Source organism: Candidatus Kapaibacterium sp., from assembly GCA_023957315.1.
Classification (GTDB): Bacteria; Bacteroidota; Ignavibacteria; order Kapaibacteriales; family UBA2268; genus PGYU01.
Map to the genome: position 1 here is coordinate 1 of JAMLHE010000007.1, position 115,343 is coordinate 115,343.

At 38.5% G+C, this 115,343-nt stretch carries 110 protein-coding genes, 1 tRNA gene and 2 pseudogenes (1 of these 113 running past the window's edge); 58 read left to right on the forward strand and 55 right to left on the reverse strand.

Features of this window, described 5'->3' with window-relative positions; translation table 11 throughout:
• Window positions 1–152: 152 nt before the first annotated feature.
• The 17 genes from M9949_08755 to M9949_08835 form a co-directional block, all read right to left on the reverse strand.
• Window positions 153–569, reverse strand: a complete 417-nt coding sequence (locus M9949_08755; GenBank protein ID MCO5251495.1) for a c-type cytochrome — start codon at window positions 567–569, stop codon at window positions 153–155.
• Window positions 570–654: 85 nt separating this feature from the next.
• Window positions 655–993 carry a DUF86 domain-containing protein gene (locus M9949_08760; protein ID MCO5251496.1) on the reverse strand — a complete coding sequence of 113 codons (339 nt, stop codon included), beginning with the start codon at window positions 991–993 and terminating at the stop codon, window positions 655–657.
• Window positions 983–1,261 carry a nucleotidyltransferase domain-containing protein gene (locus tag M9949_08765; GenBank protein ID MCO5251497.1) on the reverse strand — a complete coding sequence of 93 codons (279 nt, stop codon included), beginning with the start codon at window positions 1,259–1,261 and terminating at the stop codon, window positions 983–985. The genes M9949_08760 and M9949_08765 overlap by 11 nt, the downstream gene beginning before the upstream one ends.
• A gap of 305 nt (window positions 1,262–1,566) precedes the next feature.
• Complete coding sequence (locus M9949_08770; GenBank protein MCO5251498.1) at window positions 1,567–2,031, reverse strand: hypothetical protein; 465 nt, start codon at window positions 2,029–2,031, stop codon at window positions 1,567–1,569.
• Window positions 2,032–2,245: 214 nt separating this feature from the next.
• Entirely contained in the window at window positions 2,246–3,130 is an 885-nt protein-coding gene (gene atpG, locus M9949_08775; protein MCO5251499.1) for an ATP synthase F1 subunit gamma, read from the reverse strand.
• Between the two features lie 21 nt (window positions 3,131–3,151).
• The gene (rfaD, locus tag M9949_08780; GenBank protein MCO5251500.1) at window positions 3,152–4,117 is read right to left on the reverse strand and encodes an ADP-glyceromanno-heptose 6-epimerase; all 966 of its coding nucleotides are present in this window, start codon (window positions 4,115–4,117) and stop codon (window positions 3,152–3,154) included.
• Window position 4,118: 1 nt separating this feature from the next.
• Window positions 4,119–5,675, reverse strand: a complete 1,557-nt coding sequence (gene atpA / locus M9949_08785) for a F0F1 ATP synthase subunit alpha (GenBank protein ID MCO5251501.1) — start codon at window positions 5,673–5,675, stop codon at window positions 4,119–4,121.
• A gap of 29 nt (window positions 5,676–5,704) precedes the next feature.
• Entirely contained in the window at window positions 5,705–6,262 is a 558-nt protein-coding gene (gene atpH / locus M9949_08790) for an ATP synthase F1 subunit delta (protein ID MCO5251502.1), read from the reverse strand.
• A gap of 2 nt (window positions 6,263–6,264) precedes the next feature.
• Window positions 6,265–6,759, reverse strand: a complete 495-nt coding sequence (atpF, locus tag M9949_08795) for a F0F1 ATP synthase subunit B (protein ID MCO5251503.1) — start codon at window positions 6,757–6,759, stop codon at window positions 6,265–6,267.
• Window positions 6,760–6,866: 107 nt separating this feature from the next.
• A complete protein-coding gene (atpE, locus tag M9949_08800) occupies window positions 6,867–7,094 on the reverse strand; it encodes an ATP synthase F0 subunit C (protein ID MCO5251504.1) in 228 nt (75 codons plus the stop codon).
• A 47-nt stretch (window positions 7,095–7,141) separates the two neighbouring features.
• Window positions 7,142–8,206 (reverse strand): F0F1 ATP synthase subunit A, encoded by a 1,065-nt coding sequence (atpB, locus tag M9949_08805; GenBank protein MCO5251505.1) that lies wholly within the window; start codon window positions 8,204–8,206, stop codon window positions 7,142–7,144.
• A gap of 22 nt (window positions 8,207–8,228) precedes the next feature.
• Complete coding sequence (locus tag M9949_08810) at window positions 8,229–8,525, reverse strand: hypothetical protein (protein MCO5251506.1); 297 nt, start codon at window positions 8,523–8,525, stop codon at window positions 8,229–8,231.
• Window positions 8,522–8,713, reverse strand: coding sequence for an AtpZ/AtpI family protein (locus M9949_08815; protein MCO5251507.1), 192 nt, complete (start codon window positions 8,711–8,713; stop codon window positions 8,522–8,524). The genes M9949_08810 and M9949_08815 overlap by 4 nt, the downstream gene beginning before the upstream one ends.
• A gap of 180 nt (window positions 8,714–8,893) precedes the next feature.
• Window positions 8,894–10,246: a hypothetical protein gene (locus M9949_08820; GenBank protein MCO5251508.1), complete on the reverse strand. Its 1,353-nt coding sequence runs from the start codon at window positions 10,244–10,246 to the stop codon at window positions 8,894–8,896.
• Between the two features lie 13 nt (window positions 10,247–10,259).
• Window positions 10,260–11,252 (reverse strand): adenosine kinase, encoded by a 993-nt coding sequence (locus tag M9949_08825; GenBank protein ID MCO5251509.1) that lies wholly within the window; start codon window positions 11,250–11,252, stop codon window positions 10,260–10,262.
• A 3-nt stretch (window positions 11,253–11,255) separates the two neighbouring features.
• Window positions 11,256–12,284, reverse strand: coding sequence for a D-alanine--D-alanine ligase (locus M9949_08830; protein MCO5251510.1), 1,029 nt, complete (start codon window positions 12,282–12,284; stop codon window positions 11,256–11,258).
• Window positions 12,285–13,088 (reverse strand): uracil-DNA glycosylase, encoded by an 804-nt coding sequence (locus M9949_08835; GenBank protein MCO5251511.1) that lies wholly within the window; start codon window positions 13,086–13,088, stop codon window positions 12,285–12,287.
• 158 nt (window positions 13,089–13,246) lie between these two features.
• Between M9949_08835 and M9949_08840 the strand changes: the two genes are divergently transcribed.
• From M9949_08840 to M9949_08870, 7 genes are all read left to right on the forward strand, one after another.
• Complete coding sequence (locus M9949_08840) at window positions 13,247–14,143, forward strand: bifunctional enoyl-CoA hydratase/phosphate acetyltransferase (protein MCO5251512.1); 897 nt, start codon at window positions 13,247–13,249, stop codon at window positions 14,141–14,143.
• Between the two features lie 26 nt (window positions 14,144–14,169).
• Window positions 14,170–15,240: a butyrate kinase gene (gene buk / locus M9949_08845; protein ID MCO5251513.1), complete on the forward strand. Its 1,071-nt coding sequence runs from the start codon at window positions 14,170–14,172 to the stop codon at window positions 15,238–15,240.
• A gap of 46 nt (window positions 15,241–15,286) precedes the next feature.
• Window positions 15,287–16,828, forward strand: coding sequence for an acyl-CoA carboxylase subunit beta (locus M9949_08850; GenBank protein ID MCO5251514.1), 1,542 nt, complete (start codon window positions 15,287–15,289; stop codon window positions 16,826–16,828).
• A 10-nt stretch (window positions 16,829–16,838) separates the two neighbouring features.
• Complete coding sequence (locus M9949_08855) at window positions 16,839–17,150, forward strand: acetyl-CoA carboxylase biotin carboxyl carrier protein subunit (GenBank protein ID MCO5251515.1); 312 nt, start codon at window positions 16,839–16,841, stop codon at window positions 17,148–17,150.
• On the forward strand, window positions 17,143–17,457 hold the full coding sequence (locus tag M9949_08860; GenBank protein MCO5251516.1) for a cupin domain-containing protein: 315 nt from the start codon (window positions 17,143–17,145) through the stop codon (window positions 17,455–17,457). Before M9949_08855 ends, M9949_08860 begins: the two co-directional genes overlap by 8 nt.
• A gap of 85 nt (window positions 17,458–17,542) precedes the next feature.
• Window positions 17,543–19,210: a DUF1800 domain-containing protein gene (locus M9949_08865; GenBank protein ID MCO5251517.1), complete on the forward strand. Its 1,668-nt coding sequence runs from the start codon at window positions 17,543–17,545 to the stop codon at window positions 19,208–19,210.
• 8 nt (window positions 19,211–19,218) lie between these two features.
• Window positions 19,219–20,775 carry a DUF1501 domain-containing protein gene (locus M9949_08870; protein MCO5251518.1) on the forward strand — a complete coding sequence of 519 codons (1,557 nt, stop codon included), beginning with the start codon at window positions 19,219–19,221 and terminating at the stop codon, window positions 20,773–20,775.
• Between the two features lies 1 nt (window position 20,776).
• On the opposite strand, the gene M9949_08875 is transcribed toward M9949_08870, so the two are convergent.
• The 13 genes and pseudogenes from M9949_08875 to M9949_08935 form a co-directional block, all read right to left on the reverse strand.
• Window positions 20,777–21,418, reverse strand: a complete 642-nt coding sequence (locus M9949_08875; GenBank protein MCO5251519.1) for a riboflavin synthase — start codon at window positions 21,416–21,418, stop codon at window positions 20,777–20,779.
• Window positions 21,419–21,424: 6 nt separating this feature from the next.
• The gene (gene rnr / locus M9949_08880) at window positions 21,425–23,554 is read right to left on the reverse strand and encodes a ribonuclease R (GenBank protein ID MCO5251520.1); all 2,130 of its coding nucleotides are present in this window, start codon (window positions 23,552–23,554) and stop codon (window positions 21,425–21,427) included.
• A gap of 15 nt (window positions 23,555–23,569) precedes the next feature.
• A complete protein-coding gene (locus M9949_08885) occupies window positions 23,570–25,948 on the reverse strand; it encodes a GAF domain-containing protein (GenBank protein ID MCO5251521.1) in 2,379 nt (792 codons plus the stop codon).
• A 127-nt stretch (window positions 25,949–26,075) separates the two neighbouring features.
• Window positions 26,076–27,047 carry a hypothetical protein gene (locus M9949_08890; protein MCO5251522.1) on the reverse strand — a complete coding sequence of 324 codons (972 nt, stop codon included), beginning with the start codon at window positions 27,045–27,047 and terminating at the stop codon, window positions 26,076–26,078.
• A 3-nt stretch (window positions 27,048–27,050) separates the two neighbouring features.
• Window positions 27,051–27,584: an NUDIX hydrolase gene (locus tag M9949_08895; GenBank protein MCO5251523.1), complete on the reverse strand. Its 534-nt coding sequence runs from the start codon at window positions 27,582–27,584 to the stop codon at window positions 27,051–27,053.
• A 20-nt stretch (window positions 27,585–27,604) separates the two neighbouring features.
• Window positions 27,605–28,033, reverse strand: coding sequence for a nucleoside-diphosphate kinase (gene ndk / locus M9949_08900; protein ID MCO5251524.1), 429 nt, complete (start codon window positions 28,031–28,033; stop codon window positions 27,605–27,607).
• A 951-nt stretch (window positions 28,034–28,984) separates the two neighbouring features.
• A pseudogene (gene sucD / locus M9949_08905) lies at window positions 28,985–29,875 on the reverse strand (succinate--CoA ligase subunit alpha).
• 128 nt (window positions 29,876–30,003) lie between these two features.
• Window positions 30,004–30,363, reverse strand: coding sequence for a YraN family protein (locus tag M9949_08910; protein ID MCO5251525.1), 360 nt, complete (start codon window positions 30,361–30,363; stop codon window positions 30,004–30,006).
• Entirely contained in the window at window positions 30,356–31,768 is a 1,413-nt protein-coding gene (gene purF, locus M9949_08915; protein ID MCO5251526.1) for an amidophosphoribosyltransferase, read from the reverse strand. The genes M9949_08910 and purF overlap by 8 nt, the downstream gene beginning before the upstream one ends.
• A 194-nt stretch (window positions 31,769–31,962) precedes the next feature.
• Entirely contained in the window at window positions 31,963–32,430 is a 468-nt protein-coding gene (locus M9949_08920) for a hypothetical protein (GenBank protein MCO5251527.1), read from the reverse strand.
• Between the two features lie 65 nt (window positions 32,431–32,495).
• On the reverse strand, window positions 32,496–33,314 hold the full coding sequence (locus M9949_08925; protein MCO5251528.1) for an rRNA pseudouridine synthase: 819 nt from the start codon (window positions 33,312–33,314) through the stop codon (window positions 32,496–32,498).
• 13 nt (window positions 33,315–33,327) lie between these two features.
• On the reverse strand, window positions 33,328–34,218 hold the full coding sequence (locus M9949_08930) for a DMT family transporter (GenBank protein MCO5251529.1): 891 nt from the start codon (window positions 34,216–34,218) through the stop codon (window positions 33,328–33,330).
• Between the two features lie 51 nt (window positions 34,219–34,269).
• Window positions 34,270–35,988, reverse strand: coding sequence for an asparagine synthase-related protein (locus M9949_08935; protein ID MCO5251530.1), 1,719 nt, complete (start codon window positions 35,986–35,988; stop codon window positions 34,270–34,272).
• A 125-nt stretch (window positions 35,989–36,113) separates the two neighbouring features.
• Between M9949_08935 and M9949_08940 the strand changes: the two genes are divergently transcribed.
• From M9949_08940 to M9949_08955, 4 genes are all read left to right on the forward strand, one after another.
• Entirely contained in the window at window positions 36,114–37,373 is a 1,260-nt protein-coding gene (locus M9949_08940) for an oligosaccharide flippase family protein (GenBank protein ID MCO5251531.1), read from the forward strand.
• Complete coding sequence (gene tatC, locus M9949_08945) at window positions 37,351–38,109, forward strand: twin-arginine translocase subunit TatC (GenBank protein MCO5251532.1); 759 nt, start codon at window positions 37,351–37,353, stop codon at window positions 38,107–38,109. Before M9949_08940 ends, tatC begins: the two co-directional genes overlap by 23 nt.
• 80 nt (window positions 38,110–38,189) lie before the next feature.
• Window positions 38,190–39,167, forward strand: a complete 978-nt coding sequence (locus M9949_08950; GenBank protein MCO5251533.1) for a polyprenyl synthetase family protein — start codon at window positions 38,190–38,192, stop codon at window positions 39,165–39,167.
• 21 nt (window positions 39,168–39,188) lie between these two features.
• Window positions 39,189–39,902: a hypothetical protein gene (locus M9949_08955; GenBank protein ID MCO5251534.1), complete on the forward strand. Its 714-nt coding sequence runs from the start codon at window positions 39,189–39,191 to the stop codon at window positions 39,900–39,902.
• On the opposite strand, the gene M9949_08960 is transcribed toward M9949_08955, so the two are convergent.
• On the reverse strand, window positions 39,895–40,578 hold the full coding sequence (locus M9949_08960; GenBank protein MCO5251535.1) for an SOS response-associated peptidase: 684 nt from the start codon (window positions 40,576–40,578) through the stop codon (window positions 39,895–39,897). The genes M9949_08955 and M9949_08960 overlap by 8 nt on opposite strands.
• Window positions 40,579–40,770: 192 nt before the next feature.
• Here M9949_08960 and M9949_08965 point away from each other — a divergent pair.
• Window positions 40,771–42,003, forward strand: a pseudogene (locus M9949_08965) (AAA family ATPase).
• Window positions 42,004–42,022: 19 nt separating this feature from the next.
• Window positions 42,023–43,915: an OmpA family protein gene (locus M9949_08970; protein MCO5251536.1), complete on the forward strand. Its 1,893-nt coding sequence runs from the start codon at window positions 42,023–42,025 to the stop codon at window positions 43,913–43,915.
• Here the strand turns inward: M9949_08970 and hpnE are convergent.
• A complete protein-coding gene (hpnE, locus tag M9949_08975) occupies window positions 43,912–45,231 on the reverse strand; it encodes a hydroxysqualene dehydroxylase HpnE (protein ID MCO5251537.1) in 1,320 nt (439 codons plus the stop codon). The two genes, M9949_08970 and hpnE, sit on opposite strands and share 4 nt — an antisense overlap.
• A 109-nt stretch (window positions 45,232–45,340) precedes the next feature.
• On the opposite strand from hpnE, the gene M9949_08980 reads away from it, so the two are divergent.
• From M9949_08980 to rpmA, 6 genes are all read left to right on the forward strand, one after another.
• A tRNA-Leu gene (locus M9949_08980) sits at window positions 45,341–45,422 on the forward strand.
• Between the two features lie 28 nt (window positions 45,423–45,450).
• Window positions 45,451–46,905, forward strand: coding sequence for a trigger factor (tig, locus tag M9949_08985; protein ID MCO5251538.1), 1,455 nt, complete (start codon window positions 45,451–45,453; stop codon window positions 46,903–46,905).
• Between the two features lie 103 nt (window positions 46,906–47,008).
• Entirely contained in the window at window positions 47,009–47,632 is a 624-nt protein-coding gene (clpP, locus tag M9949_08990; GenBank protein MCO5251539.1) for an ATP-dependent Clp endopeptidase proteolytic subunit ClpP, read from the forward strand.
• A 5-nt stretch (window positions 47,633–47,637) separates the two neighbouring features.
• Entirely contained in the window at window positions 47,638–48,885 is a 1,248-nt protein-coding gene (gene clpX, locus M9949_08995) for an ATP-dependent Clp protease ATP-binding subunit ClpX (GenBank protein MCO5251540.1), read from the forward strand.
• Window positions 48,886–48,969: 84 nt separating this feature from the next.
• Entirely contained in the window at window positions 48,970–49,278 is a 309-nt protein-coding gene (gene rplU, locus M9949_09000) for a 50S ribosomal protein L21 (GenBank protein MCO5251541.1), read from the forward strand.
• A gap of 14 nt (window positions 49,279–49,292) precedes the next feature.
• Window positions 49,293–49,550: a 50S ribosomal protein L27 gene (gene rpmA, locus M9949_09005; protein MCO5251542.1), complete on the forward strand. Its 258-nt coding sequence runs from the start codon at window positions 49,293–49,295 to the stop codon at window positions 49,548–49,550.
• Between the two features lie 206 nt (window positions 49,551–49,756).
• Here the strand turns inward: rpmA and M9949_09010 are convergent, their stop codons facing one another.
• From M9949_09010 to M9949_09025, 4 genes are all read right to left on the reverse strand, one after another.
• Window positions 49,757–50,347: a hypothetical protein gene (locus M9949_09010; GenBank protein ID MCO5251543.1), complete on the reverse strand. Its 591-nt coding sequence runs from the start codon at window positions 50,345–50,347 to the stop codon at window positions 49,757–49,759.
• A gap of 193 nt (window positions 50,348–50,540) precedes the next feature.
• Window positions 50,541–52,667, reverse strand: coding sequence for a hypothetical protein (locus M9949_09015; protein ID MCO5251544.1), 2,127 nt, complete (start codon window positions 52,665–52,667; stop codon window positions 50,541–50,543).
• A 220-nt stretch (window positions 52,668–52,887) separates the two neighbouring features.
• A complete protein-coding gene (locus M9949_09020; GenBank protein ID MCO5251545.1) occupies window positions 52,888–53,151 on the reverse strand; it encodes a hypothetical protein in 264 nt (87 codons plus the stop codon).
• Window positions 53,138–53,446, reverse strand: coding sequence for a hypothetical protein (locus tag M9949_09025; protein MCO5251546.1), 309 nt, complete (start codon window positions 53,444–53,446; stop codon window positions 53,138–53,140). The genes M9949_09020 and M9949_09025 overlap by 14 nt, the downstream gene beginning before the upstream one ends.
• Before the next feature lie 139 nt (window positions 53,447–53,585).
• Between M9949_09025 and M9949_09030 the strand changes: the two genes are divergently transcribed.
• The 4 genes from M9949_09030 to M9949_09045 all read left to right on the forward strand — a co-directional run bounded on the left by M9949_09030 (window position 53,586) and on the right by M9949_09045 (window position 55,943).
• A complete protein-coding gene (locus M9949_09030) occupies window positions 53,586–54,002 on the forward strand; it encodes a helix-turn-helix domain-containing protein (protein ID MCO5251547.1) in 417 nt (138 codons plus the stop codon).
• Window positions 54,003–54,638 (forward strand): S24 family peptidase, encoded by a 636-nt coding sequence (locus M9949_09035; GenBank protein MCO5251548.1) that lies wholly within the window; start codon window positions 54,003–54,005, stop codon window positions 54,636–54,638. It begins immediately after the preceding gene.
• A 97-nt stretch (window positions 54,639–54,735) separates the two neighbouring features.
• Complete coding sequence (locus M9949_09040) at window positions 54,736–55,206, forward strand: response regulator (GenBank protein MCO5251549.1); 471 nt, start codon at window positions 54,736–54,738, stop codon at window positions 55,204–55,206.
• Between the two features lie 107 nt (window positions 55,207–55,313).
• Window positions 55,314–55,943 carry a hypothetical protein gene (locus M9949_09045; protein ID MCO5251550.1) on the forward strand — a complete coding sequence of 210 codons (630 nt, stop codon included), beginning with the start codon at window positions 55,314–55,316 and terminating at the stop codon, window positions 55,941–55,943.
• A gap of 6 nt (window positions 55,944–55,949) precedes the next feature.
• Here M9949_09045 and M9949_09050 read toward each other — a convergent pair whose 3' ends face one another.
• From M9949_09050 to M9949_09075, 6 genes are read right to left on the reverse strand one after another with little or no spacing between them, the layout of a single operon-like run.
• Window positions 55,950–57,272: a replication-associated recombination protein A gene (locus M9949_09050; protein MCO5251551.1), complete on the reverse strand. Its 1,323-nt coding sequence runs from the start codon at window positions 57,270–57,272 to the stop codon at window positions 55,950–55,952.
• A 30-nt stretch (window positions 57,273–57,302) separates the two neighbouring features.
• Window positions 57,303–57,968, reverse strand: coding sequence for a hypothetical protein (locus M9949_09055; protein MCO5251552.1), 666 nt, complete (start codon window positions 57,966–57,968; stop codon window positions 57,303–57,305).
• The gene (locus M9949_09060) at window positions 57,968–58,441 is read right to left on the reverse strand and encodes a hypothetical protein (protein MCO5251553.1); all 474 of its coding nucleotides are present in this window, start codon (window positions 58,439–58,441) and stop codon (window positions 57,968–57,970) included. Before M9949_09060 ends, M9949_09055 begins: the two co-directional genes overlap by 1 nt.
• A gap of 12 nt (window positions 58,442–58,453) precedes the next feature.
• On the reverse strand, window positions 58,454–59,596 hold the full coding sequence (locus M9949_09065; protein ID MCO5251554.1) for an iron-containing alcohol dehydrogenase: 1,143 nt from the start codon (window positions 59,594–59,596) through the stop codon (window positions 58,454–58,456).
• Between the two features lie 18 nt (window positions 59,597–59,614).
• Window positions 59,615–60,442 carry a hypothetical protein gene (locus M9949_09070; GenBank protein ID MCO5251555.1) on the reverse strand — a complete coding sequence of 276 codons (828 nt, stop codon included), beginning with the start codon at window positions 60,440–60,442 and terminating at the stop codon, window positions 59,615–59,617.
• Between the two features lie 20 nt (window positions 60,443–60,462).
• Window positions 60,463–61,938 (reverse strand): S41 family peptidase, encoded by a 1,476-nt coding sequence (locus tag M9949_09075; protein MCO5251556.1) that lies wholly within the window; start codon window positions 61,936–61,938, stop codon window positions 60,463–60,465.
• A 262-nt stretch (window positions 61,939–62,200) separates the two neighbouring features.
• On the opposite strand from M9949_09075, the gene M9949_09080 reads away from it, so the two are divergent.
• The 8 genes from M9949_09080 (at window position 62,201) to M9949_09115 (ending at window position 71,601) form a co-directional block, all read left to right on the forward strand.
• Complete coding sequence (locus M9949_09080; GenBank protein ID MCO5251557.1) at window positions 62,201–65,368, forward strand: delta-60 repeat domain-containing protein; 3,168 nt, start codon at window positions 62,201–62,203, stop codon at window positions 65,366–65,368.
• Between the two features lie 403 nt (window positions 65,369–65,771).
• Complete coding sequence (locus M9949_09085) at window positions 65,772–67,475, forward strand: ice-binding family protein (protein MCO5251558.1); 1,704 nt, start codon at window positions 65,772–65,774, stop codon at window positions 67,473–67,475.
• Between the two features lie 36 nt (window positions 67,476–67,511).
• Window positions 67,512–68,621, forward strand: a complete 1,110-nt coding sequence (locus tag M9949_09090; protein ID MCO5251559.1) for a T9SS type A sorting domain-containing protein — start codon at window positions 67,512–67,514, stop codon at window positions 68,619–68,621.
• A gap of 335 nt (window positions 68,622–68,956) precedes the next feature.
• Window positions 68,957–69,430, forward strand: coding sequence for a hypothetical protein (locus tag M9949_09095; protein ID MCO5251560.1), 474 nt, complete (start codon window positions 68,957–68,959; stop codon window positions 69,428–69,430).
• A gap of 122 nt (window positions 69,431–69,552) precedes the next feature.
• The gene (locus tag M9949_09100; GenBank protein MCO5251561.1) at window positions 69,553–69,777 is read left to right on the forward strand and encodes a type II toxin-antitoxin system HicB family antitoxin; all 225 of its coding nucleotides are present in this window, start codon (window positions 69,553–69,555) and stop codon (window positions 69,775–69,777) included.
• Complete coding sequence (locus M9949_09105; GenBank protein MCO5251562.1) at window positions 69,770–69,979, forward strand: type II toxin-antitoxin system HicA family toxin; 210 nt, start codon at window positions 69,770–69,772, stop codon at window positions 69,977–69,979. The genes M9949_09100 and M9949_09105 overlap by 8 nt, the downstream gene beginning before the upstream one ends.
• Window positions 69,980–70,059: 80 nt before the next feature.
• Window positions 70,060–70,476 (forward strand): hypothetical protein, encoded by a 417-nt coding sequence (locus tag M9949_09110; protein MCO5251563.1) that lies wholly within the window; start codon window positions 70,060–70,062, stop codon window positions 70,474–70,476.
• 279 nt (window positions 70,477–70,755) lie between these two features.
• Window positions 70,756–71,601 (forward strand): hypothetical protein, encoded by an 846-nt coding sequence (locus M9949_09115; protein MCO5251564.1) that lies wholly within the window; start codon window positions 70,756–70,758, stop codon window positions 71,599–71,601.
• Between the two features lie 116 nt (window positions 71,602–71,717).
• Here the strand turns inward: M9949_09115 and M9949_09120 are convergent, their stop codons facing one another.
• From M9949_09120 to M9949_09140, 5 genes are all read right to left on the reverse strand, one after another.
• Entirely contained in the window at window positions 71,718–73,778 is a 2,061-nt protein-coding gene (locus tag M9949_09120) for a M13 family metallopeptidase (protein ID MCO5251565.1), read from the reverse strand.
• Window positions 73,779–74,010: 232 nt separating this feature from the next.
• Window positions 74,011–74,952 (reverse strand): thioredoxin-disulfide reductase, encoded by a 942-nt coding sequence (trxB, locus tag M9949_09125; protein MCO5251566.1) that lies wholly within the window; start codon window positions 74,950–74,952, stop codon window positions 74,011–74,013.
• A 113-nt stretch (window positions 74,953–75,065) separates the two neighbouring features.
• Entirely contained in the window at window positions 75,066–76,337 is a 1,272-nt protein-coding gene (locus M9949_09130) for an insulinase family protein (protein ID MCO5251567.1), read from the reverse strand.
• A complete protein-coding gene (gene radC / locus M9949_09135; GenBank protein MCO5251568.1) occupies window positions 76,334–77,095 on the reverse strand; it encodes a DNA repair protein RadC in 762 nt (253 codons plus the stop codon). The genes M9949_09130 and radC overlap by 4 nt, the downstream gene beginning before the upstream one ends.
• Window positions 77,071–77,397: a divalent-cation tolerance protein CutA gene (locus M9949_09140; protein ID MCO5251569.1), complete on the reverse strand. Its 327-nt coding sequence runs from the start codon at window positions 77,395–77,397 to the stop codon at window positions 77,071–77,073. The genes radC and M9949_09140 overlap by 25 nt, the downstream gene beginning before the upstream one ends.
• A gap of 50 nt (window positions 77,398–77,447) precedes the next feature.
• Here M9949_09140 and M9949_09145 point away from each other — a divergent pair, with 50 nt between their 5' ends.
• Window positions 77,448–77,729 carry a hypothetical protein gene (locus M9949_09145; protein ID MCO5251570.1) on the forward strand — a complete coding sequence of 94 codons (282 nt, stop codon included), beginning with the start codon at window positions 77,448–77,450 and terminating at the stop codon, window positions 77,727–77,729.
• A gap of 5 nt (window positions 77,730–77,734) precedes the next feature.
• On the opposite strand, the gene M9949_09150 is transcribed toward M9949_09145, so the two are convergent.
• Window positions 77,735–81,949 carry a choice-of-anchor D domain-containing protein gene (locus tag M9949_09150; protein MCO5251571.1) on the reverse strand — a complete coding sequence of 1,405 codons (4,215 nt, stop codon included), beginning with the start codon at window positions 81,947–81,949 and terminating at the stop codon, window positions 77,735–77,737.
• A 291-nt stretch (window positions 81,950–82,240) separates the two neighbouring features.
• Window positions 82,241–82,549, reverse strand: a complete 309-nt coding sequence (locus M9949_09155; protein ID MCO5251572.1) for an integration host factor subunit beta — start codon at window positions 82,547–82,549, stop codon at window positions 82,241–82,243.
• 210 nt (window positions 82,550–82,759) lie between these two features.
• Between M9949_09155 and M9949_09160 the strand changes: the two genes are divergently transcribed.
• The 14 genes from M9949_09160 to M9949_09225 all read left to right on the forward strand — a co-directional run bounded on the left by M9949_09160 (window position 82,760) and on the right by M9949_09225 (window position 95,803).
• Window positions 82,760–83,602 (forward strand): isoprenyl transferase, encoded by an 843-nt coding sequence (locus M9949_09160; GenBank protein MCO5251573.1) that lies wholly within the window; start codon window positions 82,760–82,762, stop codon window positions 83,600–83,602.
• Window positions 83,583–85,955: an outer membrane protein assembly factor BamA gene (gene bamA, locus M9949_09165; GenBank protein MCO5251574.1), complete on the forward strand. Its 2,373-nt coding sequence runs from the start codon at window positions 83,583–83,585 to the stop codon at window positions 85,953–85,955. The genes M9949_09160 and bamA overlap by 20 nt, the downstream gene beginning before the upstream one ends.
• A 38-nt stretch (window positions 85,956–85,993) precedes the next feature.
• A complete protein-coding gene (locus tag M9949_09170; GenBank protein ID MCO5251575.1) occupies window positions 85,994–86,512 on the forward strand; it encodes an OmpH family outer membrane protein in 519 nt (172 codons plus the stop codon).
• Window positions 86,513–86,585: 73 nt separating this feature from the next.
• Window positions 86,586–87,326, forward strand: a complete 741-nt coding sequence (locus tag M9949_09175; GenBank protein MCO5251576.1) for an OmpH family outer membrane protein — start codon at window positions 86,586–86,588, stop codon at window positions 87,324–87,326.
• Between the two features lie 7 nt (window positions 87,327–87,333).
• Window positions 87,334–88,380 carry a UDP-3-O-(3-hydroxymyristoyl)glucosamine N-acyltransferase gene (lpxD, locus tag M9949_09180; GenBank protein ID MCO5251577.1) on the forward strand — a complete coding sequence of 349 codons (1,047 nt, stop codon included), beginning with the start codon at window positions 87,334–87,336 and terminating at the stop codon, window positions 88,378–88,380.
• 89 nt (window positions 88,381–88,469) lie between these two features.
• Entirely contained in the window at window positions 88,470–89,861 is a 1,392-nt protein-coding gene (locus M9949_09185) for a bifunctional UDP-3-O-[3-hydroxymyristoyl] N-acetylglucosamine deacetylase/3-hydroxyacyl-ACP dehydratase (GenBank protein MCO5251578.1), read from the forward strand.
• Window positions 89,862–89,863: 2 nt separating this feature from the next.
• Window positions 89,864–90,640 (forward strand): acyl-ACP--UDP-N-acetylglucosamine O-acyltransferase, encoded by a 777-nt coding sequence (lpxA, locus tag M9949_09190; protein ID MCO5251579.1) that lies wholly within the window; start codon window positions 89,864–89,866, stop codon window positions 90,638–90,640.
• Between the two features lie 37 nt (window positions 90,641–90,677).
• Complete coding sequence (gene wbaP / locus M9949_09195) at window positions 90,678–92,135, forward strand: undecaprenyl-phosphate galactose phosphotransferase WbaP (protein ID MCO5251580.1); 1,458 nt, start codon at window positions 90,678–90,680, stop codon at window positions 92,133–92,135.
• A gap of 8 nt (window positions 92,136–92,143) precedes the next feature.
• A complete protein-coding gene (locus M9949_09200; protein ID MCO5251581.1) occupies window positions 92,144–92,950 on the forward strand; it encodes a DUF1207 domain-containing protein in 807 nt (268 codons plus the stop codon).
• A gap of 64 nt (window positions 92,951–93,014) precedes the next feature.
• The gene (ssb, locus tag M9949_09205; protein ID MCO5251582.1) at window positions 93,015–93,437 is read left to right on the forward strand and encodes a single-stranded DNA-binding protein; all 423 of its coding nucleotides are present in this window, start codon (window positions 93,015–93,017) and stop codon (window positions 93,435–93,437) included.
• 54 nt (window positions 93,438–93,491) lie between these two features.
• Window positions 93,492–93,839, forward strand: coding sequence for an HAD hydrolase-like protein (locus M9949_09210; GenBank protein MCO5251583.1), 348 nt, complete (start codon window positions 93,492–93,494; stop codon window positions 93,837–93,839).
• A gap of 103 nt (window positions 93,840–93,942) precedes the next feature.
• Window positions 93,943–94,200 carry an HAD hydrolase-like protein gene (locus M9949_09215; protein ID MCO5251584.1) on the forward strand — a complete coding sequence of 86 codons (258 nt, stop codon included), beginning with the start codon at window positions 93,943–93,945 and terminating at the stop codon, window positions 94,198–94,200.
• 1 nt (window position 94,201) lies between these two features.
• Entirely contained in the window at window positions 94,202–94,873 is a 672-nt protein-coding gene (cmk, locus tag M9949_09220) for a (d)CMP kinase (protein ID MCO5251585.1), read from the forward strand.
• A gap of 6 nt (window positions 94,874–94,879) precedes the next feature.
• Window positions 94,880–95,803 (forward strand): 4-hydroxy-3-methylbut-2-enyl diphosphate reductase, encoded by a 924-nt coding sequence (locus M9949_09225; GenBank protein MCO5251586.1) that lies wholly within the window; start codon window positions 94,880–94,882, stop codon window positions 95,801–95,803.
• Here M9949_09225 and M9949_09230 read toward each other — a convergent pair.
• On the reverse strand, window positions 95,792–96,967 hold the full coding sequence (locus tag M9949_09230) for a class I SAM-dependent methyltransferase (GenBank protein ID MCO5251587.1): 1,176 nt from the start codon (window positions 96,965–96,967) through the stop codon (window positions 95,792–95,794). The two genes, M9949_09225 and M9949_09230, sit on opposite strands and share 12 nt — an antisense overlap.
• A gap of 97 nt (window positions 96,968–97,064) precedes the next feature.
• Here M9949_09230 and M9949_09235 point away from each other — a divergent pair, with 97 nt between their 5' ends.
• On the forward strand, window positions 97,065–97,931 hold the full coding sequence (locus M9949_09235) for an arginine deiminase family protein (protein MCO5251588.1): 867 nt from the start codon (window positions 97,065–97,067) through the stop codon (window positions 97,929–97,931).
• Window positions 97,932–97,984: 53 nt separating this feature from the next.
• Complete coding sequence (locus tag M9949_09240) at window positions 97,985–98,119, forward strand: DUF5522 domain-containing protein (GenBank protein ID MCO5251589.1); 135 nt, start codon at window positions 97,985–97,987, stop codon at window positions 98,117–98,119.
• On the opposite strand, the gene hydF is transcribed toward M9949_09240, so the two are convergent.
• Together hydF and M9949_09250 are read right to left on the reverse strand one after the other, a co-directional pair.
• Window positions 98,082–99,311, reverse strand: coding sequence for a [FeFe] hydrogenase H-cluster maturation GTPase HydF (gene hydF, locus M9949_09245; protein ID MCO5251590.1), 1,230 nt, complete (start codon window positions 99,309–99,311; stop codon window positions 98,082–98,084). The genes M9949_09240 and hydF overlap by 38 nt on opposite strands.
• Window positions 99,298–100,758, reverse strand: coding sequence for a lyase family protein (locus tag M9949_09250; GenBank protein MCO5251591.1), 1,461 nt, complete (start codon window positions 100,756–100,758; stop codon window positions 99,298–99,300). The genes hydF and M9949_09250 overlap by 14 nt, the downstream gene beginning before the upstream one ends.
• 314 nt (window positions 100,759–101,072) lie before the next feature.
• On the opposite strand from M9949_09250, the gene M9949_09255 reads away from it, so the two are divergent.
• From M9949_09255 to M9949_09290, 8 genes are all read left to right on the forward strand, one after another.
• Window positions 101,073–101,540, forward strand: coding sequence for an NAD(P)H-dependent oxidoreductase subunit E (locus M9949_09255; GenBank protein ID MCO5251592.1), 468 nt, complete (start codon window positions 101,073–101,075; stop codon window positions 101,538–101,540).
• A gap of 9 nt (window positions 101,541–101,549) precedes the next feature.
• Window positions 101,550–102,731, forward strand: coding sequence for an NADH-quinone oxidoreductase subunit E (locus M9949_09260; GenBank protein MCO5251593.1), 1,182 nt, complete (start codon window positions 101,550–101,552; stop codon window positions 102,729–102,731).
• A 32-nt stretch (window positions 102,732–102,763) separates the two neighbouring features.
• The gene (locus tag M9949_09265; GenBank protein ID MCO5251594.1) at window positions 102,764–104,563 is read left to right on the forward strand and encodes an NADH-dependent [FeFe] hydrogenase, group A6; all 1,800 of its coding nucleotides are present in this window, start codon (window positions 102,764–102,766) and stop codon (window positions 104,561–104,563) included.
• 132 nt (window positions 104,564–104,695) lie between these two features.
• Window positions 104,696–104,947: a CopG family transcriptional regulator gene (locus M9949_09270; protein ID MCO5251595.1), complete on the forward strand. Its 252-nt coding sequence runs from the start codon at window positions 104,696–104,698 to the stop codon at window positions 104,945–104,947.
• A 9-nt stretch (window positions 104,948–104,956) separates the two neighbouring features.
• Window positions 104,957–106,390 carry a [FeFe] hydrogenase H-cluster radical SAM maturase HydG gene (gene hydG / locus M9949_09275; protein ID MCO5251596.1) on the forward strand — a complete coding sequence of 478 codons (1,434 nt, stop codon included), beginning with the start codon at window positions 104,957–104,959 and terminating at the stop codon, window positions 106,388–106,390.
• Window positions 106,390–107,481 (forward strand): [FeFe] hydrogenase H-cluster radical SAM maturase HydE, encoded by a 1,092-nt coding sequence (hydE, locus tag M9949_09280; GenBank protein ID MCO5251597.1) that lies wholly within the window; start codon window positions 106,390–106,392, stop codon window positions 107,479–107,481. The genes hydG and hydE overlap by 1 nt, the downstream gene beginning before the upstream one ends.
• Before the next feature lie 71 nt (window positions 107,482–107,552).
• Window positions 107,553–108,512: an NAD-dependent epimerase/dehydratase family protein gene (locus M9949_09285; protein ID MCO5251598.1), complete on the forward strand. Its 960-nt coding sequence runs from the start codon at window positions 107,553–107,555 to the stop codon at window positions 108,510–108,512.
• A 115-nt stretch (window positions 108,513–108,627) separates the two neighbouring features.
• Window positions 108,628–110,106 (forward strand): O-antigen ligase family protein, encoded by a 1,479-nt coding sequence (locus M9949_09290; GenBank protein MCO5251599.1) that lies wholly within the window; start codon window positions 108,628–108,630, stop codon window positions 110,104–110,106.
• On the opposite strand, the gene ruvC is transcribed toward M9949_09290, so the two are convergent.
• The 3 genes from ruvC to lat all read right to left on the reverse strand — a co-directional run bounded on the left by ruvC (window position 110,096) and on the right by lat (window position 112,898).
• Window positions 110,096–110,638 carry a crossover junction endodeoxyribonuclease RuvC gene (gene ruvC / locus M9949_09295; GenBank protein ID MCO5251600.1) on the reverse strand — a complete coding sequence of 181 codons (543 nt, stop codon included), beginning with the start codon at window positions 110,636–110,638 and terminating at the stop codon, window positions 110,096–110,098. The genes M9949_09290 and ruvC overlap by 11 nt on opposite strands.
• A gap of 40 nt (window positions 110,639–110,678) precedes the next feature.
• Window positions 110,679–111,428, reverse strand: a complete 750-nt coding sequence (locus M9949_09300; GenBank protein MCO5251601.1) for a YebC/PmpR family DNA-binding transcriptional regulator — start codon at window positions 111,426–111,428, stop codon at window positions 110,679–110,681.
• Window positions 111,429–111,545: 117 nt separating this feature from the next.
• Window positions 111,546–112,898 carry an L-lysine 6-transaminase gene (gene lat, locus M9949_09305; GenBank protein ID MCO5251602.1) on the reverse strand — a complete coding sequence of 451 codons (1,353 nt, stop codon included), beginning with the start codon at window positions 112,896–112,898 and terminating at the stop codon, window positions 111,546–111,548.
• Between the two features lie 471 nt (window positions 112,899–113,369).
• Here lat and M9949_09310 point away from each other — a divergent pair, with 471 nt between their 5' ends.
• Window positions 113,370–114,734: a hypothetical protein gene (locus tag M9949_09310; protein ID MCO5251603.1), complete on the forward strand. Its 1,365-nt coding sequence runs from the start codon at window positions 113,370–113,372 to the stop codon at window positions 114,732–114,734.
• Window positions 114,735–114,861: 127 nt separating this feature from the next.
• On the forward strand, window positions 114,862–115,343 hold the 5' portion of the coding sequence (locus M9949_09315; GenBank protein ID MCO5251604.1) for a C25 family cysteine peptidase. The gene runs 4,840 nt beyond the window's last position; only the first 482 of its 5,322 coding nucleotides appear in the window; the start codon lies at window positions 114,862–114,864; its stop codon lies beyond the right edge, outside the window.

The window sequence follows — 115,343 nt, forward strand, 5'->3', positions numbered from 1 at the left end:
GTCAATTATTAAATTTAGAATACTTATTATAACAATTAGTCCCATTTTATCACCTTATTGAAAGCCAAAGAGGCTGCCCTTGTGAGACAGCCTCCTATGTTTCTGTCCCGTCAGGCGTTACACCTGACGGAACTATAAAATAATGAGCTACCTTACTCTTGCGTCCGCAAATATTCGAGCAGATTGCGGACGTCACTTTCCGCCAAATCGCCAACTGCCATAGTAGCGGCTCTTTTTCGCTTTAATTCGATTGCAATCGGGTCTTTCTGAAGCATCTCCGATGTATTCATGACCAAGTTCATAATCCATTCGGGGGAGCGTCGGTTTGTAATGCCTCTCAGTGCCGGACCGATATGGTCAGCGTCTAACTTGTGGCACATTTGGCAAACTTGCTTGAATGTCTTCTCGCCTTCGGCTGCCATCGCGGGATTGATGTCGCCCAATGTAACTGATGATATCGGACCGATACCCTTGTTTTCCATCGGGTCGGCGTCAGGAGCATCGCTGCCACATGAAATAACAAAGCTTACAATAGCTAAAGAGGCTAAAATTTTAAATAGATTTTTCATATTCACTCAGCACTTAGTTAAAAAGTCAAATATAAGTGCTTTAGATAAGACTATAAAATCTGATATGAATGTGGGTTTTAACTACTTAGGATTTTACTAATATTTCGGCTATCGCTTTCTTCAATTCCGGGAATTCGTAAACTAAAATCTCATCGACTATCATCAAATCAATGCCGTCATAGTCGTGAGTAATCCGGTTTCTTATAGAATATGATTCTTTGATGGGCAATACTTCTCTAATGCTTTGAGTTTCAATTTTGTTTAGTTTTTCTCCAATTTGCAAAAGATTAAACAAAATTGCGTTTTTACCTTCAAAATCGTTTAAAGCAGAATACGCACTACCGTATCTTTCGATTACTTTCTCTGCTTCTTCTATCATTTGCATTGTAAATTCTAACAGAGCCTTGTCTTTATCAGTCAACATAGTAAACCTCGGGCAAAATGTACTTTGCAGAAACTGTCCCGAGATATTTCTTTTGTACCAAATCAGCTTGAATGCCGAGAATTAAGGAAATGTATTCTTGGATTGCATCTAAACGTGCGACAGCTTTAAAACCTTTATACTTATCCCTAAAAACATTGTCCAAATCATACAAAATGTCAATGTCGCTGTTTGTGTCGGATTCGTCTCGTCTGAAAGAGCCAAAGACCCCTTCTATCACAAAGCCCTCAGCCAACAGCTGCTTCTTCAACTTACTTACCTTATTTAAAATTTCTTTATTCATTTTACATATATATTTATTCTCTCAAATCTCAACGTGCAATATATAAAAATATTTCTAAATCGCTGTATCAGCTACATCTGTCATTCGCATTTTGCCATCTTCGGCAGCCATTTTCAACCGGTTACAATTTGTAACCGTTTCATTGCCTTCTTTGGATGTAACACCCGCTAACCACCTCTTGAGAAGCTCTCAGTGCCGCTCTCGTGAGGGGCTGATGAGGGGGCGATATGGTGTGGGAGGGTAATCTTGAAACCGTCGTTTATATTTTATGATTAACCATTAAAATGTGCAATATCTATCAGAAGCACTTTGCCATGAATGGTCGCGAAATCAAAACTGATATATTGATCATAGTCATCGACGGAATGACACTTTCGTTTCACATCAATCGAAAACATATCTTTAGCAAGGTGATTATAACGATAAGGAAATCCACTTTTATAGAAATCTGAGATTTCAAGATTTTTTACCTTTTGTATAAAATGAATTGGTCCAGTATAAAATTCCGGGAAAGTTCTATCAAAATATTCAGGATTATAATAATCGCTGTTTTCAAATATTTCAACTATTTGATTAGGATTGTCAATGATTTTTTGTACAAATTCTCTTTCCTTTTTAGTCTCAGCTTTAAACTTTCTATATGTTGGAGTTAACTTCCAATATAAGTCATCAATCCCACGAATTCCTGTGCATGAATTCATAATGCCACTCAATATTATAGCTAATACGATATACATTTTCATCTTCATATTTTCGACCTAATTTGCATATTTAGTTTGAATTTTTATCCAATTACTATTTTGCAAACATATAAAAAAAACGAATAGCATCAAATTCAAATTACAAAATGTCTTGTTCCCCTTCTTGAGGCTGTCAGTTGTAACAACTGACAGGACAAAAAAAAAAAGCTGCCCATTCGAGCAGCTTTCTTGATATTTATTTTCTTAGTGTTTAGGCACTCTTGAGAGCGTCGGCACCACCGATGATTTCGAGCATTTCTTTTGTGATGTCGGCTTGGCGGGCTTTGTTGTATTGCAACTCGAGGAATGTAATCAATTCCTTGGCGTTGCGTGTCGCATTGTCCATTGCTATTCTGCGGGCGGCTTGCTCTGCGGCGTTGGATTCGAGCAGGGCGCTCCAAATTTTGATGTCCACAAGCTTTGGCAGCAAATCATCTATAATTGCCTCTTTCGATGGCTCGAAAATGTAATCAACTGATGTATTGGACTGTGTCGTTTGCTCGATATTTTCGATTGGCAACACGTTTCTGATTGACGGTGCTTGCCTCATGACGTTGATAAATTCATTTGTCACGACGACGACTTTGTCATATTGCCCTTCGATAAATTTTCCTGCGAATACATCCACAATTTGTCGTGTGTGTTCGAAATTTAATTGAGCAAAAATCCCCTGAAATTCGGCTATTACGTTGTAGTTGCGTTTTTTGAGAAATGATATGCCTTTTTTGCCGATTGCTACAAAATGGATGACCGCTCCGGGATATTGCATTTTCAATTCTTCGGAATGGCGAACGGCTTCTTTGAGCAAATTGGTGTTGAAACTACCACATAGTCCACGGTCGGAAGTCACAACGACGAGAGCGATATTCTTGACTTCGGTCGTTTTTCTGAGCAAAGGATGCGTGTAATCATCCGATAGCGAGGAGACAAGATTGGACAATATGAAGTCAATTTTGCGAAAATAGGGGCGAGCCGATTCAATTGACGTTTGGGCACGCTTCAATTTTGCAGTTGCAACCATTTTCATCGCCGAAGTGATTTTCGATGTACTTTTTACACCTTGAATCCGTTGTCTTATATCTCTTAATGTAGCCATATTCTTTCGTCGTTATTTTGCTTAATATATTTTTTGATTTTTTTCCAAGTAAGCGTTCACGTAATCCGCAACGCTTTCCTCGAGTGTTCTGAACTTGTATTTCAATCCCGATTCAGCTAATTTGCTCATGTCTGCTTCAGTATAATTTTGGTACTGATTGGCAATTGATTCCGGCATATCAACGTATTCGATGTCGGGCTTAATTCCCAAAGATGCAAAAACTGCATTTGCCAAATCATTCCAACTGCGAGATTGACCCGTTCCCAAATTGTAAATGCCCGAAAAACTGCTGTCAAGGAACATTTTCCAAACCACTTCGACTACATCCATTACATAAATGAAGTCGCGTTTTTGACCGCCGTCGCCAAATTCGGACGTGTTCGACTTGAACAAGCTAACTTTTCCGGTCTCTTTGATTTGCTTATATGATTTGAATACCATACTTGCCATTCCGGCTTTATGATATTCGTTCGGACCAAACACGTTGAAAAATTTAATTCCCGTGAAAGTTTTGTCCAATCCCGAATCAATTACCCAATTATCAAAGAGTTGTTTGGAAAATCCGTAGCAATTCAAAGGCATAAGTCCGTCAAAATTCTTATCAGAATAACCCAAACTTCCGTCACCATAAGTTGCAGCACTACTTGCGTAAATGAACTTTATATGATTTCGGTCAGCGTACTCGGCAAGGTCAATGCTGTAAGCCAAATTATTATCCAATAAATATTCGGCATCAGTTTCCGTAGTGGACGAGCATGCTCCGAAATGAATAATTGCGTTAATTCCTGCGGCAAATTCCCTTTGCTTTAGTTTTTCGCGAAATTCATCCTTGTTGTAATAATACTTGAACTTTTTGCCCAACAAGTTTTTCCATTTTTCATGGGTTCCCAAATTATCAACGACGAGGATATCTTTGATACCCTCATCGTTAAGTTTTCTCAAAAAACATGAACCTATGAAACCGGCTCCGCCTGTAAGGACTAACATATTATTTTTTCAAACTTTTCATAAAAGTCGAATTGAAGCTCTTAATCAAATCGTTAAGACGCTTCTTAATATCGTCGGTAAGTTCGTTTTTGTCCAAAATTTCTACTAACAAATCTGCGTGTAAATTATCAAAATACTCGTAGTATTCTTTTTCGTAACGTTTGATTTCATGCAAAGGAATATCGTCCAAGAAGCTGTTTGTAGCTGCATAAATCAACACAATTTGCTTTTCGACCGGTATTGGGTGGAACTGTGGTTGTTTCAAAATTTCTGTCAACAATCCACCGCGTTTCAATTTCGCTTGAGTTGATTTGTCCAAATCCGAACCGAATTTTGCAAATGCTTCCAATTCACGGAACATCGCTAATTCGAGTTTCAAGGGACCTGCAATCTTTTTCATTGCTTTAATTTGAGCGGCACCGCCCACACGAGATACCGAGATACCAACGTTCAATGCAGGACGAACGCCCGCGTTGAACAAGTTTGGTTCGAGATAAATCTGACCGTCGGTGATTGAAATCACGTTCGTCGGGATATATGCCGAGACGTCGCCTGCTTGAGTTTCGATAACCGGCAATGCAGTCAACGAACCGCCACCTTTACTGTCGTGTAATTTTGCAGCACGCTCTAACAAACGGCTATGGAGATAGAACACGTCACCCGGATATGCTTCGCGTCCCGGTGGGCGTCTGAGTAGCAATGAAACTTGGCGATAAGCCGCAGCTTGTTTCGACAAGTCATCATATACGATAAGTGCATCCATTCCGTTATCGCGGAAATATTCACCCATCGAGCATCCGCAGAAAGGTGCGATGAACTGAAGTGGTGCGGGGTCGGAGGCATTCGCAGTTACGATGATAGTATATTCCATCGCTCCGTATTCTTCGAGATACGATAATACGTTTGCAACTGTAGAACCTTTTTGACCAATTGCTACGTAAATACAGTAAACCGGTTTGATACCGCGTGCTTTGGCGTCTTCGGAGTGAGTATATTTTTGGCTGATGATTGTGTCGAGTGCCACAATTGTCTTGCCTGTTTGGCGGTCACCAATTATCAACTCACGTTGACCTCTACCAATTGGAATCAATGCGTCAATAGCCTTGATACCTGTCTGAAGCGGAACATTTACGGGTTGACGAAACATTACACCCAGAGCTTTTCTTTCAATCGGGTAAAATTGATTTGTATCAATAGGACCTTTGCCATCAATGGGAATGCCGAGCGGATTGACCACTCTGCCCAATAATTCTGTACCGATTGGCACTGATGCCACACGATTTGTACGGCGAACAGTATCACCTTCTTTTACTAAATTGTCATCACCAAATAATATGACGCCGACGTTGTCTTCTTCCAAATTTAGTACCATTCCGTACACATCATTCGGAAATTCGACAAGTTCAGCCGCCATTACGTTTCTCAATCCGTAAACGCGAGCTACACCGTCACCAATTTGAAGCACCGTCCCGACTTCGTAGATATCGGTTTCGTTTTCGAATCCTGATAACTGTCGTCTTAATATTGCTGATATTTCATCCGGACGAACATCTGCCATTGTAAAACCTTTATAATAATTTTAATTTTTTAATTGATTTCAACATCAAGAGTTTCTTTTAGTCTAACTCGTAAATTTTCTAATTTATTGCTAATCGAAGCATCAAATACTTTGTCGGCGATTCGCACCATTATTCCACCTTTGATAGACGGATTGATTACGAATGTCGGTTTTATTTTCTTCGCGGTAGATTTGGTAAGCGCTGCCAATACATTTGCCTTGGTAGCTTCGTCCATTTCACGGGCAGTAGTGATAGTTGCTTCGACAATATTATTTTCACGATTGTAAATTATCTCAAATTGTCTGATTATGCTAAGAATTAGCCATTCACGTTGCTTGTGAGCCAAAAGTTTGATGAATTCTAAGGTAGTTTCACCAATTTGGTTCGTAAATATTTCATCAAAAATTGCTTCTTTTTTGCGATGATTGATTACCGGACTTTTGATAAAGCTCAATAATTCCGAATTAGATGAAATTGTTCGCTGAACATTCAACATATCGGCATAAACTTTTTCTACCGAATCGAATTGAACAGCGATTCCGTATAATGCTTTGGCATATCTGCTGGAAACTTTTTGTTCAACCATGATTAATTATTCGGCAATTTATCAATGAAATCATTAATTAGCTTTTTGTCTTTTGCACCGTCCAATTTTTCCATCAAAATCTGCTCGGTAGCTTGAACAACAAGGTCGGCAACTTCGGAGCGTAATTGCACAAGAGCCGCTTCCTTAGTTCTTTCAATTTCTTTCAGAGCATCTTGAATTTTTGATTTTTTGACAGCTTCAGCCTCTTCGGTAGCTTTTTTGATATGCAAATCGGCTTGTTCTCTGCCTTTTGCCATCATTTCTGCTACTTGAGCTTGAGTATTATCTAACTTTTCTTGGCTTTCAACGAGCAATTTCATTGCATTTTTATTGGCTGCATCGGCGCTATCTATCGCATGTTGGATTGATTGTTCTCTTGCATTAATAGCATTGACAATGCCTTTGCCACCAAATTTGATAAGCAAAAACAAGAAAATACCAAAGTTGATAACAGTCCAGAAAACTAAACCGTGAGGTATATTTAAAATGGAATCCATATTTCCTCAATAATGAATTAAATAATAAAAATGATACATATTCTAAAAAAGAGTGTGGAACGGAATACTTTAATATTCCGCTCCAACTCGAAAAAATTCAATCGTTATTACTTAATTGCAAGCAATAAGCAAATAACGGCAGCGAACATCGCGATACCTTCGATAAGAGCGGCGGCAATAATCATGGTAGTTCTGATATCACCTGCAGCTTCGGGTTGTCTGCCCGATGCTTCTAAGGCTGATGAAGCCAATTTACCGATGCCCATACCGGCGCCGATTACTGTCAAGCCTGCTCCAAGTCCGGCGGCTAAAAATGCTAATGAATTTGCGTCCATTTCAAATCTCCAATTTTTGTTAGAATGATATATCAAATAAATTTAAATTAATGTGCATGACTTTCGTTTCCATGCTCGTGAGCATGGTCACCAATTGCTAAACCTACAAATATTGCCGTCAACATTGTGAACAAATAGGCTTGGATTGTTGCTACCAACAACTCGAGGGCGTAAATGAACAGTGAAAAAGCTGTGATTGCCGGCGAAAGTGCCAATGTCTTGAAAAAGAATAAAATCCCTAATAACGAGAGCAAAATCACGTGTCCCGCGGTCATATTTGCAAAAAGACGTATTGTGAGAGCGAACGGCTTGATGAACATACCAACTACTTCGATAGGAACCATTATGAAGGCTAACCACCAGGGAGCTCCGCCGAGTAAATGTTTGAACCATGCCCCAACACCCGAAACTTTCATTGCTGTTATATTGATTACGAGGAATGAGATTATAGCCAAACCTGCTGTGGTTGCAATTGCACCTGTCGCTGTATGACCTCCCGGGATTAATCCCATCAAATTCATCGTCCAAATGAAGAAAAATACGGCTAAGAAATAGGGGAGTAAGAAATCCGCCACTGCTACCGAAGGTATGTTTGGGCGAACCATTTGGTCGCGTACATATACTACAATCGATTCGACTGCATTTTGAAACCCTGAGGGTGCTTTGCCCGGACGCTTCTTGTATCCTACAAATGCTTTGCGGAATACTGCAACACAAATAAGAATTGCAAGCCATTGGAAAACTACAAAGTTGGTAATGGATAAATCCAAAGCAGGTGCAAGACCGGTTTCCTTATTAACTATTGATTTGTGACCTTTGTGCTCGGTCACTGTATATAATCCTGATTCTTTGACGGCATCAGTATTTTTAAAGAAATGAAAACCGTTGTCTATGTAAATTTTGGGGAGGTCGGTGATTTTGTATGCTCCAAAGTATAGAGCATCGTGGTCGTTTAATTTTCCCAACAATTGCATGAAAATCGAATCTTCTTGCTCTCCATGCCCGTGTGTTGTGTCGGAATGTGAATGAACGTGTTCATGAATTTCTAATTCGTCCGTTGAAATTTTAGTATCTATCAAATCCAACTTTGTGTTGGAATTATTTTGACTCATGCAAAAATCCTTTGTTTATCATTCATTTGAATTTTATCACGCTATAACGTTTGTTGATATATAATATTTCAACCAACAAAGCCAGAAAATGAGACGCTACAAAACTAATTGCGAAAACTACTTGGTCGAAACCACTGAACATTATAATAGCTACAACAATAACTACCGAAACCAAGAATTTGATTGCCAGCATTCCAAAAAATTTACTGACAAAATCCTTCCAATTCTGCTTCTCCATAATTTTTTCGAGCCTTTTGATTACTATAAAAGCCCCGATTGCATTAATGACGACTGACGTAAGTATAGCTAATAATGTCAAAGAGTTTTCTTGTCCTTAATTTCTTTACTTCTTTTACCTTCGGAATTTATCATTGCGACAGTTTTGAACAACTTGTACATACTGACTATGAAACCAAACAAACCAAGCACAAGAGTCCACAAAGGGGTTGTTCCGTACTTTTGGTCTATCCAATAATGACCAATCAACACACCAAATGCAGCAGGCAAGAAGGTCTCCAGACCAATAGTAATGTACCTTCCTGATTGCGACCAATTTCTTGGTTTTGATGAATTTCTGTCATTTTTTATTTCAAATTTCCGAAAATATTAAAGTTCAAAAATAAGACTTTTATACAAGACTAACAAGATATTTTGTCATGAATTTATTTTAATATGACATTGTCGTATCTAAAAGCCGTATTCAAACAAGTTTTTAATTACATCTTCGGTGAAAATATTTTCGGATTGACCATACCATTTGCCATCGGGAATCAAAATTAGAGAACCGTAAGTTGATGGGTCATAAGGAATGAAAGCAGAAGTAGCAATTTCCGTTTTCTCTTCCGGGCGATATTCATTGTCATAGTCTATGACGACAAATGTGCATCCGATTTCGTAAAAATCTTCATCAAGTGGATTGCCTTCATAGCCAAACAAAGTGAAGGGTATTCTAAATTTGAGCACGTAGCCTAAACTGTCGTCCAAATAATTTGCAACTGCTTTTATCAATTTCGAGTCTGCTTTCTGGATTTCAGTCAATTCATCATTTGTCGAAACTTTTACATAAGGTTCTTTATCCAAGAAATTTCCAGGGAATATGCTTACTCGGTACAAACCTTTGGTTGATTTTGTCCGGAAATCTACTTTTTTTCCGTTTCGTTCGGTGAATCTATCATAGCTAGGGTTTGGATTGATGTCAAACCAAATGTCTAAATAATCGGTAATGCAAGTGTCGCAGCTTTGGGTTACTACAACATCGTCAATGATTTCCACAGTAAAATACAAATAATCATCATCAAATGCGGAAGTAACTCTGAATGAGCAATCCTTCTCGCCTTTCCAATCATATGCACCTTCGTGAACGAAATCGGTATAATTTGCAAAAGTGTCCCCGAAATAACCTTTGTAAACAGTTCTGCCGCGTCTGTAAGTCGGTATGCTCAAGAAATCTCTGTAAAACAGCTCTTTTCCGCTTCGAGTATTAATATATTTTTCACTGCCGCGCAATGTCTTGTAGTTTCGGACACTTTCATGAGTCAAATCGCCGACTCGACCTGTATTGAAAACCTCACTTAGCAAAATTGAGCCGTTATCATAAGTATAGCCGTCCATTTTCCAGTGATTTTCTTCAAATTTTTTGGTAACAAAGCAAATATTATTTCTTATTACAACTCCAATTTCGAGCGGTAATTCGACAAATTGATATGTATGGTGGGCTACTTTTCGTAGAAAGCCGTCAATATCCACAAAAAGATAAACTTGCATGTTTCGCGACCTATCTCCGGCAAGTCTTAGAGTAATCCCAAGGTCAGAATGGTCATCGCCCGAGAAATCGCCAACATCATAGCCCCAAATAAAATAATCAACGCCTTGGGGCAATTGCTTATAAACGTCATCAATTAGTAGCCTATCAAAATATGGCTCCAATCGTTGGGCAAGTTCAGAAAATTTAAGACCTGATTGGCTATATGATATAGATGAGCCAAACAAGAAAAGTGCAATAAAAATTAAAAAATACTTTGCTATACTGTTAACTTTCATCAATTGCATACCATTATTTATTTAAATTATAAATTGAAGTCTTTATTTCAGTTAGTCCTGAGGCAATTCTTGCTCCAAGTTGCGATACCACTTTTGCTCCGGCTGATGAAGCTAATCTACCTGCAATTCTCAATGAATTTGTATCAATCAAACCATACATAAATGCTCCTGCAAATACATCTCCTGCACCTGTGGTATCTACCAGTTTAGCAGGATAAGCATCAATATGTTGCTTTTTGCGATTCCACAAGATTTGGCTACCCTGAGCCCCCATAGTGATGACTACATTTTGGCTTCTATCCGCAAAAAAGTCCATTGCTTCATCTATGGTTGATTTGCCTGTAAATGATAAGGCTTCGGCTTCGTTACAAAAGACTAATTCGCTATCATTGACAACTCGGTCTAAATTCGCTTTGAAATTATCGGTTATGAATGTATCCGAAAAAGTAACGGCAACTTTTGTATGATGAAGCCTTGCATATTCCATAGCTTTGAAAACGGCTTTTGTGCCTGATGGGTTAGAAAATTTATACCCTTCGATATAAAGCCATTCGGCGCGCTTAATCAATTCTTCATCAATATTTTTTTCTGTGAATAATGCAGTAGCTGCAAGAGATGTGTGCATTGTCCGCTCCGAATCGGGAGTTATGAGCACAACACATGTTCCGGTAGCTTTCTTGGGAATAGTTTGAGCACTTAATATTATGCCTAATTTCTTAAATTCTTGTGCGTAAAAAAGCCCAAATTCATCATCACCCACAACAGTCTTATATGCCGCTTTTCCACCAAGCTGACTAAATGCTATAATAGTATTAGCAGCCGAACCGCCACTACAGCGATTCATAGCTTTGCCTGCCAATGATTTTAAAATTTCAGATTGGATATCATCTTCGACAAGTCGCATTTCGCCCCGTCGAAGCCCAAGTTTTGCAAATTCAGCATCACTAAGTTCATATTGCAAATCCACTAATCCATTACCAAGCCCGAGAAGTTGAATATCTTTCATCTTTTAATCTTTTTCCTTATTTAATGCTAAATTTACGATTTTTTCGCAGAGTTCAGGGAATTCTATACCGATTTCCTTTGCAGCCATTGGTACTAAACTTTTAGACGTAAAGCCCGGTATAGTATTTAATTCCAAACACCATGGCTGACCTTCGTCGTCCAATCGGAAATCAACTCGCGCAAATCCTTCACATCCCAATACATTATATACAATTGATGCCATTGTCGAAGTGAATTCGGCGATGTCATCAGTCAAATCAGCAGGACAAATATATTCGGTTTTACCTTTTGTATATTTGTGTTCATAGTCATAAAATCCGTCGTGTGTTATAATTTCAATTATTGGCAACACTTCGTCACCAATTATCCCTACTGTTAACTCACGTCCTTCAATATATTTTTCGACCATCACCGGGTCTGAATATTTAGAAGCTAAGACAATTGCATTGTGAATATCGTCCAGATTGCCATTGTCAATTATTGTCAGCCCAATTGTTGAGCCTTGGTCGTTGGGTTTGATGACTAATTCTTTGCCCAATGATGAACGCAAATCTTTATAAACTTCCAAATTATCAATATCTTTTTTATGAACCATTTCCCATTGCGGAGTAAGAACACCTGCGGAGGAAAACATCATTTTCGAGGATGCTTTATCGCTCGAAAGGGCACTCGCTTTGACTTTGCTCCCGGTATAGGGAATACCGCGTAATTCGAGCAGCGATTGAATTAGCCCGTCTTCGCCATATTTTCCGTGTAATACTATGAATGCAACATCAATTGTATCGAATACATCGGACCCTATACAATCTATATATGCACGTGTTTCGAATTGCTTGAGGTCTTCAATATCATGAAATTTTTCAATATCGGCGATTTGTTCTTCACTCCGAGCTAAAAAATCAGCACCATAAGCCGGGTCAACGGGCACAACTTCGTAATTTAAAGAACGTAATGCCTCGATAACGGCTTTACCACCCGTGATTGCAACATTTCTTTCAGTTGAGATTCCACCATAAACAACAGCTATTTTCATTTATTTTCCAGAATTTAGTAAATATTCGTCATATAATTTTCTTAAGAATCGTACATCATCCCATACGAATTGTTTCCAATTCGGATTTCTGAGCAATGCCGCAGGATGATATGTTGTGAGCATTTTAATGTGGTGATAATCCATCACTTTTCCACGAATTTCGGACATCTTATGCGTTTTTTTGAGCAATGTATCAACCGAAGTCAGTCCCAACGAAAGTATGAAAGCAGGTTTTATCAAATCAATTTGCTTCTTCAAATATTGTTCGCATTTGTCAACTTCCTCTTTGACCGGTCTGCGATTGCCCGGAGGGCGACATTTGATGATATTTGCTATAAAGACTTCCTCGCGACTCAAATTGATTGATTCGAGTATTTTTGTCAGCAATTGCCCCGCACGCCCTACAAATGGCTTGCCTTGTTCGTCTTCATCTGCTCCGGGAGCTTCGCCAATCACCATTATATCAGCATTGGGATTGCCCGTGCCGAATACAAATTTGATTCGCGTTGCCCCAAGCGGACACTCTACGCATGTGTTGATTTGCGAATCAAGCTCGTCCAATGTAGAAGCGAATTTCCATTTGCTTGAAATGCTCAGCTTGCTTTCAGTCGCTTGTGGCGGCGAAATACTTTGTGTTTTCGGTTTGATTATTTCTTCCACTGTCAAAATTTCCTTTTGTGCTATCTTAGTTTCAGGCATTTTGAATTCAATTCCAACCTTATTATCAAGCAATAATCCGTTGCCGTATAGTTCGGCATTGAATTTCATATACTCGATAAGTCCGTTTTTTATGTTTGATTTCATATATGCTACCTGTCAACTATACAAAAGTAAGAAAAATGAACGACTTAAATTTAGACAATAAATCGGAATCAAAAACACGGTTTATTCATAAAATGATATTATTTTTGTATTTAGTATTGTTTAATGTGAACAAAATGTAAATTAAATGGAGAAAAGCCATGGAGATTAAGTCATTAAATAGCTTTGTTGATATAGCCAAAAGTAAAGTCAAGAAGAATCTTGTAGTAGCTGCTGCAGAAGATGAACACGTATTAGGTGCAGTCAAAGACGCAGTTTCAAATGATATAATTGAGCCAATCTTCGTTGGAAACAAATCTAAAATAGATGCTATTGCTGCAAAAATTGATTTTGATATTTCAAAATTTGAACTAATCGAAGAAAGTAATCCCGCAACTTCGGCTCAAATTGCAGTCAAACAAATAATTGACGGGCACGCTCAGATTTTGATGAAGGGATTGGTTGGTACTGCCGATTTTTTGAGGGCTATTCTACAGAAAGACAGCGGTTTGCGAAAAGGAGACTTATTATCTCATATCGGATTTTTCGAAGTCCCGACTTATCATAAAATCATTGCTCTGACCGATGCCGCACAAAATATCGCTCCCGATTTCAACGAAAAAATTGCTATATTGAAAAATTCACTCGATATGTTCAAACATCTCGGCTATGAGCGTCCAAAAGTGGCATGTCTGGCTGCGATTGAAGGTGTCAATCCCAAAATGCCTTCAACTATGGAAGCAGCCGCATTAACACAGATGAATCGCAGAAATCAAATCAAAGGATGTATCATAGACGGTCCTTTAGCTTTGGACAATGCTATTTCTAAGCTATCAGCTGAACATAAGGGAATCGAAAGCGAAGTCGCAGGCGATGCTGACTTACTTTTTGCTCCAAATATCGAAGTCGCAAATGTATTATACAAATCATTAACATATTTTGCTAATGCAACGGTTGCTGCTATTATTCTCGGTGCGTCTGTGCCGGTCGTGCTTACGTCGCGTTCGGATTCGGACAAGAGCAAGCTTATGTCAATCGCTTTAGCAGCATGTTATTAAAATTTTATCCAACAGGAAAATGAATCATGAAATTACTTGCTATTAACCCCGGTTCGACTTCAACGAAAATCGGTGTTTACGAAGATTTAAACTTATTATTCGATAAAACTTTGCGTCATAGTGTCGAAGATTTGGATGTTTTCCCATCTATCATTGACCAATATGACTTTCGCAAAAATGTGATTATCGAGGCATTGAAAGAAAATAATATTGATATTCGGGAAATTGAAGCCTTTGTGGGTCGCGGTGGATTAGTCAAACCAATTCCCGGCGGCGTTTATCGCACGAGCGCAGCGCTATTGGAAGATTTGAAAAAGGGTATTCTCGGCGAGCACGCTTCCAATTTAGGTGGAATTTTAGCTTATGAATTAGCCCGAACTGTCGGCAAACAAACGAATTCCTTCATTGTGGACCCGGTAGTTGTTGATGAATTGGATGATATTGCTCGCTATTCAGGGCGACCCGAAATGCCGAGAGTGAGCATCTTTCATGCTTTGAACCAAAAAGCAGTTGCAAGACGTTTTGCTCGCGAACGCGGGAAAAAATACGAGGACTACAACTTAATTGTAGTTCATCTCGGTGGTGGTATAACCGTTGGTGCTCACAAGAACGGACGTGTAATTGATGTGAACAATGGTCTCGATGGCGAAGGACCATTCTCGCCCGAAAGAGCGGGCAGCCTTCCTATAGGCGCACTTACTAAGATTTGCTTTTCCGGCAAATATCAATTGCACCAAGTTAAAAAGATGATTACCGGGCAAGGCGGCATCGTGTCCTATCTTGGCACAAACAATTGCATGGAAGTGGAGGAAAAAATCGAAAAAGGCGACCAACAAGCAAAAATGGTTTACTTGGCGATGGCATACCAAATTTCTAAGGAAATCGGCTCACTTGCTACTGTACTCGAAGGTAAAATTGATGCGATTATTCTCACAGGCGGAGTAGCTTATTCGGAATTGCTCACGAAGTGGATTCGCAAAAGAGTTGCATTTTTAGCTCCCGTTTTCATTTATCCCGGCGAAGATGAATTGCAAGCCTTAGCCGAAGGTGTATTTTTCGCCCTTAATGGCGAAATTGAAATCAAGGAGTATATTTAAAGCCGTATTGACGGCATTTGTTTAATTAAATGTTGAGGTGTTAAAAATGTCTCTCGCTACAAAAATAATAGATTTTTTTTCAAGAAAGAAAAAAATTGACGAGCCCGCTAAAGAAGGTAAGCTAAAACAAGCCAAAATGGGCAAATTGACGGCTCGGGAAAGAATAGAAGCGATTTTGGATGATGGTTCTTTTCACGAATATGACCTTTTTGTCGAGCACAAATCCGAAGATTTCGGAATGGACAAAAAGTATCTGCCACGTGATGGTGTTCTGACAGGCACAGGAACTATTATGGGCTATCCGGTTTGTATCTATGCTCAAGATTTTACTGTTGCAGGTGGCTCCCTTGGGTTGGCTCATGCTCGGAAAATCACAAAAATCATGGACCATTCCATAAAATTAGGTATTCCGCTAATTGGTATCAATGATTCCGGTGGTGCAAGAATCCAAGAAGGCGTTAACTCTCTTGCCGGATACGGCGAAATTTTCTATCGCAATACTTTGGCTTCGGGTTTTATTCCGCAAATTTCAGTTATTTTGGGTCCATGTGCAGGTGGAGCAGTGTATTCTCCCGCTTTGACCGATTTCGTTTTCGTCGTTGATAAAATTTCGAAGATGTTCATTACCGGTCCTGAGGTTATCAAAACCGTGCTTGGTGAAGAAATCAGCATGGAAGATTTGGGCGGTGCAAGAGTTCATGCCGAAATTACAGGCAATGCACATTTCTTTGCGGATTCGGAGCTTGCATGTTTTGAGCAAATCAAAAAACTCGTCACATTTATTCCTTGGAATAGTACCAAAAAGCCTGAGAAATTCCCTGCAAAGCCACCAAAAATCAATATGAACATCAATGACATCATACCCAAAGAACCGACAAAACCTTATGATATTCGTGATGTTATTAAAGGAATCGCAGATGATTCGGACTTTCTCGAAGTTCAGGAATTATGGGCTGCAAATATCGTAATCGGCTTTGCTCGATTCAATGGCGAAACAGTTGGCATTATTGGCAATCAGCCCTTGGTTTTGGCAGGTGTGTTAGACGTTGATTCATCGGACAAAGCTGCCAGATTTATAAGATTTTGCAATGCCTTCAATATTCCGTTGCTCACGCTCGTGGATTTGCCAGGGTATTTGCCCGGCATTGACCAAGAACATGCAGGTGTCATTCGACATGGTGCAAAGATACTATACGCTTACAGCGAAGCATCTGTGCCAAAAATCACTATTATACTCCGCAAAGCCTATGGCGGTGGTTATATTGCAATGTGCTCGCGCCATCTTGGTGCAGATTTCGTGTTTGCACTTCCCCAAGCTGAAATCGCCGTAATGGGTCCGGAAGGTGCAGCAAACATTATTTTCAAAAAAGAAATCACCGAATCGGACGACCCCGACAGAACTCGCAAAGAAAAAGTTGACGAATATATCGAAAAATTTGCGAATCCTTTCAATGCAGCTGCCGCAGGCTATATTGATGCTGTAATCGTACCGGACGAAATGCGTGATTACGTACTTCATTCATTACATATTTCCACCAACAAACAGGAAGCCAGACCCACCAAGAAGCACGGCATCCCACCATTTTAAGGAGATTGAAATGAATAATGATTTATATGACTTAAACATTGACGACACTTATTACGAGACAAAATTAACCAAAAAATTTGTCACGAGAAAGCGTTATGTACCACAAAATCATAAATTGATTAATGCTTTTATTCCCGGGACAATTCGGGAAATTTATGTCAAACCCGGGCAATTGGTCGAAATCGGACAGGATCTGCTTGTACTCGAAGCCATGAAAATGAAGAATCTTATCAAATCAGGCATCCAAGGCAAAATCCTGAAAATCCATGTTGAAATAAACAAAACAGTTGCCAAAAACGAATTACTCATCGAATATGAATAGCATTGAAAATATATTTTCAAATTTACCCCAATCAACGGACGAGATAATCGAAATACTCGTCCGTTCTCCGAATGTCAGAATCGAACGAATTATTTCAAGCTGCAACAACTCGCCTGATGGATTTTGGTATGACCAAGACGAAAATGAATGGGTGATTTTGCTTCAAGGCTCGGCAAAAATCGAATTTGAAGACGAGATGATTGATTTGAAAACCGGAGATTATTTATTAATTCCATCCCACAAAAAGCATCGTGTAGCCGAAACTTCCCCAACGGAAAAAACTATTTGGCTTGCAGTGTTTTATTAAACAAAAATAAAATTTTGTCAATATTAAACTTTTTCGTAATTTAAGTGTTATTAGAATATGATTATTCATTATTTTCTGAAAAATTATGAAAAGAAGGGACTTTTTATCCGGTTTTGTAGGAAACGCTACAGTTGCAAGCAAGCGTTCTGAACAATTTCTCGAAGAACCCAGCGGCGGTTTAGAAAAGTATGAAGGAATTTGGAGCCGAGCCGAAGCAGCGCATTTAGCGAAAAGAACACTTTTCGGATATAATAAGTCCGATTTGGACACTTTATCTGCTATGAGCATGGAGGATGCAGTTGCCAAATTATTAGAACCTGCTCCTGAACCCGACTTGCCAAAATATCCCTTTAAAGACGAATCCGGCATTGCTTATGGTGAAACATGGATAAACACAGGCTACGATCCCATGTTCGATGGAAATAAATTGCAGAGTTTACTTTCATGGTGGGTTGGGAATATGTTAGCCCAAAACCTTTCAATTACCGAGAAATTGATGTTGTTTTGGCATAACCATTATGTCACAGAATCTTTAATTGTATCTGATTCAAAAATCATGTACAAATATTTAGAATTAATTCGTAAAAATTCTCTCGGCAATATCCAAACTTTCACCGAAGAAATGACCATTAGTCCTGCGATGCTGCTATATTTGAACGGAGATACAAACATATTGGGCAGTCCGAATGAAAATTATGCCCGAGAGTTGTTCGAATTATTTACAATCGGCAAGGGACCAAATATTGCTCCGGGTGATTACACAACTTATACTGAGGAAGATGTCCTCGAAGCCTCCCGTGTACTAACAGGTTGGCGGGCAAACAAAGCCAATGCTATTGCTTTTTTCTTACCTAAGAGACATGACGCAGGAATCAAGAAATTTTCTAAAGCATTTGATTTCGCAGAGATTAGCAATGAAGGAGCGAATGAATATAAGACCTTAATCTCGATGATTTTTGCCAAATTTGAAACAGCTCTGAATTTAACTCGAGCAATCTACAAATGGTTCGTTTATTATGAAATTTCAGAAGAAACTGAAAAAAATGTTATCCAACCATTAGCTAAGCTACTAATCGAAAATAACTATGAAATCAAACCCGTTTTGAAAGCTCTATTTGAAAGTGCACATTTTTACGATATGCAAAATAGAGCAGTAATGATTAAAAATCCTTTTGATTTTCTTATTGGTATGTATAAAAATTTCGATACTGAATTTCCTGATATTCAAGACTATGAAAAGCGCCACACGCATTTATTCAATTTTGGATTTTATCAAGCTTTTGTCCAAGGAATGTTCCTCAGTAATCCGCCGAGTGTTGCCGGATGGCCCGCATATCATCAAGAACCATCATTCTATAGGTCGTGGGCGAGTTCAGTTTCAATTCAGTATCGAACCTTTTTAAGTGATGTTTTTATTTTAAATGGTTTGAAACAAGCAGAATTCACTCTTCAAGCAGATTTATTTAAAGTGGTAGCAAATTTCAGCCAACCCGAAAAACATCTCGAACTAATTAAAGACGCTCTTAATTTCCTTCTGCCTGATGTATTGGCTGAGAATATAATTCAAAATCAAAGTATGATGGATTACTTCTCCGAAGTAGTTTTGCAGACTAATCCCGATTATGAATGGACTTCCTTTTGGTTGTATATGGTTGATAATCCGGATAACAAGGAAGTTAAGAATGCAATTTTGTATCGGCTCAAATTATTATTTAGAAGTATTTTATCATCAGCTGATTATCATTTAATGTAGGAGTGAAAATGAAAAGAAGAGATTTCATCAAAACGAGTTTGGCAGCTTCTACTTTACCTATTATGATAAATGGGATGCCTGTTAATTTGATGTCGAGCCCATTTAATGAATTAATGGGATTTTTAGGGCAAGAAAATGACCGAATATTGGTTTTGATTAACCTTGTGGGTGGTAATGATGGGCTTAATACCGTAATCCCTATTGATAGATACGACTTACTTTCCAAATTTAGAGGACAAGTAATTATTCCCGAAAAAGATGTTCTCAAAATTAATGACGTAGTAGGCTTGCACCCATCTTTGCAGGGCTTGAAGAATTTACATGATGACGCCAAATTGGAGATTGTTCAATCAGTTGGCTATCCTAACCCCAATTTTTCACATTTTCGCTCTACAGATATTTGGACTTCGGCATCGGATTCGGATAAAGTTGTAACAACAGGATGGCTTGGGCGTTATCTTTCGGAATATCATCCCGATTTCCCGGCTAATTACCCAAATCAAGATTTCACCGACCCATTGTCAATTACAATTGGCGGTGTGGTTTCGGAGACTTGCCAAGGGCACGTCGCTTCCATGGGAATGGCATTAACTCCAAATGGGCAATTCTACGATTTGAATGACATTCCTTATGATAGTGAACTTGATATTCGCGCCGGATTGGAATTGAAATATATCAAATCTATTATCAGCCAAACCAACAACTATGCAGAAACGCTCAAAGGTGCTTTGGAAAAATCAACAAATTTGGCAGAGTATCCCGACGCTGCACAAAATCAATTATCTGAACAGCTCAAAACAGTTGCCAGACTTATCGCCGGTGGTCTGAAAACTAAAGTTTATGTTGTAAGTTTGGGCGGTTTTGATACTCACTCAGACCAAGTCCTGAGTGGAAATCCTCTTTTTGGTCTTCATGCTACTTTATTGCAAAGTGTTGCTGAAGCAGTAGGTGCATTCCAGCAAGATTTGAAACTTCATGGCTTAGAAGATAGAGTAGTTGGCATGACATTTTCCGAGTTCGGCAGACGAATTCTTGCGAATGCAAGTTTTGGAACTGACCATGGAACGTCGGCGCCAATGTTTTTGTTCGGTTCGATGGTCAATCCCGTTATACACGGAAGTAATCCATATATACCGGATGAAGTTACCGTCCGAGATAATCTGGATTATCAATTTGATTTCAGGTCTGTGTATTATTCGTTGCTTATGGATTGGTTTGAAGTTCCGCAAGATAAATTGGAAAAAATCATGCTCGGCAAATTTGATTATATGCAACTAATCAGGTCTTCATCGAGTGTTGGGGAATCGAATTTGCCACAAGCCCATTTATCGGTTTATCCAAATCCGGTCGTCAACAGAGCCTTCATCAATCATACTTTCGACGGTACAAGTGCCGCAAAATGCAGCATTTTGGATTATACAGGCAGATTACTTTTTGAATCGAATATAAATATAATTAACGGAAATGCTATTGAGTTAGATTTATCGCAATTCCCAAGTGGAACATACATTGTCAAAATTTCAAATGGTAAAAAATTTGGAACTATTAAATTGATGAAAATTTAATTTACCAATCCGGTTGGTCAATGAATTTTTCTAATCCGCTCGGGGTGTAGTTTCCTTCGCGTTTCATCATTTTTTCGATATATTTACCCAAAATATCGAATTCTATGTTAATTTTTTGACCGGGTTTCAAAGTTCGCAATGTAGTAACATCCCATGTATGCGGGATAACGGAAACCATAAAAGCGGAATTGTTCTCTCTCGCAACTGTCAGACTTACACCTTCAATCGCTATCGAGCCGTGAATTACGACGTATTTATAATACTCTCGGGGATATTCGACCCAGACGAGAATTCCGGTTTGCTCTTTTTCGATGGATTTGATATATGCAACACAATCCACATGCCCTTGGACTATATGCCCTCCGAGCCTGTCGCCGACAGCGGCAGCACGCTCCAAATTGACTTTGTCGCCATTTTTGAAATGTCCCAAAGTTGACTTTCGCAAAGTTTCTTCGACTGCTGTTACTTCAAATGTTTTATCGGTCAGAGAAACTACAGTTTGGCAAACTCCATTGATTGAAACTGAGTCATCAATTTTCAAATCGTCCATAATTTTCTTGGCAGCAATTATGAAATGCTTGCCGCCGCCAATGTTTTTGACCGAATCTATAGTTCCGATTTCTTCGATTAATCCTGTAAACATGCGTGCCTATTCGATACTATCAACATAAGCAAGGTCAATATTTCGTTTATTGATATTGACTTTGATAATTTTCACTCTCACTCTCATCCCGAGACCAAAGATTTTTTTGGTTCGCTTGCCGACTAATCTATATCTCGCTTCTTCAAAAACGTAGTAATCATCGTTAATATCACGAATATGAAGCAATCCTTCTGCCCATATATCATCCATTTGGACAAATAATCCAAATCCGGTGACACCCGTTATTGTACCGTTAAATGAACTTCCGATATGCTTTTCGGACATTACGGCATGAGTCAATTTGATTGACGCGCGTTCAGCTTCCATAGCGGTTCTTTCGGTGCTTGAAGTATGAAATCCGCAATCTTTGACAAACATTTTCAGAAAAACTAATCTGTCGGGAGACGGTTTGCCTTTTGCATATTCCTTAAGTAACCTATGAACGATTAAATCGGGATAACGCCTAATAGGTGATGTGAAATGCGAATAATCCGTAAATCCGAGTCCGTAGTGACCAACATTTTTATCAGTATAAATCGCTTTTGCCATAGAGCGTATCAAAACTTGGTTCACAACTCGTTCTTCGGGCTTGCCATCGAAACTTTCCAGAATTTTATTGATATCCGAAGATGTAATTTTCTTCTTTTTGGTTTTGTGACCCAAAGAAGCTATGAATTCCAAAACTTCGGTGATTCGTTTCGGGTCCGGTTCTTCATGAACTCGGTACAAAAACGGCAATTCCATGTAATATTCTTTACGCAATTTTTTGATATGCAGCGTTACTGTTTGATTTGCCAGTAGCATACATTCCTCGACAAGCGAAGTCGCTTTTGTTGTCTTTTTGAGCAAAACTTCGACCGGTTGCTTGTTTTCGTCGAGAATGAATTTGAATTCGGTAGTATCGAAATTGATTCCACCGTTACGGAACCTGTTATACTTGAGCCTTTCGGCTAAATCATGAAGTAGCAATATCAATTGTGCATTATCACCATTTTTGGATTCGATAATATCCAATACTTCATCGTAGTTGTAGCGTCTCTTGCTTTTGATAATTGATTCCGCAATTTCGTAATCAACTACATTGCCCTTCATATCAATTTCCATAAAAACCGAAAATGTAAGGCGAGGGACATTTGGATTCAGAGAGCAAATTTCATTCGATAATAATTCGGGTAACATAGGGACCACTCTATCCACAAGATAAACACTATTGCCGCGATAACGTGCTTCAATATCAGTTTCGCTATTTTCCGGGACATAATGGCTAACGTCGGCAATATGCACTCCAAGCTTGTAGTTGCCGTTTGGGAGCATATCTAATGACAATGCGTCGTCAAAATCTTTTGCATCGAATGGGTCAATTGTTATAATCAGCTTATTTCGCAAATCCATTCTGCCGGGTGGTTTTCGTTTAATATCCGGGACTACAGCCGCAAGTTCTTTCATTACGCCATCGGGAAATTCCGTGGGCAATTCAAATTCGCGAATTATAGAATCAAATTCTACAACCGGAACGCCCGATTTGCCGATGATTTCTTTTACTTCGGCGGTTGGAGACTGAAGTGGGTCATCCCAATGCAAAAGGCTTGTTTTGACTTTATCGCCGAGTTTTGCACCTTTGAGTTTTGTTTCCGGAATCAGAAAATCAACATAATAATGTGCTTCGTCAGGTATGAGGAAGTAGTAGTAGCCGTTATAATCTATCGTTCCGACGATTGCTGTTTTATTTCGTTCGATAATTTTTGTGACTTCACCGCGAGCTTTTTTGCCCTTTTTTTGTGCATGAAGTTGCACTACAACTGTATCGCCGTGAAGCGCTGTGTTCAAATTTCGAGTTTGAATGCTGACTTTCGGTGCAAATGATAGTTGTGTCTCAATAACTCCCTTATCATTTTCAATTCTAATGGTACCTGTAATCGTCGAGTCGGAATCATTTTGCTTGAAAATATATCTGCGTTTAGCGGTCTTTTCGATTACACCTGTTCCGATAAGATGCTCGAGAGAACTTTGCAATATAGCATAATCTTCAGTATCAGATTTGATACCGAGTGATTTTGAAATATCCAAAAGCCTCAATGGAACTTCAGAATTTAGAATCAAATCGAGAAGTTGAGTTGTTAATTTTTCGCGTTTCATATACGTTTAAGGGAATTAGTAAAACAAGTGCACATTATTAGTACGTTCGAGAGCTTTGTTTAATGCACTACCTGCGTTATTGATAAACGATGATATATCGTGGTCGGAGCTTGATAGCCCTGCAATACCTATGCTTAAAGTAACGCTAAATTTGCTTCCGTCAACGTTCAATACCGTGTTTGCGATTTCTGCTCTGGCACGTTCAGCAATTAATTTGACTTGATTTGATTCTTTGGCAACGAAAAGTACACCATAAGTTGACTCATCAATATGTCCGAATTTTTCATAATGTTTGAGATATTTCTTCACTTTTTCAATTACCATCATTTGAGCGAATTCGTAGCGGTCCCAATGTTTTTCGGGGTCGAGCGCTGCATATCGGTCAATTTTAAATATACATAATGTCAAATCTGTGTTCATATCTCGGCTTCTGTCCATTTCTTCTTCAATTCGCTTATAAAACGCCGTAGGGTTGAGCAAACCTGATTCATTGTTTAGCAGTTGCGAACTATTCAGGCTTTCCATTAGGTGCATTCGTTCGATAGCATTTCCGGCATGAATCCCCAAAATTTCCAAGATAGTTATATCGAAATCTGATAAATTGTTAGGTGACACATTTTCAACAAACATTGCTCCATAGACGCCGGTTGCTGAACGAAGCGGAATACTGATAAATTCGCCCGATTCCAATTTTGGTTCAAACTTTGTATGCCTGACACCGCGAATATCTTTTGCAGTATGTCTGGAAGTTTTGCAAGAGGTAATTGTATTGCCCACGATTGAATCTTCGAATGTTATTTCCTGACCTGCGGAATAGTTGAAAGCCGATTTGACTGCTTTAAGTTCCCAAATTTGCTTTTCGGAATTGAAACCTATTACGCCTGTGGTTTGATAATCAAATAATCTCGATACCGAATCAACAATAATTTCAGCCAAATTTTCTGTACCGTCTTTGCTCGAAGTAGCAATATAATTGAACAAATTGACTGCTTCCAAGGTTTTCGATGCTTGCAATAAATCATATTTTTGCGTATAGCTTTTGACAAGTGCAGAAATTAGCTTGGTAAAATGCCCCAAGAATGCAACTGTTGACGAGCTGTAAGCATCGTTTGAAGAGGAATCGGCACAAAGAACACCAACAGGATGCTCGCCCCAAAACACAGGCACACCAACAAAGGACATCATCTGAGAATATTGGTTGTAATAAGGAATCAAATCAAGTTCGGCAGATGGATTAATATCAGTCAATATTTCAGGCTTTGCATTTTCCAAGATTTGGCTCAATATATCGGATGAAATCGGAATCCGTTTTTTACCTGAAAGTAATTCCGGTTTATTAGTAGCAAAAGCTTCCAAAATAAATTCGTTGTTATCGTAATCGGCAAGCAAAAACAAAGCTGTACGCGAATCGGTTATTGAGCGTATTATTATTAAAATTCGAGACAAAAAGTATTCAAATTCTTTGCGAGGCTCATCCCCGAGTATTTGGTCTGTTTCAGTAAATACCGAAATTGGTATGTCAATTTTCTTCTCTGTGAATCTTTTCGGCTCTTGATTAGTTGGTATCTTGGGTTGCTCTTCGATAACTTTTTCATGTGTCTCAACCGGTCCGGCAAGCTCTTCAACTATTGGCTCTATATCTTGAACATCATAAATTTCCTCAAGTTCATCGTACTCCTCACTTGTCATTGTTTTTTTAGCTTCCGGTTCATTTTCATCTTGATGAATTTGTTCATTTTCATCTTGATGAATTTGTTCATTTTCATCGTAATGTTCAATCTCTTCAGCAATATTTGTATATGTGTTTTCAGAATTTATTTTGTCTTTAATCAATATCTTTTCTTCTAATTCAGTATTTTTTGCCATTTCTTCGGGAGTTGTCGAAACCGCAGTATGAGTACGTTTTGTAATACCTACAATACGCATACCGGAAGTGCTTTCGTTATACGAAAATCCCGAAGAGCGAGTATCAGCTGCATATGATTTTGATGCGACTTTGGAGTTCTCTCGATTTGATTTCTCTTTAGTTTTATCAGTTTCAGAATCGAATTTCATGTAGGCTTTTTCAGCCATCGGGAATTCATCGTCTTTGCCAAATGATTCCTCAAAATTTTCTACCGTACGCCGAGTACCGGTATAATCTTTTGTTGTAGTTACCTCAAAATCGTGTCCCTCTGAGGCTTTTGGAAATGGATTTCGGACAACATCAGAATTACGTTGCGAAATCAGCATGAATAACGCTACCGCACCGAGTACTGCCACACTGACGCCGATAAGTCGCACTGCACTGTCCTCGAAAAAAATTGCTATCACCAAACCGATTAGAACTACAATTACAGGTATTACATCAATCGGCGAAATAATTTCCTTAAAATTGGACTTTCTCTTGCTCATTTTATTATCATAAATGTATTAGAAATTGCAAACCCCCTGAAAAAAAAATATGATATGATAAAATATACCATACCATATTCTCTAAGATAAGCAATTTTTGCCAAATAGCAAAAACATGTTTAAAGGTTTACCACATATACATATTTTCTAATTTCCAATGTCTTGTAGTTTCGATTGTTTGCTTAAAATCTTCAGACAATAGCGGATAGGTAAAATCCAACTTATAAACAGCCTTGAATTCATTTACTGTTCCGCGTGGATGAAGCATCATTGTATAATTGGCAGTTCCTGTGACGTCTGATAGTTTCAATAATCTCAATATATCGAACATGCGGACATTTGAAGCTTGTGGAGTGAATTTTTCAGATTGACCTACTATTACATAATTCTTAGGTGTAATTTGTGAAAGAGTAAATTTTGCCGAATCAATAAATTGGGAATTTTCAATCGAGACAGTAAATGCCTTTGTCCATGATGTATCCTTAGCTGCTTTGAACGTAGGAGGTATTGATTTTACAATATCGAAATAATTATTCAGAATGCCATCCGATAAGCCGATAAGCCAAGTATTTTTGACTAAGGAATCGCTGGGACCTGTTTTTGGGTTTGTCAGATATTCTCTTTGTGCTTCCAATCTATCTCCCTCGACATTCACTATTTCATTGTAGGGAGAATAAGTAATCTTATATGTCATCCCTAAAGGAATTGAAGCGATTTTGTAATCATCAATTCCGGGCATTCTCATATCATCGGCTTGAGAATTGAAAACAATTGTTGTATCTCCGTCCGAAAACTTGTATTCCAATGAATCTACTGAAACTTCAATTTGGTTGAACCCATCTTTTGATGCTTCATTCGGCGCTCTCAAACCAAAGTGATATGTCAATTCTCTGTCGAATTTCTTGGATGTGCCGTCACTAAAATTTCGAGTGATTTTCGAAATCTCAGTAAATGTATAGGTGTGATGCACATTGACAGGAAAATTCACCCTAACTGTATATGTCATTGGTTCTGTTCCGGGGCTTGCTTTTTCCTGAGAATATAAACTTTCAGAGCCAATCAGAACAGTCAAAATTAAAATGGCAAAAAATACTTTCATTTCCTAAACTCCTTTGATACACAATTTATATAAACTCCATGCAGCAAGTGTCATTCCATCCCACAACTCGCCACTCTTGATTAACGAATCAATCTCAATTTCGTTAAATTTCAAAATCGAGAATTCCTCTCCGGCATCCGGTTGATTATCTTCAAAACTCAACTCTTCAGCAAAAAACACATGACAAATTTCGTTTGTCACCCCATTTAAAGGATTAAACTCGCCAATTTTTTTAATCGAACCTGCGATTAATCCGGCTTCTTCCTTTAGTTCACATTTGGCATTATCTTCAATACTGTTGGCTGATTTGATTCCACCACCAGGGAATTCTATGCTGAATCTGCTGTTTAGATAACGAAATTGCTTGACAAGGACAAAATTCCCATCCTTTAATCGTGGAATTACAAATACAGAGCCGGGTGTTTCAATAAAAAAGTAATCGCCGACTTCGTTATTTGGCATTCGGTATTCATTTTTCCGATAAACCCAATATGGGTTTGCGTGGATTATTTCTTGCTTTATCGTATCAAATTTCATCTTTTTCCCACTGGAATTTACTATTTGTTTACAGCGACTATTTCACTTTCGGGGAAGAAAAATCCAATTTCGCGTAAAGCATTTTCATCGGAATCGCTTCCATGAATTGCATTTGCTTCGATTCCTGTCCCAAATCTTGCTCGTATTGTACCGGCTTCAGCTTTCTTTGGGTCTGTAGCTCCGATTAAAGTACGAAATGATTCAACTGCATTATCTTTTTCCAATGCAAGTGGCACGATTGTTCCGCTTGTCATATAGTCAATTAGTTCGCCGTAAAAGGGTCTTTCTTTGTGAACAGCGTAAAATTCTCCGGCTACTTCCGGGCTAATTTTTGTAAGTTTCATACCCAAAATCCTGAATCCTGCTTGTTGTATAGCAGCTATGATTTCGCCACTAACATTTTTAGCGGTTGCATCAGGTTTGATAATTGCTAAAGTTTTATTCGACATTGCATCCTCCATAATTATAATAACACATTAGTTTGTTTTTTATCTCAAAGTCAATTGATTTATTTTCAAAAATAAAAGCGATGTTTAGTAACACCGCTTCTAAAATAAGACGATTAATATTCATTTCTATTCATTGTTGCTTGCATTATCGTCGCTCGAATCAAACACAATCACGTTTTTAGGATTATCGGGAAACTTAACTACTGGCTCCTCAACCGGTTTTGTCTCAACCGGAGGTTTTGCCGTCGTTACTGTGATACCTTTTTTGCGTCTGCCTCTTCTGCGAGCGATTGCTCTTTCCAAAGGTGTCATATTCGATGTATCAAGGACTTTCTTTGGCTTTTTCGGTGCTTTTTCTTTTGCTTCCGGAGAGTCAACCGACCCGGTAGCAACTGCTTTAGCAGCAGTCCTTTCATCTTTCGGCGGTCTTCCTGGTTTTCTTTTAGGAGTTCCGTCAGTTGCTACGGGCGTTGCAGTTTTTGCAACGGCGGCTTCATTTTTAAATGGTCTTCCACGCTTTTTTTTAGGTGCTGCATCTGTTGCTACGGGAGCCACAGCTTTAGCAACTGATTCTTCATTTTTCGGCGGTCTTCCTGGTTTTCTTTTAGGAGTTCCGTCAGTTGCTACGGGAGCCACAGTTTTTGCAACGGCGGCTTCATTTTTAAATGGTCTTCCCCTCTTTTTTTTAGGAGCAGCATCCGTCGCTACCGGAGCCACAGCTTGTGTAGCGGTAGCCTCCGTCTTGCGTGGTCTGCCTTGTCTTCTTTTTGGAGCAACTTCAGTCGCTGCGGGAGCCACAGATTTTGCAACGGCGCTTTCACTTTTTGGTGGTCTGCCTTGTCTTCTTTTTGGAGCAGCTTCAGTCGCTGCGGGAGCCACAGTTTTTGCAACGGCGCTTTCACTTTTTGGTGGTCTGCCTTGTCTTCTTTTTGGAGTTGATGAAACCAATTTCAAAGCATCAAGCACTGTTTGACCAATTTTTGCTGGTGTTTCAACAACAAATATTCCTGCTGCTTTGAGAGCTTTGATTTTTTCCTCAGCAGTACCTTTTCCACCGGAAATAATGGCACCTGCATGTCCCATACGTCTTCCGGGAGGTGCCGTTCTACCTGCTATGAAAGCTATTACAGGTTTTTGCACATTTTTCGCAATATATGCTGCAGCATCTTCTTCCGCCGAACCACCGATTTCGCCAATCATGACGATTGCATGAGTGTTAGGGTCTTCGTTGAAATATTTGATTGCATCAATATGTTGAGTTCCGATAATCGGGTCGCCGCCAATTCCAATACAAGTTGATTGACCTAAACCCAAATCGGTTAACTGCTTTACTGCTTCATAAGTCAAAGTGCCGGAGCGAGAAACAACACCGATATTACCTTTTTTATGAATAAAACCGGGCATAATACCAATTTTTGCTTCATCAGGCGTGATTACACCCGGGCAATTCGGTCCAATAAGTATTGAGTTAGAATTGTCCAAGGCATGCTTTACCGGAATCATATCACGAATAGGAATGCCTTCCGTAATACAAATTATAACCTTGATTTTTGCACTAATTGCTTCTAAAATCGCATCAGCAGCATAAGGTGGCGGAACAAAAATTACCGAAGTATTTGCACCCGTTTTTTTGACTGCTTCACTTACGGAATTGAAAAGTGGCACAGCGGATTTGAACATAATGTCGCCTTTGCCGCCATACAACATTCCACCTTTGCCCGGAGTTACACCCGCTACAACAGGAGTGCCATACTCAATCATTTGCGAAGTATGAAAAGTACCTTCCGAACCTGTGATGCCCTGTACGAGCAATTTTGTTTGTTTTCCTACTAAAACACTCATTAGTCGTTCCTGAATTATTTTTTAATTGTATTTCAAATTATTATTTTTTAAATTATTTTAATATTTGCTAAATTATTAATTAACTACGAATGATAATGATAGAAAATATTTTAATAATTTTATTTTTTTCAAAAAGCATTTTCAATATGTGTTATTTCAAATGGGCGAACTGTTGCATCAATACCGACAAAATCCAGCCTGCACTCTCTATCGTTTATTTTATTAACATATAAATATCCTTCGGCTGTTTTGCGAATCGTTTTTCGCTTTGATAGTGGTACAGTATCGTAAATTGTACCGTATTCAACTGATGTTCGGGCTTTGACTTCTACGAAAACAAGTATTTTGCCAATTTGAGCAACTATATCTATTTCGCCCAATTTCCCAAAATGAAAATTCCTCTTAATTATTGTGTAACCTTTTTCGGTCAAATAATTAGCCGCAATATCTTCAAATTTTGAGCCGATTGAGCGCGTTGAATCAGTCATTTGTATTTACATCTACTCCATTTTTTTCTATTTCAATTGGATAATCACCTGTAAAGCAAGCTGTACAATAATCAATCCCTTCTTCCTGAGGGACAGATTCCATCAATTTCTCTTTCGATAAATAATGAATTGAGTCAACACCGATATATTCGCCAATTTTTTCAATCGAATCGTGATGATTTGCAATTAATTCCTCTTCACTTGGGAAATCCATTCCATAAAAGCACGGATGCTTGATTGGCGGCGAACTGATTAATAAATGCAATTTTTTGGGATTTGCTTCTCGGACTAATTTAACCAATGCCTTTGAAGTTGTTCCGCGTACTATCGAATCATCTACGAGCACAACGGTTTTGCCTTCAATAACACCTTTCACCACATTGAATTTCGCTTTTACCCTAAATTCTCTGTTATTTTGCCCCGGGGCGATAAATGTTCTGCCAATATAGTGACTTCGGATTAATCCCAACTCAAATAAGGTTTCGTTGCCGTTTGCCGAGTTAACTCTCGAAAAACCGATAGTTGCGGTATTTGCACTGTCAGGCACTGGAACTGCTCTGATTTTATCATCTTTATCGACGATTGGCATTTCTTCACCCAATTTTTTACCAAGTTTTCGGCGAACCTTATCTACACTATGCCCAAAAATTTTGCTGTCCGGACGCGAAAAATAAATATATTCGAATATGCAATGGTGGGCGATAGGTGTTTCGTCAACGATTTTAAAAGATTTAATTTCGCCGGTTTTTAAAGTGTCTTGGTCAATTTGAATAATCTCATTGTGATGGACGCTTCGGATATATTCGGCACTTATAATATCGAATGCTGCAGTTTCGGAGGCAACTATATATGCCCAACCGTGCTCGGTTTTTAATCTTCCGATGCTAAGAGGGCGAACACCATGTGGGTCACGAGCTGCAATTAGTGTATCATCGGTCAACATTGTCAATGAATAAGCACCGTGAGCAGTTTGGAGTGCATCTCTGACTTTTTCGATTCGGGTTTCTTTTTTACTTTTGGCGATTAAATGCAAAAACAATTCGGAATCTGTTGTAGTTTGGAAAATCGAACCTTCCTGAATCAATTTATTTCGTAATGTCTTTGTATTGGTCAAATTGCCATTGTGAGCCAAAGCAAAAATCCCGTCATTATAAATCATGCTAAAAGGCTGAATATTATTTGCCGATGATGAGCCTGTCGTCGAGTAACGATTATGCCCGATAGCCATATCGCCTTTTAGAGTTTGGGTCAAAACATTAGGCTCGGAAAAAACATCTAACACCAAGCCCGGACCACGTTTTGCAGCAAATCTCTTTTTGTTTTTTTTCTCATCATGGTAAATACTTATTATTCCGGCTGCTTCTTGCCCGCGATGTTGCAAAGCATGAAGAGCATAATAGGTCATGATTGATGCTTGGGGATGCCCGTAAACTCCTACAATTGCACAATTTGGACGAGCTTTGTCTAATTCGGAAACTAAGATAGATTTATTATTTGGATGTTGCTTCATTTTAAAATGTGTTTCTCATATACTCAAATTACAAAAATACGGATTTATTCTTTTTTCTTCCGAAAGTGGAAAACTTTTTGAGTTTAGTTTCAATTGTCTCGAAAATAATATTCGCTTAAGTCATCAAATTTTATGTTTGTTATTATCCAATCGTGCTTTGGTGAACGATAAAAAGTGAATATCCATCGCACAGGATAATTTGAATGTATGCCTAAATAGTTCAATCTGATGTAAGAATTACTTACTAAGTCTGCATATACAGGCTCGTAGCTGTATATTTTACCATATAATCCGATTGCTCTTCTGGTTTGGACAACTAAGTTATTCAAATCCTCTTTTTGGTTCATTATCGGACTATTTTGCAACAATTCCTCGTATGCCTTATTTAAGTCTTCTGATTTCAATGTTTCAAAAAAATTTCCGACTCGGTTTTTCAGGCTCGTTGGGACTTCGTCAAAACCTTGTCCTTGAGTATTAGAAGCAGAGTGTTGCAATCCGCCGTCTTGGGCAAACATTACAAAGCTCATCAAAAAAAACATAGCTAACAGTATTTTCATTTTATTCTTTTGTCGTTATTTCAAATCTAAAATTACAAAAAATATTGGAAAAAAAAATGCTTTGTTTAATTTAACTTTACGATTTTTTTCACATGTTGCAATTCTTTACGGTTTAAATGTCTATAGGTTCCTCTTGGCAACCCCGATACGTTTATCCCTGCAAATGTCTTCCTGTCAAGTTGTTTGACTTCATACTCGAAAGTTTCAAATATCCGTCTTACTTCGTGATTTTTCCCTTCGCGTAATGTAATCGTAACTTTCGATTTATCATAAGTATGGATGAATAATTCGCATGGTTGTGTCATTTCGCCGTTTTCGAGTTCTACGCCCTGCGAAATTGCTTTTGCGTCTTCGGTCTTAAGTACTTGGTCTAATTTCACATCATAAACGCGCTCAATTTCATAAGATGGATGAGTCAGCCTATGAGCAAGTTCGCCATCGTTAGTCAGCAAAAGCACTCCTGTTGTATTACGGTCTAATCGCCCTACAGGATAAATTCTTGCATGTTTTTTGACTATATCAAGAACGGTTTTTCTACCTAATTCATCGTCGGTGGTAGTTATCACATTTTTGGGTTTATTCAGTACAATGTAAATGGGCATAGTCTTTTCCTTCACGGGGTCGCCATGCACAGTTACAAAGTCTGTTTTGTTCACTTTCGTGCCGGGTTGGTCAACCACTATACCGTTTACTTTTACGGCACCATCCAGAATCAATTCATCGGCTTTTCGACGCGAAGTTATTCCGGCGTCGGCGATAAATTTGTTCAACCTGATATCAACATCAAGCTCACTTTCGCCTTTTTTCTTTGGGCGAGTGCTCTTTGCTTTTGTCGTAGTTTTGTTCGAGCTGACAATTTCTCTTTTTTTCGTCACAGTTTTCATTTTTTCAATCCGTTTAAGTCAGAAACAACATGGCAACACCGATTACTGAAACCGATGCTCCTATTAATGCTCTTGCATTTATTTTTTCTTTGTAAAATATGTAAGTTACGGGTAATATCATAATTGGTACAGTTGACATTAGTGTTGCGGCGATTCCTACCTGAGTGTTTGTCAATGCTACAAAACTCAGCGTTATGCCTAAGTATGGTCCAATCACCGAACCAAGTGCTACGAGTCCAAATGTCTTTTTATCTCTTTTGTATAATTTTACCGGATTTTTGTATCTGCCTATAAAAAATGCTGCCGGTAACAAAAATACTACAGACGATGCAATACGGACAAAAGTGGCTGTGATGCTATGAATATCTCCATCAGAATATGCCATTTTTGCAAGTATCAACCCAATGCCTTGCCCTGCGGCACCTAATAATGCGTACATCAGTCCTTTGGCAGTCATCTGAAATTGTCGGTTGCCTGTGCTTGGTCTGCGGTCAATTATGACAATAAAAATCCCGCTGAGAGTTACTAAAATTCCAATTATTGCATAAAAGGACATCACTTCGCCGAGTACGAAATATGCCAGAATGCCGGCGATAGCGGGATTGACAGAATAAATTAGCATTGTCATCCGAGGTCCAATCGCACTGAATGATTTGAATAGAAAAGAATCTCCAACCACCAACCCAACTATACCGCTTAATGTCAACATCAGAAGTTGGTAACTCGTAACTGAGTAACTCAGCCCAAAAATCAAAATGGTAATAGCTAACAAGATTGTTGCTAACGCCATTCTGTCAACGTTAAGTTGGATGGGACCTAATTTAATGGTTGCAGCCGTGAATACTATAGACGCATTAGACCATAGTAAAGCTGCTGTAAGTGCCGAAATTTCCCCTATAAACAAATTATGTCCCAAAGTAAAATGCAAAAATACGAAACATTTAATGAAATTTGCTTAACTCTTTTTGGGACTTTCGATTGAACGTCGGAAAATTTCGAATGTCAATAGTGAATCCAAATCATTGCATGATTTAGGATTTGCCAAATTTGCATTGTTGACTATATTTTGCACAATATCCTTGTCGTAATAGCCACTTGAGAGTGTTTCTGAGGAATTGAGATAATCGCGAATTTCACTCCCAAATAACCTGAACATCTCCACAGCATAATCTCTGCGATATTTACTCTTGGTGAGTTTTATATAGAGCCTGGAAGTAAGAGTGCCAAAATTGAAAGGAATTACGTGCGACCCTTTGATTAAATTTATCTCAGCGAGTTGAGGATAAGTTTGTTTAATTGTTTCTTTATAAAATTTTCCATTCGATTTACGATTGAAGTCTAATTCAACCAAAGCTCGGTTCATTATGGGTTGGTTGAATGGACTTAAGCTGATAGAGCTATTATCAGCCCGACTTTGTTTTCCGGAAATATTGTTGCCGATTTTGTAATCAATTGCGAAACTATCTAATCGTTTTTCTAAATTTTGAACTTGGTTCAAAGCATATAAATTAATAATTTCATCTGCTTTTTCGAGAGATATGCTTTTTATTTTTTGTTTGAGAGCTTTATCAAAAAAACGAGGTCTTGGTGATTTCAATAGTTCATATAGTCTGAATTTATCAATTTTTCCCAATCCATATTTAGATGAATAATATATTGCCGAAAAGTCAGAATGCCGCCCGATTTCTGCCCAACCGGCATCTATTTGAATCAGCCCTGATTTGTAAATATTGTCACTCAGACGCATGAATAGATATTCCGAAGCGACAGAATTGCTTTTATTGCCCTCTACATAATTGATAATATCATCAAAAGTAAAAGGATAGCTTTCCAAATCGTCACTATCTAAAATCGAGTGTTCAATACCCACTAATTTACAAATTTTTGCGGCTGTAATATTGTCGGGGTGGTCGGCAAATCCTATGCTGACTGCCTTCAAATCCGATTTGGCGGGCTTCATCAACGAAAGTAGAAATCTCGAATCTAATCCGCCGGACATTGATATTGCTGACTGAAAATCATCAATTTCCGGAAATGAAAGTTGAATAATCTCATTTTTGATTTCTTCTTCAGTTTTTGGATATTCACTGGGGGCTTGTAATTTGGAGCGTTCCCGAATTAGCCCCTTTTCAGTCAATTTCAGCTGCAACATCTCAGCACCGCAATACCTTGTGATGCCGTGAGCATAAGATTCTTTGTCAAGCTGCACTTTAAGCAAAAATCCGGTTGCTAACCAATTTTGATTAAGTTTGAACCCACCGACAATATCAGCAATAAATCTCGCTTCGGTACTTATTATGCTGTACCCGTCGCCGGCGTATTCATAGAATTCACGAAAGCCCAGAATATCATTAGCTACAGTTAGCGTGTTGTTGCCTCTGGTGCAAAAAATAAAATGCCCCTCAAAAGAACTCGCTTTTGAAGGGTTTTGTGCGACTTCATCGAGATTTTCATTTCTGACTAATATATACTTGTCTTTTATTTTTTGTAGGGGCACTCCGCATACAGCTATGTCCGATTCGGAATTTCGTCTGTAAGCAAAAGTTTCTTTAAGTCCGCCACCTGCGAGCAGGTAATCAGGCGAAGAGATAATCACTTTATCTCCAAATCTATTGGCGGCAAGCTCCCGAATGGATTCAGGAATATGTCCGAACACTGCAAAAATAAAAGTCAAGGCTACCCACCCTCCCTGCCATTAGTCAGTATTTCTTGTGGGCTATACTTTTTTTCGTTACCCATTAAGCATCACCTCCAAAATTTATACTTATTGTTAGACAGATAATTCTTAAATTGCAAAGTATGAATAAAAAAAACGGAAATCAAATTTTAAAAAAAAATATATCGGTTTCGATTCTCTACTTAATGTCCGCTGACTTTGTCAACGCTGTATTAGGTATTTTATTTGCGTTTGTTCTGGGAAGATTTTTCGGAGCTGAGTATCTCGGGATATATACATTTTCATTTATGCTCGCCACAATGCTCTGGACTTTGGGCGAATCCGGTTATGAAGTCGAAATACCGCGTGAAATTGCTCAAAAGCCCGATAGGATGAAGGAACTCATCAGCGATGCACAGGTATTTAAAACGCGTATTCTCTTGTTCGGATTCCCGATTTTTTGCCTTTATGGTATCATTGCTCTCGGTGAATTGTCTTTTCTGGCAATTATACCATGGGTGATTCCGGCTTCTACGAATATGACTTTGAGGTCTGTTTGTCGTGGACTAAAGATGTTCCCGAGTATTTCAGTAATCGAAATCAGCACAGCATTATTCATGTATCCGGCGATGGCTTTTACTCTGTGGTTTACCGAGAATATTGCTTATGTCTTTCTGGTATTGGTCGCCTCTGAGTTTATTAAAATGCTCTTGTATTTATATACAGTACGCAAAATCGAAAATTTTCCATTAAGCTTGCTATTGCCCTATAATAAGTCATTGTTCTCCTTCAGTTCGATGATAGCAAGAATCAAAGAGCGACGTGGATTCACTTTTGTAAATTTGCTGTCGATGATGCAATACAGGTCAACATTGTTGATTTTACCCATGCTTCAAAGCAACTACATGGTTGGAGTTTATACTGTGGGAATGCGATTTGTCACGCTTCTTAAGTTGCTCCCGGCGTCCACAATCAATGTTCTTTTGCCTGAATTTTCCTCCGAAAACAAGACCGAGCATAAGTCATTACTAGTGAAATCGCTTTCGTTTATGTTTTTAATCAATGCAGCGATTGCTTTCACAATTTTTGCATTAGCTGAATTAATAATTGATTTGACATTTCAAATTCCCGAAGCGATTGAAATTCTGAGAATAATGATATGGGCAATCATACCAATTTCGATGCACCAGATAATCGAATCATATTTGATTTCGCGGAACTTTGAACTGCAAATCTCCAAATCCTTGTTTGGTACTGCTTTGTTTACATTACTGGCGGTAATAGTTGTAAATTTCTTTTATGGTATTAACAGTATAGCTTATATCTTTGTAGTTAGTGAAATTGCACTTTTAACACTTTACTTATTTTTATTGAAAAAAAGTGGAAAACGAGAAAGAAAATAAAGATTCAGGCGAAGAAAAAGAAGAAATTGGCTTTATGGGGCATTTGGATGAACTCAGAAAGCGGATAATATTTGCATTTGTTGGCATAGTCATCGGCTGTATTATATCCGGTTTCTTCATCGAACAACTAATGGACTACATACTGCTCGCACCGGCTCAAGCAGCTAAATTAAGTTTGCAAAATTTGCAGCCATTCGGTATACCGTTTTTGTATTTCAAAGTGATATTCATAACCGGCTTCATAATCTCATTTCCATTTTTGCTTTGGCAAATTTGGCTCTTCATAGCCCCGGGCTTGTATGAGAATGAGAGAAAGTGGGCAAGTAAGATTACTTTCTTTACTTCGATATCCTTTTTCGTTGGTGTTGCATTCGCTTACTTTTTAATGATTCCGTCTATGCTTGGCTTTGCTGCAACTTTCGGTACGGATAAAATCAGAACAGATATTGATGTCAACGCCTACTTCGGATTTGTGACATTAATGATTTTAGCTTCCGGGATAATATTCGAAATGCCAATGGTATCCTATGTCTTGGCTAAAGCAGGTTTAATCACATCAAAAGGACTTAGGTCCTATTGGCGGCACGCAGTTGTTGTTATTATCATTTTAGCTGCCATACTTACTCCGACACCCGACCCAATTAACCAGATGTTTTTTGCGTTGCCGCTTTTTATTTTGTATGAAATTAGTATTTGGATTGTTAAATTAGTCGAAAAGAAACCAAAAGATGAATAATACGATAAGTAATATATTTTCGTTACTAATTTATTATTCAAGTATGAATTTTTCGTACTATAAGTAATTTTATTAAAAAGATGATGACTTTAAACGATATAATAAAACCTGTAAAAGATGATTTGAAAGAGTTCTCGAGCTATTTCAAAGGAACACTTAACACTAATGTTCCCTTGTTGAACTTAATAATCAAATATGTCGCTCAACGCAAGGGCAAGCAACTTCGTCCGATTTTAGTTTTCCTTTCTGCGAAAATATGCGGCGAAGTTAATCCACGTTCGTTTGTAGGAGCATCATTGGTAGAACTGCTCCATTCGGCTACTCTGATTCATGACGATGTAGTTGATGAAGCATCCGAGCGCCGCGGTTTGGCTTCAATCAATGCCAAATGGAATAATAAAATTGCTGTACTCATAGGTGATTTCTTGCTTTCCAAGGGGTTGTTGACTGCAATCGACAATGAAGAATTTGATTTTTTACATGCTGTTTCAGTTGCTGTAAAACGTATGAGCGAAGGGGAATTATTATCCATTGACAAAAGTCGCAGCACATCAATAGACGAGGAAACTTATTTCCGTATAATTGGCGATAAGACTGCTTCATTGCTGTCATCTTGTTGTAAAATTGGTGCCATGAGCGCCACTACAAATACTGAGTATCACCAAGCTCTAAGCGAATATGGCGAAAACATTGGCATTGCATTCCAAATCAAAGACGATATGCTTGATTATACTTCACGCAGCGTTTTAATCGGCAAGCCCGTCGGCAACGACATCAAAGAGAAAAAAATTACGCTGCCATTGCTCTATGCTTTGAGCAAATTGGACGAAAACGATGCCGATAAAATTAAAAAAAGAATTTTGAAAGGTAAAATGACTAAGGGCGAAATTGTCGAACTCATCGAGCAAGTTGTGCAAATGGGAGGTATAGATTATGCTGAAAGAATTGCAAAAGAATACGTTGACAAAGCGAAATCATATCTTGAAATTTTCCCTGAATCTCCGGCAAAAACTTCCTTTTTGCAATTTGCTGATTTTGTTATTTTGCGTACAAATTAATAATATTGGGATTTGATTAGCATGGAAGATATTAATGTACTTTTTGCAATAGAAGCGGAAGAACTTCTCGCCGAAGGTCGGATTGATGAGGCTATATCGCTTTGCGAGCGTGGGCTCGAAGTTTACCCCGATTACGCTGCCGCTGTTGCTATCTTGGCTCATGCTTATTCGCTTAGCGGAGATTCGCAACGTTCGCAACAAGTTATCGAAAAATTTGCTGTCAATATTATCCAAAACAAGCCTTCTAAAAATAGGACAAAAGAAATTCAATCTGAACCAATTGAAAACATTGTCGAAACATTTGATAAGATGGAGGAGATTAATGAAACAATTGAAGCTGAAACCGAAACTGAACTCGAGCAGATTAATGAGGCAGAAATTCCGGTTCGTACTGACATTAAATTAGCCGCATTTTATACGAAATCTAATGATGAATCAATTGAATTGAAAAAGAATCGAAATCAAAAATTAACAATGTCGAGATTTTATTCCGATGCCGGCAATCGCAAATTGGCTCCCAAATATCGTAAAAAAATTGTCAGGACAATTGCTATCGAAAGCGATGAATTTTTCAAATTGGATGATATTCGCGGTTTGCCGGTGACTGAAACCTATGCAAATATTCTTATCCGTCAAGGAAATTTCAGCAAAGCAAAGGCAATTTATAGAGAACTAATCAAAATTCAGCCCGAAAAAGAACAATATTTCGAATCAAAAATTTCCGAAATCAACTGACAACTAAGTCATCGCCTTGCGGAATAAGGCAATCTACATTATTATATTGCGGATTATTTACCGAATAAGTCACCGGATACGCCCTCAATTTATATGAATGAATTGGTTTCAGCTTATCTTGTAACATATTAAAGTCAACTTTAGTATCCAACCACAGGCTTATATCCTCAGGGTCCAAAATCACGGGCATTCGGTTGTGAATAAGTGCCATCAATGTATTTGGCTCGGTTGTAATAATTGTTGCCGTAGTAATTATTTCGTTGTTCTCGTTTTTCCAGTTATCGTACAAACCTGCAAAACACATCACTTCGTCTTTATTCATTGTGATGTAATGCGGTATTTGGTCATTGCTCGCCTTGAACCATTCGTAAAAACCGGATGCAAGAATTATACATCTATAGCGATTCAAAAGCCGCTTGAACGAAGCTTTATCTGCAAGTGTTTCAGCTCGTGCATTTATCATTTTATTTCCGATAGAACTGTCCTTAGCCCAAGACGGAATTAGCCCCCATCTGAAATATGAAAGAGCAATCGATTCTCCTTCACTCTTCAAACATGCAATTGATGCTGTAGGAGCTATGTTATAACTATTTCTTATTTCATTCTGAATCTTAATATTGGGCACCAATTTCTCAACATCTTTTGCCGTTGCTTTTAGTGCAAATCTTTCACACATATTCAAAAACCTAAACATTTTCCAATTTCCAAAATTAATAAAAAAATCGTTACTCCGTTGTATCATTCATTATGTAAAATAGATGTATTTTTGAACATGAATGATAAAACGGCAAAAGAAGCTACTCGCAAACGATTGAATGAAATTGAATCGGAGCTCACATCATTAAAAGCTAAACAAGGAATTTTGTCTGCGAAATGGCTTAGGGAAAAGAGTGCTATTAGCACTATCAGGGCTTGTAAAAAAGAATTAGAGAACCTGAAAATTTCTGCGGAAAATTTTGAACGTGACGGCGAACTTGCGAAAGTTGCCGAAATCAGATACGGAAAATTGCCCGAAATCGAGAAAAAACTTCATGATGCTAATCAATTTCTCCAAGAAATTCAGTCCGACGGAAAAATGTTGAAAGAAGAGGTTGATGCCGAAGACATCGCCGAAGTAGTATCAAAATCTACCGGTATTCCCGTTAATCGAATGTTGGAATCCGAACTAATCAAATTGCTGAAAATGGAAGAACGTATCCATGAAAGAGTAATCGGGCAAGAAGAAGCAGTCATCGCCGTTTCCAATGCCATCAGACGCTCAAGAGCCGGATTGCAAGATATAAATCGCCCGATAGGTTCCTTCATCTTCATTGGCTCTACCGGTGTCGGGAAAACAGAATTGGCGAAGGCATTAGCAGAATTTTTATTCGATGACGAGCAAGCTGTCATTCGCATTGATATGAGCGAGTATATGGAAAAATTCTCAGTTTCGAGATTGCTGGGTGCACCTCCCGGCTATGTCGGTTATGAAGAAGGTGGGCAACTCACCGAAGCTGTTCGCCGAAAACCATATTCTGTACTACTTTTGGACGAATTTGAAAAAGCTCATGCGGACGTTTTCAATATTTTATTGCAAGTGCTCGATGACGGAAGATTAACTGACGGCAAAGGCAGACTCGTTGATTTCAAAAATACGATTATAATTATGACATCAAACTTGGGCACGGAATTTATCCAAGACAAATTGAATCTAATTGATGAAAGCAATCGTGAAGAGATTATGTCCGATATAAAAATCCTAATTGTAGAGCAATTACATAAACGATTAAGACCCGAATTCTTGAACCGTGTTGATGAAATAGTGCTTTTCAAACCTCTGACAAGTAAAGAAATCAAAAAAATTGCCGAACTACAATTAGGCAGGCTTGGTAAAATGCTCGCTCTGAAAAATATGGGTTACGAAGTTTCCGAAGCCGCTTTAGAATGGCTTGCAAATATTGGGTTCGACCCGCAATTTGGAGCCAGACTGCTCAAACGTGCTATTCAGAAGTATATTACTGACCCTTTATCGGTTAAATTGCTTTCAGCGGAATTTAGTTCGGGAGATAAAATTTACATAGATTGCTTAGAAAATGGAAAATTTATTTTTTCTAAAAAGTAAATTGATATAAATTGCTTATATGAATAAGTTATACTTTAAAAAACATATTTTATTTGTGGCATTCGCTGTTTTAATTGCAGCGATGGGTGGCAATTCATGCTCAACACCAAAGGAAGTAGCCATCAAACCACTCTATTTCCCTGCTGTTTCCGAAATTCAGAAGGGCGAATCAGCAAAATTATCCTGGAAGTTTGAAGGTGCTGAAAAAATCAGAATCGAAAATTTGCGCCGAAATTACGACCCAACTGATAGCATAACCGTCAAACCGGACGCCACTACTATCTACAATTTCCTTGCAATTCGAGGAATTGATACAGTATTGTTCAAATGGCATGTATTTGTCAAAGTGCCCGAAGATATTATTACTACCGGCACAGACCATGTAAGCGATGTAACTCCCTCATTTTTGCAATCTGAATATTTTTCAGGTTTGATTAATTATACTGCCAATGTAAAGCCAAAAAATTTTCGCATACTTTCTCATATGATTGACAATGACAAAATCAATATGAATCTTTTGGTTTTCGATGAATTCGGGAATTTCATCAGAGGGCTTGATAATAATTCAAAGTTTGGCAATGATTTGGTCGCTACTATGATTGACATCCCTTCCGAAAAAATTAGCAATCTAAAAATTTTATCATTCAAAAAATATCAAAATGAATCAAAACATATTGATATGGCTGTATTGCTTGATAACTCCGCTATTGCCGGTGATTACTATCCGATTTTCGATAATTTTAAAACTTTTACCAAAGGATTGAGCGACAAAGACAGAATCATGTTTCGCTCATTCAACCAAAAAATAAATACATCAGTCGCTTTACAAAATGCCGACAAATTTAATAATTTCATTCGTAATGTCGGTATAGAAAAAGCGAGTGGTTTCAGTGCTGTTTACAAATCAGGGCTCAGCACTTTGCAAGCTTTTGCTTCGCAGAAATCAGACAATAAACAAATTTTCGTATTGATTGCATATAGCACGGACAATTCCTCGCTTGTTTATGACCGAAATGATATGGTAGAGTTTGCCGTATCGCAAGGTATTCCGATTTATGTAATCGGAATCGGAAATGCGGTAGATACTTACTCATTAAAATATCTTTGCGATAACACAGGTGGAAAATACTACGGTTTGGACGATACTCAGATTAATGATTTGCCAAAAGTTTTCAATGAGATTGCATTTTCAGTCCAAAAAGGCTATGCACTGACTTTGTCCTATAAAAATTCCGAAAATCCAAGTGAAAATTATAGAAATGTTATCCTCAGCCACAATACGATTTTGCCCAGAATTGCAGATACAGTCAAAATTCCGATTACACGCGAAAAGCAGTTCTTCCGCTATCAAGCCGTTGCATCATTCGAGCAACGCGATACTGTCTTGAGCCGCGATTTCGACGAGACAATCAGCACACTCGCTCGCGTTTTATCCGAAAGTCCCGGGCGGAAAATTGAATTGATTGGCAATAGCAGTATAGAGGGCAATGATGAAGAATCACACAAATTGGCACTGAAACGTGCTCAAGAGGTCAGACGCAGACTTATCGAATTAGGAGCCGACCCCGCTATGATACGGATACGTTCCGAAGGCTCGAACAATCCGATTTATTATTTGCAAAATTCATATTGGGCGCAATATTACAATCGCCGAGTGGAATTGCGTTGGCTCGACCCGGACTATTTGCCATTTGAAATAATTTCGGGCTATGAAGATTCGGAATATGACGCACTTCTCCAAGTGGAAGAATGGGAAAATATCGGCTATCGCTCATACTACGACCGAGTTTTGCAGAATAATCTTCCATTGTATCGCGTTAAAATTTGGGGATATAAAACTCAACAAGATGCCCAAGAAGTAGCTTCGAAGCTTGCCAAACGATACACTGATTTTCAATTTGAAATTCGCTAATCCAAAGCTTTTTTGGTCAATTTTGCTGCATTTAATCCACTGATTGCAGCACCTTCTATCGTTGCGGGAAGCCCTGTATCGCACCAATCACCCGCTATGAACAATCTCCCTATTTCGGTAGATTCGCGTGGGCGTTGCTTTTCGTTTTCGCAAGTAAAAAGCGGTGTTGCAAATTTTTCGATTATCACTTTTTGCCTGATTGCTTTAATTTCCTTGCCTAATTTGAAAATCTCTCTAATTTCCTCGAAAACGAGCTCTGCTATTTCATCTAAAGACATTTTCATGAGACTTTCAGCGGCGCTGACAGTAACTGTAATATGTCCGCCAAACTTGGGCGATTCTACATCTATCAGGCGTCTGCGGTTGAAGACCCATTGCGAATGATAGCCAATAATTCCGGCAAAATCAAAATCGAACAAATCCTGCTCAAACCAAAAATAAACCGAAATAATTGGAGAGTAGTTCATTTTTGCAGTGAATTCCGCAATCGGCGAATTTGCAGGAAGTAATTTCTGAAGCGAATAGGGTGGAACGGCTATTATCACTGCATCAGCTTCGATTATTTCCCCGTTCGATAAAGTAACTCCGGTGCAAACATTATCAACTATATTCAATTTATCAACTTTTGCCGATAATCTGAGCTTAGAATTATGCATCGCAAGAAATTCTCCGAGCGGCTCCAACAAATGATTCAAATCTTTCGTTGGGAACATCAACACAGCGGATTGTCTATCTGCAAAAAAGGCTTTTTTCAATACATTTACGAGCAATTTTGCAGGAGCAATTTTCAATTCGGCGTTGATTGTGGCTAATATCAAAGGTTCCCAAAATAAAGTGATTAAGTCGTCGCCCTGATTATGCCTCTTTAGAAAAGTGAGGCAATCTTCATCAGTATTGCCTTCCAAACCCGCTTTCAGCTTTACAGCAAGTGAAATTGCAGCAAGTTTTGACGAAAATTTGATATTTTTGAGAGCTAATAATCCGTAAAACATTCCCAAACTACCCGGCAATTTTGAAGTGTCTAAACTCGTAATTCCATCTTTTGTATAAAAATCAATAGACAAAGATTTTTGCTTCTTAATTTTATCATCTGTACCCAAAATTTCGAGAATTTTAAGGAATCTGAGGTATGCACCCGTAAGCAAATGTTGCCCGTTATCAATCAAATCGCCCGAAGCTTTGTCTTCGATAGAGTAGATTCTGCCACCGATTTGAGCCTTTTGCTCAAGCAACTCGAGCTCAAATCCAGATTGGCAAATCTCTAACGCTGCGGAAATTCCGGCAACACCTGCTCCGATAATAATCACTTTTTTCATGTACAAAAGTAACAAGCATTCGTCATGTAATTCAAAGAAATTTTTGAATATTTGCAAAACATATTTTTTTGTGATTTAAAATGATATTATATTTGTAATCTGTATTTTTGCGGACGTGGCGGAATTGGCAGACGCGCTAGACTTAGGATCTAGTACCGAAAGGTGTGAGAGTTCGACTCTCTCCGTCCGTACTTTAATAATTGTCTTAGGATTTTGAAATTGGAACACTCGATAAAAGAACTGAATGCGAGCGAACAAGAGATTACTGTAACCTTGAGCGGCGACTATTTGCGTCCTGAATACGAAAAGGCTTACAGGAAAGTTCAACCCGATATTCAACATGGGGGTTTTCGCAAAGGAAAAGTGCCCATAAATTTAATCAAACAGCTTTACGGCAAATCTATCGAAGCCGAAGCTGAACAAGACATTATTTCGGATGCTTTTGCTAAGATTGCCACCGATAACAAAATTCATGTGGTCGGTCAACCTCACTTGCATGATGTCAAGCATGAAAATGGGAATTTGACTTTTATCGTTCATTACGAAGTTATTCCTCAAATTACCCTAAACGAATACAAGGGGTTGGTGATTGACGAGCCTGTTCATACTGTCAATGATGAGGAAGTTGACAATTATGTCAAAAATCTTTGCGTCCAAAATGCTAGCTTCGAAAATACTGAGCAAGTTGTAGATTACGACCATGTGGTTGGAATCAAACTCACCGAAATGGACGAGCAATCGGGATTGCCATTGATTGGCGCCAAAACCGAAGAAATGCACGTTTATTTGAATGATAAGCAGTTAGCAGACTCGCTCAAACAATCATTGCTCAACACTAAAAGCGGCGATACTTTCACTTATATTCATGAAATTCCAAATCAGGGCACCAAAAAGTTCCAAGTTACGGTAAATGAAGTTCAAAAAGTTGTACCCGCCGAATTCACTGACGAATTCGTTGTAGAAATTTCCAAGGGTAAGTATTCCAATGTTGCAGATTTCCGTGAAGAAGTCGGATTTATGCTTCAAGATGATTGGGACAAACGTAGTCGCAGCGAGATGGAAAACAATCTCATAAACAAAATTGTCGAACTCAACCTCGAGTTCCCATTGCCACAATCCATAGTGAATTTGGCAGCAATTGATTATTATCGCGATATGGTCAAACAATACGACCCCAAGGCGAAAGTTGACAAAATTGACACATTGCCTGACCAACTAAAAGAGCATATCACTCCAATTGCAGAGCGTCTTGTCAGATGGGAGTTAATACGCACTAAAATTATCGAACTCGAAGACTTGAAAGTCGAAGACCACGACATCGAGGAATTCATACAAAAGAATGCCGAAAAGGCAGGATTAGAATCGGACAAATTAAGACATCAATTATTACATGATGAAAGATTTACTAACACTATTTTGGTTAAAAAGACAATGGATTTATTATTAGACTTTTCAGTGACGAACGAAGTCCCGTTCGGCAGTGGTGAAAATGACTATGACCCACTTGCGATGGGCGGAATTGATGATTTCGACGATGAAATCGATGATGATGAATTCGATGATGATATTGACTTCGACGAAGACGATATCTTAGACCCCGACTTGATTGACGATGAATTAATGAACGAGGATTTTGACGACGAAGACGACGACGACGAAGAAGAAGACAAATAATTCATTTGTTTGACCCCAATTTCAAAACTGATGATTTTAAATTAATGCCTATCTGAATTCGTTTATAGATAGGCATATTTTTAAATTTTAGGAAAGATTCTGAATGAACAACCAATTAATACCGATAGTAATCGAACAAACAAGCAGGGGAGAGAGGTCCTTTGATATTTATTCACGTTTGCTGAAAGAGAGAATCATTTTTATTGGGCAACCAATTGATGATTATATGGCAAACTTAGTAATTGCACAATTGCTATTCTTATCGAGCGAAGACCCCAAAAAAGACATAAATTTGTACATCAATTCCCCGGGCGGAAGCGTTACTTCCGGTTTGGCTATTTACGATACAATGCAATTTGTCAAACCCGATATAAGCACCATTTGCATGGGTATGGGAGCCTCGATGGCTCAAGTATTGTTGTGTGCAGGAGCAAAAGGCAAACGTTATGCATTGCCAAATGCGAGAATTTTATTGCACCAACCATCAGGTGGAACACAAGGGCAATCCACAGACATAGAAATTTATTCGAGAGAAATCATTCGAATGAGAGACAGTCTATATCAAATTATTGCCAAACACACAGGCAAAGATGTAGAACAAATCAAAATTGATGCGGACAGAGACAAATATATGTCCTCACGCGATGCCGTTGAATATGGAATCATTGACTCAATTTTGGAAACAATTCCCGATTCCCCCAATGCTAAACCTGAAGAATCGAAGTAATTGTAATGAAAACTAAAGAAAATGTAAAATGTTCCTTTTGTGGCAGAAATGCCAAGGACGTCACCGGACTAATCGAAGGACCGGAAAAAGTCTTTATTTGTGATTTTTGTGTTGATAGTGCCGTTGATATTTTGCGACATAATAAAGTTAGTTCGCTCGAATTGCAAGACCGCCACGAAATTCCCAAGCCGTCAGAAATAAAATCATATTTAGACGAATATGTAATCGGTCAAGATTACGCCAAGCGAGTGCTAAGTGTCGCTGTCTATAATCATTACAAGCGAATTCGCTCCAACGAAGCACGTTCCGGCAAAAACGATATCGAACTCGAAAAAAGCAATATTTTGTTTATAGGACCAACCGGTACAGGGAAGACTTTAATGGCAAAAACTCTTGCCAAATTTTTGAAAGTACCATTTGCGATTGCCGATGCAACTACGATTACGGAAGCGGGATACGTTGGCGATGATGTTGAAACAGTCTTGCTCAATTTGCTCCAACATGCTAACTACAATGTAGAAGCCGCCCAACGCGGAATAATTTACATTGACGAAATTGACAAAATCGGTCGCAAAAGCGAATCTTCGTCAATCACTCGCGATGTTTCCGGCGAAGGCGTCCAACAAGCATTGCTGAAAATTCTCGAAGGCACTCGCTCGGGAGTTCCGCCCAAAGGTGGGCGAAAACATCCCGAACAACCTTTGATTTATATTGATACAACCAACATTCTCTTCATTTGCGGTGGTGCATTTGAAGGAATGGAAAAAGTGATAGCGACACGGCTGAAAAACAGCACAATCGGATTTACTGCTGAATCGGGCGAAACGGTCGAAGAAAATTTGGGATTACTCAAACATGCAGAACCGCAAGATTTGCTCAAATTCGGCTTTATACCCGAAATTATTGGCAGATTGCCCGTGCTCGCAGCGCTCGAAGAACTGACAGATTCGGCTTTGCTCGATATTTTGACACGTCCGAAAAATGCGATTATCAAGCAATTCGAAAAACTCTTTTCTCTCGAAAATGTAGAAGTCGAATTCACAAGCGATGCTTTAGAAGCCATCGTAGCGAAAGCAAAGTTACGCAAAACGGGTGCTCGCGCCCTTCGCTCAATCGTCGAAGAATCAATGTTGAATGTTATGTACGAAGTTCCGGACAAGAAAAATCTCCATAAAGTGATTATTGCTAAGGAAGTCTTCTCCGAAAACGCAGAACCGCAATATATTTACAAAAAAAATAAGCAAACTGCATAATTTTTTGCAAATTTTGTTTGCACTAACAAATTTAACTCGTATATTTGTAGTTCTATTAAGTAAAAAAATTGGAAATAATTTAAAATGACTGCAGTAGTTGAAATAGCAGGTGTACAATTTACGGTACATCAAAACGATATGCTCAATGTTCCATTGCTTCCGGGCGAGCCGGGCAACACAGTGAGCTTCGACAATATTCTATTTGCTGAAAAAGACGGTGCTACTCAAATTGGTACTCCATACCTCGAAGGCAACGTACAAGCAAAGATTATTGAGCACGGCAAAGGCGACAAAGTTCTTGTATTCCACAAGCACCGCCGCAAAGGATACCGTAAACTAAACGGACACCGTGCCAAATATACTCAAATTGAAATTACAAATATCAACATTTAATTAAGGCTTAGACAATGGCACATAAGAAAGGTATGGGCTCGACCAAAAACGGTCGAGATTCGCAATCCAAGCGTCGTGGTGTAAAGAAATTCGGTGGCGAAAGTGTTGTCGCAGGCAATATCATTATCCGCCAAGTAGGCACTAATATCCATCCCGGCGATAACGTCGGAATGGGCAGAGATTATACTATCTTTGCATTGATTGACGGCAAAGTCGAATTCCAAAGAAAAGACAGAGATCGCAAGAAAGTTTCGGTATATCCGTCTAACTAATTGTATTAATAACATAATGGTGTTCATCACCACTTGCAATTGGGCTTGACAGAACTTCGCGTTCCGTCAAGCCCTTGTTTTATAGCATCAGACCACTTGCTTTAACCACCACGCCACCCCATTGTCCAACATAGCCCACGGTTTCAACCGTGGGAAGAATGAACGAAAACATAGCCCACGGTTTCAACCGTGGGAGAGAATGCAACTTATTTATCATTAATTAAGTTCTTACGCATACGCATCTCGTTTTGAAGAGAATCAAGCCTATTTATATAGTCGTAATCAGTCCACTCACCTCTCTGGTGGAGATCATTCATATAATCAGTCATCTCGCCTTCGTATAAATAAAAATCAAACTTATAGTTATTTAAAATGTCGACAAAAACTTCTTCGAAATCTTCATTATCACGATCAGTATAATATTTACATTCTAAATTCCATTTCTCTTTAAAACATACTGTTAAGAAATAGTGTTTATTTACATCTGCTAAAATATGAATACCCAGAACTCTCCAACCATCATTTTCAATCACACGCCCAATATAAATAAAATCATTTTCTTTAGATTTAAGAGTTTCATACAAATTATGCTCAAACAATTCAACACCCATAAACTTTTTTGCCTTCTTCAATCCAAATGAAGTAATATAAATGTTGTCAGTTTGACTCGGATTGCCCAAAAATTCGCAGGGATTTTTGAATTCCGGAAACTTGAAATCCTCATCAAGTTGAACATCATTTTGACAAATTGCAACGCTAAGGAAAGCGCACAATAAAAACAGAATCATAAGTTTCATATCATTTTCTCCGCAAAAGGTTCATTATGTCTCATCCTAAAATCCTGAAATAAGTTGACAGCTGAAAAGTCTCGTTACCCCTCTTGATAGAGGGGGAACAGCTTTTGCGATTCATTCTACTTCATCCCGGTATTTCATGTTTACTTTGAAAACTTTTTTTCACAAACATATAAAAAACGAATAGCACAAATTCTTACTTTATACTTATATACATTTGCGATTCGCTGTTGCATTGGTAGCTCAGCAAATCAACGGAGCAGCCATCCACTGCTTCAGGTGTGTATTTGTATCGCGTATCAATTATGTATTTGCAAACATCGGATTCGTATCTCCATAGCATCAGTTGAGAGCCGACTTTGTCCGCATCGCCGATTTCGATATCGCGCATTTCCATATTAACTTTAGCTGTTCCTTGCAAAGCATTATCATATAGCACTTCGGTTATCATTTCGATAGACAGATACTTGATGTACTTCGGATTGACTTCACTGTCGTATTCCAGAACTACATTGCGAGTTATCCTATATGATGATGTATTATCTTGGCTTGTTCCGGTGTATTTTTTTCCAACTCCGTTGAGCATCATTTTCTGTGCTCCCACAGAAATGTTGCCTTCGGCTTCTGAACTGTTGTCGGGACAAGTTGTGAGGTGATTGCCCGATACTGTAATCATGCTGATGAATTCAATTTGTTTCTTGGGAGCAAGTTTGAATCTGATAGTATATCCGTCGAGATAATTTCCGCCATCCCACAATGCGAATTTCATCATTACATCGAGTTCCTTTTTATTGTCCACTAATTCCGATAGTGGGATTTCGGCTTCGACGTATTGAGTACCCGAGTTACACGATTTCATTGTACTCGCTTCGAATATCAGCCCTCCGGCTTCGTAATCATAAGCACGAACATCCAGATGAAGGCTTTTCGATGATTTTGTAGCATTGTAAACAGGCAATCTCAGTTTCATGCTTGTTGCCGAATCCGGTATTACTTCCACTTTCACATTACCTAAGTTGTAAATCCATACGTAAGCTTGGCTAACGCTGTTGTCGTATCGCATTTGCACCGGAAAATCAATAATCCTTCCGTCGGAAGGACGCTTGATTGGAACGATGAATGAAAGCTCGCCAAAATAGTCTTTGAGTGGCATTCCAAGCGTATAGAGAGCTCTTGTTGCAGGGACTGCCTGGTCTGCATAAAGTATTTGAAATGCTTCTGTTGCATATTTATCCTTGACAAGCCAATCATAATCAGCCTTTTTGTAAAATCCGTCAGTCGCTTGGTTTTGAGGATTGTGATAAATTAGTTTGACTGAAATTTTTGCTGCAGATACCAAGTCAACCTCGTACCCAACTACGAGTATGACGTGTGCTCCAACACCCGGGTAGCGTAAGTTCAGGATTACAGGAATGTTCTGGTCTAATTTGCGGCGAATTTCGCGCAAAAGATTTGTTTTAGAAACAAAAGATGATGCTTCGAATTTGACATCTGTCATACTTGTTAATTGAGTTGGTAATGTGCGGCTGAACGCCCATAATCCGAGACCTTCATCTAAGCTTGGGTGCCCCATACGCCTTACAAAATCAATAATTCTGATTTCTTTTTCGCGGTCATTCACAGGAGTGTAAGCTCTGCCAAGCATTGCTGCACAAGTTGCCCAGCAAGTATTGCCGGGTTGCTCGTAAAATGGCATTTCAATTGTTCGAGTGTCGGCTCCTTCAGCAAGTTCTTCGCGTCTGACCCAGCTGATATTGACACGCGAATATTTTCCGGCACCGCTTTGTAATTGTGGTGTGTCACCTTTTGCAGAACTTAAAATCGGATTGTCAGACGGTGCTGCAAAGATTGCTCTCAAAGTGCCACTTACTTGGTCATAAGTGAAAGCAATTTCTTCAGCATCTAATTCCACTTCCGAAGTTCCCGGAGAATAAATTATTACCGAAATATCTTCTGCAACAAGGTTTGACGGCAGTTGTTGTTCTAATTCAAATACCAAAGAAGCTTTCATTTTCGAAAAGTCAAACACAAGGTTATTTGGAGAATTAAAATACCGCTCTCCGCCGATTTGTGATATGCTGACACTTTGTTTTGCGGTACCGGTATTGTTAAGTCGCGTAACTTTGAACGATACTCCGGTGGCAAAGTCGAGTGAAATATCGTTGTCATCGTATTCCTTAGTGATTTCGTTTAGTACAGTTTCATTTTCAACGAGCCCTGTCAAATTTTTGTCGGGGTCGGGTTGAGTAGTTTCGTCACATGCCATTGAGCATAGAAGTAAGAAAAGAGTAATAGAGACCAATAGAACCAAAGACTTTTTCATTTTGACTCCTGATTGACTTATTTTTCAAATAAATTAATTCACAAGTTCAACATTACGAAAAAATTAATTGATTTCCAAGAAAAAAATATTGGTTGAGAAACATCGCCCACGGTTGAAACCGTGGGCGATGTTTGCCAAGGTATTTTAGGATTAAGAAGACAAATCCCCCTGCTCGCAAGCTCACTCTTTGCCAAAGGGGGATTTCTTGTTGTATTCAGTCCTACGCCTTCATTTCGGCGATTTTGTTTCGGAGGTATTGTTCGGAGACTCCGAGTTGGATGGCGGTGTATTTTAGGGGTTTGTCCTTGTTTTGATTGTAGAATCTGATTACAAATCTGTCAAATTTGCTCATCTTTGGGATGTAGAATTGTGTTCCGCCCAAATGACGCAGTATTTGGCGCATTGCTTCTTCGCCACAAACATCTGCCAGCAGCTGCATGTCGGGCGTCACTTCGTCAATCGTGATTATATCATAAACATCCATAAAAATCCTCCTCTTCTTCAAAATTATTAGAATCTAACAAAAAATTGTCGTTACGTAAGATTGTGTTGTTTTCCATGTAGTCCTCGAATAGAAATATGAGGTCGTCGGCGTTGCTCGCTTCGATGAAGCCTTTCTCGGTCAGCAATTTGACCATTTTCCCGAGAAAGTAAAGTGCGATTGCGTGCTCTAATTCAAGTTCATCGTTTTGCCGGGTGGATGCCGGACACACCAGCCGCACTAAGATAAGCCCGTCACTGACATCGAGTGAATCCGCGATTGAATGAGTATTTGACATAATTTACTCCAAAAATTTTGATATTTAAGAAAAATGCTTTATATTGCATATGTAATTATTACACATTATGTAAATATTTTACGAAACAAAAATATGTAGAATCTACACAATAAGCAAGAAAAAAATTTAGAAAATATTTATGAATGATTATAATAATGAAGTAGGGCGCCGATTACGGCTTATACGCAATGTGTTCAACGAAGGCGGCAAATTGACTGCCGACCAGTTTGCTTTCTTGCTTGGCGAAACGCGCGATAAAATCACGAATTATGAGCTTGGCAGGGCTTCGATTCCCATCAGATTACTCTATGAGCTGTATAATAGGGGCATCAATCCAATTTATCTCATCACCGGCGAAGGTTCCTGCTTTGCAACAAATAAAGCAGGTAAAGATTTTGCTGCTAAAATGCTCTATCGGCTCGAAAACGGCTATATCACTGACCGCAAAACGATTGCAATGTTAAGCGAATTTGTGGGCGATTTTGATAGCCTTAAATCTAAACAGCCCGTGCATGTTTATAAAGTCTCTGCCGGACGTTTGGAGAAGGATAAATAGATGGCAATTAGCGACGAAGTTCGGGATTATGACAAAGATGAAATCAGCTTCATGAATGAGGTCAGGAAAAATTATCTGCTCAGTTTGAAGGGGCTCAAACACGCCGAGCTTGAACTCGAGCGACTGCATAAGTTTGCAATTAACAAAAGTATGCTCGAAAATTTTGAACTTGCCATTGAAACGGCTGAATCGGAAATTAATGTAGCCGGAAGATTCGCACCGGACATAAACACGCTCAATCACGGTTTCCAGGATTTATCGCCGGATTTACGGCATCGAATTTTGGAATATTTCCCAACAACAACTGAAAATTTCAAAACTACGAACGAAGACTTATTCGACAGAGTTGGAATTTCGGAAGCAGATTTAGTCGTTTGCGATGTTGTGGGCGATTCGATGATTGGAGCCGGAATCAAATCAAGTGACCTTTTATTGGCAAATTCATTTGAAATTCCTGAAAACGGTAAGATTGTAATCGCTGAAATTGATGGCAAACTATACGTCAAACGTTACTCAGTGATAGGTGGAGTAGTACATCTTATTTCTGAAAACCCTGATTATGAACCGATTATAATCAATTCGCACCACAAATTCAGAATAAAAGGTGTTGTCAAACACATCCTGAGTAAAATTTAATTTTGTGTATAACTAAATTTTATTTATATTACATTTGATTTTGATACCAAAAACTTTTACTTTTGAACCAAATTGATTTAACAGATAGGGAAATTTAATGAACAGACCGTATGTATTAGTTGTAGATGATAACAAAATAACTACGAAATTGCTTAAACGCTATCTCGAAGCAAATGGATACGAAGCCGGTGAGGCTTTTGACGGAATTGAGTGTTTAGAGAAAGTGGATGCAAGAATGCCCGACGCCATAGTCTTAGACGTGATGATGCCACGAATGGACGGGTACGAAACGGTTTCCAAATTAAAGGAGAACGGCGACACAAGACATATTCCCGTGGTTATTGTCACCGCTCTAAATGATATTCCGAATCAATTAAAATCTATCGAATCCGGTGGCGACGATTTCTTGAGCAAACCAATCGAAGAAAAGTTACTTGTTGCAAAAGTCAAATTGATGACTAATTTGAATCTGGCAAACAAAGAACTTAATAAGTACAAGAGCCTCTTAAATGATTTAGTGGACGGCAAAATCTCGAAAGATGATGCTAAGAAAGCTTTAGAACTGTAAAATTTCACATATTTGATTCAGACCAACGAAATATTTTTGTTGGTCTTTTTTTATTTTGCAAATTGATTCGTCATACTGATGTATCAACTAACTATAATGGTGAAATTATGAAAAAAAATGTGATAATATTGACAGCTTTAGCTTTTGTGCTTTCGGCTTTCATTTTTCAAGGTTGCAATGCAATCAAAGACATTTCCAACACGCTCGCAAATGTCTCCAAATTGCAATTCAAGCTCGATAATGTTACTAATTTCCGGCTCGTGGGGATTGATTTGGGAAGCAAGCGCTCAGTAACCGATTTCAACATCAGTGATGGGTTGAAATTAACTAATGCTTTCGCTACAAAAAGCTTTCCGGCAACTTTTGTCGTTAATCTAAACGCTTTAAACCCAAACGACGGCACAAATAAAACTCAAAAAACAAATGCCACAATCGCAGGGCTGGACTATAGATTGATTTTGGACGAGGTTCCGACTATTGCAGGCGATATTCAAGCACCAATCAGCGTTCCCGGCACCGGACAATCTGTGACTATTCCTTTATCGATGTCGCTTGACTTGCTGCAATTCTTTGGCAATCGTGGCTATGAAAGTCTCATGAATTTGGCGTTAGCACTTGGGGGAGTAAACGGTACGGCAGCAAAAGTCAAACTTGATATCAAACCAACTGTAAATACAGCAATTGGTCCACTTACATATCCAAGCCGTATAACAGTAATTGATAAAGAGTGGAGATAGCCGTAACTATTTGTTGTTGCGGTGTTTCCAGAGTGATTTAAGACGTAAAGCTATTTCGGCTTCTTTACCAATTTCTGTGGCATTGTAATAAATTTTGGGCTTTAGCGAATCCGGGAAATATTTTTCTTCAACAAAATGTCCTTCAAAATCATGAGGGTACTTGTAGTCTTTGCCGTACCCTTCAGATTTCATGAACTTAGTCGGAGCGTTTCTCAGTTTCATCGGCACAGTTGTGTCAATTCCATTGCGAATGTCGCCCATAACTTGGTTAATTGCAAGGTATGAAGCATTGGATTTGGGTGCCGAAGCAAGGTAAGTTACTCCTTGAGCCAAATTAATGCTACATTCGGGCATTCCAATGAAAGTTACAGCTTGGAAAACCGATACAGCTACCGACAATGCCATTGGGTCGGCATTGCCAATATCCTCGCTTGCAAATACTACCATTCGTCGAGCGATAAATTTCGGGTCTTCGCCGGATTCGAGCATTTTTGCCATCCAAAATAATGCAGCATCAGGGTCCGAGCCACGCATAGATTTGATAAATGCAGAGATTGTGTCGTAGTGGGATTCGCCCGATTTATCGTAAAGTGGAACTTTACTTTGGATTACTTTTTCGATTACACTTCTGTCAATTACTACATCAGTTTCGGATTCGGTTGCAACAAAAGCGACTGCCGATTCCAAAATATTCAGTGCCGTTCTCGCATCCGAACCTGATGGAATTAGAATCGCTTCCCAATCTGCAATCGTAATATTGAATTTTGAAAATGCCGCATCTTCGGTGATAGCTTTAGTAATCAATTCCTTCAGGTGCGTATCTTGTAAAGGCGATAATTTATAGACTCGGCAACGGCTGAGTAGGGCTGAATTTACTTCAAATGATGGATTTTCTGTCGTCGCACCAATCAAAACTAAGATGCCACGCTCCACTGCATGAAGCAAGGCATCCTGCTGTGACTTGTTGAATCTGTGAATTTCATCTATAAATAATATAGTCCGAATGCCGCGAGACCTATTGGCTTGTGCGGAGTTGATGATTTCTCGTAACTCTTTTACTCCGGCTTCTACTGCGGAAATTCGCAAAAATCTGTAGTCACTTTCGGAAGCAATTGCGTATGCAAGAGTCGTTTTCCCGACTCCGGGAGGTCCCCAGAATATGATTGACTGAATGTTCCCCGATTTGACCATACGAGTAATCGCACCGTCAGCGGCGAGTAGATGCTCTTGACCAATAATATCGGTTAATGCTTTGGGTCTCATGCGCTCAGCAAGCGGAACAGAAACGCTGTCGCTTAATGATTCCGCCGATGCAAAGAGTTCATCCATTTTTGTTGGTTTATTTTATTCGGTCTTATTTCAACCGAATGATGAATAAGACTGTGGTTCTCGCTCTCGAGCTTGTCGGGATGCCACTCTCATAAATCTGATGAAGTAAACGATGGCAAATATCACAATCGCAATGGTTAATAGCCTTCCGAAATTGAATGTTGGCGGATAAACGTCAACTGTGCCGTCCTCGTTTTCTACGTAATTAGGTCGTGTGTAAAAGAACGCCGGAGCAGTCATCCACCAAGCCATATTGCCCAACATGTAACCTGTCATCAATGAGCTCGAAAATCCACCATAATGATTGACGCGGTAATCCATCTGCCCACCGGCTGCATTGTTTGTACGAACAGATTCAGTTCTTCTCGGTGCTCCGTACCTTGCTTGGGCAGTCTGGCTGGTCATGCGTTGACCACCAAATGATGGTTGCTTTTGTTTATTAACAGGTGCCGACCTTGCTTGAGTGCCGGTTCTGCTCGAACGCGTTCGAGTTGCTCCGCGAGAACGCCCGAAACTACCACCACGACGTGATTCGAATGATTTTTGCCAATCGAATGAATTTAAATCAATCCCAAAATTTGGAACTGAAAATTTGAATTTGAAATCGGAATTTGATGTACTTTGAAAATCGGTACTTGAAAAGGAAATGCTAATATTTATGAAAAATGCTACAACAAAAAAAATGATAAACTTCATCAAAAAATCTCCTCTGTTTCTAATGTATTATCCATATTCCTGAAGGTTATTTCTGCTCTGAATTCGACCAAATCAGGAATGGAATTTTTATTGAATAACGACTTTAGCCCACTTTTGTTTTCGGTAGGTTTGATATGAATAAATATATTTACAACTCCGTCGAGTTGTTCTTCATCTAAAAAAATCTCTGTATTGTCTATGATTCCATCGCTTTCGATAGTAAATAATCTCAAACTTTTCGCTTCTTCGGCAGTAAAAACTGCAGGAGTAACTTTGACATTATCGAAGTAATCGAAAAATATGTCCTTTGTATGGATTTTCTTGTCTGTACCTTCGTATTGTATGATTGCATCATAAGTGCCGTCTTCGTCCAAGTTCAGAAATAGTTCTTTCAATCCCGAAAGTTGCTCACCATTATAATAAATTGCGGTTTTTTCCAATCTGCCATTGCTTTCAATAGAAAATGTTGCCATAAATCCCTTAAATTATTGTGCAATATTCAAAATGTTGATAATATCCTGCTTATTGAATTCTTTGATTTTCCCGACTTCGCCTATCAATAAAGCATTTTCGGCGATTTTCTCGAATTCATCCGGTTCAATGTCTAATTCACTCAAGGAAACGGGCGCTCCCCAGTATTTGAATTTTTCTTTCATTTTTTCGATTCCTGCCGCGACTGAATCTACTTCCCAAACGTTTTTAGCCCAGCGCTCGAAAATATGCGGTTTGAGCGAACTTACGTATTCAATCCATGCCGGAAAAAGCACCGACAAACCTTCTGCATGGGCAACAGTTGGGTACAATGCACTAATTGCGTGTTCGATTCTGTGACATGCAAATTCTCCACCACCCATCGAAACGCTGGTGATACCTTGCAATGCAAGAGAGCTGCACCAAGCCAGATTTGCCCGCCAATCGTAATTCAAGGGGTCTGACACTAATTCATCTACCGATTTGATAACAGTCCGCATCAATGCTTCGTTGATTGATAGCGTGGATTCCTCATTCTCGCCCATGAAATAGAATTCCATAATATGGGAAAGTGTGTCAACGCCGCCATTTATAGTTTGATTTATTGGCAAATGTTTCTGAACTGTTGGGTCAATTATTGAAACTTTGGGATAGACATGCGGCGAGCCGCATGACCATTTTTTATTCTCCCTATCATTTGTCAATACAAAAAATGAGTTGATTTCGCTTGCAGTAGCTGACAAAGTCAGCACTGTAAACAGCGGCAGAGCATTAGTCGCTTTGTAAGTTTTTTCGAATAAAGACCAAATATCAGGAGCGTAATATGCTGCGGCTATAGCTTTAGCTTCATCAATGACCGAGCCACCGCCAACTGCTAATATCGCCTGAACTTGTTCTTTGCGAGCTATTTCGAGAGATTCTTCAGCATGGCTGAGTACGGGATTGGGGGTTACTCCCCATTGTTCGACATAATCAATTCCGAACTTTTCGAGCGAATCAGTCACTTGCTCGTAAACTCCGTTCTTTTTCACTGAACCGCTACCCATCAAAATCAATACTTTCGAAATACCATAGGAATCTATCTCGGAGCCAATTTCGCGAATTGTATCTTGCCCGAAAATGATTTTAACAGGATTGTGAAATTTAAAATTATCCATTATTATCTATTTTTCCACTTAAAATTTATTTGTCGGTGTTGGAGTTTCAGTTGTAAAATCAAGCTCTGACCCCATGACGCTGTGCGGAATCAGATAAATTGCCAACAATACTCCGGCAGCAATCAATGCCCACCAAGTTTGTTCAGGATGTCGTTTTAGTCTCCAGAGTGCAATCAACCAAGCCACAAATGAAATAAGGGTCTTGTTGTCGGTCAAATCAGTTCCGAATGGCAGCCCGGTCCAGAAATCCCCGAAAGCATACCATTGAATAATCGGACCAAGCAAAAATCCGCCGATGAAAAATAATATCGTAGTCCAAAGTGCGAGTTTGAACACATTATTTCCCTTGAAAAGCACTTCAAGAGCCGCACGGGTAGAAAATACCATTGCCAAAAACATCGCCAAAACGTGAGGAATCAGGAAATAAGTAGGCACATAACCTTTGTATCGCATCACTACATCATTTTTTGTGATTGATTTGAGCAAATCATCTTGTTTGCCGAGTAAAATTTCATATTGCACCTTACCGGCAGGTGGTTGGCTCGGAATATACGAAATCAAAGTATCGCCACGGCGCTCCATATCTACAATTGTCCATTCGTCATGGCTTTTGAAGCGTTTGTATTTCATCTTACCGATAATCGAACGGTCTTCGTTCACAATTGTAACCGGACAATCTCCCGGGTCGCCAAAACTCCTTGGTAAGCTGAAGTTGACCGTTGTACCGCTAATTTCCACTTTGCCTTTTGCAGGATAAGTTGGTCCGGTTGAACGCTGATAAATGGCAATTATAACCATGAACACAACAGCGATTACCCACAAAAGGATGTTTTTACTTTTCGACATATATCTTATACCTTCAATAATTATTTAATTAATGCTTTAGATTCATTCATAATTTTGATTGATTTCTTTACAAACGGGTCTGTCCTTACCATAACTTTGTTATATTCGTTCGAGCCCCATTTCACATATGCAATCAATGCTTTTAAGTGAAATAATATGTAATTTCTGTCAATCTTAAACATTTCTGCGTTCCAAATATTGTTGGCAACACAGAAGTTTGCAAAATGTACAATATCATCATTTGTAAAATTAAAGGTTTTATCGAACAATTCAAAAGTTTTATATTCATTTTCGAACTTTTCGTAATTATTTTCGATAAAATACATTGCCCAAGTCATCATAATTGCCTTTGCTCTCAGGACTCTCGTGAGTGTCGTTGTTGTATCATAATTGACGAAATAATCGGGGACAATGCCACCACCGCCAATGACTGTACGTCCTTTGGGAGTCTTGAAAATCGGCATATTAGTTTTTCCGCCATGTTTTTGAATCATTTCGTTTATTTGCGAAAATTTCTCATCGTCCATGTGCAATCTTGCTGATTGGTCTAATTCTACTGTTTCAGCCGAAGTCAAATTTTTCTGGATTGCACGTCCAAGTGGCGTCTCATAATGAGCGACAGTAATCCTGAACGAAGAACTATCGGCAATGTTGAAAAATTTCTGTGCCGAGGCTTTACCATATGATGACATTCCCACAACTAAGCCTCTGTCGTTATCTTGCATCGCTCCGGCTATAACCTCAGCACCGGAAGCAGAATTTGAATCCATCATAATTACAAGTGGCATATCCTTCAAAGTACCATTACCTGAAGCAGCAAAAACTGAATCATATTCAGGTGTTTTTGATTGTGTTCGGCAAATAATTTGTCCTTTTTCCAGAAATTCATCTGCAATTTGAGCAGATTGCCCCAAATAACCGCCGGGATTATTTCGCAAATCAAGCAAAAAATAATCGTAATCACTTTTGTTCAGTTCGTTTAATGCTTCGGCGAACTCTGTTGGCGTTTTTTCCGAAACTCTATTAAGTAAAATATAAGCGACTCGAGTTCCGGCGATTACGAAATTGGCTCCCACACTTGGCGAATCATATTTAAGTCTCGAAATGCTATGCTTTTCGATTTTTCTTGTGGGGAATTTCCGTATTTCAATATCAATCTTTGTGCCTTCGTCACCTTGCAAGAGTGCCAATACATCTTCTCGTTTCATTCCGACTGTGCTAATCAAATCAATTGCCGAAATCCTATCGCCGATTCTTAAACCGATAGCCTCAGCCGGGCTACCTTCTGCAACATTGGCAATTGTAGCCGTATCGCTAATTACGATTAAATCTACTCCAATGCCGACAAGAACTCCTTTGTAGCGTTCGCGAATGTAACTTGACATTTCCTTGGAATAATACTCTGATTGCGGGTCGAATTCTTTCAGCAAACTTGAAAAAGCCTTGTCACAAGCGGCAACAATATCGAGCGAATCGAAATGATATTTCTCTGCCATTTCGAGTATATATCTTAATTTTGCTGACTGAAAGTTGATTAGTTCGTTTCTATTTTCTTGTGGGAAGCATTCGGAGGTAGAAATCACAATAAGTGATAGGATTATTAATAGCTTGTGTTGAAAAAAAAATACAAAAATATTCTTCATAATCATAATAATAATTGCTATATTTGAAAATCTGTAACTATAAGACGAAGATTATCGTCTTTAGATGCAATTTAAAAGTTGAAATTGACGATAATAAATATTGCGGAGTATCCGAGTGTTGATAAAAAGCTGCATCACCATTGCAATTACAAGCATACTGCTACTATTTTACCCGGCACAAAATGCCAAATCAAATTACCTACTTGATTCGAATCTTGCCTTCAATGGCACTGTAAGGGCTATCGTCAATCACAATGGAACCAATTATGTAGGCGGCACTTTCACCAAAATTTCGTTTTTGACAGGAAGTGGTACTATCGTTGATGGCGATACAGGCGAATTTCTTCCCGGATACCCAAAAATCAACGGCAAAGTTAATATTGCTATTCCGGATGGTCACGGTGGTTGGTATATTGGTGGAGAATTTACAAGAGTTGGTGGCTTCGAGCGAAACAGGCTCGCACAAATTGATGCTTCCGGAAATTTGACTTCGTGGGCGCCGAGCGTTGATATCGGACGTTACCCTTATGTTTATGATATGGTAAAATATGGCAATTTGATTTATGTCAGCGGTTCTTTCCAAGGCATCAACAATGAATTTCGCAGCTATATGGCTTGCATAGATTTGAATGGCTATCTTACTACGTTCAAACCAAAAATTGATGATGAAGTTTTTTCGATTGCTATTGTAAATGATACTATTTATGCCGGTGGTAATTTTCGTTATATAAATGATGTCAAACGAGACTTTTCAGGAGCATTGAGCATCAATGGGACTCTTGCTTCATGGAATCCGGAAGCAAATAATTTCGTTCGTACTATTGAAATTGATGGCGATAAAATTTATCTTGGTGGTGCTTTCACAAGACTCAAAGGCGAAACTGTCAACCGACTTGGTATAGTTAAGACAAACGGATTGCTCGAACCATGGTTTCCAAACGTAAATAGTGTTGTCGAATCAATATCCTTAAAAAATTCCAAAATTTACATAGGTGGCAGATTTACCAAAGTTAATAATTTGAATCGTTCGTATTTGGCATCTTTCGATATGAGTGGAGTTCTCCAAAATTGGACGCCGGCAGCAGATGGCAATGTGTTATTTGTTGATTATTTGGGCGATAAACTCTATGCCGCAGGAGCTTTCGGCAAAGTAAATAATCAAGACCGTGCGGGATTTGCTTCAATCAATGATGATGGCTCTCTTTCGGATTGGAATCCATCATCTAATGGTACAGGATTAGCAATTTCGAAGATAGGTGACGATATTTTTATTGGTGGCAATTTTACCGGTTTGGGAGGCGTGAATCGAAATTACGTTGCTGCAATTGATGCAGACGGCAATTTTACTTCGTGGAATCCTAATCCGAATGCTGACGTTTCGGGAATTTCATATATGAACGGCAATATTTATATTTCCGGCAATTTTACAAAATTGGGTGCTATAAATCGTAAATATTTAGCCGCAGTAAGATTGGACGGCACGCTCAGTCCATTTTCAATCAATCCGAGCGCTCCTGTTTACGCAGTAAAAGCTAAAAATGACTTGATATATGTAGGCGGAAATTTTTCAAAAATCAATAATATTGACCGTAAATATGTAGCAATATTAGATACCAACGGGGCGCTTACTCCTTGGACATGCACTCCAAATGCTTCAGTTTATTGTTTAGACGTCAACGATGGCGATGTGTATATCGGCGGTTTCTTTACAATGGTCAACGGAAGCCAACGTAATCGTGTAGCAGCGATAGATTCGGATGGCAATTTGATGTCATTCAACCCTGATGCAAATAACGTTGTTCTAAGCATACTATATTATAAAGAGAATATTTATCTTGGTGGTTGGTTCAGTAGCGTGATGGGTACCTCGCGAAGCCGGTTAGCTGCTTTCAACGCAGACGGCTCATTATTAGATTGGAATCCGTCGCCCGATAATACTGTTTGGACAATTTATGGCTACCACGAACCATTTGATGTGATTTACATCGGTGGCGATTTTACAAAACTTTCCGGGCAGGATTTCCTCAATCTTGCTGCTGTTGATTTATTCGGAAATATTTTGCCTTGGACGCCAAATCCCGACAGACCCGTTTATGCTCTCGCTGGTAGTCCCGATGCAATTTATTCGGGTGGCGATTTCCGTAGTTTTGATAATTCGCTTTCGCCAAATTATGCTTCACTATCATATTATACTCAAATTCCTGAAATTGCTATATTAGTATCACCTGTTAATAATGCAGTTAACCAGCCAATTATCAATAATTTTATTTGGGAACCCGCAGTTTACGCATCTCATTATCGTTTGCAAATCGGTAGCGATGCCAATTTTGTGAATCCATTATTGTTAGATATTGATGTTTTTGCAGTTCAATACACTCTGACGGATTCAATTTTGGACTATTCAACGCAATATTTTTGGAGAGTAATGTCCAAAAATTCGCAAGAAAATTCAGATTGGTCGGAAGTGCGTTCCTTTGTTACTCAAATTGAACCGCCAGATATTCCGGAGCTAATCAATCCTGAAGACGAAGCCGAAGATGTTGATTTGGCACCTTTATTTGTGTGGAACGAAGCTCTGACAGCAACGAGTTATTCTATTGAAATTGCGTCGGACTCTGATTTTACAAATATCATAACCACAATTTCAAATATTAGCGATACCACTTTCCAATTGCCCGGTGGATTTTTAGCCTCACTTACGCAATACTGGTGGAGAATGAGTGCTTCAAACGAAGGTGGTCCCGGACTTTGGTCGGCACCATTCACGTTTACAACTATGGAATATATCATCCAAGAAATCCAGCTTGGCACAGGTTGGAACTTGATTTCATTGAATATATTTGCTGCCGAACCTGCTTTGGAAGATATTTTTTCCGATATTGACGAAGATATTGAAATTGTGAAAGACAATGCCGGAAACATTTATTTCCCTGAATTTGAAATAAATACAATCGGCAATTGGAACTTCAAGGAAGGATATTCGGTTTATACTAAGTCTGCAGCTACTCTCGCCGTAGTCGGATTGCCCGTCTTTCCCGGAGAAAATCCAATTACTCTAACTGCCGGCTGGAATCAGATTGCTTATTTGCGTAATTCTGCTATGAACATTGAAATCGCTTTGGAAGATATTACCGATGACAATAATTTAGTGATTGTCAAAGACAATAGCGGTAATATCTATTATCCCGAGTTTGGTATCAATACTATTGGAGACATGACGCCCGGTCAAGGCTACCAATTATTCATTATCCAAGCTGATACTCTCGTTTATCCTGATAATTGATTCTCCAAATTGCATTTCAAAGATTTTTGAATAATCAAAATCTTATTCAATTTATAATAAAACCCGATATCTAATCGGGTTTTTTTATTTTCCTCATAATCTAACACATTCAAGCTTAGCGTGATTTTTGCCAAAAGGACTTTGAAATACTACAAAAAAAACATACCTAAAGATGTGATAAGTATAAGAAATATATAGAATTATGTAAGATGCTTCATGATATATGAGTTATCTTTGAAATGCAAATGAGTCCGTTTCACAAGATTCATAAGCAAAACTATCATATAGATAGTAATACAAATTTATTTAAGGGGTATGGATTATGACAAAAAATTTCAGATTAGCGAGGATATGTACAAATTCATTACGTCTCCTTGGAGCAATTTTGATTTTTGGATTGACTATGAATACGAAAGCAACTTCGATTCCTGCATTGGACCTTCGTTCTATGGAAGATTTTGTAATTTTAGCGGGCTCAACAGTTACAGGCATTCCACCGGTTGCTATTAAAGGCAATGTTGGTTTAAGCCCGGCAGCAGGAAGTTTCATAGTGGGATTTGATGGCTCGAATGTTGATGGGATTTTATATGTTGTTGATGATACCGGTCCTGCGGGTTCGGTAAAGAATGCTACATTACTACAAACAGCGAAAAGCGATTTGACAACTGCATACAACGATGCTGCAGGCAGAACTCCTGTACCTACAGGCGACTTCCTCAATCCGGGCGATGGCAATATGGGTGGCTTAAGCCTCGTTGCCGGACTATACAAATTCACATCGTCAGCAGCTATAACCGGAGCAGACCTAACATTAACGGGAAGTTCGTCCGATGTTTGGATTTTTCAGATTGCCACCTCTTTTAATATAGGAAGCGGTATCAAAATTATCCTTGCCGGTGGTGCACAAGCAAAAAATATTTTTTGGCAGGTTGGTACATCCGCTACTATAGGTACTTATGCAACAATGAAAGGTACAATTTTGGCTGACCAATCAGTTACACTTGGTACCGGTGCATCATTAGATGGCAGAGCGTTAGCGTTTAGTGCTTCTGTAACTATGGCTTCCGGCGTCACAACAAAGCACCCGGATTTAGAGGAAGAAAATCCTCCTATATTTTCGGTAAATCCTACAAGTTTGGATTTTGGAAATGTCAGCAACGGTCAAACTAAAATGGATTCTGTAACGGTAACAAACAGAGGTGGCGAAGACCTCATTATTTCAAGCGTTACAAGCACAAATGTAGTGTTTACAGTAACGCCTACTAATGGTACAATTGCACCGGGTGATTCAATAAAATACTATGTAACATTTGCTCCTTTGTCGAATAGTTTAAGAACTGCTTATATCATTTTTAATCATAATGATGAAGGTCAAAAGGATTCGGTGAGTGTAAAAGGTAGCAGTTCATCTGCTATATTTAGTGCCCAACCGAGTACATTATACTTTGGGAAAGTGAATACGGGTTCTCAAAAAGTGGACTCAATAACAGTAACAAATATGGGAACATCGAATCTTATAATAAGTAGTGTGACATCTTCCGATGAATCATATACTGTTAGTTCAACATTCGGCGTAATTGCGCCCGGTAAGAACATGAAGTTTGCTGTTACATTCGCACCGACAACTGACGGATTGAAAACCGGGTATATTTATTTCACTCACAATGCTACCAATCTGAAAGATTCAGTGAGAGTTGTAGGTACCGGCGGTACAGAGAGCACCAATCCGGTATTTTACCTAAACACAACTTATATCAATTTTGGTTCAGTATTGGTGAATTCACAAAAACAGAGGTCGGTTATTATTACAAACACCGGTGATGCTGATTTGCTAATTTCGAGTATATTCTCAGATAGTGACCAATTTACATTTTCATCGCCAAGCGGTACTATTGAACCTGATTCCTCAATGGAAGTCGAAATCACATTTAGACCAACTTCCGAAGGTCTGAAAAGGGGATTCATATTTTTCAATCATAATGCTGCGAATGAATCTGACTCAATTAGGGTCAGTGGTTCAGGTAAATTGAAGTCTCATCCTGAATTTACTATCAATACAACATTTCTTGATTTTGGAACTGTGTTATTTGGTAAGCAAAAACAATGACTAAGTGTTACGGTAACTAATACAGGTGATGCAGATTTGATAATCTCAGATTTGTTTTCTGATAGTCATCAATTTTTTATCTCGCCCACAAGCGGAACTATTCCACCAAATGATACACTTACTTTTTATATAACATTTGCTCCTACAGTTGTTGGAAAAGTGGATGCACTCATCCAATTTACTCACAATGCCGGAATTGACATTATCAATGTTACCGGAATCGGCGAATATGTTATCTCGATAAGCGATGCTAAAGCACTTCCTGCGGGTACCGAATTTGCAATTGAGGGTATAGTTACACGTACTCTTGGCAAATATACACGGATTCAAGATGAAACAGGTGGCATCACAATTTTTCAATCTTCAGGCGACTTCCATTATGATGTTGCAATTAACGAGATTAGAATGCTAGATAGAATTCGTGTTCAAGGTAAATTATCTGAGATGAACCACTTGACTGTTATACACGGCGACGATTTGACAGGATATGAAATATTATCATCTTCTAATACGATGCCGAATCCTATCAAAGTAACATTGCAAGAAATTATGCAAAATGGTGAGATGTACGAAAGTCGCTTGATTACTGTTGTTGACCTGACTATACCTAATGTAGGAGATAATATTTTCAGAGCTGCAACACTATACCAGATTACTGACCCATCAGACAATTCTAATGGTGTTACAATCAGCATAGGAAGTAATGAAGATACATATATGGTAGGACAGCCATTCCTCGAATCAGCAACCTTTGTAGGCGTTCTTAGTCAATCAAGTATGAATTCGCCTTATAATGGATATCAGCTATTCCCGGTACTCCAAAACGATTTGATATTTTCAGAAACAAGCGTTATGGATAACGAGTATTCGCGTAATTTTACATTATCGAATAACTACCCGAATCCATTCACAAATACGACAACAATTCAATATAGTTTGGTAAATTCAGATTATGTAAAAATGAATATTACCGATATGCTTGGAAATGTAGTCGCAACTATTGTTGATGGTTTCCAAAATGCGGGCACACACACAGTAACATTCTCGACAGACGATAAAGCTACTAAACTTGCAAGTGGAGTGTATTACTACACATTATTTTCCGATAAATTCTCAATTGTCCGTTCATTTGTAATCGTTGATTAAGCAATTTTTTATAAATACTATAACAAACCCTTCCTGACGAAAGTCCCGGAAGGGTTTGTTGTATTTGGGAAGGTCTGAAATAATGTCTCGTCCTAAAATACATTGACAAACATAGCCCACGAATTTATTCGTGGGTAGGGAAATGAACAAAAACATAGCCCACGGTTTTAACCGTGGGAATGGGAAAATTGCTCTTCTAGATGTGCCACACCTGGCAGGTGTGGCACATCTGGTATTATGACGAGCCTTTTTTCAATTTGAATTTAGATTATATTCCATTTTTTTATATGTTTGCAAAATAAAATATGCAAAATATCGGGATGTGGAGAATGAAAATGAAAATTTCATCAAAGGATATTAGTAAGAAGAATCTATTTTTGATAGCTTCTTTTACGATTGTACTTCTTCTTAGCTCCTGCAATTTCTTGTACAAATTCACACCCGCATATTGGAAATTGAAGAGTGAATTCAAAAAAGAAAGAGAATTTGTCCAAAAAATCCTTGACAATCCTGATAAAATGCAGGAAATCATAGAGACAAGCGAGTTCTATGATAAGGGCGGTTTTAATATGACAGGTTATACTTATAAGGAGTTTATTGATTATATTAAAAAAAACAAAGATGGTAATGAGGCAGAAATTATATGGTTTGGTAGAACTTCTCTTAGTGATGGAAAAGGGAAAATCTTATATGAGAACGCGAAAGGAGTTAGCATTTACCAAACCGGGCGCTATAATAGACTTGTCTTTGTATTTTTTGAACTTGAAAATAAAATTATCTTAGCTGAAATATCAAGTGTAACTAGGTGAAAAAATTATATTTAGTTATATCGCTTTGTTTGATTGCAGTGTCGCAAGATAAGCCTTGTCCAGACGCATATAATATTCAATATGAAAAATCGTTGTGAATTTAGATAATTAAAAGGAACGTCATGAATAAGAAACTAACAATTATAATCGAAGAAGACGAAAACGGCTTCTATGCTTATTGCCCCGACCTCAAAGGCTGTCAGAGCCAAGGTGACACCTACGATGAAGCTTATGAGAATATTAAGGAAGCAATAGATTTGTATTTTGAAACGATAAGCTCTGAAGACCTGCCGCCACTGCTGAGTAAAAACATATTTTCAACCTCTTATGAGGTCACAGTTGCCTAAGCTACCAATTCTTACAGCAAAAGAGGCTGAAAAGATACTTTTAGCTTTAGGTTTTGCATTGATGAGAACAAAGGGTAGCCATCGAATATATGGAAGAGATAAGGAAAGGTTCGTGATACCTTATCATTCCGGCAAGAATTTGCATCCTAAGATTGTAAAATCAGTTGTTGACTTGGTGGATGAAAACAGAAATGTAGATTAGGCATCCTTTCAAACTGGAATAAATGAAAGAGGAATTATTTTTCATAGAGAATTTATTACAAGAACAAGGTTTTTAAGTAAATGAAAATATCTTTTAAAAACGGTAACAATATTGAGATATTGAAAATCTCCAATCTGAAGAAGGAGTATTATGAATATTTTAAACGTGTTGTTTTTGATTTGTCGATAGAATTTGAGTTCTTTAAAGTTGAAACAACATTAGATGGAGAAGAGTCTGATTTCCTTAACTTGAAAAAATGTTTAGAGAAACTTTACGACGGAGAATGGAAATCATTTTATTTTGAACCAATAGGAAATTCTTTTCAGATGCATTTTGAATTACAGGAGAATGGACAAATAAAAGTACATTCTAAATTGTATAATGCAATGTTTACAGGGATGTTAGAATTTGAATATTTAACTAACCAAACGTTTCTGCCTGAATTAATAAAGGAGATAGACACAGTGATGAATTCAGGGCAAAGTGCTTCTTATTGATATCGCACATTATAATGGTTAATCATAAAATATAAACGACGGTTTCAAGATTATCCAACCACACCCATATCGCCCCACCCACGTCAGCCCCCCACGATAGCACGGCTGGGAGCTTCTCAAGAGGTGGTTAACGGCTGTTACGTAAACTTTTTTTTGGGAAGGGAAACAGCAGTTACAAATCAATTTGCATTTTTCAAGTCTTAGTTGTAAGTTTGTAGAGATGGCGTTTAATGAAATAATGATTTGCTAAATTGATTTTATCACAAAATACTGAAGTAGATGAGTAAAAAAGAGTCCATACAACTATTTGAGAACAAACAAGTCCGCACGGTTTGGGATGCCGAGCAAGAGAAGTGGTATGTTTCTATCATTGATGTGATTGAAATATTAACCAATACTGATAGACCCAGAAAGTATTGGAATGACTTAAAAGCGAAAATTAAAAAAGAAGGAAGTGAAGTGTCCGAAAAAATCGGACACTTGAAAATGCTTGCCCCTGATGGCAAAATGCGAATGACCGATGTAGCCGACACCGAGCAACTATTTCGCTTGATTCAAAGCATTCCCTCGCCTAAAGCAGAACCTTTTAAAATATGGTTGGCGCAGGTGGCATCCGAAAGATTAGATGAAATGCAAGACCCTGAATTGAGTATTGACAGAGCTTTAGAGCAGTATCTAAAATTGGGATATTCTGAAAGCTGGATTAATCAACGACTGAAAAGCATAGAAATACGCAAAGAACTAACAGACGAATGGAAACAACGTGGCTTGAAAGAAGGTCAGCAATTTGCTACTTTAACGGACATTATCACCAAAGCTTGGGCAGGCAAAACCACCAAAGAATACAAAGTATTAAAAGGCTTAAAAAAGGAAAATCTTCGCGACAATATGACGAACACTGAGTTGATTCTGAATATGCTTGCCGAGGCTTCTACTAAAGATATTTCAGTGGCAGTGCAACCCAAAGATTTTGAAGAGAGCAAAAAAGTAGCATGGCAAGGTGGTAATGTAGCCAAAGTAGCGCTCAAAGAATTAGAATCTAAAACAAGAAAAAAAGTTGTAAGCACGCTGAATGCTAAAGCGGTATTGGGAATTGAAAAAACTAAGATAAAAAAAGACGAATAAAATGAATTATTTCAACACCGTCAGCAAGCTGCCACCCCTCAAGAGGGGAATTAGCTCGTTTAACACAAAAAGAAAGTGCCATTGATGTGAGTCATCACACCAATGGCACATCAATATTACCAAATTATGGCGCGTTTTTCAACTGGCATGTATAGTTTGTTTGCTTCTGTGATGTTGAAAGCTTTATAAAATTCAGGGACATTTGGTAATGTACCGTTTACTCTATAGACTCCCGGAGAGTGGACATCTTCTTTCAATCTTCTCATTTCTTCTTCCTCGCGGATGTTTTGGCGCCATACTTGCGAATAGGATATGAAAAATCTTTGCAAAGGTGTGAATCCGTCAATCGCCGGCGTTTCAACATTTCCTTTTAATGCTTTCTTTAGTGCCGTGAGCGATACCGTTACGCCGCCAAGGTCTGCAATGTTCTCGCCTAAAGTAAGTGCACCGTCCACTTTCATATCGTTGATTACGACAAATGAGTTTGCTTGGTCAACAAGCACTTTCACTTTTTCGTTAAACTTGTCGGCATCTTCTTTTGTCCACCATTCAACTAAATTGCCTTCGGCATCAAATTGTCTGCCTTGGTCATCAAATCCGTGAGTCATTTCGTGCCCGATTACTACACCGATTGCACCATAATTAACGGCATCATCGCCATCAGGGTAAAAGAAGGGTGGCTGTAGAATTGCCGCAGGAAACACGATTTCATTCATGTTGGGGCTGTAGTAAGCATTGACTGTTTGTGGTGTCATGTGCCATTCTGAGCGGTCAACGGGTTTGCCGATTTTTGCCAGCATTTCGTCCATTTCGAATTTGCTCGCATTCAACACATTCATTACATAATTGTCTCTCGAAACATCAACTTTTGAATAGTCTTTCCATTTGTCGGGATAGCCAATTTTGACGTTGATTTTTTCGAGTTTCACTAATGCTTTTGCTTTGGTATCTTCTCCCATCCACGAAAGATTTTGGATATGTTCTTTCAATGCAATTTTAAGATTGTCAACCAAATCCAACATTTTCTCTTTCGATTTTGCAGGAAAATATTTTTCGGAATAAATTTTGCCGACTGATTCGCCAAGCGAGCCACTTGTAGCGTTCAAAACTCTTTTCCATCTGTCTTGATTAACTTTGCTTCCGGTTAGGACTTTTCCGTAAAATTCAAAATTTTGATTTACGTATGCTTCGTTCAAATATGGTGAAGCATCTTTAATCACTTTCCATTTCAAGAATGTTTTCCAATCTTCAATTGATGTTTTTTTCATCAAATTGCTGACTGTTTTGTAAAACTTTGGCTGCCCAACATTAATTTCTGTAGGTGAATCGATTCCAAGATTTTTGAAATAGAGCGACCAATCAAAATTTGGACTTGATTTTTGCAAATCTTGAATTTGCATTTTGTTGTAATTTTTAACAGGGTCTCTGAGTTCTAATTTTGTTGAAGAAGCTTTCGCAATTTCGGTTTCAATTTTGAGAATCACATCAGATGCTTTTTTTGCTTCCGTTGATTCTAAGCCGTAAATTTCAAAAACTTTGCCAAGGTGCTTTTTATATTCGGACAAAATATTTTTGGTTCTGTCGTCTTTCGGGAAGTAATAATCTCTGTCGGGCAATCCCAATCCACCTTGGTATAATCCGGCAATATTCATTGTGCTATTTTTATCGTCGGCACTTACATAGAAGTAGAAAATTGGTTGAATCGAGTAGGAGGATAATTCGCCAATTGTTGTTTGCAAATCTTGAACTGATGCAATCTTATCAATTTTTTCAAATAATGGTTTGAGTGGTTCTATTCCCGCTTTTTCGATTGCAACGGTATCCATACCTGATGAGTAAAAGTCACCGATTTTAACCCAATCTTTTTCTTTGTGTTTGCCACTTGCGGCTTCTTCAAATAATGTTCTGAGTTTTGTCTGATTTTCAAGATTCAAAATTGCGAAAGCACCCCAACGCGATTCTGATTCCGGAATTGGATTGTTTGTCATCCAACCGCCACTTACATATTTGAAAAAATCATCTCCGGGATGAATATTGAAATCAAAGTTTGCCGAATCTACTGCCTTTACTGCCATCTCTTCCTCCGCTTTCGTCGTTTCTTCCTTACTGCACGAATTCAAACTTACAAATGCTGCAGAAGCTAAAATAAAAATCATAAATCTTACGATGTTGTTCATCACAAATAATCCTATTATATTATAAAATCATAAAAATCACATAAAACATACACTTTTTAACAATATATTAACTTGCAACTCGCTTTATTATTGCATAAAATATGAAACAATTTTCAGAAAATATTGAATGATTAGCATTTTGGAAATGGTTTTAAGTCAATGCTTTAATGTATCGATTTGAATGTAAAAAAAATAAAAAAGGAGTTGGAACACAACTCCTTTTTATCAAATTTTATTCTTGTTCGGCTAACCAACGTTCGGCATCAATTGCAGCGGCACATCCCGAACCGGCAGCTGTCACCGCTTGGCGATAGACATGGTCTTGGACGTCTCCACAAGCAAATACGCCCGGAATATTAGTGTAAGTGGATTTACCTTTTGTGATTAAATATCCGTTCACGTCTTTGTCAAGCATTCCCTCAAATAGCGAGGTATTCGGGCTGTGACCAATTGCGATAAAACAGCCTCCGGCTTCGTGATTGCTCATTTCTCCGGTGACGACATTTTTCAATCTCAAGCCTGTCAATCTCTTGATTCCCATGTTTTCTTCACCCAAAAATTCGTCCACAATGCTATCAGTGATGATTTTGACTTTTGGATTTTTCTGAGTACGTTCAACCATGATTTTCGATGCACGGAATTCGCTGCGTCTATGAACCAATGTGACTGATTCTCCGAAATGAGTCAAATAGTTCGCTTCTTCCATTGCTGTATCACCACCGCCGATTACGAATATTTTTTCGCCTTTGAAAAAGAATCCGTCGCAAGTGGCACATGCCGAAATCCCTGCACCCCAATATTTCTTCTCGCTTTCCATGTCCAAAAGTTTTGCAGTCGCACCGGTTGCGATTATCAAAGCATCGCAAGTGTAATCTTCTCTTTCGGATTTCAGTTTGAACGGGCGTTCGGACAAATCTACTTTTTCAATTGTTTCAAATAATGATACTGCGCCGAATCTTTGGGCTTGTTTGCGGAAGATTTCCATCATTTCCGGACCTTCGATTCCATCGGCAAATCCTGGATAATTTTCGACATCGGTTGTAATTGTGAGCTGTCCGCCGGGCTGAATTCCTTCGAAAATTGCAACTTCGAGATTTGCTCTCGAAGCGTAGAGCGCTGCAGTAAACCCTGCAGGACCTGAACCTATGATAATCACTTTAAAATGTTTTGCCATTTTTATTGCTTTAATTTTACTGTTTTTAAAATACAAATATAATTAATTCTACTCATTTAAGGACGCATGAACGTATGATAATATTGTAATATGATTATGATTTTTGGACTTTATCATTTCTCGGGATAAATATGAGCCTTGCACCAAAGCCCATCGCCAAAGTATTTCGTGGCTGTGTCTTTGACTGTTTCTAATGTGATTGCATCAATTCGTTCGATGATTTCTTGAACGCTTTCGTGGTCGCCGATTAAAAGCTCATTTTTTGCCAATGACTGCATCCGGGCAGACATACTTTCCAAATCCATTATCAAACTTGATTTCAATTGTTCTTTAGCACGATTTATTTCGGAACGATTCAACTTATCGCCAAGTATTTGATTCATCTGCTCGAAAATCATAGTCTCAGTTTTACGAACTTTCTTCGTATCAGTAGCTGCATAAATATAAAACACTCCTGCATCTGAGTGCATTTGCAAAGTCGAAAAAATCGAATATGCGATTCCATGGCGGTCGCGAAGTTTTTGGTACAGCCGCGAGCTCATTCCATCACCATATAAAATGTTGAATATCATCAATGCAGTTCTGTCCTCATCTTTGAGCGATGCTGCTCTTTTGCCCAATAGCAAATGCGATTGTTGCACCGGTTTTGCCATCTCCAAAGTCATAGGCATGAATGGTTCCGGTGCGATACGCGTATAAATCCTATTTCCGGCTTCCAAATCGCCGAATAAACTTGATATTGCGTTCAAAACGACTTGATGCTCAATATCGCCGACAAAAGTAATTATGATATTGTCGGGTTTGTAATATTCTCTGTGGAATTGTTGCAAAATGTTCGATTCAATAGCATCAACAGATTCCTTTGTACCGATAATAGGATTGCCTAAGGGGTGATTTTGAAATACAATTTTATCTCCCAAATCGAAGATGTATTCTTCGGGGTCATCTTCGTAAGATTTGATTTCTTCGAGTATTATCAACTGTTCTTTTTCGATTTCTTTGGGCAAAATCAAGGGATTCATCGTAATGTCGAACAAGATATTCAATGTTTTGCGGAAGTGCCTTTTCAATGCTCGAACATAGAAGCAAGTATATTCCTGAGAGGTAAAAGCATTTGTATAAGCACCCATTGATTCAAATTCACCTGCTATTCTGCGTGAAGTTCGCTTTTGCGAGTGCCTGAATACGGCATGTTCCATGAAATGCGCCGTACCACTGAAATCGTGAGTGTCGTCTCGCGAGCCTGCATTTACAAAGATACCCAATGCGATAGATTCGGCATTTGGAATTTTTTCGGTTACTAAGGTCAATCCATTATTTAAAACTGTACGTGTAATTGCCAATGAATGTGTTTTTGTTTTTGGTAAATTATTCTTGTTTTTCATATCAAACCTAATGAGACAAAACTGGTGAATTTGTCCCCTGCTATAATTATATGGTCTAAAACTTTGATGCCGACTATTTTTCCGGCTTGTACTATTTGCTCTGTAATCTTTATGTCCTCTTTTGATGGTTCGGGATTGCCCGACGGATGATTGTGCATCAAAATAATTGCAGCGGCACTCTCGGTAATTGCAATTCGGAAAACCTCACGCGGATGTACAACGCTCGAATTCAGAATTCCCTCTGTAATAGTTAAATCACGAAAAATTTGATTGGAGCTTGTCAACAAAAGCACTTTAAAAATTTCTATTCGCAAATCTCGCATTCGCGGGATGTAGTATTCGGCAATTTCTTCGGGCGAACGGAAGATTTTTTTGCCGGAAAAAGGGGCGATTTCTATTCTTCTGCTCAACTCGAATGCTGCAATTATACTGACTGCTTTGGCATCTCCAATTCCGGAAATATTTTTGAATTCACTAAAATCGCATCGAGCTAAATGATTCAGTGAAGAATATTTTTTCAATAATTCCCTTGCGATATCAATTGCTGACCTGCCGACAGTTCCCGAACCTACGATGATAGCCAATAATTCGCTATCCGAGAGTACTTCGGGTCCGTGCATCATTAGTCTTTCTCTGGGTTTATCGTCAGATTTCCAATCCCGAATCGGAGTGAAACGGCTTTTGGGACTATATGTACCATTTTCAGAGTCGATTGGGGCTGTTTTTGGTGAAATCATTTTATCGTCTTGTTCATCCAATCCATGTATCCTTCGGAAAGTTCGCTAATTTCAACTGCTATGATTTCGGGGACAGAATCGCTATGCAATTCTTTGATTCTATTTTCAAGTTTGTCAAGTTGGCTATTGGAAGTTTTTATCTTCAAAATAAATTCACTGCGTTTTTCAATTTTGTCTTCCCATTCGTAAATCGAAGTCACACCCTTGATTATCGAGCAACATGCAGCAAGCTTTTCTTGGACTAAAGTTTCAGAAATGAGCATGGCTAAATCCTCATTATCTGTCGTCGCAAAAACTATTCTGAAATCTTTATTTTTTACCATGTCCTAAATTTTATATTTTTGAATTAAATTATAAACAATGTTACGAAAATATGATTGAACTATTGATTTTTCATGTGCATATTGTTGCAGCACTTTACGCTTTTACCAAAAATTGGCAATCCGGTGGCGTCAAAGCCGGAATATTGTCAGTACTTATCATTGGTTTGTTCTTTTCAATCGGTTGGGCATTGACCGCAACAGTCGCAAACTTGATTTGGAATCATTCATGGGATTCAATTTTTTTCACAAGTGATACACTCGGGCTTCTCTTATTGATGTTCCCCGAAACTATTTTCTATTACCATTATTTTTTGAAAGACAAATCGAACTAAAAATTTCAATTTGATTTTATAAATCTCACACTTGTATTGTTATTTTCCGATTTGATTACTACAAAATAAACTCCCGAACTAATCGAATTCAAATCAATCTTGTATTCGAATTCGCCTTGGGGGATAGTTAAGCTACGTGTAACCACAGAATTACCCGCTATGTCCAATAATTCGATACTTGTCGCAAAGTTTTTATCGGCAGTGAATTGAATGTTCAAGTCGTTTCCAAAAACGATTTCAGGCACCGAAGACACTAATTGTGGGATTCGGATTAATTCAAATGCTGCCTCCGGTAGGCAAAACTCCTCAACTTTTAATCCACCGTCTTGCGTTGTCAGCGTCACGACTTTTTCGGTAAATAGGTCCACATTTTTGAATGCAATAGGCGTATAATCGGGCATTGCCCTTAGTGCGTAGCCGTCAATTCTTACTATTTCGCCAACTTGTCCGAATAAATCTCTGCTTGAAACTTGGTCCAATAATATGCTCAAATTTCCGAATTTGTAGGTGAAGTCTGTTTGGACAAATTCATTACCAAATTTTGAAGTAATAATAGACGGGAAAAATAATTTACGGTCGAATTCAAATTCCAATCTAACATATTCAGTATTGAATCTCAATTCTTCGCGCAACAATTTTACAGGAATCATTATTCTCTCGCCTGCTACAGCCACATGTTGCTCGACCATCAAATCAACTACGTAAATTTCTAAGGGAATGTCTGCAATTAGCTTGATTTGCTCGATATCCTCGCAATAATTTTCAGCTTTTACAGTAATCTCGAATTCAAATTTCCCGGGAGCCACAGCAGTATATGTAAATGGTACTTGAATACTTCCATTACCTGCGATGGTAGTTCCGGGAGTGAAATCTATATCGATAACTCCCGAGGCATTCGGTTCAATCACAATTGCTATTACAGTCGCTTCGTGAGCTGTCAGGTTCTCAATTGCAAAGCTGCCGTTGCTACGGTCACCTATCCAAAGAACATCAATATTGATAAGTTGGGGATTCACCGCAATGTCCGTCTTGTAAATATCAATTTCAAGTTCAATTTCATCTACAAAATCGCAATCCAGGCTTCTAATTTTTAATTTGCCCGTATTCAATCCAAGCTCGCTCATTGTTGGATGGGCTTTGACGAAATATTGAATTGTCTCGCCGGCTTGAATTTCCAATTGGGATTCCGTTATTGAAAACGGCGTCCCTTCAATTGTAAATTCGAGCTTATCACTGACGTTACCGGCATTATGCAACGCGAAAGTCATTGTCCTGTCATCTTCACATAGTTCTGCTACACCAAAATCAAGTTTGTCCTCATCGGCACTTGTAATAGGGGAGTAGTTGAATGCAATGAGTTCGGTAATATGAATATTGTTTTCGGTATCATTTGTCATTATTGTCAGATTGGCACTATGAGCACCTAAAACATTTGATACGAAAGCAATTACTAATTCGAGAGATTCTTCAGGTTCGATATAATAGGGCAATTCCGGTACATTTGTGATTGTGAAAGCATCTTGCGGTTCGATTGCAATACTTGTGATAGTATCAGTCACAAAGCCGAAATTTGTAATGGTCAAAGTCTGATTTGCAAGTTTAGAATTGCAATAAGAATCGCCAAACTCGATTTTGTCTTTGTCAACAGCCACATTCCGCATTATACCGAATAAATCTACCTTTACATAGTAATCTTCAGGGCATAAACCATCGGTAACAATCATGATTTGCGAATCTATACTTTCATGTCCGTTATTTGTGAAAGTCAACTCGAAAGTTATTAGCGAACCCGGCAATAGAACTTGAGGCAAATTCGGTGTCCAAACCAATTCCCAATCATCTGGCAAATCAACTATTTTGATGTCAGTAATAGTAACATCAGTATTGGACAATGATTCAATCAGCAATTCACGTTTTATAGAGGTGCCGGATTTGACAGCACCCTGAATGGATTGAGGATTCACAGTCAGCAAATTGGAAATGCCACGCCCTCGCAATGTAATACGCACGGTATCTCCACAAGGTGCTGTAATAAATTCTAATACTTCGGAAAATGATGTGGCTTCGTTAGGGAAGAATGAAACCCATAATTTGACGGAATCATTAGGATTAATCGAAAATGGAGCATCTCTCATCATTTCAATTTTGAAATTATTCCCAATCTCAATTTTTTTGTCGAAAGTTGAAATCCACGTCCCGATATTTTTGATATATTTTTCAATTTGGTGAATTTTACCGACGCAAACATCACCCAAATCTATGACTTGGTCGTAAACAAGTTCTGCTTGGCGGTACTCGCCCGAGTAATCTATCAGGTAAGGATTTTTATCGCCACGAACTTTTGTAGAATCATTATTGCCAATAGATAGCTTGTCAGTATGCGGACCATTCCCAAAGGGTTTATACAAAATCAACAAAGTATCTTGTTGATTAGGTTCTATACTTTTCGACTTTGCACCATCAATCCACCCGATAATTTTGAAATAGGTCCCGGTTGCAAATTTCAAATCATTCATTGACAAGCTGGAATTGCCGGTATTTTGAATGATAAGCGTATCTATTGCTTCGTTACCGCACATTAATCCAACATTTCGTTTGGTATCGGAACTTATAATTGACGAATACGCATAAGTCCTGACTGTCAAAATTGTATCCTTTTCGCATGGATGTGTTGTAACTCTGAATTTAGATTCTACCCAACCTGTGTCGAGTGCTATGATTCTGAATTCTGACACGGAGCTTTCTTTCAGGATTATATTGGGAACTTTTGTGATATAAGCGATTTGGTTATCACTTTGTAATTTATTGACAAATCTGATTTCTTCGCCATCTTTATCTGCTTTCCAATCTATCTTAGTTGTGAGCATTATGTTGCAATAAACGCTATCAACAATAACAATATCACTCAGCGGAAAAGCTGATGCGAAAGTTGAATAACCAACTAATGGAATATTGATAAATGAATTGCCCATTCCGGCTCTTGTGACCGTTGCTTCGAGCATTGCACGAGATTCGTTGCGGCTGTTTGGAGTGAATTCAATAATAATCATTCTCTGAGTGCATTGAGCCATACTCGAGAAATTGTTAGGTGTTACGAGTCTGAACCTATTTGCATCGGCACCTGTTATAGTGAGTGCCAAATCCATTGAAGTAAATGATTCATTGTCAATATATAATGTGTCAAATTGAGCAGTGCCCAAGCACACATCTCTAAAGACAATCGAGTCTTTCGTAAAGTCATTTCGAGCGGGTCTCAGCCTGTATATACCGGTACCGACAAGCCAACCCTCATCTTTTGAAGTGAACCACATATCGTCAAAATGTCCACCTTCGATACCACAATTGTTCAAAACCCAGGTAACGCCTGCGTTAGAAGTATAATATACACTTGAGTTGTTGCCACAAGCCCAACCCTCATTGTCTCCTAAAATAAATGCGCCGAACATTGGTTGCATAGTTTGGAAATTATTCCAAGTCGAACCTGCATTTGTTGTGAATCTCATTCCGCCGTCCGGACCACCACCACTGCAATTAGTTCCTGCATATGGAAGAAGAAATGATGTACCGAAATGAGTTATTTCTTCATGCCATACGTAAGAACCTGTTCGTGCCAAAGAATCCCATGTAAAGCCACCGTCTGTGGTTTTCCAAAGCAAACCGCTACTAACAGCAAAGCCCAATCCGGCTTTGTCATACATTATTAGGTCAGTCAATCCGCTGTGATTTACATTATTTTCAAAAAGTGTCCAGTTTGAGCCACCGTCGGTAGTTCGCCAATACTTCTGATTTCTTAAACAACCGCCACCAATCACCAAGCCGAAATTGACATCCATGAAATAGCAGCCCCAATAATCAGTTGTAGTAGGGTCAGGGGTTATATCTTCCCATGTTTGACCGCCATCTTTGGATTTGAACAATCCGTCCGGACCTGAAGTATAGCCAATTTGAGTTGTAGGGAAATGAATATGTTCGAGATGGTAAGCATTAGGAACTAAAGAGCCTCTCCAAGTTTGACCACCATCGGTTGTACGAACCACCATTCCATTAAATCCGCAAGCCCAGCCGTGAGTATTTTGGGGGGCTAAATAAAAAACATCGAGCCAAAAATTATCTTTGTAGCCATTAGGGAGGTTTTCGATTTTTTCCCATCTTTGCGCCTGCGATGTAACCGAACATAAAATTATGATGAGAACTATATTTATAGTGTATATTTTGTTCATATTTAGCTGATTTTTGTGAAATGGAACAATTCTCAAGATGAATATAAACAAAAATGATGAAATAGCAAAGAAAAAAAAGGTGAATACTCGAAAATATTCACCTTTATGCACAATTTACGCCCAAGAGTTATTTCCTCTTTTTATGACGATTCTTGCGAAGTCTTTTCTTCCTCTTATGAGTAGCCATTTTATGGCGTTTTCTTTTCTTACCGCAAGGCATTTTTAGCTCCGTTTTTTAAAATTTGGTTGAAAAATTTTCTCAATGTAAACAAAAATCCCGACATAAGCAAATTATGAAGCTTTTTCTTCAAGTTGAAGTTTCATAGCTTCATTCACTCTATTCAAAAAATCGGGTGAGGGTTTGAAAATTGGTACATATCTTTTATCAAGCGGTACAAGTTCACCGGTTTTTGGGTTACGAGCCATACGTGGTTTTCTACTTTTATGTTTAAACACGCCAAACCCGCGAAGTTCAATCCGCCTTCCATCAGCGATTGCCTTGATAATACTTGCGAAAACACCATCAACAACGGCTTTGGTTTCTATCTTCGTCAATCCTGTTGCTCTTGCAATTTCATCAACGATATCGGCTTTAGTCATAGTTTACCTGTATAAATTTATTTTTAATATAAATACAAATTGTCACAATTTAGGAAGGCAAATTTAACAATCTTGGAGTTAATACAAAAATTTATTTTTATAATAGTCTTTAAAATAATGAAATATGTATTTATTTTCCAAAATTGGCTGAGAATTTTTTATTTTTGAAGTTCTTGGTTTAATATGTTTATGTTTTGATTCGGAGTTGATGTGAATTGGAATGACGACCAACAAGCCCCAGATAAAGAAATTCAGTTAGAATTGATGGAAATGGGCAAGTTCCCCCGCCACATTGCTATCATTATGGATGGTAATGGAAGGTGGGCTGTGGAAAAAAACATGCCTCGCATTGCCGGACACAAGGAAGGCATCGAAAGCGTCAGGGATATCGTCAAAGCTTGTTCGCAATTAGGTGTTCAGTATCTTACCCTTTACGCTTTTTCTATAGAAAATTGGAAAAGACCCATATCGGAAGTTACCGGACTTATGAAACTTTTAGAGCATTATCTTCGTCAAGAGATTGATGAATTGAACGCAAACGGTGTTCGATTGAGAGCTATAGGCAAAATTAACTCTTTACCGAAAGTGGTACAGAAGCTGCTCAAGGACTCCGAAGAAAGAACAAAAGAGAACCAAGGACTCAATCTTACTTTGGCTTTGAGTTACAGCGGAAGATGGGATTTAGTTCGGGCTGTCCAAATGATTGGCTTGGACATTCGTCGTGGGAAAATTTCGCCGGAGGATATTAACGAAGATTTGTTTGCTTCGTATCTTCAGACTCATGATTTGCCCGATGCAGATTTGATGGTCAGGACAAGCGGTGAAATGAGATTGAGTAACTTTTTATTATGGGAGATGGCTTACGGTGAGATTTACATATCCAATAAATATTGGCCCGAGTTTCGCCGAAATGATATTTACGAGGCTCTTAGCAATTATCTGCAACGCGAAAGGCGTTACGGCAAAACTTCTTTACAAATAGCAAATGAAAAACAAAATGTCTCAGAAGAATCTTATTTACAGAGAGTTTTTAATGCTTTCAAAAAATCTTAGTATTTACTTAGTTTTTGCACTTTTTTTAGCGATGTCGCTATCTGCAAATTCACAAGGCTTGGGTAATCTAAAGCCCGAAACTTATACTATTGCAGGAATTACAGTCGAAGGCAATATTTATTCCGATGCCGAAACTATCATCTCGCTTTCGGGATTGAGAATCGGCGAATCTATAAATTATCCAGCCGATACCAAAATCCAGAAAGCGGTAACCAATATATGGCAACGGAAGCAATTTTCTAAAGTTGATATTGTGATTGACAGAATTTCGCAAGTTGGACTATTTTTGATTATCAAAGTGGACGAATTCCCGAGAATGAATGCCATTATAATCGAAAATAACGATAAAGTTGACGATATCGATATTCGCAAAGCTGTCGGCAAGATTAGAGGCGACATCATCTCCAACTATGAACTATATCTAATCAAAAGCAATATCAAAAAGCTTTACGCCGAAGAAGGTCTGACATTTGCCCAAATTGATTTGGAACTCCAAATGACCGACACTTCCAACTATGCTAATATCATTGCGTATATCGAGGAAGGGATTGAATTCAAAGTTGCTTCGATAAATTTTGAAGGCAACGAAAACTTTTCCGATAGTGACTTAGAAGATGCATTCGATGAAACTTCGACTAAAGCATGGTGGCAATTTTGGAAATCTGCAAAATTTGACCCAATCAAATATGAAGAAGATAAAAAGCTTTTGTTAAACTTTTTCCAATCGGAAGGCTATATTGATGCTCAAATTTTGTCCGACTCTATTATTTATGATGAAGTCAAAAAAAGAGTTTATATTACGGTCAATGTATCCGAAGGTCCCAAAGTCTATGTTAGGGACATTAAATTCAAAGGTAATACAATTTATACGGACGAAGTGTTGCTCAGACGCCTCGAATTTAAACCAGGCGACATTTATAATGTAGAGCGATTCACTATGAACCTTTCGGGCAACGAATCCCAAACAGACGCATCATCGCTGTATATGGATAACGGTTACTTGCAAGCAAGGCTGATTCCTCAGTTGCAAAGAGTGCCTCCTGACTCGGTGGACATTGTGATAAATATATTCGAAAATGACAGATTCAGAGTCGGCAAAGTGCATATCGTCGGTAATACCAAAACCAAAGACAAAGTTATCCGCCGCGAGCTTTACACTCGCCCGGGCGATTTCTTCGACCGCTCTGCGATAATTCGTAGTGTACGCGCATTGCAAGTAATGCAATATTTCAATCCCGAATCTCTCCGCCCTGACATCAAACCATCGGAATCGGACAATACATCAGTTGATGTCATTTACAAAGTTGATGAACGTTCTACAGATACCTTCAACGCATCAATCGGATTTGCAGGCAGTTTCGGTCTGACCGGTGCACTCGGATTTACATTCAACAATTTTTCAATACTCGAACCACTCAAAGGTGGCGGCGGACAAATTTTCAACCTAAGTTGGGAATTCGGTCAAGCAAATCGTTACCGTACTTTTTCATTAGGTATTACCGAGCCTTGGCTATTCGATACACCAACCACAGTCGGTTTCAACATTTTCGATACATATTATCGTTATTTAGATTTGAACCAAAGTCGTACCGGTATTGGCATCAATCTCGGTCGTCGTTTCAAATGGCCCGATGATTATTGGCGTGGAGATTTCACTACAAGATACCAACTAAATAACAACCGAACAGCATCATTCTACTATCGCCAAGGCGAATATACCGAACTATCTATCGGGCAAAAAATTTCCCGTATATCGTTCAACAATATGTTTTTCCCGTCAACTGGTTCAAAATTCACATTTGGGACTGATTTTGCAATGGGAGCTGTTGGGCTGGGAGAAACGGATTACATCAAAAATGAAATCAATTTCGAAATGTATAACCCGATTTCAAAAATCGAAGGTATGGACAGACTTGTATTTATGATTGCCGCTAAAGTCGGCTACATCACCGGATTTAAGTCGGATACCACAATTTCGCCAATTGAGTTGTACAGAATGGGTGGAAATGGCTTGAGCGGATTTAGTGTCGTTCCACTCAGAGGCTATCCGGATAATAAAATTGGCTCAGGACGCGGAAGTCGAGTGATGTCCAAATATACTGCCGAATTGCGATTTGCGGTCTCGCTCGACCCTATGCCTATCTATTTGTATGGATTTGCAGAAGCCGGCAATGTGTGGGATAATTTGAGAACTACAGACCCATTCGATTTGAAACGTTCTGCCGGTCTTGGAGTTCAATTAATGGTTGCACCTATTGGTGTAATCGGATTCAGTTACGGTTATGGGTTCGACCCATTAGGCGTCAACGAAGAAAAATCAGGATGGAGATTCTTATTCCATCTCGGACAATAGAATATTTTTTACATTTAATAAATTATGGAGTTTTTGTTATGAATAAGATTTTAATAGCATCATTATTGTTTTTGTTTTTTGTTTTTTCGGCTAATATCCAAGCCCAATCAATGTTAGGTGTTGTAGATGTCGAAACTGTGCTCAAAGAAATGCCTGAAGCACTCGATGCTGACAAAAAAATCAAAGAAATTGGTCAAAAATGGCAAGATACTTTGATTCAGCTTCGTACCGGATTGCAACAAAAATTTGAGCAATATCAAAAACAAAAATCAATGATGTCGCAAGACCAACAATTGAAAGAAGAAGAAGCTCTTCAAGCTCAAAATATGCAAATGGTCCAATATCAAGAAGAAAAATTTGGTCAACAAGGCGAACTCAATGGTCTCAGAGAAGAATTGCTCGAACCATTAAGAACTAAAATCAGACTTGCAATTGATAAAGTTGCCAAAGAAGAGAAAATCAAAATGGTAGTGGACAAAGTCATGGTGCTTTACTCAGATACATCAATTGATATTACTTTCAAAGTGATTGACACAATTAAGCGTTCCAACAAATAAAAATTGATATAAATTGCTCACTTTTACGTCTGAATATATGAACTTCATTTGTTGAATTATGAGAGACTTTAAAATGAATAAAATCCCCAAATTCCGTAATGTCGCATTATTTGTGCTTATGTTGATTGCTTCTGCAAATGTTGCATTGGCTCAGAGAGTTGCATTCATTAATTCTAATACCATCAGGGAGAAATTCCCCGAAGGTCAACAAGCACAGCAACGTGTCCAAAGCATGATTGACGAATGGAAACGCGAACTCGATGCAATGCAACAAAAGATTGACAACCTTGATTTCGAAATCAAGAAGAACAGATTAATTTGGACTGAAGATGAAAGACGTACCAAAGAAAGTGAGTTAGCATCACACAAAAGAGTTCGCGAAGATTATGCCAAAACAGTTTTTGAACAAAACGGTAAACATGACCAAGCCACAAAGACTATTTACACACCTGTTGAAGAAAAGATTTACGCCGCAGTTCAGAAAGTAGCGGCAGACCAAGGATTCGACATCATTCTTGACCAAAGTATTCAGCCATTGCCTTACGTAAACTATAAGTTTGATTTGACAGTCAACGTGTTGCGAGAGCTTGGTGTGGACGTTGGCGAACTTGAAAAAGATTTGCAAGACCGAATTGAAAAAGACCCACGAAACGAACAAAAAATCTCCAGAACACCGCGTCAGAGAGGTAGAGGCGATTACGACCCTAATGCTCCACCTACTACCGACAGGCAATTTGAGCAAGAAACCGAACAAGACAAAGAAAATCCTAAGCAACCACGAGAACGTCCTGTAGAAATGAGCAGACCAAGGTAAATAGAAAATGAAAGTTCAAATTAGTTTGAATCAAATATTTGAAATAACAGGTGGAGAACTTTTGGGCTCCACCGATGTTATTATTAATGGGATACAAGGCATCGAAGATGCAGTCCAAGGCGATTTGACATTTTTTTATAATGACAAATACAGCAAGTTTTTAACAGTGACTGATGCATCATGCGTAATTATTCCTTTGGGTACAAATATAGAGCCGAAGCCGAACCAAGCCTTTATTGCTCATAAAAATCCTCATGAAGCATTGGTTCATTTGCTGAATTATCTGTCTCCCAAACAAGAAGTCTCAAGCTATAAGGTGCATCCTACAGCTATTATCGAATCAAATGTTTCATTGCCCGAACATATTCAAATCGAAGCTTATGTCACAATCGGGAAAGATTCCATATTGCAAACCGGAGTTAAAATAATGGCAAACACAACAATAATGGAGAATGTGAAAATTGGCAAAAACACCAAAATTTACCCCAATTGCGTAATACATTCCGACACAGAAATTGGCGATAATTGCATCATATATTCAGGTGCAGTAATAGGTGCAGACGGATTTGGCTATCTCGAAAGCGACCTTGACGGTTCTTATTCCAAAATTCCGCAACTCGGTAATGTGGTCTTAGAAAATCATGTCGAAATTGGAGCTAATACTACTATAGATAGGGCGCTCATCGGAACTACCCGTGTAATGCAAGGCACTAAGATAGATAATCTTGTCCATATTGCACATAACTGCGAAATCGGTCCCAATACAGCCATAGCAGCTCAAAGTGGATTTTCCGGCAGCGTCAGGACAGGTAAAAACTGCAAATTCGGTGGTCAAATCGGATTGGCAGGTCACCTCGAAATTGCAGACGAAGTAGTTTTGCTTGCACAATCAGGTGTTCCTAAAAGTATTACAAAAAAAGGTGTCTATTTCGGTTCACCGGCAAAAGAAGTTCAGTTGGCATTCAAAATTGAGGCGATATTACGAAATCTACCTCAAATGGATAAAGATTTAGCAATAATTAAAAAAAGATTATCAGAAATTGATAGTCAATAAAATAGGCATACCAAAATTAAATTCACTTTTATTCAGTTTACTTTCGTATTTTTGTAAATTAAATTGTTTTATTCACTCCATAAGAGTAAATGGAAAAACAAAGAACACTTCAAAAATCGGTGGCATTTTCAGGTACAGGCTTACATACAGGTAATCCTTCTACAATTACATTCCATCCGGCTCCGGCTAACTATGGCTATGTTTTTGTCAGAACCGACTTAGACACACCGATTGAAATTCCGGCGCTTGTTGATTACGTTGTTGACCTTTCACGAGGTACGACTCTCGGAATCAATGGTGTCAGAGTGCATACAGTTGAACACGTTTTAGCTGCTTTGGCAGGTTTACGCATAGATAATTGTCGAATTGAACTTAATTCTAACGAACCTCCCGTCATTGACGGAAGTTCGATGCCATATGTAAATGCTCTTCTCGAAGCCGGCATAACTGAGCTTAACGCCGAAAGAGAGTATTTCGTTATTGACGAGGCAATTCGCTACACAAACGAAGACAAGCACGTTGACATTGTCGCATTGCCCAATAATGATTACCGTATCACAGTCATGATTGATTATTTCAACCCTGCACTCGGTAGTCAGCATACGGGTATGTTTGATTTAGAAAAAGAATTTGTTAGTGAATTTGCTCCTGCTCGCACATTTTGCTTTTTGACCGAAGTTATGCATCTGCACAAACAAGGTTTAATCAGAGGCGGAAGTCTTGATAGTGCTATAGTTATCATAGATAAAGAAATGACTCCTGATGAACTTGGCGAACTTAAGCAGATTTTCAGATTGAACGGCGTTCCGAATCTTGGTGAAAATGGGATTTTGAATGGGACAAATTTGAGATTCAAAAACGAGCCCGTTCGCCACAAACTGCTTGATATGATTGGCGATTTGGCACTAATTGGTGTGCCTCTGAAGGCACAAATTCTTGCGGCTCGTCCGGGTCATGCCAGCAACATCGAATTTGGCAAATTAATCAGAACAAAATATCTTGAAAATAAAATCAAATTCAAGAAACCTTTTCCGAATGATAAAAAATCTCTCGATATAAGCGACATAATGAAGATTCTCCCGCATCGTTATCCATTCTTATTGATAGATAGGATAATTTCAATAGATGACGAGAATAGCATCATTATTGGATTGAAAAATGTTACTATCAACGAACCATTTTTCGGCGGTCATTTTCCTGATAAACCAGTTATGCCGGGTGTGCTTATACTTGAAGCTCTTGCTCAAGCAGGCGGACTGATGATAACGCGAAAAGTGGAAAATATTGACAACAAATTAGCGTTCTTTATGGGAATTAAAAATGCTAAATTCAGAAAACCCGTTTTTCCGGGTGACCAATTAATTATGGAAGTCAAACTTATTTCTAAACGCCTGAACACATTCTTATTTGAAGGCAAAGCTATGGTCGATGGTCAAATCGTAGCAGAAGCCGAGTTTCAAGCTGCTTTAGTCGATAAATAAAAATGGTTACAAAGATTCACCCTACTGCTATTGTTTCGGACAAAGCGATAATCGGCAATAACGTCACAATCGGTCCTTTCACTATTATCGAAGATGACGTTCAGATTGGTGATGATTGCGAGATTCGCTCTTCGGTTGTTATCGGAGATGGCGCAAGAATCGGCAATAATGTCAAACTCTTTGCAGGCGCCGTGATTAGTACCGAACCACAAGACATGAAATTTGATGGTGAACAAACTTTCACTATCATCGGCGACAACAGCATAATACGCGAATTTGCTACTATCAATCGTGGAACCAAAGAAACCGGTAAAACTCAAATTGGCAGTAACTGCCTAATTATGGCGTATTGCCACATTGCTCATGATTGTATCATCGGTGATAATGTCATAATGTCTAATGTTGTTCAGATTGCGGGTCATGTTGTAGTCGAAGATTGGGTAATACTCGGTGGAGTTGCCAAAATTCACCAATTTTGCAAAGTCGGAAGGCATTCGATGGTCGGTGCAGATGTCAAAATTGTCAAGGACGTTGCTCCTTATACACTTGTTGACCGAAAACCGGCTCAAGTTGAAGGTATAAATAAAATTGGGCTTCGCAGACGTGGCTTCGAAGCTGAAATAATCAACGAAATTGAACTTTTCTACGATACTTTGCTTTTTTCGGGATTGAACAATTCAGACGGAATTGCAAAATTTCTTCAAAGGGGTGAAACCTCACCCGAAGTAAACTATTGCATAGACTTCATCAAAAATTCTGTCAGGGGTATTCATCGCTAATTTTTCCCAATTATCATAAATTGGAATTTCGTGCAATATGTCCGATGAAAACCACAACAAAATCAGATTTGATTCTGTAATACGAAAAACAAAAGATTTTTCAGTCGTAAAACCCATTTTATTGTTGATAGCAAGCGATTTGCTTTCCATCATAATTTGTTTTGCGATTGCTTCAGTTGTAATACGCAGCTTTTATTATCCCGCACTTGATATTTTAAATCTCTACCTCGAATTCCAAATTGTAATGCCCGTGTTTTTTGTCATGTTTACAATTAACAGGCTTTATCCCGGATATGGCAATTTCATCGTCAACGAAATTCATTCCATTTGGATTACAATAACACTGATGTTCAGTCTGATGGCTGTTGCATCGCTATTTGTGCATCTCCAAATTTGGTATGTCAAATCATTCTTCTTTCTATCGTGGGCATTGCTATTGTTTATAATGCCAATTATGAGGCATATCATTAAAATGGTTTTTACCTCGAAAAGCTGGTGGGGAACGCCTGTTCTGATTATTGGGTCAGCGAAATCTGCCAAAAAAGCCATTGAATCACTCCAGAAAAATCCTTTTGGCGGCTATAAACCTGTTGCTTGTTTCATTGATGATTACAAGGATAAAAGCATCGGTATTGAAAATATCGAAACATTTTCTTTAGATGATTTGCATCAATTTGATTTAATTGATAGCATTGATACAGTCATATTCATTAGCGAAGGAATTCCGGAAAATCGCAAAAATGAAGCAATTAACCACTGTGTTAAGACATTCAAAGACACAATCATAGTAAACGAAATTTACGGGCTTTCAAGTTTCTGGCTCTTATTCAATTCATCAAATAGCTTTTATGGTGTGAATCTGAGGAGCAATCTGTTGGATAAGCCGATTATCATTTATAAACGATTTTTCGACCTCATTCTCAGTATTGCCTTGCTCGTAGTGTGGTTGCCTTTGATGCTCTATGTCACATTGGCATTATTTATATCAGGCACGAAGAATGTCATTTATAAGCAAGTCAGGATGGGGCTCAAGGGTAAGCATTTCAATCTATTCAAATTCCGCACAATGAAGGAAGATGCTCATGATTCCTTGAGCGAAATTTTGGAAAAGTATCCTGAGAAAAAAGAGGAATATGCCAAATTTCACAAATTGAAAGATGACCCGCGAATAACTAACTTTGGGCGCACTTTACGCAAATTCAGCCTCGATGAATTGCCGCAATTTATCAATGTGCTCAAAGGGGATATGAGCCTGATTGGTCCGCGTGCATATTTGCCCGAAGAGCGCATCAAGATGAACGATACCGATAAATTGATTTTGAACGTCAAACCCGGTATTACAGGTTTATGGCAAGTAACCGAGCGAAATGATTCAACTTTCGAGGAACGTTGTATGGCTGATATTTATTACATTCGCAATTGGACTTTATCACTTGATTTTTATATTTTTATCAAAACGATTTGGGTCGTCATGACCGGCAAAAGTAGTTTTTGAGGACAAGCATGAAGAATATATTTTTTACTGCATTCATAATTTTGATGATTTGTACAAATGTTCACTCCCAAAGTGATGATGTATTGCTATTCAGACCTTTGACAGCAAATACATTTGAGCCGAGAATAGGGGCGCATTACAATACCTGTGACGAGAATTTACGATTGGATATCGGTGCATCTTTTGATTTGCTAAATATTAAGTATGATAACTCTGCTCTGGCTTTTGGGACAGATTTTTTCACATATACTCGCCTTCGGAGCGATAATAATTTCAAATTTCCTGTGGAAACTTCGGATTATTTTTTCGGTTTAAATGCTTCCCACGAGCATGAACTTGGTGATGACTTAATTGAAGCTCGATTTAGATTGGCTCACATTTCATCACATCTGGTTGACGGCTATTCGCAAAACGGAACATTTTTCAAAGAGCCATTTGTATATAGCCGAGAGTTTGTTGACCTTTACGTAGTTTACGAAACGCATTTTACGTCATGGTTTTCGATTCGCCCTTATGCCGGATTGACGCTTGTATTCTCGACTATCCCCGATAATGTAAATCAAATTCTACCACAAATTGGTATCGAATCTGAAGCAAAATTGAACGAGTATATTAAATTTCATTTTGCTTTCGATGTCAAAGAAGGCGAAAATCGAGTTGGCTATATTTCCCAAACCGGAATTGATTTTCAGTTCAACAAAAAGTTCGGTGTTCGGCTGTTCTACAAGTATTACAACGGAAATTCTATGCATGGAATGTTTTTTGATGAAAAAGATATTTATAATGCAGTTGGTTTTAACGTAATTTATTTTTAAATTAGAGGTTGGAATTGTTTAAATTTCGTAAGACATATTTTTCATTACAAATTATGGAGATTTTATGGCAAGAAGCGTCAACAAAGCGATAATTTTGGGTAATTTGGGTCAAGACCCGGAACTCAGAAGTACTCCTACAGGTCTGTCAGTCACAACACTCAATGTTGCAACTACTGAAAGTTTTAAGGATAAGAACGGAGAATGGAAAGATAATACTGAATGGCACAGGATTGTCGTGTGGGACAAAATGGCTGAAATTGCTCATGAAAGACTCAAAAAAGGCAGCAAAGTCTATGTTGAAGGTAAAATCACAAACAGGTCTTACGACGGCAAAGATGGTGTCAAACGCTATGTTTCGGAAATTCGTGCAATGATGGTGATTCCCTTGGACTACAAGGCTCCCAATAGGAATAATGAATATGCCGATGAATCTAACGATGAAGATATCCAAGTTCAAGACAATAATGGCGAAGATATACCATTTTAAATTTCAAAACTTTAATATCTAAAAATTCCGCTTAGCCGGAATTTTTTATTTTTTATGAAAAAACTAATTTTATTCGACATTGACGGTACAATTTTAAACTTCAAGCATGGTATAGCCAAATCCTTGTTTGCGGATTTGCTCTCAGAATTATTTGGCAAGGAAGTTCCTGATTCGGCTATTCCCGATTTTTGGGGTATGACTGATTTGCAAATTCTGAGAATCATTAGCCAAAATATCGGAGTTTCATACGATGATACTTTGAAAATTTTGCCAACCATTTGGAGCAGGATTTACATAAGTTTTGAAGAACATACTACAATTGAAAATGTGAAAATATTGCCCGGTGTTGTAGAATTAATCAACGATTTGCACGATAATCCGGACATACAATTAGGCTTATAACGGGGAATTTCTTCGAGAATGCATATTTGAAACTTCGTGCACATAATTTGGACAAATTTTTTCCTCTATCGGTGCTTTCGGTTCGGATTCTGACGATAGGAATATGCTTCCTCCGATAGCTATCAAAAGGGCTAACAAATTCGTCGGGAGCGAAAATTTCAATACGAATAATACACTAATAATCGGCGACACACCTCGCGATATTGATTGTGCAAAGGCTCATAATATTGCCGTTTTGTGCGTTGCCACAGGTGCTATGACATTCGATGAATTATCTTTGCTCAATGCCGACTTTGTGCTGAATGACTTGTCCGACACCCGACATACACTGGAAATTATAAATAGACTTATCGAAAATTGAAATGAAAAAAATCATAATTGCAATTGACGGACCGGCTGGTTCGGGAAAATCCACTACAGCAAAAATTGTTGCCGAAAAGCTCGGCTATATATATATTGATACAGGTGCGATGTACAGAGCAGTAACTTTGGAATGGCTGCGATGCGGATTGGACATGAACGACGAGAATCTTAATAAGCTGATGGACAATCTCAGTATCGAGCTTAAACAATCCGAATGGGGGCAGAGAACTTTTTTGAATCATGAAGATGTCAGCTCGGAAATTCGCCTGCCGGATGTTACCAAATATGTCAGCCCGATAAGTGCGTATTCCTATGTTCGGGAAAAGTTGGTCGAGCAACAACGATTGATGGGCAAAAATGGCGGTGTTGTCATGGACGGACGCGATATTGGCACGGTTGTATTCCCTCAGGCAGAGCTTAAAATATATTTAGTGGCGTCAATATCTGCCCGTGTTCAACGTCGTTTGAAGGAGTCAATTGCAAAAGGAATTAATGTTTCCGAGTATGAAGTCAAGCGGCAAATTGTTGATAGAGATGCTTATGATAGCTCCCGAAGCAACAGCCCGCTCCGAAAAGCTGATGATGCTACCGAAATTGATACTTCGGACTTGACAATCGAGCAGCAATCCAATTTGATAATTGATTTGGCAACAAAAATAATCAATAAATAAGCTATTATGAAAGTTACTATAGATATTAAATCGGGGTTTTGTTGGGGAGTTGACCGCACTGTTGACATTGCGGAAGAAACCCTGAATCAGTCGCAAACAGAAGGTAAAAATGTATATATTCTCGGGCATATAATTCACAATCCGAAAGAAATCGAAAGACTCGAACAAAGAGGTCTGACTACGATTACTCATTCGGATTTGGAGCGTATTGCTAAAGATGACAAAGACGCCAAAGTTATTATACGGGCTCACGGCGAACCACCCGCAACTTACAAAAGTGCCGAAAATCTCAACTTAGACGTTGTCGATGCAACTTGCCCGCTTGTGACGAATTTGCAAAATCGAGTCAGAAAATATCATCAGCAGAATTTTCAAATCATAATCTTTGGTAAAAAAGAACATGCTGAAGTAATCGGACTGCGCGGCGTTTGTGATGATAACTGTCATGTAATTAAGACTTTAGACGAAGCAATGCAAATCACTGATTTCGACCGACAAACTGTCTTTATGTCCCAAACGACAATGGATAAACATCATTTCCACGAAGTTAAAGAATACCTCGACAGCAAAATTAAAAATATGATTGATTTAGGGGAAATTGACAACAAACTCTTAGCACGCGATACCACTTGCCGTGCTGTTACGAGTAGGGAAGAGCCTTTGCTCAACTTTGCCCGTATTAACGATGTTGTGATTTTCGTTTCGGGCAAAAATTCATCCAACGGCAAAAGCCTCTATCAGTCTTGCTTGAAAGTCAATCCCAAAACTCATTTCATCGAAGATATTTCCGAGATTGATTGGACATGGTTCGACGGCGCCGAAACAGTCGGCATTTCCGGTGCTACAAGCACTCCGCAATGGTACATGGAAAAAGTAAAAGCTGTGATTGAAGACAAGTTCAATATAAATGAAAGTTCATTAGTCAATTGAAATTTTTCTGCAAATAAGAAATTTTTTGCTTCCATCACATAATGTTACAGCAAATATTTTATACTCATCGCCCTCGAGTAAATTCAATTTTTTTCGCAAATCCTCAGTTTTCATCGGAAAATTTCTCACTTTGAGCATCGCTTTGGGCTGATTGCCCAATATATTTTCCAATTCTTTTGCATTCGGTTTTGTAATTGCGATTAGCTCGAATACTTCTCCGGCAAAATTTTCTGTTTGCAATTCAGATGTGTACAAATTTGTATTTACACCAATTTCATATATTCCGTAATGCGTTTGATAATCAAAATACTTCCCTAACTTGACCAAAGCTACATTAGCTTCGTAAATGTATTTTTTGGGCATTTCGTAGCTGCTTGGAGCTTTGTTGAGTGTGCCGCTTATCACGAAATTTTTGCTATCTCCAAGTTCAACAGCAACGATTTGTGGCTCTTTCGGCATCTCACTATTCAAACTCACTAAGATTTCCTTGCATTCATTATTGACTGCAACAACATGAATGAATTCGATATTTTTAAAATATCTTAAAATCTCCTCAATATCGAACAATGGCGAAAGTTTTATCATGATTTTGTTGGCTTTCTTGCTCAAAATTGGAAGTAAGACAGCCAAATCGGGAGTCATTTCATCAAGTTTGAAAACTCGCTTGCCGGATTGCCGTCGAGAAGGGTCAACATACGCAAAATCAAATGTTGTCCCGCTTTTGTTGAGATATTCGATGCAATCTGCTGCAACAATCTCGACATTTTTCAAATTCAAAACCGAGAAATTATGCTTTAAAAGTTCAGCTAAATCAGCATTGTTCTCAATTATAAGATGCCTTTCAGAATTAATGGCAATAGCAGCTGAATCTACTCCCGTGCCGCCTGTGCAATCTATTGATGTCTTAAATTGATAGATTTGTGATTTGAAGAATGCCGTTTTTTCGCTTGATGATTGCTCTAAATATTTGCTATTCGGCAGTATCAAATCAAAATTTCGGCACCACGAAGGGAGCTTAGTCTTGATTCGTTGACGCGATTCAATTTGTTCTAAAGCAATCTTCAATTCGCTCGGTTCGAGTTGCCTATTTTTCAAAGCTAACTCGTGAGTGTCCGATTGGACATTATTTTCAATAAAATCTTTTACTTTTTGATTAAAATTCATAAATTTGGTTTACTTAATTTGAAACTAAGCTAAATTAACAATTTTTTCACTATTAACAACGTCAAAGGAGATTAACCAAGTCAAATTCTGAAAATATATGAAACTGAACATTAAAGACGAAGTCTCTCGGCTGGAATCGGTGATTATTGGAATAGCCAACGACAGGGGCAATACGATACATGAGAACAATCCCAAAATATCAAAACATCTGAAGCAAGGGACAATACCGCCCGAATCTCAATTAATCAAATACGTTGACTCTTTTGCCGAGCTTATCGAATCTCAAGGTGTAGAAGTTATCAGACCGCGAAATATCGAAAATCAAGACCAAATCTTTGCTCGCGACATTTCATTTGTTATTGACGATGTTATGGTCAAATCCAATATGAAAAAGGAAAATCGACGGATTGAACTTCAGGGAATTGACTTCATTCATAATCAAATTCCACCAAGTCAAATTCTCGAAATGCCCGAAGATTCTTTCATAGAGGGCGGCGATGTGATTTTGCACGGAAAATATGTTTTTGTTGGGATTTCCGAGCGAACTAATTGGAGTGGTTACGAGTTTTTGAAAAAATCATTTCCGCAAAAAGAAGTCATTCCATTTCAGCTTTGTGTAACTGAGAATCCTGCTACTAATATTCTGCACCTTGATTGTACCTTTCAGCCCGTTGGCTTAGATGCGGCGATAATTTATGGGGGAGGCTTTGTTTATTATCCCGAAGCTATTTATGATATTTTTGGAGAGAGTAAGCTAATCAAAGTAACCCAATATGAGATGTATCACATGTATCCGAATGTTTTTTCATTGGCTCCCGATAAAGTCGTTTCCGATGCAACATTTGGCAGATTGAATGATATTTTGAGAGGCAAATCAATCAAAGTGCTCGAAACAAATTATTCCGAAGTAGGGAAGTTGGGTGGCTTATTCCGTTGTTCCACATTGCCTTTGGCGCGCATTTGACAAAGCGCGGTCTTCACGAAGGCATTGATTTTTATATCGACACCACAGGATTAATGGTTTTTACCGAAAAGTATCACTTAGAACGAGGCTATTGTTGTAAAAGTGGATGCCGACATTGCCCTTATAATCCAAAAGAGACGCCCAAAAATTCTAAAGATAATCCAAAGAATCAATCTTTGCCCCGGTAAATGGAGCGATTGCTCGCTTGTAAACGCCTTGGACGTATGCGATTGCCATTCCATAATTTGTGATTGGTATATCGGCTTTTTTGGCTGGTGATAATCTGTTCATGATTTGCTTTTTCGTGACGACGCAGCCACCGCACTGAATAACAAGGGCATACTCTTCAATTGGTGTTTGCAATTTATCGAGTCCGGCTACAAAATCAAAATGCAAGTCCTTACCGGTAAAATTGCTTATCCAGCGTGGTAATTTCACTCTGCCGATATCATCACACGAAACTAAGTGTGTGCATGATTCCAACATCAAAATCTTGTCGCCGCTTTTGAGTTCGGAAATTTTTGGAGTCCCATGCAAATATGCCTCAAAATCGCCCTTATATCTCGCTAACAAAATGCTGAATCCTGTCAGTGGAATATCATCGGGAACTGAAGCCGCAGCTTTGAGCAAAATCTGACTATCGGTAATTACAAGTTTGGGTTTGATTCCGGTTGTTTTCAAAAATGTATCGAGCTCGCGCTCTTTTAAAACAATCGCAACAGCGTCATTGTCCAAAATATCTCTTATAGATTGCACTTGGGGCAGTATCAAACGCCCTTCGGGAGCTTCGATGTCAATTGGAGTGATTAGCAACACAATATCGCCATAAGAAACCAAATCGCCAATCATAGAGTTCTTTTTCCAGGCTGATTCGGGAATATTCAATCGTATTTTGGCTATCAAAGTTGATATATCGCTTTCGGTTGTGCAAGTGACTGAAACAACATCTACTCCATATTCCTTCTTGGTTTTCAGAGCAAATTCTTTATCAAGCGGGATTAAGTCTGATTTGTTGTGAGCGATAACAAAATTCACATCGCTTTGCCTGAATAAATCAATTAGGAAGATATCCGTTTTGCTAATTTGATTGCCCGAAATGACTAATATTGCAAGGTCAACATGCTTGATTGCTTCAATACTTTTGTCAATTCTCTTAAGCCCCACATCGCCCGTATCATCGGCTCCGGCTGTATCTATTAAAACGACGGGACCTAAGCCCGGGATTTCGATGCTCTTTTTGACCGGGTCAGTCGTCGTACCCGGATGCTCCGAGACGATAGCAATTTCCTGTCCGGCGATTTTGTTTATCAGCGAACTTTTTCCTTGGTTACGGATTCCAAAGATGCCAATATGTAGTGTAGATTCTTTACCTTTTGCCATTTGTCTTATATGAAATTAATTCGCTGACTGAAAATCCTAATTTGTTCAAATTTTCTGCTTTTATCAAATCCACCAAAATATGCTCATCGATAATTTTCAACTGGCGATTAGCATCAATTATGTCACAAGAATTTGTTACCATGAAATTTGCCAACTGTGTTGCATTATGATAACCTATATGAGGTAATAATGCTGTACTAATTGTAGGGCTCATCATAACTTTTTCGGTCGACTCATCTTCGTTTATAGTCAGTTTCGAAATCAAATTATTGCTCATAGTTTCGTTAGCCGCAATAAGCAGTTTCAGGCTACTGATTAAATAATGTCCGATTGTCGGTAAATAGGCATTCAAATCTAAGCATCCCATAGCTGTCAATCCCGTTATTAGCTGGTCATGAGCATAGATTATATGCGAGACTTCGATGACGAATTCGTTCACAACCGGATTTACTTTTCCCGGCATGATTGACGAGCCTGCTTGCAATGTCGGCAAGTTGATAGATTTTTCGCCAATATCGGAGGAAAGCAGCCGCAAATCGGAGACAATTTTTTCCAAATTAACGGCATGAGACTTCAGTATAGCATGAACTTCAACCAATGTATCTTGATTTGAAGTTGCATCGGTCAAATTTTCACTTCTCGTAACGGGCAAATTTGTAATATTTTTCAAAATATTCGGCACTTCCATTATAAAATATCGCGGCACGGTGAGCCCTGTTCCTGCGGCACTTCCTCCGATATTAACTACTTTAATTCTCTCGAAGCATTTCGAAACGCGCCACCAATCCCTCCATAAGGCTTCAGTATAAGCTGAAAAAAGTTTACCGAATGTAGTTGGTACTGCGGCTTGCATCTGAGTATAAGCCAATCTCAATGTGAAATTATGTTCTTTTTCAAGTCTCTCAAAAATGGCACGCGTATCATTGATAGATTTTTCCAATTGCTCGAGCAAAGCCATCACTGCTATTCTTAGCGCCGATGGGATAACATCGTTGGTTGATTGATATATATTAGCATGTTCAATCGGGTCAATTATGTGATAATCGCCGCAATTATGCCCCAATGACAAGAGAGCAGAATTGGCGATAATTTCATTGATATTCATATTCACACTTGTACCTGCTCCACCTTGAATCGCAGGAACAATGAAGTGCTCGAAATATTTACCTTGCGACATCTCGTCTGCCGACCGAATCATAGCCGAAACTATTTCCGGTTCGATTAATTTCAAAGGTAAATCCTCTACTTTGAATTTGCTTTGGACTGCTTGAGCAAATTTTTCGTAATTCAAATAGTAAGCGAGTTTTACTGTGCAGACTGCTTTGTACCATTCAATACTGAATCCTGTGTTGTCAGGGAAGTTATGTCTTGCTCTGATTGAGTGGATGCCATAAAGGGCTTCCTTAGGTATATCATAAGTTCCGATTTGGTCTTTTTCTGTTCGCATATTCAATCAATCATTTTTATTATTTCATAAAAGTAGTGAAATTTTTGTAATAAATCAATTTAAAAAAAAGTAAGCCATAGCTAACAATCATTTTAGAAATACATTCGGAAAACAGTTCCTCGTATCTAAGTTTATACTTAGCTAAGTAATTGATAAATAATGAATTATTTGACGATTTTTCTTGCATATTATGAGTAATTTCCTTAAATTTGCATAGGATATTGATACAAATGTATAGATAAAGTTGAAAAAAATATCAATAATAAGTGAATTTATTAACAATTAATTTAAAATAACATTTAAAAGGTGTTGCAATGACCAAAACCGATTTGATGGTAAAAGAACTCGTTGACAAATACGGAAACAAACGAGAGAGCCTTTTGCCGATTTTACAAGGAGTTTACGATTTAGAGCACTTCGTGTCAGATGAAGCTATGGTATCCATAGCTCGCAATCTTGATTTGTCGTCTGCTGATGTATATGGTAAATCTACCTTCTATAGTTTTCTGGATACAATTCCACGAGGTAAATTTGTGATTCGCGTATGCAAAACTATCGTTTGCGATATGCACGACAAAAACCAAATTGTGGATACTTTAGAAAACATACTGAAAATAAAAGTGGGCGAAACTACGCTGAACCGCAAGTTCTCGCTTTTATATACAAATTGCTTGGGATGGTGCCACAAAGGACCGGCAATGCTCGTCAACGATGACGTTTACACCGATTTGACCCCCGAATCAATAAGAGAAATTATCACCGATTACAAAAACAGAGAATAGGAACATAAAATGCAAGAAAGATTAAAAAGATTAGATGTTATACTTGGAATCCATCCGGAAAGTCCATACCAAGTAATGGAAAAAGCTTTGAAACGCGCCCCCAAGGATATTATCTCAGATTTGATAGATTCGGGATTGAAAGGTAGAGGAGGGGCAGGATTTTTGACCGGTTTGAAATGGAAGTTTGCGGCTGCTGCCGAGGGCGATGAAAAATTCGTTGTGTGTAATGCAGACGAAGGCGAACCGGGCACTTTCAAAGATAGAGAAATTCTTACTATAGTACCCAAAAAAGTATTAGCCGGTATGGGTATTTGTGCTTATGTTATCGGTGCCAAAAAGGGTTATATTTACCTACGTGGTGAATATAAATACTTAGTTCCTCATCTTGAAAGAGAAATTGCAGAATTCCACAAAAATTGCTTCAAATTAGAACTCGATTTCAATGTTGAAGTATTTCTGGGCAGTGGCGCTTATGTTTGTGGCGAAGAAACTGCATTACTTAACTCGATGGAAGGTTTCAGAGGCGAACCAAGAAATAAACCACCATTCCCAACGAATAACGGTTACTTGGGCAAACCAACTGTAGTCAACAATGTAGAAACTTTGGTTTCGGCTCAAGTGGTTAGCAGAATTGGTGTCGAAGAATTCAAGAAACTCGGTATCCAAGATTCACATGGCTCAAAATTATTCTCCGTATCAGGCGATACTCCAAGACCCGGTATTTATGACTTGGAATTCGGTCTATCTTTAGAGGAGTTCGTCCGCGAATTTGGCGACGGTGATACCAAGGCTGTTCAAGTTGGTGGAGCGTCTGGTTTTTGCGTACCGCGAAAGAAATTCCAATCCACAACTATTGGTTTTCCGGGTGGTTTGACAGGCGATTCCTTGCCCACAGGCGGCTCGATGATGATTTTCAATAGTTCACGTTCGATGTATAATGTATTGAGAAATTATCTTGACTTTTTCGAAGAAGAATCATGCGGTCAATGCACTCCTTGCAGAATCGGTTGCCAACAACTTAAAGTAGGGATTGAAGCTGTCAAACGTGGTGATAAAGACCCCGAATACCTCCAACAATTGCTCAAACTTACAGATACAATGAAAATTACGGCTAAATGCGGGTTAGGACAGTCTGTGGCTAATTCCTTCTCGTCAATAGTTGACAATTTCCGTGAAGAAATGATTTATTAACAATTTATCGAAATAAAATGAAGAAGAAAAAAATGGAAAGTATAAAAAATATAATCAGCGTGAAAATCAACGGTATTGATGTCAGTATCGAGAAAGGCACTACAATTTTGGAAGCTGCTCGGAAAATTAATGTACGTATCCCAACTTTGTGCCATCATGAAGACTTGTGCGTTGCCGGTAATTGTAGAGTTTGTGTTGTTGAAGTCGAAGGTGCAAAAAACTTAACTGCTTCTTGCGCTGCTCCATGTGAACAAAACATGGTCATCAAAACCAATACTCCTAAAGTTAGAAGTGCACGAAAGGACTTGATTGCTTTGCTTGTTTCCGAACACAATACCCAATGCACAACTTGTTATCGCTCGACTAATTGCGAGCTTCAAGCTCTTGCATCAGAATATAATGTGGACAACAACACTTATCTTAGCGTTTTAAAGCCCGGAATTCATGTTGACCGTTCATCTTGGAGTATCGAAAAAGACGACAGTAAATGCGTCAGATGCCAACGTTGCGTCAGAACTTGTGCAGAATTGCAACATGTTAACGCAATTACAGTTGCTCACAAAGGTAAAGATATGAAGATTTCTACTTTCATGGACTTGCCGATGAATGAAGTAGTTTGTGTTAATTGCGGACAATGTATTATTCATTGCCCAACAGGAGCACTAACCGAAAGAAGATATTTCGATGACATTTGGGAAGCAATTGGCGATGAGAAAAAGCATGTCGTTATAAATACAGCACCATCAGTCAGAGTGGCTATTGGTGAAATGTTAGGATATGCTCCCGGAGCTCATGTAACCGGTAAGATGGTTGCTGCATTGAAAAAAATCGGATTTGATTCCGTGCTTGATACCAACTATACTGCAGATTTGACAATTATCGAAGAAGGCACTGAACTTTTGGGCAGACTCAAGAGTAAAATCAAAGATGAAGACGATTCGGTTGCACTGCCGATGATTACATCTTGCTCTCCGGGTTGGGTTAAATTTATAGAACACATGTATCCCGAACATCTCGCACATTTGTCAACTTGCAAATCTCCGCAACAAATGTTTGGTGCATTGGCTAAGACTTATTATGCTGATAAAATCGGTGTCAAACCCGAGGATATCGTCAGCGTCGCAGCTATGCCATGTGCAGCCAAGAAGTTCGAAGCAAATCGTCCGGAAATGAAATCCAGTGGTCATCAAGATATTGACGCAGGGCTTACAACCAGAGAAATCGGACATATGATAAAACAAGCAGGTATTGATTTCTCGGAAATTTCAGATTCAGATTTTGATAGTATTATGGGCGATTCTACAGGTGCAGCGATTATTTTCGGTGCTACCGGTGGGGTTATGGAAGCCGCTCTCCGAACAGCTTACGAACTAATAACCGGCAGAGACGTGCCATTTGATAGATTGAATATCGAACCTGTTCGCGGTTTGGAAGGTATCAAACATGCAGCAGTGAAACTCGAAAACTGTCTCGAAGCATACAGTTTCCTCGAAGGTGTCGAACTTAGAGTCGCAGTAGCACATGGTTTGAAGAATGCTCGCATCATAATGGACCAAATAAAAGACGGCACTTCACCTTATCATTTTATCGAAATCATGGCTTGTCCCGGCGGATGTATTGGTGGTGGTGGTCAACCTATCCCAACTAATGACAAAGTAAGAATGGCTCGCATAAAAGCTATTTACGAAGATGATGCAGACTGTAAATTACGCAAATCTCACGAAAATCCGGAAATTAAGCAAATTTATGACGAATTCCTGAAAGACGGACCGTTGGGTCATAAGTCACACAAGTTATTGCATACACACTACACTAAGCGAAACAGATATTAGTTAATATTTATATACGATATGCTCCGTTTTCGAGCGGAGCATATCATAATTTACAGAAATTAATACGGAGAGCTTGATTTATATTAAGCTCAATGTGTCATGCTCAATGATTCTTATCTTGAGGAATTACCGATGGAAAAGAGATTAGGAACAATGATTATTCTCATCGAAGATAAATCTTGTGTAGAGATATTAAACAATACAATATCTCAGAATTCCTCTATTATTCTCAGCCGCCACGGTATTACTCTCCAAGATAGAAAGCAAAGTGTCATGTCACTGATTATTGAAGGTACAACTGAACAAATCAGCATATTATCAGGCAGATTAGGTAAAATTAAAGGCTTAAAATGTCGCTCAGTTTTAATTAAAAATGACATCTAACGGTAAGGTATTGAAATGATTTACAATCCCCAAAAATATATTATTCCCGATGAACCAATGGTTCCATTCATTGATAATGATGAAATCCAATCTTTTATCCGTGATACGAAATCCGATTTCGGGCAAGTTAAGAAAATAATCCAAAAGTCTCTTGACAAAAATCGCCTTTCGCTCCAAGAAACCGCAATTTTGCTCAATGCAAACGATGCTGAATCTATCGAGGCAATCAAAGAGGGCGCTAAAGAACTAAAGCGTAAAGTATATGGCGATAGAATCGTATTATTTGCACCTCTTTATATTGGCAACTACTGTTCAAATAATTGTTCCTATTGCGGATTTAAACACTCAAATAAAGAAATCATCCGCAAAACTTTGCTTCAGCAAGAGTTGGTCAAAGAGGTTCAGTCGCTCGAAAAGAACGGTCACAAGAGGCTTGTGCTGGCTTTCGGCGAGCACCAACTTTATACACCGGAATTTATTGCAAGTACCGTCAATACAGTTTACTCGGTAAAGCAAGATAATGGTGAAATCCGTAGAGTAAACATTAACGCTGCACCTCAAGACATTGACGGATTCAGAATTATTCGTGATTCTCATATAGGTACATACCAGATTTTCCAGGAAACATACCACAAGGAAACTTACAAAAAAGTCCATCTGTCAGGTATGAAACGTAACTACGAATGGCGATTGACAGCTATGGACAGAGCTCAAGAAGCCGGCATTGATGATGTGGGAATCGGTGCACTATTTGGTTTGTATGATTGGAAATACGAAGTGCTCGGGCTTGTGCGACATGTCAACCACTTGGAAGCAGTTTACAATGTTGGTCCACATACGATTTCATTTCCACGAATCCAATTAGCATCAGAGATGGATATTGATTTGTCCTACATAGTTTCTGATGATGAATTTACCCGGCTTGTAGCAATTTTAAGACTTGCAGTGCCATATACAGGAATGATTTTGACTGCAAGGGAATCCGCAGAAATTCGTGACCAAGTTCTGCAATTCGGTGTTTCACAAATTGATGGCGGCTCGAATATTGAATTGGGTGGATATAGCGAAGAAAATAAGCATTTGCAAAATATCAACAGAGAGCAATTCACTCTCAACGACAACCGCACACTTGCTGAAGTAATTCACGAATTACTCGAACACGGCTATATTCCGTCATTTTGTACTGCTTGTTATCGTATGGGTCGGACAGGGGAGCATTTTATGGAATTCTCGGTGCCCGGTTTTATCAAGAAATTATGCTCACCAAATGCGATTCTAACTCTTGCTGAATATCTCGAAGACTATGCAAGCCCCGAAACTAAAATTTTGGGCTATAACCTAATCGAAGATAAAATTCGCGAATTAGCTGTTGACACCAATGTCAGAACTTTGAAAGAAAAGCTCGATTTGGTCAAGCAAGGCAAAAGGGACATATATTTCTGATGATTAATTATGATGAAATTCTCGAGAAAGACGAGCTTGGCAGAGATGACATCCGTGAACTTTTAGCAATGAATCACGAAGATGCGAAGCTCTTGTTTAAAAAAGCTAATGAGGTAAAATCAAAATATGTTGACAAAAAAACATATTTTCGCGGACTTGTCGAATTATCGAATTATTGTGCCAAAAACTGCCTCTATTGTGGCATCAGAAAGGATAATCATGAATTAGTCCGATACATAGTTTCCGATGAAGATGTGCTGAAATCCGTTCGTTTCGCTTGGGAAAATAATTATGCTTCTGTGGTAATCCAATCCGGCGAGTTGCAATCTCCTGCCTTTACAAAGCGAATTTCCTCGCTCATCGCCCAAATAATGGAAATGACAAATGGAGAAATTGGAATTACTTTGTCATTGGGCGAGCAAACTTTGGATATTTATAAAGAGTGGCACGAATTGGGTGCTCGGAGATATTTGCTCAGAATAGAATCATCAAATCGTGAACTTTATGCAAAACTCCACCCAAACGATGAATTGCACGATTACGATAAGCGTTTGCAAGCCTTGAGAGATTTGCGTCAGGCAGGATTCCAAGTTGGTACGGGAGTTATGATTGGTGTGCCATTCCAAATTTTGGAGCATTTAGTTGACGATATTATTTTTATGCGAGATTTCGATATTGATATGTGCGGAATGGGTCCCTATATCGAACATCGAAGTACACCGCTATTTCAATTCAGCGGTACTCTTTTGCCCTTAGAAGAGCGTTTTTTCTTGACTTTGAAAATGATTGCCGTTCTCCGAATTATCATGAAGGACATCAATATTGCTGCTTCAACAGCTATGCAAGCATCTGATAAATTAGGCAGGGAAAAGGCACTATATGCCGGTGCGAATATAATTATGCCCAATATTACTCCGGGTGTTTATCGCGATTTTTACAAACTATACGAAAACAAGCCTTGCACCGACGAGCAAGCCGAGGATTGCCTCAACTGTATCGAGGTGCGTGTAACTCTCGCAGGTGATAGCGTCGGTTGGGGAGAGCATGGCGATTCTCCCCATTTCAAAAATAGAATGCAAAACGATAATTAGCCAATTTGTCATGAATAAGTATTAATTTTGTTTTAAATTATTGAACATTTTGAAAAATTATGAAAACTGATATGAAAAAAATCTTGATTACAGGAGCTCTCGGACAAATCGGCTCCGAATTAACAGTTGCTTTACGAAAAAAATATGGTACCGAAAATGTCATAGCAAGTGACATCAGACATTCAGCAAGTAAAGTTGCCGAAGAAGGACCATTTTATTCGATTGATGTGACAAACCCCGAAACTATACGTCCCGTCATCATCAAACACGATATTGATACAATATTCCATATGGCGGCGATTTTATCCGCAACAGGTGAAAAAGACCCGCATTTGTGTTGGAATGTGAATATGAACGGTTCCATCAATATTTTAGATTTGGGTGTTAAATATGGAATGAAACGAATAATCATCCCAAGTTCTATCGCTGTATGGGGCAAGGGCGTTCCTCGCGAAAACACTCCTCAGGAAAGCGTCCTAAAGCCTACTTCTATGTATGGAATTACTAAAGTTGCAGGGGAATTACTTTGCGATTATTATGTCGCAAAGTACGGTCTTGATTGTCGCGGTTTGCGTTATCCGGGAATAATTTCCTCTGAGACATTGCCCGGTGGCGGAACTACCGATTATGCAGTCGAAATTTTCTACGAAGCCGTCAAGAAAAATTACTACAACTGTTTCCTTGCCGAAAACACTATTTTGCCTATGATGTATATGCCTGATTGTATCAAAGCGACAATTGATTTGGCTGAAGCAGATTTTGATAATTTGATTCATCACAGCGATTTCAACGTTGCTTCGATGAGTTTCGACCCAAAAACTTTAGCATCCGAAATCAAGAAACATTTGCCGGATTTCAAAATTGAATATAATCCCGATTCTCGCCAAAAAATCGCCGATTCGTGGCCCCAATCAATTGATGATACTTCTGCCCGCCAAGAATGGGGATGGACACCTGATTATGATTTGTCTTCGATGACTCGCGATATGATAAGCAATCTTATAGCCAAACATGAAAAAGGTCTTATCTGATTCAATTTATCATGACTTGAAATGTATTGATTTGGTGCATCATGTGAATTTCACAGATGCACCTTTTTTGTAGTTTGATTCGGAATAGCTATTTTAGCAAAATAAATTTGGACGCATGATAAATTTTCTGATAATATTATACTCGATTACTTATTTTTTCGATATTTTCCAACTCTTTGCAATTGGAGGAACAGGGATTTCAATCAATGACTTTCTGACTTTTTTCATTGTTGTTGCCTTTTTGGTCAGAGCGGTTTGGCATGGTGAAGAGTTCCAAATACCCAAGAATCCGGTTTTAATTTTTTTCCTGCTATTTTGTTTATCCACTTTCATTTCCGGTATAGGACCGCTTTTAAGGGGTAATCCGGATGAGATAACACAATTTTTCAAAACTACGGCTCATTTTCACCAAACGATTTTGTTCGCATACGTACTGTTTTTTATTCGTATTGATTCGACGGTAATATGGAAATTTGTCCGAATATGGCTCGTTCTATCTCTTGTAGTCAATATTTTTGGAGCCTACCAAATTGTTGCTCGTTTTTTCGATTTGCCACTTGCTTGGATAGATGTCAATAATATGTCAATGTTTGCCAGAGGGTTGCTCGGTACAGATGAAGACAGTTATGCTCAACTGAGCTTGCAATTCGGGAATTTTTTCCGTGCTACTTCGATATTTTCCGAACCATCTGCATTAGCAGGTTTTAATAATATTCTTCTGATTTTCATGCTGATTCCATACATACAAACAAAGAAATTCCTCTTCAAAAAACCTTTGATGAATTTTTTAGTTCTATTCTGGATTATTGTTTCACTAATTATCTCATTTTCACTAACGGGAATTTTAGGTGTTGTTTTTGTCATATTAACTGCTTTGATTTTTGAAAAGTACAGTAATCTTTCAAACTTTTTCAAATCTATGCTTTATTTCATTCCTGTAATTATCGCTGTCGAATTTGCGATACTTTCATACAATGATGAAGGAGTGATTTCACTAATTTGGGAGCGAGTTAGTAGCGTTTCGATGTTTCTTTTCGGTGGAAAATCGAATTTCATTGTTGGAGAATCATTTGGCGACAGGTTTACTAATATGGGAGATTATTTCACTATATGGATGCATTATCCGATTTTTGGGTATGGTTTTGGATGTGGATATTTGACATATTTTGCTCGTGATTGGGTTTTCAGTGACACTTCAATTATGCAAGTACTGTCTGAACTTGGTATCGTTGGTTTCATTGGTTTTTTCGGTATGTTTATTTCCCTTTTTGCCCAATCATTACAATTTAATTTGAAACATAGAAAATTTAAAGACATTGACCCGGAGCTTTTCAAATTACTACGTTTGGGATTGTATCTGTCTGTATATTATTTTATGTACAGTTACATCAGTGCCAACCAAATTATTCAGATTCACACTTATTTTTTGCTTCTTTTCATAATTGCACCTATTAATCAATATATTATTGACTATAAAGGGGATTATTTTAAATTTAGAGCAGTCAAAATGCCTTTGCGAGATAGATTTAGAATGAATTTAGAAAGTTATGTTGAACACGAAACTGCTAAAAAATCGAACAAAATCAGTTCTTAATTATTCTTTCAGGATTTCTGGATGCGAAATCTTTCCAATTTTTAACGGGCGAAGCATTCTGTTTCCATCTATATGCATGGCATAAGGCTACAGCTAAAGCATCTGTTGCATCAAAAAATTCATGTGTTTCCGAAATTTTCAATAAGCTCTTCACCATATACTCCACTTGCTGCTTTGATGCGTTCCCATTGCCTGTTACCGCTTTTTTAACTTCACGCGGCGAATATTCGGCAACCGGAATTTCTCGCAAAGTAGAAGCCAACATCGCAGCTGCACGAGCGTGAGAAAGCTTCATTAGCGATTGCACATTTTTGGAGAAAAAGACGGACTCAAGTGCAGATTCATCAGGTAGATGCCTTTCAATCACACTTGTGAGTCTCCCGAAAATTTCTTTCAATCGGAGCGGGAAATCCTCTTCTTTTTTCTTCGCTTTGATAACGCCATATTCGATTAAGATTATTTTCCCGGCTTCGACTTCAATTATGCCGTAACCGCAAATCACTGAACCTGGGTCAATGCCGAGAATTCTCATATTGCTCTTTATGATTCGATACTTATCGCACCGATTTTAATTAATCAATTTGCTCTGCAATCGAATCATCCATTTCCATATTATGATATATGTTTTGGACATCATCGTAGTCTTCGAAAGTATCCAAAAATTTTAAAACTTTCTTGGCATCTTCGACAGTTGTAATCTTTGTGTAATTTTGTGGCATATACTCCAATTTGCTTTCGCCTAACTCGAATCCTTTTTCATCAAAATATTTGAACACATTACCAAAATCAGTCATTTGGCAGATGATGCGTGATTCTTCAGCATCATATTCGATATCCTCAGCGCCGGATTCAAAGACAGATTCAAATAATTCATCTTCGCTTTTGCCCTGAGTTTTGATAGTTACGACACCTTTGCGGTCAAAACTCCATGCAACGGAATTAGTTTCGCCCATGTTGCCGCCCAATTTCCCGAACAATGAACGTACATCAGCAACAGTCCTTTTTTTATTGTCGGTAACAGTTTCAAGTATAACCGCAACACCGCAAGGAGCATAACCTTCGTATGTTAACTCTTCGTAATTTACACCCTCGATTTCACCTGTACCTTTTTTGATTGCACGAGAAATATTGTCGTTTGGCATATTAACGGCTTTTGCATTTTGTACTGCGAGTCTCAATCGGGGATTAGCCCCGACATCACCGCCGCCTTCACGTGCCGAAACTGTGATTTCCTTTGCTAATCTTGTGAAAACCTTACCTCGCAGAGCGTCTTGTCTGCCTTTTCTATGCTTAATATTTGCCCACTTACTATGACCAGCCATAAATTTTCTTATAAATATTACAAAAATATTTTGTAAATATACAACAAAAATTCCAAAAGTTAACCACTTCGGGTATGCTAAATCACCCGAAGTGGTCAAATTTATTCAATATTCAAATCAAATTACTTCTTTGATTGATTTGATGATTATTTCAATGCCTTTGTCTATCTCAGCTCTCGATATATTCAGAGCCGGTCTGAAACGAATAGCATTAGAGCCCGATGGCAAAATAATCAAATTATTCTTAAAAGCTGCCTTGACAAAAGCATCTCGTTTGGCAACATCTGTAAAATCAATTGCTCTGAACAAGCCTCTGCCACGGTCATTATAAAGTAATTCATTGAATTCGGATTTCAACTCATGAAGTCGTTCGCCTAAATACAAGCCAACTTCTTTGGCATTCTCGACCAATTTTTCTTCTTCGATGATTTCGAGATATTTTGTAACTCTTACCATATCAACTAAATTTCCACCCCAAGTAGAATTTATCCTGCTTGATACTTTGAAAACATTTTCCGGTTCATCGTCAATTTTGTCGCCAACCAAGATACCGCATACTTGCATTTTCTTTCCAAACGCCATAATATCAGGTTCGACTCCCATTTGTTCATGAGCCCACATAGTGCCTGTCAATCCGACACCTGTTTGTACTTCGTCAAAAATCAATAGTGAATCGTTTTCGTGAGCAATATCTTTTAATTGTTGCAGAAATTCGTTTCTGAAGTGATTGTCCCCGCCTTCGCCTTGAATCGGCTCGATAAGAATTCCTGCAATATCGTCCGGATTGTCTTTGTATGCGTTTTTGATTGCTTCGATTGCAATTTTTTCCGCGTCAACTACTTTATCAAGATTCTCTTCAGTCAATGGAAAAGTAATTTTTGGATTCAAAACACGAGGCCATTGAAACTTCGGGAATAACTTCACTTTTTTGGGGTCTGTATTCGTAAGCGACATTGTATAGCCGGTTCGCCCATGGAATGCTTCATTAAAATGCAATATTTGAGTACCGCGTTCAGCGGTGTAGCCTTTACGGAAGTTACGTCTAATTTTGTAATCGAATGCAGCCTTTAGTGCATTTTCGACAGCCAAGCCGCCACCCTCGATAAAAAAACCATACTTGAAATGCTTTGGAACAGCAATTTCAAAAAATGTCTTCACAAATGTTGCCAATTCGGACGTGTAGATGTCTGAGTTTGACGGCTTGTTCAATGCCACTTTCCCGATGTATTCAACGAATCTCGGGTCAACCATTTTGGGATGATTCATACCAATAGGCATAGATGCATAGCAAGTGAACATATCAAGAAACGAATTGCCATGAATTGACTCTCTCAAGTCAGACCCTTGGCTCGAATACAAGTCTAAAATAAAATCAAATCCATCAGCAAGCATGTGTTTTTTTAGTTCTTTATTAACGTCAATTGCTTCGACATGATATTTAGATTTATAGCTTAATGATTCAACTAACATGATTACCTCCATGTTTGTGTTCAAAAAAAATAGATTAAAAAACTTTAATATGTATTAAGGAAATGGGGTTGTTTAGAAACAATAAGGAATTCGTCCGGAGACGATAATTTTGTGGAGCATAGAAGACATGACACCCAGACACGATAAAAAGGAATTACCGCGGATTGTACCGATGTAAAGATTTTTTATTCCTGCTTTGACCGTTCTGCTTCTCATATTACAAAATTACAAAAAAAAGTGATTGATTAATAATAAAAAAGCATATTATATAACAAAACTCTATTATATTAGTCTTTTATGAATAGCACAAATTCAAAAAAGTTTGAAAAATGAATAAAAATTTAAAAAAAGTGAAGAATTGTGAAAAAAAATTTAGAATTTGTTTAATTTTTTCGTAATTTTAATAAGTTTAATGAATACAATTAAGAATATAAATATTGAATTTTTGAAGTAATCAGGAGTGATACACTAATGACAATCAAGAACTTTTCGACCAAATCAAAGAAACATAATGTTGGAACACAACATATAGTTTTACTTTTGGCTATGTCAGCCGTCTTTTTCTATTTCAGTTTCTTTAATTTGGTGCCTCAAACTATAGCAGGTTTTGTTGTGCCGCTATTCGAACCTTCTATGGACCAGCAACAAAAAATCGGTTTTGTGAAGTTTGATGGACTTGTTTGGGGTACAACATCCAAAGAAAGAGAACTGCAAGCAATGGGTAAACCGGTAAATAGAGATTTAATCAATCGTGAATACATCTTTGATTTTACCTGGGATGCGAGAACCGAACAAGAACATGGTTATTCTAAGAAAGGCTCAGAATTTTACGCAAAGGCACCAGTACTTGGTGACAATGCCATCATACTTGAACCTTGGGTAGGATTTATCATCTTGGCATTGGTATTTGCCTTCGTGTTAGCCCTTTTAATTACTGTGTTTTTGCCGTCAAATATCGGATTTATGGCGGTGTTGCTCGACAGGCAAATTGACAATACAAAGGTCAAGTTACGTCTGCAAACAGGTTTCGCCGATGAAATCATTGATTTGCTTATCATGCCTGATGATAAACTTGCCGAAAAGGATATTTCCGAAGTCCGCTCTGCATTCAGGTTAGTTTGGGACAGAACTATGACTGAAGATATCGCTTCACCGTTCCAATCTGCACGATTCGACGATGTATTCGATAATGACACCGATATTGTGTTCTTCCGTAACGAAGCAATTTACACTCGTATCAAAGAATTCTTCTCAGATTTCGTTGTAATCGAAATTATTGACTTGAAAAATGGTTTATTGTGGAGACGTAACAGACTGCACCTCACTAAAGGTTTCAGACTATATATGTCTCATCACTTTACCGAAAAATATTCAAACCTTGTTACAGGTCTTGCTTACGGTGGTGCTGCGTTCCTTATCGTTGCTGTTGGTATTCGTGGTCTTAAATTTATCCCTGCAACTCGTCCTTCATTCATCCTCTTGGCGATTTCGCTTGAGTTCGTGATGCTTTCACTTCTTGCTGTTACATTGATGTACACAGAAGAAGAAGAACGTATGGATAAGATGTTGAAGAAAATGGAAGATGCAAACCGTAGCCAGCTCGAAGCTCTCAGAGGACAACAAGCAGACATTCACCAACTTTCGAATGCACTCGTTGGTCAAACTGCCGAAATTATCCGTACAAGAGTTGAAACTGCTATCGAAGATTACATGACTTCAGGCGACCAAATCCAAAAAGTTGTTGCCGAAGAAATTGCTAAGAAAATTATGTTCTCGCTTCGCGAAGAAAAACCTAAATCAGGTTATAAATCTTACGGCGGCGATTCAAGAAGTTAAAAATATTTAGTTTTTTCGCTAAAAACCATAAAATTTGAAAATTTTATGGTTTTTTTTTGCTTTGTTGTAAACAAATCGCCTTCTAATGTGTTATATATATATGAACATGAACAAATTTTGCAGCAGAATGAAAATATTTGTATTTATCACGTTTGGGTTTTTGATTTTATTCAATTCCCAAGCTAAAGCACATGAATTCGGATTGAATAATGGCGAACTTGATTGGTTCGACCGAAGCAAGACCTATATCAAGATTGAAACCACAGAAGATGGAGTTACGGCAATTTCTTTTGCAGAATTGATAAATTTGATGCCGGAGCTCTCGGGAGCAAGCATTAATCATATCCATATGACTCATCAAGGCAAACCCTACTCTCGGTATATCATTGACGATAATGGTATCATTGATAACAATTCCAAATTGATTTTCTACGGAAGACGCCCATTTGGCGATACAACTCATTGGGATTTTTATGCCTCACACGAGCCGTTCTTTTTATATATTGACGACACAAAAGAGCCGCAGTCCTATAATTTGACTGATGATGCCGCGCAAGTGACAGTAACTGAAAAGGCAGATTTCCGATTACATATCCAAAAGGAAACGAT

What these genes read in the sequence shown, in the direction of transcription:
- M9949_08870 (MCO5251518.1), top strand. Translation starts at nt 19,219, where the DNA reads ATGAAAAGAAGAGATTTCATCAAAACGAGTTTGGCAGCTTCTACTTTA.
- M9949_09270 (MCO5251595.1), top strand. Translation starts at nt 104,696, where the DNA reads ATGGAAAAGAGATTAGGAACAATGATTATTCTCATCGAAGATAAATCT.
- M9949_09115 (MCO5251564.1), top strand. Translation starts at nt 70,756, where the DNA reads ATGAGTAAAAAAGAGTCCATACAACTATTTGAGAACAAACAAGTCCGC.
- M9949_09040 (MCO5251549.1), top strand. Translation starts at nt 54,736, where the DNA reads ATGAACAGACCGTATGTATTAGTTGTAGATGATAACAAAATAACTACG.
- M9949_09235 (MCO5251588.1), top strand. Translation starts at nt 97,065, where the DNA reads ATGAAACTGAACATTAAAGACGAAGTCTCTCGGCTGGAATCGGTGATT.
- M9949_09155 (MCO5251572.1), bottom strand. Translation starts at nt 82,549, where the DNA reads ATGACTAAAGCCGATATCGTTGATGAAATTGCAAGAGCAACAGGATTG.
- atpG (MCO5251499.1), bottom strand. Translation starts at nt 3,130, where the DNA reads ATGGCTACATTAAGAGATATAAGACAACGGATTCAAGGTGTAAAAAGT.
- M9949_09300 (MCO5251601.1), bottom strand. Translation starts at nt 111,428, where the DNA reads ATGGCTGGTCATAGTAAGTGGGCAAATATTAAGCATAGAAAAGGCAGA.
- M9949_09290 (MCO5251599.1), top strand. Translation starts at nt 108,628, where the DNA reads ATGATAAATTTTCTGATAATATTATACTCGATTACTTATTTTTTCGAT.
- M9949_09030 (MCO5251547.1), top strand. Translation starts at nt 53,586, where the DNA reads ATGAATGATTATAATAATGAAGTAGGGCGCCGATTACGGCTTATACGC.
- M9949_09240 (MCO5251589.1), top strand. Translation starts at nt 97,985, where the DNA reads ATGGTTTTTACCGAAAAGTATCACTTAGAACGAGGCTATTGTTGTAAA.
- ndk (MCO5251524.1), bottom strand. Translation starts at nt 28,033, where the DNA reads ATGTCGAATAAAACTTTAGCAATTATCAAACCTGATGCAACCGCTAAA.
- rpmA (MCO5251542.1), top strand. Translation starts at nt 49,293, where the DNA reads ATGGCACATAAGAAAGGTATGGGCTCGACCAAAAACGGTCGAGATTCG.
- M9949_08830 (MCO5251510.1), bottom strand. Translation starts at nt 12,284, where the DNA reads ATGAAAATAGCTGTTGTTTATGGTGGAATCTCAACTGAAAGAAATGTT.
- M9949_08960 (MCO5251535.1), bottom strand. Translation starts at nt 40,578, where the DNA reads ATGTGTGAAAGATTTGCACTAAAAGCAACGGCAAAAGATGTTGAGAAA.
- rplU (MCO5251541.1), top strand. Translation starts at nt 48,970, where the DNA reads ATGACTGCAGTAGTTGAAATAGCAGGTGTACAATTTACGGTACATCAA.
- M9949_09260 (MCO5251593.1), top strand. Translation starts at nt 101,550, where the DNA reads ATGCAAGAAAGATTAAAAAGATTAGATGTTATACTTGGAATCCATCCG.
- M9949_09045 (MCO5251550.1), top strand. Translation starts at nt 55,314, where the DNA reads ATGAAAAAAAATGTGATAATATTGACAGCTTTAGCTTTTGTGCTTTCG.
- M9949_08755 (MCO5251495.1), bottom strand. Translation starts at nt 569, where the DNA reads ATGAAAAATCTATTTAAAATTTTAGCCTCTTTAGCTATTGTAAGCTTT.
- M9949_08890 (MCO5251522.1), bottom strand. Translation starts at nt 27,047, where the DNA reads ATGAAAGTATTTTTTGCCATTTTAATTTTGACTGTTCTGATTGGCTCT.
- M9949_09200 (MCO5251581.1), top strand. Translation starts at nt 92,144, where the DNA reads ATGAAGAATATATTTTTTACTGCATTCATAATTTTGATGATTTGTACA.
- lat (MCO5251602.1), bottom strand. Translation starts at nt 112,898, where the DNA reads ATGTTAGTTGAATCATTAAGCTATAAATCTAAATATCATGTCGAAGCA.
- M9949_08885 (MCO5251521.1), bottom strand. Translation starts at nt 25,948, where the DNA reads ATGAGCAAGAGAAAGTCCAATTTTAAGGAAATTATTTCGCCGATTGAT.
- hydE (MCO5251597.1), top strand. Translation starts at nt 106,390, where the DNA reads ATGATTAATTATGATGAAATTCTCGAGAAAGACGAGCTTGGCAGAGAT.
- M9949_09170 (MCO5251575.1), top strand. Translation starts at nt 85,994, where the DNA reads ATGAATAAGATTTTAATAGCATCATTATTGTTTTTGTTTTTTGTTTTT.
- M9949_09140 (MCO5251569.1), bottom strand. Translation starts at nt 77,397, where the DNA reads ATGGTAAAAAATAAAGATTTCAGAATAGTTTTTGCGACGACAGATAAT.
- ruvC (MCO5251600.1), bottom strand. Translation starts at nt 110,638, where the DNA reads ATGAGAATTCTCGGCATTGACCCAGGTTCAGTGATTTGCGGTTACGGC.
- M9949_09085 (MCO5251558.1), top strand. Translation starts at nt 65,772, where the DNA reads ATGAATACGAAAGCAACTTCGATTCCTGCATTGGACCTTCGTTCTATG.
- ssb (MCO5251582.1), top strand. Translation starts at nt 93,015, where the DNA reads ATGGCAAGAAGCGTCAACAAAGCGATAATTTTGGGTAATTTGGGTCAA.
- M9949_08835 (MCO5251511.1), bottom strand. Translation starts at nt 13,088, where the DNA reads ATGAAATCAAACATAAAAAACGGACTTATCGAGTATATGAAATTCAAT.
- M9949_09215 (MCO5251584.1), top strand. Translation starts at nt 93,943, where the DNA reads ATGCTTCCTCCGATAGCTATCAAAAGGGCTAACAAATTCGTCGGGAGC.
- M9949_09225 (MCO5251586.1), top strand. Translation starts at nt 94,880, where the DNA reads ATGAAAGTTACTATAGATATTAAATCGGGGTTTTGTTGGGGAGTTGAC.
- lpxD (MCO5251577.1), top strand. Translation starts at nt 87,334, where the DNA reads ATGAAAGTTCAAATTAGTTTGAATCAAATATTTGAAATAACAGGTGGA.
- M9949_09130 (MCO5251567.1), bottom strand. Translation starts at nt 76,337, where the DNA reads ATGAAAAACAAGAATAATTTACCAAAAACAAAAACACATTCATTGGCA.
- M9949_08850 (MCO5251514.1), top strand. Translation starts at nt 15,287, where the DNA reads ATGTCTCTCGCTACAAAAATAATAGATTTTTTTTCAAGAAAGAAAAAA.
- wbaP (MCO5251580.1), top strand. Translation starts at nt 90,678, where the DNA reads ATGTCCGATGAAAACCACAACAAAATCAGATTTGATTCTGTAATACGA.
- clpX (MCO5251540.1), top strand. Translation starts at nt 47,638, where the DNA reads ATGAAAACTAAAGAAAATGTAAAATGTTCCTTTTGTGGCAGAAATGCC.
- buk (MCO5251513.1), top strand. Translation starts at nt 14,170, where the DNA reads ATGAAATTACTTGCTATTAACCCCGGTTCGACTTCAACGAAAATCGGT.
- clpP (MCO5251539.1), top strand. Translation starts at nt 47,009, where the DNA reads ATGAACAACCAATTAATACCGATAGTAATCGAACAAACAAGCAGGGGA.
- M9949_09185 (MCO5251578.1), top strand. Translation starts at nt 88,470, where the DNA reads ATGGAAAAACAAAGAACACTTCAAAAATCGGTGGCATTTTCAGGTACA.
- M9949_09020 (MCO5251545.1), bottom strand. Translation starts at nt 53,151, where the DNA reads ATGGATGTTTATGATATAATCACGATTGACGAAGTGACGCCCGACATG.
- M9949_09110 (MCO5251563.1), top strand. Translation starts at nt 70,060, where the DNA reads ATGAAAATATCTTTTAAAAACGGTAACAATATTGAGATATTGAAAATC.
- M9949_08970 (MCO5251536.1), top strand. Translation starts at nt 42,023, where the DNA reads ATGAATAAGTTATACTTTAAAAAACATATTTTATTTGTGGCATTCGCT.
- M9949_08925 (MCO5251528.1), bottom strand. Translation starts at nt 33,314, where the DNA reads ATGAAAACTGTGACGAAAAAAAGAGAAATTGTCAGCTCGAACAAAACT.
- atpF (MCO5251503.1), bottom strand. Translation starts at nt 6,759, where the DNA reads ATGGATTCCATTTTAAATATACCTCACGGTTTAGTTTTCTGGACTGTT.
- M9949_09285 (MCO5251598.1), top strand. Translation starts at nt 107,553, where the DNA reads ATGAAAAAAATCTTGATTACAGGAGCTCTCGGACAAATCGGCTCCGAA.
- M9949_08875 (MCO5251519.1), bottom strand. Translation starts at nt 21,418, where the DNA reads ATGTTTACAGGATTAATCGAAGAAATCGGAACTATAGATTCGGTCAAA.
- M9949_08860 (MCO5251516.1), top strand. Translation starts at nt 17,143, where the DNA reads ATGAATAGCATTGAAAATATATTTTCAAATTTACCCCAATCAACGGAC.
- M9949_08910 (MCO5251525.1), bottom strand. Translation starts at nt 30,363, where the DNA reads ATGACTGATTCAACGCGCTCAATCGGCTCAAAATTTGAAGATATTGCG.
- bamA (MCO5251574.1), top strand. Translation starts at nt 83,583, where the DNA reads ATGCTTTCAAAAAATCTTAGTATTTACTTAGTTTTTGCACTTTTTTTA.
- M9949_08760 (MCO5251496.1), bottom strand. Translation starts at nt 993, where the DNA reads ATGTTGACTGATAAAGACAAGGCTCTGTTAGAATTTACAATGCAAATG.
- rfaD (MCO5251500.1), bottom strand. Translation starts at nt 4,117, where the DNA reads ATGTTAGTCCTTACAGGCGGAGCCGGTTTCATAGGTTCATGTTTTTTG.
- M9949_09230 (MCO5251587.1), bottom strand. Translation starts at nt 96,967, where the DNA reads ATGAATTTTAATCAAAAAGTAAAAGATTTTATTGAAAATAATGTCCAA.
- M9949_09095 (MCO5251560.1), top strand. Translation starts at nt 68,957, where the DNA reads ATGAAAATTTCATCAAAGGATATTAGTAAGAAGAATCTATTTTTGATA.
- M9949_09310 (MCO5251603.1), top strand. Translation starts at nt 113,370, where the DNA reads ATGACAATCAAGAACTTTTCGACCAAATCAAAGAAACATAATGTTGGA.
- M9949_09255 (MCO5251592.1), top strand. Translation starts at nt 101,073, where the DNA reads ATGACCAAAACCGATTTGATGGTAAAAGAACTCGTTGACAAATACGGA.
- cmk (MCO5251585.1), top strand. Translation starts at nt 94,202, where the DNA reads ATGAAAAAAATCATAATTGCAATTGACGGACCGGCTGGTTCGGGAAAA.
- hydF (MCO5251590.1), bottom strand. Translation starts at nt 99,311, where the DNA reads ATGGCAAAAGGTAAAGAATCTACACTACATATTGGCATCTTTGGAATC.
- M9949_09065 (MCO5251554.1), bottom strand. Translation starts at nt 59,596, where the DNA reads ATGGATAATTTTAAATTTCACAATCCTGTTAAAATCATTTTCGGGCAA.
- M9949_09070 (MCO5251555.1), bottom strand. Translation starts at nt 60,442, where the DNA reads ATGTCGAAAAGTAAAAACATCCTTTTGTGGGTAATCGCTGTTGTGTTC.
- trxB (MCO5251566.1), bottom strand. Translation starts at nt 74,952, where the DNA reads ATGGCAAAACATTTTAAAGTGATTATCATAGGTTCAGGTCCTGCAGGG.
- M9949_09025 (MCO5251546.1), bottom strand. Translation starts at nt 53,446, where the DNA reads ATGTCAAATACTCATTCAATCGCGGATTCACTCGATGTCAGTGACGGG.
- M9949_08920 (MCO5251527.1), bottom strand. Translation starts at nt 32,430, where the DNA reads ATGAAAATACTGTTAGCTATGTTTTTTTTGATGAGCTTTGTAATGTTT.
- M9949_09250 (MCO5251591.1), bottom strand. Translation starts at nt 100,758, where the DNA reads ATGCGAACAGAAAAAGACCAAATCGGAACTTATGATATACCTAAGGAA.
- M9949_08825 (MCO5251509.1), bottom strand. Translation starts at nt 11,252, where the DNA reads ATGAAAGATATTCAACTTCTCGGGCTTGGTAATGGATTAGTGGATTTG.
- purF (MCO5251526.1), bottom strand. Translation starts at nt 31,768, where the DNA reads ATGACCTATTATGCTCTTCATGCTTTGCAACATCGCGGGCAAGAAGCA.
- M9949_09210 (MCO5251583.1), top strand. Translation starts at nt 93,492, where the DNA reads ATGAAAAAACTAATTTTATTCGACATTGACGGTACAATTTTAAACTTC.
- M9949_08955 (MCO5251534.1), top strand. Translation starts at nt 39,189, where the DNA reads ATGGAAGATATTAATGTACTTTTTGCAATAGAAGCGGAAGAACTTCTC.
- M9949_08840 (MCO5251512.1), top strand. Translation starts at nt 13,247, where the DNA reads ATGGAGATTAAGTCATTAAATAGCTTTGTTGATATAGCCAAAAGTAAA.
- M9949_08940 (MCO5251531.1), top strand. Translation starts at nt 36,114, where the DNA reads ATGAATAAAAAAAACGGAAATCAAATTTTAAAAAAAAATATATCGGTT.
- M9949_09055 (MCO5251552.1), bottom strand. Translation starts at nt 57,968, where the DNA reads ATGAAGTTTATCATTTTTTTTGTTGTAGCATTTTTCATAAATATTAGC.
- M9949_08950 (MCO5251533.1), top strand. Translation starts at nt 38,190, where the DNA reads ATGATGACTTTAAACGATATAATAAAACCTGTAAAAGATGATTTGAAA.
- M9949_08855 (MCO5251515.1), top strand. Translation starts at nt 16,839, where the DNA reads ATGAATAATGATTTATATGACTTAAACATTGACGACACTTATTACGAG.
- rnr (MCO5251520.1), bottom strand. Translation starts at nt 23,554, where the DNA reads ATGAAACGCGAAAAATTAACAACTCAACTTCTCGATTTGATTCTAAAT.
- atpB (MCO5251505.1), bottom strand. Translation starts at nt 8,206, where the DNA reads ATGAGTCAAAATAATTCCAACACAAAGTTGGATTTGATAGATACTAAA.
- hpnE (MCO5251537.1), bottom strand. Translation starts at nt 45,231, where the DNA reads ATGAAAAAAGTGATTATTATCGGAGCAGGTGTTGCCGGAATTTCCGCA.
- M9949_09035 (MCO5251548.1), top strand. Translation starts at nt 54,003, where the DNA reads ATGGCAATTAGCGACGAAGTTCGGGATTATGACAAAGATGAAATCAGC.
- lpxA (MCO5251579.1), top strand. Translation starts at nt 89,864, where the DNA reads ATGGTTACAAAGATTCACCCTACTGCTATTGTTTCGGACAAAGCGATA.
- M9949_09150 (MCO5251571.1), bottom strand. Translation starts at nt 81,949, where the DNA reads ATGAACAAAATATACACTATAAATATAGTTCTCATCATAATTTTATGT.
- M9949_08895 (MCO5251523.1), bottom strand. Translation starts at nt 27,584, where the DNA reads ATGAAATTTGATACGATAAAGCAAGAAATAATCCACGCAAACCCATAT.
- M9949_09100 (MCO5251561.1), top strand. Translation starts at nt 69,553, where the DNA reads ATGAATAAGAAACTAACAATTATAATCGAAGAAGACGAAAACGGCTTC.
- atpH (MCO5251502.1), bottom strand. Translation starts at nt 6,262, where the DNA reads ATGGTTGAACAAAAAGTTTCCAGCAGATATGCCAAAGCATTATACGGA.
- M9949_08770 (MCO5251498.1), bottom strand. Translation starts at nt 2,031, where the DNA reads ATGTATATCGTATTAGCTATAATATTGAGTGGCATTATGAATTCATGC.
- M9949_08865 (MCO5251517.1), top strand. Translation starts at nt 17,543, where the DNA reads ATGAAAAGAAGGGACTTTTTATCCGGTTTTGTAGGAAACGCTACAGTT.
- M9949_08820 (MCO5251508.1), bottom strand. Translation starts at nt 10,246, where the DNA reads ATGAAAGTTAACAGTATAGCAAAGTATTTTTTAATTTTTATTGCACTT.
- atpA (MCO5251501.1), bottom strand. Translation starts at nt 5,675, where the DNA reads ATGGCAGATGTTCGTCCGGATGAAATATCAGCAATATTAAGACGACAG.
- M9949_09015 (MCO5251544.1), bottom strand. Translation starts at nt 52,667, where the DNA reads ATGAAAAAGTCTTTGGTTCTATTGGTCTCTATTACTCTTTTCTTACTT.
- M9949_09050 (MCO5251551.1), bottom strand. Translation starts at nt 57,272, where the DNA reads ATGGATGAACTCTTTGCATCGGCGGAATCATTAAGCGACAGCGTTTCT.
- M9949_09175 (MCO5251576.1), top strand. Translation starts at nt 86,586, where the DNA reads ATGAATAAAATCCCCAAATTCCGTAATGTCGCATTATTTGTGCTTATG.
- M9949_09060 (MCO5251553.1), bottom strand. Translation starts at nt 58,441, where the DNA reads ATGGCAACATTTTCTATTGAAAGCAATGGCAGATTGGAAAAAACCGCA.
- M9949_09010 (MCO5251543.1), bottom strand. Translation starts at nt 50,347, where the DNA reads ATGAAACTTATGATTCTGTTTTTATTGTGCGCTTTCCTTAGCGTTGCA.
- M9949_09265 (MCO5251594.1), top strand. Translation starts at nt 102,764, where the DNA reads ATGGAAAGTATAAAAAATATAATCAGCGTGAAAATCAACGGTATTGAT.
- atpE (MCO5251504.1), bottom strand. Translation starts at nt 7,094, where the DNA reads ATGGACGCAAATTCATTAGCATTTTTAGCCGCCGGACTTGGAGCAGGC.
- M9949_09145 (MCO5251570.1), top strand. Translation starts at nt 77,448, where the DNA reads ATGATTGAACTATTGATTTTTCATGTGCATATTGTTGCAGCACTTTAC.
- M9949_09075 (MCO5251556.1), bottom strand. Translation starts at nt 61,938, where the DNA reads ATGGCAGAGAAATATCATTTCGATTCGCTCGATATTGTTGCCGCTTGT.
- M9949_09120 (MCO5251565.1), bottom strand. Translation starts at nt 73,778, where the DNA reads ATGAACAACATCGTAAGATTTATGATTTTTATTTTAGCTTCTGCAGCA.